Annotated in this window: 99 protein-coding genes (1 of these 99 only partly in view); 54 read left to right on the top strand and 45 right to left on the bottom strand. The window is 74.1% G+C overall.

The features are described 5' to 3' along the window. The 3 genes from ACGFNF_RS03485 to ACGFNF_RS03475 form a co-directional block, all read left to right on the top strand. Nucleotides 1-498, top strand: the 3' end of a protein-coding gene (locus tag ACGFNF_RS03485; protein ID WP_393165486.1) for a LamG domain-containing protein. Its footprint begins 2592 nt before the window's first position; only the last 498 of its 3090 coding nucleotides appear in the window; its start codon lies beyond the left edge, outside the window; its stop codon occupies nucleotides 496-498. A gap of 87 nt (nucleotides 499-585) precedes the next feature. Then, a complete protein-coding gene (locus ACGFNF_RS03480) occupies nucleotides 586-7482 on the top strand; it encodes a polymorphic toxin-type HINT domain-containing protein (protein WP_393165484.1) in 6897 nt (2298 codons plus the stop codon). A gap of 219 nt (nucleotides 7483-7701) precedes the next feature. Then, entirely contained in the window at nucleotides 7702-8103 is a 402-nt protein-coding gene (locus ACGFNF_RS03475; protein WP_357579962.1) for a hypothetical protein, read from the top strand. Between the two features lie 405 nt (nucleotides 8104-8508). Here ACGFNF_RS03475 and ACGFNF_RS03470 read toward each other — a convergent pair whose 3' ends face one another. After that, nucleotides 8509-9195, bottom strand: coding sequence for a metal-dependent transcriptional regulator (locus tag ACGFNF_RS03470; protein ID WP_132232993.1), 687 nt, complete (start codon nucleotides 9193-9195; stop codon nucleotides 8509-8511). 97 nt (nucleotides 9196-9292) lie between these two features. On the opposite strand from ACGFNF_RS03470, the gene ACGFNF_RS03465 reads away from it, so the two are divergent. The 3 genes from ACGFNF_RS03465 to ACGFNF_RS03455 all read left to right on the top strand — a co-directional run bounded on the left by ACGFNF_RS03465 (nucleotide 9293) and on the right by ACGFNF_RS03455 (nucleotide 14073). Next, nucleotides 9293-10150 carry a sulfurtransferase gene (locus ACGFNF_RS03465; protein WP_393165482.1) on the top strand — a complete coding sequence of 286 codons (858 nt, stop codon included), beginning with the start codon at nucleotides 9293-9295 and terminating at the stop codon, nucleotides 10148-10150. A 159-nt stretch (nucleotides 10151-10309) separates the two neighbouring features. After that, nucleotides 10310-11491, top strand: coding sequence for an acetoin utilization protein AcuC (locus ACGFNF_RS03460; RefSeq protein WP_357579964.1), 1182 nt, complete (start codon nucleotides 10310-10312; stop codon nucleotides 11489-11491). A 26-nt stretch (nucleotides 11492-11517) separates the two neighbouring features. Continuing rightward, nucleotides 11518-14073: a GNAT family N-acetyltransferase gene (locus tag ACGFNF_RS03455; RefSeq protein WP_393165480.1), complete on the top strand. Its 2556-nt coding sequence runs from the start codon at nucleotides 11518-11520 to the stop codon at nucleotides 14071-14073. A gap of 25 nt (nucleotides 14074-14098) precedes the next feature. Here the strand turns inward: ACGFNF_RS03455 and ACGFNF_RS03450 are convergent, their stop codons facing one another. Further along, the gene (locus ACGFNF_RS03450; protein WP_393165478.1) at nucleotides 14099-14509 is read right to left on the bottom strand and encodes a VOC family protein; all 411 of its coding nucleotides are present in this window, start codon (nucleotides 14507-14509) and stop codon (nucleotides 14099-14101) included. 99 nt (nucleotides 14510-14608) lie between these two features. Continuing rightward, nucleotides 14609-15625, bottom strand: a complete 1017-nt coding sequence (gene sigB / locus ACGFNF_RS03445; protein WP_393165476.1) for an RNA polymerase sigma factor SigB — start codon at nucleotides 15623-15625, stop codon at nucleotides 14609-14611. Between the two features lie 258 nt (nucleotides 15626-15883). Here sigB and ACGFNF_RS03440 point away from each other — a divergent pair, with 258 nt between their 5' ends. Beyond that, nucleotides 15884-16672 carry a sporulation protein gene (locus ACGFNF_RS03440; RefSeq protein WP_357579968.1) on the top strand — a complete coding sequence of 263 codons (789 nt, stop codon included), beginning with the start codon at nucleotides 15884-15886 and terminating at the stop codon, nucleotides 16670-16672. Nucleotides 16673-16723: 51 nt separating this feature from the next. Here the strand turns inward: ACGFNF_RS03440 and ACGFNF_RS03435 are convergent, their stop codons facing one another. The 4 genes from ACGFNF_RS03435 to ACGFNF_RS03420 form a co-directional block, all read right to left on the bottom strand. Further along, nucleotides 16724-17710, bottom strand: a complete 987-nt coding sequence (locus tag ACGFNF_RS03435; protein WP_393165474.1) for a TrmB family transcriptional regulator — start codon at nucleotides 17708-17710, stop codon at nucleotides 16724-16726. A gap of 137 nt (nucleotides 17711-17847) precedes the next feature. Further along, complete coding sequence (locus tag ACGFNF_RS03430; RefSeq protein WP_393165472.1) at nucleotides 17848-21546, bottom strand: S8 family serine peptidase; 3699 nt, start codon at nucleotides 21544-21546, stop codon at nucleotides 17848-17850. A 111-nt stretch (nucleotides 21547-21657) separates the two neighbouring features. Next, the gene (gene dtd / locus ACGFNF_RS03425) at nucleotides 21658-22080 is read right to left on the bottom strand and encodes a D-aminoacyl-tRNA deacylase (protein WP_357580730.1); all 423 of its coding nucleotides are present in this window, start codon (nucleotides 22078-22080) and stop codon (nucleotides 21658-21660) included. Further along, nucleotides 22080-23564: a methyltransferase gene (locus tag ACGFNF_RS03420; protein WP_393165470.1), complete on the bottom strand. Its 1485-nt coding sequence runs from the start codon at nucleotides 23562-23564 to the stop codon at nucleotides 22080-22082. Before ACGFNF_RS03420 ends, dtd begins: the two co-directional genes overlap by 1 nt. A gap of 166 nt (nucleotides 23565-23730) precedes the next feature. Between ACGFNF_RS03420 and ACGFNF_RS03415 the strand changes: the two genes are divergently transcribed. Further along, nucleotides 23731-24312, top strand: a complete 582-nt coding sequence (locus ACGFNF_RS03415; RefSeq protein WP_357580732.1) for an HhH-GPD-type base excision DNA repair protein — start codon at nucleotides 23731-23733, stop codon at nucleotides 24310-24312. Nucleotides 24313-24368: 56 nt separating this feature from the next. After that, entirely contained in the window at nucleotides 24369-25607 is a 1239-nt protein-coding gene (locus ACGFNF_RS03410) for a low temperature requirement protein A (protein ID WP_393165468.1), read from the top strand. Nucleotides 25608-25611: 4 nt separating this feature from the next. Here the strand turns inward: ACGFNF_RS03410 and ACGFNF_RS03405 are convergent, their stop codons facing one another. Together ACGFNF_RS03405 and ACGFNF_RS03400 are read right to left on the bottom strand one after the other, a co-directional pair. Then, on the bottom strand, nucleotides 25612-25923 hold the full coding sequence (locus ACGFNF_RS03405) for a hypothetical protein (RefSeq protein WP_311413457.1): 312 nt from the start codon (nucleotides 25921-25923) through the stop codon (nucleotides 25612-25614). A gap of 13 nt (nucleotides 25924-25936) precedes the next feature. Continuing rightward, nucleotides 25937-26224 carry a hypothetical protein gene (locus ACGFNF_RS03400; RefSeq protein WP_225851882.1) on the bottom strand — a complete coding sequence of 96 codons (288 nt, stop codon included), beginning with the start codon at nucleotides 26222-26224 and terminating at the stop codon, nucleotides 25937-25939. A 106-nt stretch (nucleotides 26225-26330) separates the two neighbouring features. On the opposite strand from ACGFNF_RS03400, the gene ACGFNF_RS03395 reads away from it, so the two are divergent. Further along, nucleotides 26331-26687 carry a DUF3099 domain-containing protein gene (locus ACGFNF_RS03395; protein ID WP_393165466.1) on the top strand — a complete coding sequence of 119 codons (357 nt, stop codon included), beginning with the start codon at nucleotides 26331-26333 and terminating at the stop codon, nucleotides 26685-26687. A gap of 28 nt (nucleotides 26688-26715) precedes the next feature. Here the strand turns inward: ACGFNF_RS03395 and ACGFNF_RS03390 are convergent, their stop codons facing one another. Beyond that, a complete protein-coding gene (locus tag ACGFNF_RS03390) occupies nucleotides 26716-27612 on the bottom strand; it encodes a carbohydrate kinase family protein (protein ID WP_393165464.1) in 897 nt (298 codons plus the stop codon). Further along, nucleotides 27609-28538: a pseudouridine-5'-phosphate glycosidase gene (locus ACGFNF_RS03385; RefSeq protein ID WP_357580735.1), complete on the bottom strand. Its 930-nt coding sequence runs from the start codon at nucleotides 28536-28538 to the stop codon at nucleotides 27609-27611. Before ACGFNF_RS03385 ends, ACGFNF_RS03390 begins: the two co-directional genes overlap by 4 nt. An 87-nt stretch (nucleotides 28539-28625) precedes the next feature. On the opposite strand from ACGFNF_RS03385, the gene ACGFNF_RS03380 reads away from it, so the two are divergent. The 4 genes from ACGFNF_RS03380 to ACGFNF_RS03365 all read left to right on the top strand — a co-directional run bounded on the left by ACGFNF_RS03380 (nucleotide 28626) and on the right by ACGFNF_RS03365 (nucleotide 32290). After that, on the top strand, nucleotides 28626-28844 hold the full coding sequence (locus ACGFNF_RS03380; protein WP_089001394.1) for a DUF3039 domain-containing protein: 219 nt from the start codon (nucleotides 28626-28628) through the stop codon (nucleotides 28842-28844). Nucleotides 28845-28884: 40 nt separating this feature from the next. Next, the gene (locus ACGFNF_RS03375; RefSeq protein ID WP_393165462.1) at nucleotides 28885-29535 is read left to right on the top strand and encodes a trimeric intracellular cation channel family protein; all 651 of its coding nucleotides are present in this window, start codon (nucleotides 28885-28887) and stop codon (nucleotides 29533-29535) included. Nucleotides 29536-29624: 89 nt separating this feature from the next. Next, complete coding sequence (locus tag ACGFNF_RS03370) at nucleotides 29625-30200, top strand: hypothetical protein (RefSeq protein WP_393165460.1); 576 nt, start codon at nucleotides 29625-29627, stop codon at nucleotides 30198-30200. Nucleotides 30201-30559: 359 nt separating this feature from the next. Then, nucleotides 30560-32290 (top strand): DEAD/DEAH box helicase, encoded by a 1731-nt coding sequence (locus ACGFNF_RS03365; protein WP_393165458.1) that lies wholly within the window; start codon nucleotides 30560-30562, stop codon nucleotides 32288-32290. Between the two features lie 132 nt (nucleotides 32291-32422). Here ACGFNF_RS03365 and ACGFNF_RS03360 read toward each other — a convergent pair whose 3' ends face one another. Together ACGFNF_RS03360 and ACGFNF_RS03355 are read right to left on the bottom strand one after the other, a co-directional pair. Further along, nucleotides 32423-32656 carry a hypothetical protein gene (locus tag ACGFNF_RS03360; RefSeq protein WP_074474066.1) on the bottom strand — a complete coding sequence of 78 codons (234 nt, stop codon included), beginning with the start codon at nucleotides 32654-32656 and terminating at the stop codon, nucleotides 32423-32425. Nucleotides 32657-32900: 244 nt separating this feature from the next. Continuing rightward, nucleotides 32901-34511, bottom strand: coding sequence for an RNA polymerase sigma factor (locus ACGFNF_RS03355; protein ID WP_357580739.1), 1611 nt, complete (start codon nucleotides 34509-34511; stop codon nucleotides 32901-32903). Nucleotides 34512-34799: 288 nt separating this feature from the next. Between ACGFNF_RS03355 and ACGFNF_RS03350 the strand changes: the two genes are divergently transcribed. Then, nucleotides 34800-35615, top strand: coding sequence for an inositol monophosphatase family protein (locus ACGFNF_RS03350; RefSeq protein ID WP_393165456.1), 816 nt, complete (start codon nucleotides 34800-34802; stop codon nucleotides 35613-35615). 47 nt (nucleotides 35616-35662) lie between these two features. On the opposite strand, the gene ACGFNF_RS03345 is transcribed toward ACGFNF_RS03350, so the two are convergent. After that, nucleotides 35663-36178 carry a LytR C-terminal domain-containing protein gene (locus tag ACGFNF_RS03345; protein ID WP_357578786.1) on the bottom strand — a complete coding sequence of 172 codons (516 nt, stop codon included), beginning with the start codon at nucleotides 36176-36178 and terminating at the stop codon, nucleotides 35663-35665. 435 nt (nucleotides 36179-36613) lie between these two features. Here ACGFNF_RS03345 and ACGFNF_RS03340 point away from each other — a divergent pair, with 435 nt between their 5' ends. Continuing rightward, complete coding sequence (locus ACGFNF_RS03340; protein WP_013284790.1) at nucleotides 36614-36910, top strand: DUF4193 domain-containing protein; 297 nt, start codon at nucleotides 36614-36616, stop codon at nucleotides 36908-36910. A 139-nt stretch (nucleotides 36911-37049) separates the two neighbouring features. Beyond that, nucleotides 37050-37919, top strand: coding sequence for a hypothetical protein (locus ACGFNF_RS03335; RefSeq protein WP_393165454.1), 870 nt, complete (start codon nucleotides 37050-37052; stop codon nucleotides 37917-37919). Nucleotides 37920-38091: 172 nt separating this feature from the next. Here ACGFNF_RS03335 and ACGFNF_RS03330 read toward each other — a convergent pair whose 3' ends face one another. Further along, nucleotides 38092-38592: a DUF3093 domain-containing protein gene (locus tag ACGFNF_RS03330; protein ID WP_393165851.1), complete on the bottom strand. Its 501-nt coding sequence runs from the start codon at nucleotides 38590-38592 to the stop codon at nucleotides 38092-38094. 90 nt (nucleotides 38593-38682) lie between these two features. Between ACGFNF_RS03330 and dut the strand changes: the two genes are divergently transcribed. The 4 genes from dut to ACGFNF_RS03310 all read left to right on the top strand — a co-directional run bounded on the left by dut (nucleotide 38683) and on the right by ACGFNF_RS03310 (nucleotide 41178). Next, nucleotides 38683-39261, top strand: a complete 579-nt coding sequence (gene dut, locus ACGFNF_RS03325) for a dUTP diphosphatase (RefSeq protein WP_151452450.1) — start codon at nucleotides 38683-38685, stop codon at nucleotides 39259-39261. A 25-nt stretch (nucleotides 39262-39286) separates the two neighbouring features. Further along, on the top strand, nucleotides 39287-39955 hold the full coding sequence (locus ACGFNF_RS03320; protein ID WP_357578749.1) for a DUF3710 domain-containing protein: 669 nt from the start codon (nucleotides 39287-39289) through the stop codon (nucleotides 39953-39955). Between the two features lie 127 nt (nucleotides 39956-40082). Then, a complete protein-coding gene (locus ACGFNF_RS03315; RefSeq protein WP_132233037.1) occupies nucleotides 40083-40463 on the top strand; it encodes an OB-fold nucleic acid binding domain-containing protein in 381 nt (126 codons plus the stop codon). Nucleotides 40464-40494: 31 nt separating this feature from the next. Further along, on the top strand, nucleotides 40495-41178 hold the full coding sequence (locus ACGFNF_RS03310; protein WP_357578750.1) for a DUF3159 domain-containing protein: 684 nt from the start codon (nucleotides 40495-40497) through the stop codon (nucleotides 41176-41178). A gap of 10 nt (nucleotides 41179-41188) precedes the next feature. Here the strand turns inward: ACGFNF_RS03310 and ACGFNF_RS03305 are convergent, their stop codons facing one another. Together ACGFNF_RS03305 and ACGFNF_RS03300 are read right to left on the bottom strand one after the other, a co-directional pair. Beyond that, a complete protein-coding gene (locus ACGFNF_RS03305) occupies nucleotides 41189-41878 on the bottom strand; it encodes a TrkA family potassium uptake protein (protein WP_132233250.1) in 690 nt (229 codons plus the stop codon). Between the two features lie 2 nt (nucleotides 41879-41880). Beyond that, a complete protein-coding gene (locus ACGFNF_RS03300; protein WP_151452454.1) occupies nucleotides 41881-42546 on the bottom strand; it encodes a TrkA family potassium uptake protein in 666 nt (221 codons plus the stop codon). 162 nt (nucleotides 42547-42708) lie between these two features. On the opposite strand from ACGFNF_RS03300, the gene ACGFNF_RS03295 reads away from it, so the two are divergent. The 4 genes from ACGFNF_RS03295 (at nucleotide 42709) to dxs (ending at nucleotide 49291) form a co-directional block, all read left to right on the top strand. Continuing rightward, entirely contained in the window at nucleotides 42709-44784 is a 2076-nt protein-coding gene (locus ACGFNF_RS03295) for an APC family permease (RefSeq protein ID WP_393165451.1), read from the top strand. Then, nucleotides 44781-46034: a class I SAM-dependent RNA methyltransferase gene (locus tag ACGFNF_RS03290; RefSeq protein ID WP_393165449.1), complete on the top strand. Its 1254-nt coding sequence runs from the start codon at nucleotides 44781-44783 to the stop codon at nucleotides 46032-46034. The genes ACGFNF_RS03295 and ACGFNF_RS03290 overlap by 4 nt, the downstream gene beginning before the upstream one ends. A gap of 9 nt (nucleotides 46035-46043) precedes the next feature. Further along, entirely contained in the window at nucleotides 46044-47213 is a 1170-nt protein-coding gene (locus ACGFNF_RS03285; RefSeq protein ID WP_393165447.1) for an anhydro-N-acetylmuramic acid kinase, read from the top strand. Between the two features lie 128 nt (nucleotides 47214-47341). After that, nucleotides 47342-49291 (top strand): 1-deoxy-D-xylulose-5-phosphate synthase, encoded by a 1950-nt coding sequence (dxs, locus tag ACGFNF_RS03280; protein WP_357578754.1) that lies wholly within the window; start codon nucleotides 47342-47344, stop codon nucleotides 49289-49291. Nucleotides 49292-49405: 114 nt separating this feature from the next. On the opposite strand, the gene ACGFNF_RS03275 is transcribed toward dxs, so the two are convergent. Beyond that, the gene (locus ACGFNF_RS03275; RefSeq protein ID WP_393165445.1) at nucleotides 49406-50599 is read right to left on the bottom strand and encodes a hypothetical protein; all 1194 of its coding nucleotides are present in this window, start codon (nucleotides 50597-50599) and stop codon (nucleotides 49406-49408) included. 189 nt (nucleotides 50600-50788) lie between these two features. Between ACGFNF_RS03275 and ACGFNF_RS03270 the strand changes: the two genes are divergently transcribed. Both ACGFNF_RS03270 and ACGFNF_RS03265 read left to right on the top strand, forming a co-directional pair. Beyond that, nucleotides 50789-52759 carry a hypothetical protein gene (locus tag ACGFNF_RS03270; RefSeq protein WP_393165443.1) on the top strand — a complete coding sequence of 657 codons (1971 nt, stop codon included), beginning with the start codon at nucleotides 50789-50791 and terminating at the stop codon, nucleotides 52757-52759. Next, a complete protein-coding gene (locus ACGFNF_RS03265; protein WP_393165441.1) occupies nucleotides 52759-54615 on the top strand; it encodes a hypothetical protein in 1857 nt (618 codons plus the stop codon). Before ACGFNF_RS03270 ends, ACGFNF_RS03265 begins: the two co-directional genes overlap by 1 nt. A gap of 4 nt (nucleotides 54616-54619) precedes the next feature. Here ACGFNF_RS03265 and ACGFNF_RS03260 read toward each other — a convergent pair whose 3' ends face one another. After that, nucleotides 54620-56491, bottom strand: a complete 1872-nt coding sequence (locus tag ACGFNF_RS03260; RefSeq protein WP_393165439.1) for a hypothetical protein — start codon at nucleotides 56489-56491, stop codon at nucleotides 54620-54622. A 107-nt stretch (nucleotides 56492-56598) separates the two neighbouring features. On the opposite strand from ACGFNF_RS03260, the gene ACGFNF_RS03255 reads away from it, so the two are divergent. After that, nucleotides 56599-57885 (top strand): PQQ-binding-like beta-propeller repeat protein, encoded by a 1287-nt coding sequence (locus ACGFNF_RS03255; RefSeq protein WP_393165437.1) that lies wholly within the window; start codon nucleotides 56599-56601, stop codon nucleotides 57883-57885. Between the two features lie 34 nt (nucleotides 57886-57919). Here ACGFNF_RS03255 and ACGFNF_RS03250 read toward each other — a convergent pair whose 3' ends face one another. Next, nucleotides 57920-59215, bottom strand: coding sequence for a C39 family peptidase (locus tag ACGFNF_RS03250; protein WP_393165435.1), 1296 nt, complete (start codon nucleotides 59213-59215; stop codon nucleotides 57920-57922). A gap of 148 nt (nucleotides 59216-59363) precedes the next feature. Here ACGFNF_RS03250 and ACGFNF_RS03245 point away from each other — a divergent pair, with 148 nt between their 5' ends. The 4 genes from ACGFNF_RS03245 (at nucleotide 59364) to ACGFNF_RS03230 (ending at nucleotide 62144) form a co-directional block, all read left to right on the top strand. Further along, on the top strand, nucleotides 59364-60035 hold the full coding sequence (locus ACGFNF_RS03245) for a response regulator transcription factor (protein ID WP_393165433.1): 672 nt from the start codon (nucleotides 59364-59366) through the stop codon (nucleotides 60033-60035). Between the two features lie 20 nt (nucleotides 60036-60055). Further along, on the top strand, nucleotides 60056-61279 hold the full coding sequence (locus ACGFNF_RS03240; RefSeq protein ID WP_393165849.1) for a sensor histidine kinase: 1224 nt from the start codon (nucleotides 60056-60058) through the stop codon (nucleotides 61277-61279). Nucleotides 61280-61446: 167 nt separating this feature from the next. Beyond that, complete coding sequence (locus ACGFNF_RS03235; protein ID WP_393165431.1) at nucleotides 61447-61761, top strand: VOC family protein; 315 nt, start codon at nucleotides 61447-61449, stop codon at nucleotides 61759-61761. Continuing rightward, nucleotides 61758-62144, top strand: a complete 387-nt coding sequence (locus ACGFNF_RS03230) for a VOC family protein (RefSeq protein WP_393165429.1) — start codon at nucleotides 61758-61760, stop codon at nucleotides 62142-62144. Before ACGFNF_RS03235 ends, ACGFNF_RS03230 begins: the two co-directional genes overlap by 4 nt. Nucleotides 62145-62197: 53 nt before the next feature. Here the strand turns inward: ACGFNF_RS03230 and ACGFNF_RS03225 are convergent, their stop codons facing one another. The 5 genes from ACGFNF_RS03225 to ACGFNF_RS03205 all read right to left on the bottom strand — a co-directional run bounded on the left by ACGFNF_RS03225 (nucleotide 62198) and on the right by ACGFNF_RS03205 (nucleotide 69184). Then, the gene (locus tag ACGFNF_RS03225; protein ID WP_393165427.1) at nucleotides 62198-63064 is read right to left on the bottom strand and encodes a hypothetical protein; all 867 of its coding nucleotides are present in this window, start codon (nucleotides 63062-63064) and stop codon (nucleotides 62198-62200) included. A 107-nt stretch (nucleotides 63065-63171) separates the two neighbouring features. After that, on the bottom strand, nucleotides 63172-64278 hold the full coding sequence (locus ACGFNF_RS03220) for a hypothetical protein (RefSeq protein WP_393165425.1): 1107 nt from the start codon (nucleotides 64276-64278) through the stop codon (nucleotides 63172-63174). A gap of 159 nt (nucleotides 64279-64437) precedes the next feature. Continuing rightward, entirely contained in the window at nucleotides 64438-66507 is a 2070-nt protein-coding gene (locus ACGFNF_RS03215; protein ID WP_357578764.1) for a 3-hydroxyacyl-CoA dehydrogenase NAD-binding domain-containing protein, read from the bottom strand. Continuing rightward, nucleotides 66504-67700, bottom strand: a complete 1197-nt coding sequence (locus tag ACGFNF_RS03210; protein WP_151457454.1) for a thiolase family protein — start codon at nucleotides 67698-67700, stop codon at nucleotides 66504-66506. The genes ACGFNF_RS03215 and ACGFNF_RS03210 overlap by 4 nt, the downstream gene beginning before the upstream one ends. Before the next feature lie 155 nt (nucleotides 67701-67855). Next, nucleotides 67856-69184 (bottom strand): ribonuclease D, encoded by a 1329-nt coding sequence (locus ACGFNF_RS03205; RefSeq protein WP_393165423.1) that lies wholly within the window; start codon nucleotides 69182-69184, stop codon nucleotides 67856-67858. Between the two features lie 207 nt (nucleotides 69185-69391). Here ACGFNF_RS03205 and ACGFNF_RS03200 point away from each other — a divergent pair, with 207 nt between their 5' ends. Continuing rightward, nucleotides 69392-70600 carry a trypsin-like peptidase domain-containing protein gene (locus ACGFNF_RS03200; protein ID WP_393165421.1) on the top strand — a complete coding sequence of 403 codons (1209 nt, stop codon included), beginning with the start codon at nucleotides 69392-69394 and terminating at the stop codon, nucleotides 70598-70600. A 76-nt stretch (nucleotides 70601-70676) separates the two neighbouring features. Beyond that, complete coding sequence (locus ACGFNF_RS03195; protein ID WP_357578767.1) at nucleotides 70677-71516, top strand: hypothetical protein; 840 nt, start codon at nucleotides 70677-70679, stop codon at nucleotides 71514-71516. Nucleotides 71517-71533: 17 nt separating this feature from the next. On the opposite strand, the gene ACGFNF_RS03190 is transcribed toward ACGFNF_RS03195, so the two are convergent. Then, nucleotides 71534-72106 carry a DUF3000 domain-containing protein gene (locus ACGFNF_RS03190; protein WP_393165419.1) on the bottom strand — a complete coding sequence of 191 codons (573 nt, stop codon included), beginning with the start codon at nucleotides 72104-72106 and terminating at the stop codon, nucleotides 71534-71536. Between the two features lie 231 nt (nucleotides 72107-72337). On the opposite strand from ACGFNF_RS03190, the gene hemE reads away from it, so the two are divergent. From hemE to hemQ, 3 genes are read left to right on the top strand one after another with little or no spacing between them, the layout of a single operon-like run. After that, nucleotides 72338-73435 (top strand): uroporphyrinogen decarboxylase, encoded by a 1098-nt coding sequence (gene hemE, locus ACGFNF_RS03185; RefSeq protein WP_393165417.1) that lies wholly within the window; start codon nucleotides 72338-72340, stop codon nucleotides 73433-73435. A gap of 5 nt (nucleotides 73436-73440) precedes the next feature. Continuing rightward, entirely contained in the window at nucleotides 73441-74850 is a 1410-nt protein-coding gene (gene hemG, locus ACGFNF_RS03180) for a protoporphyrinogen oxidase (RefSeq protein WP_393165415.1), read from the top strand. Next, nucleotides 74847-75548, top strand: a complete 702-nt coding sequence (gene hemQ, locus ACGFNF_RS03175) for a hydrogen peroxide-dependent heme synthase (RefSeq protein ID WP_357578771.1) — start codon at nucleotides 74847-74849, stop codon at nucleotides 75546-75548. The genes hemG and hemQ overlap by 4 nt, the downstream gene beginning before the upstream one ends. 205 nt (nucleotides 75549-75753) lie before the next feature. Here the strand turns inward: hemQ and ACGFNF_RS03170 are convergent, their stop codons facing one another. From ACGFNF_RS03170 to ACGFNF_RS03160, 3 genes are all read right to left on the bottom strand, one after another. Continuing rightward, on the bottom strand, nucleotides 75754-76839 hold the full coding sequence (locus ACGFNF_RS03170) for a lytic polysaccharide monooxygenase (protein ID WP_393165413.1): 1086 nt from the start codon (nucleotides 76837-76839) through the stop codon (nucleotides 75754-75756). 112 nt (nucleotides 76840-76951) lie between these two features. After that, nucleotides 76952-77410 carry a GNAT family N-acetyltransferase gene (locus tag ACGFNF_RS03165; RefSeq protein ID WP_393165411.1) on the bottom strand — a complete coding sequence of 153 codons (459 nt, stop codon included), beginning with the start codon at nucleotides 77408-77410 and terminating at the stop codon, nucleotides 76952-76954. A gap of 95 nt (nucleotides 77411-77505) precedes the next feature. Beyond that, nucleotides 77506-77766, bottom strand: a complete 261-nt coding sequence (locus tag ACGFNF_RS03160) for a Prokaryotic metallothionein (protein ID WP_151457740.1) — start codon at nucleotides 77764-77766, stop codon at nucleotides 77506-77508. A 161-nt stretch (nucleotides 77767-77927) separates the two neighbouring features. Between ACGFNF_RS03160 and ACGFNF_RS03155 the strand changes: the two genes are divergently transcribed. The 3 genes from ACGFNF_RS03155 (at nucleotide 77928) to ACGFNF_RS03145 (ending at nucleotide 79719) form a co-directional block, all read left to right on the top strand. Then, nucleotides 77928-78203 (top strand): isoamylase early set domain-containing protein, encoded by a 276-nt coding sequence (locus ACGFNF_RS03155; RefSeq protein ID WP_132233095.1) that lies wholly within the window; start codon nucleotides 77928-77930, stop codon nucleotides 78201-78203. Between the two features lie 120 nt (nucleotides 78204-78323). After that, the gene (locus tag ACGFNF_RS03150) at nucleotides 78324-79070 is read left to right on the top strand and encodes a lytic polysaccharide monooxygenase (RefSeq protein WP_357578775.1); all 747 of its coding nucleotides are present in this window, start codon (nucleotides 78324-78326) and stop codon (nucleotides 79068-79070) included. A gap of 64 nt (nucleotides 79071-79134) precedes the next feature. After that, nucleotides 79135-79719 (top strand): DUF305 domain-containing protein, encoded by a 585-nt coding sequence (locus tag ACGFNF_RS03145; RefSeq protein ID WP_393165408.1) that lies wholly within the window; start codon nucleotides 79135-79137, stop codon nucleotides 79717-79719. Nucleotides 79720-79733: 14 nt separating this feature from the next. On the opposite strand, the gene msrB is transcribed toward ACGFNF_RS03145, so the two are convergent. After that, the gene (gene msrB, locus ACGFNF_RS03140) at nucleotides 79734-80147 is read right to left on the bottom strand and encodes a peptide-methionine (R)-S-oxide reductase MsrB (RefSeq protein ID WP_393165406.1); all 414 of its coding nucleotides are present in this window, start codon (nucleotides 80145-80147) and stop codon (nucleotides 79734-79736) included. A gap of 47 nt (nucleotides 80148-80194) precedes the next feature. Between msrB and ligD the strand changes: the two genes are divergently transcribed. After that, the gene (ligD, locus tag ACGFNF_RS03135; protein ID WP_357578778.1) at nucleotides 80195-81220 is read left to right on the top strand and encodes a non-homologous end-joining DNA ligase; all 1026 of its coding nucleotides are present in this window, start codon (nucleotides 80195-80197) and stop codon (nucleotides 81218-81220) included. Between the two features lie 54 nt (nucleotides 81221-81274). Here ligD and ACGFNF_RS03130 read toward each other — a convergent pair whose 3' ends face one another. After that, complete coding sequence (locus ACGFNF_RS03130; protein ID WP_357578779.1) at nucleotides 81275-81568, bottom strand: hypothetical protein; 294 nt, start codon at nucleotides 81566-81568, stop codon at nucleotides 81275-81277. 169 nt (nucleotides 81569-81737) lie between these two features. On the opposite strand from ACGFNF_RS03130, the gene ACGFNF_RS03125 reads away from it, so the two are divergent. The 4 genes from ACGFNF_RS03125 to ACGFNF_RS03110 all read left to right on the top strand — a co-directional run bounded on the left by ACGFNF_RS03125 (nucleotide 81738) and on the right by ACGFNF_RS03110 (nucleotide 89637). Continuing rightward, on the top strand, nucleotides 81738-84929 hold the full coding sequence (locus ACGFNF_RS03125; RefSeq protein WP_393165403.1) for an FtsX-like permease family protein: 3192 nt from the start codon (nucleotides 81738-81740) through the stop codon (nucleotides 84927-84929). Between the two features lie 40 nt (nucleotides 84930-84969). Beyond that, entirely contained in the window at nucleotides 84970-87681 is a 2712-nt protein-coding gene (locus ACGFNF_RS03120) for an FtsX-like permease family protein (protein WP_393165401.1), read from the top strand. A 2-nt stretch (nucleotides 87682-87683) separates the two neighbouring features. Then, the gene (locus ACGFNF_RS03115) at nucleotides 87684-88682 is read left to right on the top strand and encodes an ABC transporter ATP-binding protein (protein WP_357578782.1); all 999 of its coding nucleotides are present in this window, start codon (nucleotides 87684-87686) and stop codon (nucleotides 88680-88682) included. A 214-nt stretch (nucleotides 88683-88896) separates the two neighbouring features. Next, the gene (locus ACGFNF_RS03110) at nucleotides 88897-89637 is read left to right on the top strand and encodes an ABC transporter ATP-binding protein (protein ID WP_393165399.1); all 741 of its coding nucleotides are present in this window, start codon (nucleotides 88897-88899) and stop codon (nucleotides 89635-89637) included. 320 nt (nucleotides 89638-89957) lie between these two features. On the opposite strand, the gene ACGFNF_RS03105 is transcribed toward ACGFNF_RS03110, so the two are convergent. Continuing rightward, on the bottom strand, nucleotides 89958-90428 hold the full coding sequence (locus ACGFNF_RS03105; protein ID WP_393165397.1) for a GNAT family N-acetyltransferase: 471 nt from the start codon (nucleotides 90426-90428) through the stop codon (nucleotides 89958-89960). Nucleotides 90429-90502: 74 nt separating this feature from the next. Here ACGFNF_RS03105 and ACGFNF_RS03100 point away from each other — a divergent pair, with 74 nt between their 5' ends. Then, a complete protein-coding gene (locus ACGFNF_RS03100) occupies nucleotides 90503-91015 on the top strand; it encodes a potassium channel family protein (RefSeq protein ID WP_393165395.1) in 513 nt (170 codons plus the stop codon). On the opposite strand, the gene ACGFNF_RS03095 is transcribed toward ACGFNF_RS03100, so the two are convergent. After that, nucleotides 90942-92531 carry an alpha/beta hydrolase gene (locus ACGFNF_RS03095; protein ID WP_393165393.1) on the bottom strand — a complete coding sequence of 530 codons (1590 nt, stop codon included), beginning with the start codon at nucleotides 92529-92531 and terminating at the stop codon, nucleotides 90942-90944. The two genes, ACGFNF_RS03100 and ACGFNF_RS03095, sit on opposite strands and share 74 nt — an antisense overlap. Nucleotides 92532-92564: 33 nt before the next feature. Beyond that, nucleotides 92565-93677, bottom strand: coding sequence for an ATP-dependent DNA ligase (locus tag ACGFNF_RS03090; protein WP_393165391.1), 1113 nt, complete (start codon nucleotides 93675-93677; stop codon nucleotides 92565-92567). 136 nt (nucleotides 93678-93813) lie between these two features. Between ACGFNF_RS03090 and ACGFNF_RS03085 the strand changes: the two genes are divergently transcribed. Next, a complete protein-coding gene (locus ACGFNF_RS03085) occupies nucleotides 93814-94026 on the top strand; it encodes a hypothetical protein (RefSeq protein WP_357578785.1) in 213 nt (70 codons plus the stop codon). 165 nt (nucleotides 94027-94191) lie between these two features. After that, nucleotides 94192-94614, top strand: coding sequence for an SRPBCC family protein (locus ACGFNF_RS03080; protein WP_393165389.1), 423 nt, complete (start codon nucleotides 94192-94194; stop codon nucleotides 94612-94614). Here ACGFNF_RS03080 and ACGFNF_RS03075 read toward each other — a convergent pair. Further along, on the bottom strand, nucleotides 94589-95080 hold the full coding sequence (locus ACGFNF_RS03075) for a GNAT family N-acetyltransferase (protein WP_393165387.1): 492 nt from the start codon (nucleotides 95078-95080) through the stop codon (nucleotides 94589-94591). The genes ACGFNF_RS03080 and ACGFNF_RS03075 overlap by 26 nt on opposite strands. An 85-nt stretch (nucleotides 95081-95165) precedes the next feature. Here ACGFNF_RS03075 and ACGFNF_RS03070 point away from each other — a divergent pair, with 85 nt between their 5' ends. Beyond that, on the top strand, nucleotides 95166-95669 hold the full coding sequence (locus ACGFNF_RS03070) for a DUF1990 family protein (RefSeq protein WP_393165385.1): 504 nt from the start codon (nucleotides 95166-95168) through the stop codon (nucleotides 95667-95669). Between the two features lie 68 nt (nucleotides 95670-95737). Here the strand turns inward: ACGFNF_RS03070 and ACGFNF_RS03065 are convergent, their stop codons facing one another. From ACGFNF_RS03065 to ACGFNF_RS03020, 10 genes are all read right to left on the bottom strand, one after another. Beyond that, nucleotides 95738-96658: a DNA-3-methyladenine glycosylase 2 family protein gene (locus ACGFNF_RS03065; RefSeq protein WP_357580567.1), complete on the bottom strand. Its 921-nt coding sequence runs from the start codon at nucleotides 96656-96658 to the stop codon at nucleotides 95738-95740. Nucleotides 96659-96783: 125 nt separating this feature from the next. Then, entirely contained in the window at nucleotides 96784-97419 is a 636-nt protein-coding gene (locus ACGFNF_RS03060; protein WP_393165383.1) for a hypothetical protein, read from the bottom strand. 220 nt (nucleotides 97420-97639) lie between these two features. Beyond that, a complete protein-coding gene (locus tag ACGFNF_RS03055) occupies nucleotides 97640-98419 on the bottom strand; it encodes a zf-HC2 domain-containing protein (protein ID WP_357580565.1) in 780 nt (259 codons plus the stop codon). Further along, nucleotides 98416-99111 carry a sigma-70 family RNA polymerase sigma factor gene (locus tag ACGFNF_RS03050; protein WP_393165381.1) on the bottom strand — a complete coding sequence of 232 codons (696 nt, stop codon included), beginning with the start codon at nucleotides 99109-99111 and terminating at the stop codon, nucleotides 98416-98418. Before ACGFNF_RS03050 ends, ACGFNF_RS03055 begins: the two co-directional genes overlap by 4 nt. A gap of 129 nt (nucleotides 99112-99240) precedes the next feature. Continuing rightward, complete coding sequence (locus tag ACGFNF_RS03045) at nucleotides 99241-100098, bottom strand: spermidine synthase (RefSeq protein ID WP_393165379.1); 858 nt, start codon at nucleotides 100096-100098, stop codon at nucleotides 99241-99243. Continuing rightward, complete coding sequence (locus ACGFNF_RS03040; RefSeq protein WP_393165377.1) at nucleotides 100098-101060, bottom strand: hypothetical protein; 963 nt, start codon at nucleotides 101058-101060, stop codon at nucleotides 100098-100100. Before ACGFNF_RS03040 ends, ACGFNF_RS03045 begins: the two co-directional genes overlap by 1 nt. A gap of 37 nt (nucleotides 101061-101097) precedes the next feature. After that, the gene (locus ACGFNF_RS03035) at nucleotides 101098-103572 is read right to left on the bottom strand and encodes an AAA family ATPase (protein WP_393165375.1); all 2475 of its coding nucleotides are present in this window, start codon (nucleotides 103570-103572) and stop codon (nucleotides 101098-101100) included. Further along, entirely contained in the window at nucleotides 103572-104720 is a 1149-nt protein-coding gene (locus ACGFNF_RS03030; protein WP_357580561.1) for an exonuclease SbcCD subunit D, read from the bottom strand. The genes ACGFNF_RS03035 and ACGFNF_RS03030 overlap by 1 nt, the downstream gene beginning before the upstream one ends. A gap of 133 nt (nucleotides 104721-104853) precedes the next feature. Beyond that, nucleotides 104854-106608 carry an ATP-binding protein gene (locus ACGFNF_RS03025; protein ID WP_327030916.1) on the bottom strand — a complete coding sequence of 585 codons (1755 nt, stop codon included), beginning with the start codon at nucleotides 106606-106608 and terminating at the stop codon, nucleotides 104854-104856. Nucleotides 106609-106746: 138 nt separating this feature from the next. Beyond that, nucleotides 106747-107499: a pyrimidine reductase family protein gene (locus tag ACGFNF_RS03020; RefSeq protein ID WP_393165372.1), complete on the bottom strand. Its 753-nt coding sequence runs from the start codon at nucleotides 107497-107499 to the stop codon at nucleotides 106747-106749. Nucleotides 107500-107649: 150 nt separating this feature from the next. On the opposite strand from ACGFNF_RS03020, the gene ACGFNF_RS03015 reads away from it, so the two are divergent. From ACGFNF_RS03015 to ACGFNF_RS02995, 5 genes are all read left to right on the top strand, one after another. Next, complete coding sequence (locus ACGFNF_RS03015) at nucleotides 107650-108195, top strand: plasmid pRiA4b ORF-3 family protein (protein WP_393165370.1); 546 nt, start codon at nucleotides 107650-107652, stop codon at nucleotides 108193-108195. A gap of 485 nt (nucleotides 108196-108680) precedes the next feature. Further along, nucleotides 108681-109973 carry an extracellular solute-binding protein gene (locus tag ACGFNF_RS03010; protein WP_311411505.1) on the top strand — a complete coding sequence of 431 codons (1293 nt, stop codon included), beginning with the start codon at nucleotides 108681-108683 and terminating at the stop codon, nucleotides 109971-109973. Nucleotides 109974-110129: 156 nt separating this feature from the next. Next, nucleotides 110130-111101 (top strand): sugar ABC transporter permease, encoded by a 972-nt coding sequence (locus tag ACGFNF_RS03005; protein WP_311411504.1) that lies wholly within the window; start codon nucleotides 110130-110132, stop codon nucleotides 111099-111101. Nucleotides 111102-111112: 11 nt separating this feature from the next. Beyond that, entirely contained in the window at nucleotides 111113-111955 is an 843-nt protein-coding gene (locus ACGFNF_RS03000) for a carbohydrate ABC transporter permease (RefSeq protein WP_311411503.1), read from the top strand. Continuing rightward, nucleotides 111952-113385, top strand: a complete 1434-nt coding sequence (locus ACGFNF_RS02995) for a GH1 family beta-glucosidase (protein ID WP_393165367.1) — start codon at nucleotides 111952-111954, stop codon at nucleotides 113383-113385. The genes ACGFNF_RS03000 and ACGFNF_RS02995 overlap by 4 nt, the downstream gene beginning before the upstream one ends. The last annotated feature ends 154 nt before the right edge of the window (nucleotides 113386-113539 follow it).

The following is a 113539-nucleotide window of genomic DNA, read 5'->3' as shown; positions in this document are numbered from 1 at the left end:
GGTTACGCCGCTGCGAGTGGACCCGTCGTCAACACGGGCCAGTCTCTGACCGTGTCGGCCTGGGTCCGCATCGATTCCCTCAACGGCAAGGAACAGGTTGTCGTGCGGCAGGGGAGAAACGAGCTCGATGAGGGCTCGGTCGCCCTCTATGTGGCGGCGAGCAACAGGTGGGCCTTCTCTGTGCTGACACCGTCCGCGACGGGTGCACCGGTGTGGTCGGCAGCGTGGGCAGACTCGCTGGAGCAGACCAGACCCGGTGAGTGGACACATGTCACCGGTGTGTTCGATGCGAGTGCGGGAGAGGTCCGCCTCTACCTCAACGGGGTGCGACAGCAACAGGTGGCGACGGGTGTCGACGGCGGCGTCTCCTCTGAGCCGTTCTATGTCGGAGCCGGTCACACGACATGGGGACACCTCGCGGGAAACCTGGATCAGATCAAGGTTTACGCGGGAGCCATGTCGGACCGCGAGGTCGCCGCACTCCATGAAGGGCTCTGAGCACGCGAGACCGGTGCCGGAAGCGGTATGAAACCTCGCACTCAGGAAGCCCAGACCACTGCCCACCCCTCACGGCGGAGATTTGCCATGTCTGCTCTTCCGTCGCCGGCCACCGTGGCGCGGCGCGATTCCCGGTCCTCGTTCTGGCGCCCCGAGAGCCGGCTGCGGATGGGTCTGGCCGGGAGCCTGGCTCTCGTCATGCTGGCCTCCACGCTGACCGCCCAGCCTCGGCCGGCGGCCGCCGCACCGCCGGTCAGCCTCGGCGTCACGCAACCGAAGCCGGTCTCCGCGAAGCCGGTCAGGTCGAAGCCGCGTCCGGCCGACCTGTCACAGGGCGCGAACAGGCGGCCCGTCGGGAAGGTCACCTGGCCCTCGGCCGGCGTGGCGGAGGCGGGCGTCGCACCGGCCCCCGAAAACCGGGCCGCGACGGCACCCCCGGTCACGGCGCCGTCCGCGACGACTCGGGTCGGTGCCCTGCCGGTGTACGTCGGTCCGGCGGTGGCGAAGAGCGCGGAACCGCGAGCCACTGCCGCCGCCGTGAGCCGGGCCCGGGTCGAGGTTCTCGACCGCGCCAAGGTGCCGGCGGGGTGGCGTGACGGCGTGGTGCTGCGGGTAGCCCGCGCCGACGGTCGGACGGGCGCGGGCCGGATGAGCCTGGGGGTCGACTACTCCGGATTCGCCTCGGCGTTCGGGGCGGACTGGTCGACCCGGCTCCGACTGGTGGCGCTGCCCGAGTGCGCGCTGACCACGCCGGAGAAGGCGGCATGCGGCGGTCGTCCGCTCGCCTCGCGCAACGACGGGGCGACCAACCGGGTGTCCGCCGAGGTGGAGATCTCCTCCGCCGGTGCGACGACGCTGGTCGCCCTGGCCGCCGCCGCATCCGGCTCGGCCGGTGACTACGGCGCGACGCCGCTGCAGGCGTCGTCGAGCTGGAGCGCCGGCGGATCGAGCGGCGACTTCTCCTGGTCCTACCCCGTACGGGTGCCGCCCGCCACGGGTCCGACGCCGACGGTGTCGCTGGCGTACTCGTCGAGCGCGGTCGACGGTCGCAGCGACGCCTCGAACAACCAGCCGTCGTGGGTCGGGGAGGGCTTCGACTACAACCCGGGCTTCATCGAGCGCCGGTACGTGCCCTGCTTCGACGACACCGCCAACGGCGCCACCAACGACGACCAGGTCGGCGACCAGTGCTGGGGCACCGACAACGCGGTGCTCTCGCTCAACGGACGGTCGACCGAGCTCGTCAGGGACACGGCGACCGGCGTGTGGCGTCCGAAGAACGACGACGCGGCGAAGGTCGAGAAGCTGGCGGGCGCGGCGAACGGCGACAACAACGGGGAGCACTGGAAGGTGACCGCCGCCGACGGCACCCAGTACTTCTTCGGGCTCGACGACCTGCCCGGTCACACGACGGGCACGGCCTCCACCAACACCGTTCGCGTCTACGGCAACCACGAGAACGAGCCCTGCTGGAACACCAGCTTCGCCGCCGCCCACTGCGAGCAGGCGTGGCGCTGGAACCTCGACTACGTGGTGGACACCCACGGCGGCACCATGTCGCTCTGGTACAGCCGGGAGACCAACAAGTACGCCGCGAACGCCACGGACAGCGACGAGGTTTCCTACGTCCGGGCCTCGAACGTCACCCGCATCGACTACGGCACCTGGGACCGGGGCGCGACCGACCGTTCCGTCACCCCGACCGCGCAGGTCTTCTTCGCCACGTCCGACCGGTGTCTGTCGGACTGCACCGACCACGACGATCCGGCCCGCTGGCCGGACACGCCCTGGGACCAGGAGTGCACCGGCACCCAGTGCCCCGGCAAGTACTCGCCGACCTTCTGGAGCACCCGCCGCCTGTCGAAGATCACCACGAAGGTCGCCGGCGTCTCCGGCGACGTGGAGAGCTGGGACCTGAGGCACACCTTCCCGCCGAACGGCGACGCCTCCCGCGACGGCATGTGGCTGGAGTCGATCCAGCACACCGGGCACATCGGCGAGCCGGTGACGCTGCCGGAGATCAATTTCGACTTCGTGCAGCGGCCCAACCGGGTCGACAAGACCGACGACGGTAAGCCCTCGATGCACTGGCTGCGGATGAACACCATCTGGACCGAGGCCGGCGGCAAGATCACGGTGGTCTACTCCCAACCGGAGTGCGACACCGACGGGCCCATGCCGTCCTCGCCGCAGAGCAACACCCTGCGGTGCTATCCCGTGCTCAGCGAGAACCCGTTCACGGACCTCATCGAGACCGACTACTTCCACAAGTACGTCGTCGAGGAGATCCACGAATCGGACGGCACCGTCGGCGGCACCGACGTCGTCACCACGTACGACTATCTCGGCGGCGCGGCCTGGCGGCACGCCACGGACGACGGCATGACCAAGGACAAGTTCCGTACCTGGTCCGACTACCGGGGCTACGGGCGGGTCCAGGTCCGCAAGGGCACCGACGGTCAGGAGACCCTGGCCGAGACCCGCTACTACCGGGGCATGCACGGCGACCGGGCGGCGCCGAGCGGCGGTACCCGCACCGCGACGCTCGCCGCGCTCGACCTGAACGGCGACGGCGACGTCTCGGATGCCGCCGACGCGCCCCAGGTCAACGACGAGGACGCGCTCGCCGGGCAGGTCCGCGAGCAGATCACCTACAACGGCGTCGAGACCGATGTCGTGTCGCGGGGGGCCAGCCAGGCGTGGCAGTCGGCGGCCACCGCGACCCGGGACATGGGCCAGACCACCACCTACGCCCGCTACACCGGCGTCCAGACGAGCTGGAACGCCGTCAAGCTGGACGCCGGCCGCGGGTGGCGGGTGACGAAGAAGACCAACGGCTTCGACGAGTACGGCATGGAGGTCACCGCGAGCGACCTCGGCGACGTGACCCAGTCCGGCGATGAGCAGTGCATGCGGACGACGTACGCGCGCAACGCCGGCAGGAACATCCTCGCCACCTCCGTCCGGGTCGAGACCTTCGCCCTGCCGTGCGGCACCGCGCCCACCAGCAAGGACGACATCGTCAACGACGTCCGCACGTCCTACGACGGCGAGGCGTACGGCGTGGCGCCCACCAAGGGCGACCCCACCAAGGTCGAGACGCTGAAGGACTGGTCCCCGTCGGGCGGGACGGTCTGGCTGACCACGGGCACCTCGACCTACGACGCCCACGGCCGGGTGAAGGACGCCTACGACATCCGTGGGAACAAGACGACCACGACCTACACCCCGGCGGCCGGTGGCCCTGTCACGAAGGTGGAGACCAGGAACCACCTGGACTGGACGACGAGCCAGGACATGATCCCGGGCTGGGGCCTCGCCAAGCGCTCCACGGACGCCAACAGCAGGGTGACCGACCTGCAGTACGACGGGCTCGGCCGGCTGCGGAAGGTCTGGCTGCCGAACCGGCCGATGGGTACCGACCCGGCCAACCCGGCCACCCCCTCGTACGAGTACACCTACACCATCCGCAACAGCGGGGGCGCCAACGCCGTCACGACCCGGGTACTGAACGCCGAGGGCAAGTACGTCACCAGCCACGCGCTCTCCGACGGTCTGCTCCGTCCGCGACAGACCCAGACTCCCGCGGTCGCCGGTGGCGGCACCGTGTTCAGCGAGACCGTCTACGACGCCGCCGGGCGAGTGGCGTACACCAACGGCCGACACCACGACCCGGACCTGACGGCCGGCACCAACCTGAAGTCGATCGCGGCGTGGGAGGCGAACAGCCAGACGGTGAACCTGTACGACCGGGCGGGCCGCACCACGGCCAGCATCCTGACCACCAGCGGCCAGGAGAAGTGGCGTACCACCACCGCGTACGGCGGCGACCGGGTCTACGTCACCCCGCCCGACGGCGGGACGCCGACCACCACGATCACCAACGCCGCCGGCAAGACGGTCGAGGTGCGCCAGCACTCGGGCGGTTCCGTCGCCGGGCCGCACGACGCCAGCACCTACACCTACAACCGGAAGCAGCAGCTCACCGGGGTCGCCGACGCCGCGGGCAACGAGTGGACGTACGAGTACGACATCCGCGGCCGGCAGACCGCGACGGAAGACCCCGACCGGGGCCGTACGGAGTCGACGTACAACGACTACGGCGACCTCGAGCACACGGTCGACGCGCGTGGCAAGAAGCTCGTCTACCACTACGACAGCCTCGGCCGTAAGGACGCCGTCTACGACACCTCGATCGCGACGGCGAACAAGCGCGCCACCTGGGCGTACGACCCCACGGGCGCGAAGGGCCAGCTGGCGTCGACCAGCCGCTGGACGGACCTCGGCGTCAACGAGTACAAGATGCGCGTCCGGGGCTACACGCCTCTGTACAAGTCGTTGGGCGAGGACTACGTCGTCCCCGCCTCCGAGGCCAACCTGAACGGCACCTACACCTTCACCCGCTCGTACAAGGCGGACGGGGTGAGCGTCGCGTCCGCCACGTACCCGAATGCGGGAAGTCTCGGCGGCGAGCAGCTCACCTTCACCTACGACGAGGTGACCGGCCTCGCCGAGCAGGTCAAGACGAACTGGCCCAACGCCGGCCAGTACGTCACCAACACCGACTACAACGCCTTCGCCGAGACGGGCCTCGTCCGCTACCAGCAGACCGCCCAGAACTACCTCGACCGCTCCTGGACGTACGACGACAGCACCGGCCGGCTGTCACGGGCGACCACGAGCCGGCAGGTCACACCGCAGCCCGTCGCCGATCTGAAGTACGACTACGACGAGGCCGGCAACATCACCCGGATCGCCGACGCCCCGACCGGCGGCGCGGCCGACGTCCAGTGCTTCGACTACGACTACGCGAGGCGGCTGACGGCGGCCTGGACGCCCTCGTCCGGCGACTGCGCACCCGCGGCGACGGTGACCGGGCTGGGCGGACCGGCGCCGTACTGGCACTCCTGGACCTTCGATCCGGTCGGCACGTCGGTCGGCAACCGGGCCAAGGAGACCAGGCACGGCACCACGACCACCGAATCCACCTACACGTACCCGGCCCCCGGTGCGGCCCAGCCCCACGGGGCTCAGCAGGTCGTCACGACCGGGGCCGGCGCGGGCACCCGCAACTACCGTTTCGACGCGGCGGGCAACATGACCTGTCGGCCGAGCGCGACCGCCGTCAACAACACCTGCCCGGCCGGGACCGGCAGCCAGGCACTGACCTGGGACAGCGAGAGCAGGCTCGTCGGCCTCACCGACGGCGGGAAGAACCACAGCTACCTGTACGACGCCGACGGCGCCCGCCTCATCGCGCGCGATCCGACGGGCAAGACCCTCTACCTGCCGGGTCTGGAGATCCGCTACACGACCAGCAGCGGCACCAAGTCGGCGACGCGCTACTACAGCCACCTCGGCCAGATGTACGCCATGCGTCAGCCCGGCACCGGCGTCACCTGGCTCGTCACCGACCACCAGGGCACCCAGCAGTTCGCCATCGCCTCAGGCAACCAGGCGATCACCCCGCAGCGCCAGACCCCGTACGGCGGGGTGCGCGGCACGCCGCCCGCCACCTGGCCGAACCAGCTCGGCTTCGTGGGCGGCACGCGCGACGGCGGCCCCGACACCACCGGCCTGACCAACATCGGCGCACGCCCCTACGACCCGGCCATCGGCAAGTTCGTCGCGGTCGACCCGCTCATGGATCTCGCCGATCCCGAGCAGTGGAACGGTTACGCGTACGCCAACAACACCCCGGTCACCAGCAGCGACCCGACGGGCCTCATCCCGGACGACTGCGCCATCTTCGACTGCTACGGCTACAACCCGGATGACGGTTGCCCGCATGGCTGCGGCAGCACGGACAACAAGACCTGGGGCGAAAACAATGGGAGGAACGGAAGCGCCCCCAAGAAGGTCAACAACCCGCGCACCCTCGGTCGTACCGTAACCGTCCCGGAGAACATCGATCTCGCGGAGTTCACCAGGCTCTGGAACAAGTACCACCGCGCGCAGTTCCGGGCAGAAGCCGAATCGGCCGGGACGAACGACTTCTTCGTCAACCAGGCGGAGCAGGCGCTGGCGATGAACGTGTGCCATGAGATGGGGCGGCCGGGGGACTGCCAGAAGTGGATCGAGCAGCTCGCTGCCGACAGAGCGATGGACCTCTGCGAGCAGGCGTGTGAGTTCGACATCGGGGGTTCGGCCGCCCAAGCGGCAGGAGCGGTTGCGACCAGGCAAGGCGCGAGAACCCTAGCCTCTGCCGACGACGCCGTAGGTGGCATGTGCAGCTTCAGTGGCGACACCGAAGTTCTGATGGCCGACGGCAGCACCAAGCCGATCAGCGAGGTCCAGGTTGGGGACGTCGTAGTCGCGACGGATCCGGAAAGCGGCGAGCAGGGGCATCGCAAGGTCACCCATGTCTGGGTGCACGAAGACGACCTGCATGCACTGACCGTTGACGGGGCAGTGCTGACTACCACGGAGGACCACCCGTTCTGGAACGCCACGGACGGTAGGTGGGATCGAGCGGACTCCCTCGACCGAGGCGACCGGTTGCAGACAGCCTCTGGCGGTCTGGTAACCGTCAACAGCTTTAGTGGTACCTCTACTAGGGGTTCTGCATACAACCTCACCGTTGACGACATCCACACGTACCATGTTCTGGCGGGTGAGACTCCGGTCCTCGTTCACAATAGCAATGGATGCCGAACGTTTGGATCTCAGTCGCCCGCTGGCCGGTTGGACGTTCCCGACACTCAAGGCGTATATATCATCAAGATGAGTGACGGAAAGGTGTATGTGGGGTCTGCGACAAAGGCAAACACTATTCACCGCAGGGTCCATCGGGCTTTCAGTGATGACAAGCATGCCGTGAAGAGTTCTGGGTATAAGTCTTCCGACGTTCGGGAGCTTGACTGGATTGAGGTACCGGGCGGTAGTGAGAAGGTGATATATCAGCATGAGCAAACCCTGATCGATTACTACGGCGGAATTGGCGGGGGGACGCTCTTGAATCGAATAAACGCCCCGGCTCCGTGAGGGCTGTCGAGGCGACCGGTCGGTTCTGCTCAGACCTTGACGTGATTTGTCGAGGCTGCCCTTGCCGCCTGGTTCGGAGCAATAGGTAGGTGCAGTGCGCCGTCCGTCACGTCACTCGGGCGATGTCACGGACGGCGCCCGCAATCCGTTAGGGTGTGGGCTTCGGGCTGCGCGTGCCTCTGAGATCACGGGTCGCAGAACGCGCGGTAGGATCTCGTCATGGCCGAAAGACCTTCTCAATATTGGCGTGGCGAAGTAGCGAAAGAGGCTCGCTCTGTCGCTGGCGGCGCGATAAGTCCTGATTGCGCATCCTTTCTGGGCGTTTACTCCGAAAGTTTTCTGGAGGCTGTCGATGCTGCCCTGGCGACCTTCGAGCTTGAAGCGCAGGAACTAGGGGCAGCGTCGGACGCACAGATCCTCGCTGTTGTTGAACGGGTCGTTCGGGCTTTGAATAGAGTGAATCAGCAGGCGGTGGGCGGCAGTATCGACACCGACGAGCGAGAGCAGATCTGCCTGTTCATCGATGAAGTGCTGACTGAGGGCGGGGTTGATGTTGGTGAGCTGGCGGCCCGCCACGGCGTGAGTCGCTATGCGATCACCGACAGATGGCGTCAGTGGTGAACAGGGCTGCCGCTCACCTTTCCTTCTGCGAATTCGAGGCCTCCTCATCTGTGGCGAAGTGGTCTCAATGGCGTCTGATGGCAGTAGTTGACGGCAACGTCGGCGGACGAGGTGGTGCAAGACGGTGCACCTGATTGATAAGTTGGCCGCCGCCAGCGCCGGTCGTTGCCGAGGTGGCCGCCGCGTCGTCCGGCGGGGCATGCCGGCTGCTGGACTTCGGCGTGATCGAGCAGCACTGCGGAGGTGGGATGGCTGGCCGCCGAGGGACGACTCGCCACCCTGCGCTACGCCAACCCGCGCGACGCCGACACGGCCGAGGCCGAGAAGCTCACCACCGCCCTGGTCTCCCTGGCCCGACAGCTCGCACCCGCGCGGTCTGAACCCACCGCACGCGGGCGGGATGGGTCAGTGGGCGGCGACGAAGACCCGGGAGGCCACCTCGCGCGGCAGCCTGATGCGGTCGCCCGAGCGGTCAATCGAGACCCCGTCACGCTCCTGCGCCACCGTGACGGTCGCGCCCGGGTCGACGCCGGCGGCGTGCAGCTGCCGGAGCACGTCCGCGTCGGTCTGCACGCTCTCGCAGATGCGCCGCACCACGACCGGCCCCGACAGCCCGGGGAACGCCAGGTTGCGTTCGCCCTCGATCGGGGCGGCGGTCGTCTGCTCCGGCGTGCCCAGCTCGTCCAGCCCCGGGATCGGGTTGCCGTACGGCGAGCGGGTCGGCCGGTTCAGCAGGTCGTAGACCCGCTTCTCGACGGCGTCGCTCATCACGTGCTCCCACCGGCAGGCCTCCTCGTGGGCCTCCTCGTAGGGCATCCCGATCACGTTGACCAGCAGCAGCTCGGCGAGGCGGTGCTTGCGCATCACGGAGACCGCGTTGCTGCGGCCGTGCGCGGTGAGCGCCAGGTGCCGGTCGCCCTCGACGGTCAGTAGGCCGTCGCGCTCCATCCGGGCGACGGTCTGGCTGACGGTCGGCCCGCTCTGCCCCAGCCGTTCGGCGATGCGGGCACGCAGCGGCGGAACCCCCTCCTCCTCCAGCTCGAGGATGGTCTTGAGGTACATCTCGGTCGTGTCGACCAGATCATGCTTCACGTCAGCGGACCTCCGGCCAACGATGCTACCTCGGCGTTCAGCGAACGACCCACGGCGAACCGCCAGGTCGGTGCCGGGATGGTGTTGACTGGACGCCATGTCCGCCTCCGATGATCTCCTTGTCGAGGCCGGTCGGCTCGCGGTCGAACTCGGCCAGCCCGACCCGCCCACGCTGCTCGACGTGCGCTGGCGACTCGTCGGCGCGCCTGGTCGGGAGGACTACGCCGCCGGTCACCTGCCCGGCGCGGTCTTCGTCGACCTGGACACGGCGCTCTGCGGGCCGCCCGGGCCCGCCGGCCGCCACCCGCTGCCCGACGCCGCCGCGCTCCAGGCCGCGCTGCGGGCCGCCGGGGTGCGCGCCGGTCGTCCCGTCGTCGTGTACGACGGCGGCGACGGCATGGCCGCCGCCCGCGCCTGGTGGACCCTGCGCTGGGCGGGCCACCGGCCGGTACGGCTGCTGCACGGCGGCTTCCCGGCGTGGCTGGCCGCCGGGCTGCCCGTCAGCACGGAGGTGCCGACCCCGGAGCCGGGCGACGTGGAGGTGCGGCCCGGGGCGTTGCCGGTGCTCGACGCGGGGGAGGCGGCCCGGTTGGCCGCGGCCGACGACGGTGTCCTGCTCGACGTGCGCGCCGCGCCCCGCTACCGGGGCGAGACTGAGCCGATCGACCCGGTCGCCGGTCACGTCCCCGGCGCGGTGAACCTGCCCGCCGGCGAGTACGTCGCCGAGGGCCGGTTCCCCGCGGCCGAGGCGCTGCGCGAGCGGTTCGCCGCCGCCGGGGTGGGCGAGGATCGGCCGGTGGGGGCGTACTGCGGGTCGGGGGTGACCGCCGCGCAGGCCGTGTTCGCGCTGCACCTGGCCGGCCGCCCGGACGCCGCGCTCTACGTCGGCTCGTGGAGCAACTGGGTAGCCGACCCGGCCCGCCCGGTGGCCACCGGAGCGCCCCCGACCGGCTGAACGGGCAACGGGCGCCGGCGGGGCAGACGGCTGAGCGGGCAACGGGCGCCGACGGGACCAGACGGCCGAGCGGGCAACGGGGACCGGGGGCCGGGCGACACCCGGCGGCTGAGCAGCGCGTGCGTGGGCGTGCCGGGGTGCGCGTGCGACGATGGGGCCATGTCCGACGACACGGTGGTGGTGTGGGACGAGTCGCTGCTCGCCTACGACATGGGGGACCATCCCCTCGACCCGGTACGGCTGGAGTTGACCTTCGCCCTCGCCCGGGAGTTGGGCGTCCTCGCGCGTCCCGGGGTGCGGCTGGTGAAGCCGGAGCCGGCCGACGACGCGCTGCTGAGCCGCGTGCACGACCCGCGCTACCTCGCCGCGGTGAAGGTCGCCCCCCGCGATCCGCTCTTCGCCGGCTTCGGGCTCGGCACCTCCGACAACCCGGTCTTCGAGGGGATGCACGAGTCCAGCGCGCTCGTCGCCGGCGCCACGGTGGCGGCGGCCGAGGCGGTCTGGCGGGGCGAGGCCAGGCGGGCGGTCAACGTGGCCGGCGGCCTGCACCACGCCATGCCGGCCCGGGCCTCCGGGTTCTGCGTCTACAACGACCCGGCGGTGGCCATCGCCCGCCTGCTCGACCTGGGCGCGGAGCGGGTCGCGTACGTGGACGTGGACGTGCACCACGGCGACGGGGTGCAGCAGGTCTTCTGGAACGACCCCCGGGTGCTCACGGTCAGCGTGCACGAGACGCCGCTGGCGCTCTTCCCGGGCACCGGCTTTCCCGACGAGACGGGCGGGCCGGGCGCCGAGGGCAGCGCCGTCAACCTTCCGCTGCCGCCCGGCTTGAACGACGCGGGCTGGCAGCGCGCCTTCCACGCGGTGGTGCCGTCGGTGCTGCGCGCGTTCCGGCCGCAGGTGCTGGTGACGCAGTGCGGGGCCGACGCACACCGGCTCGACCCGCTCGCCGACCTGAACCTCTCCGTGGACGGGCAGCGCGCCACCTACCTGGCCCTGCGGGCGCTCGCCGACGAGCTCTGCGAGGGCCGCTGGGTGGCCACCGGCGGCGGCGGGTACGCGCTGGTCGAGGTGGTGCCCCGGGCCTGGACGCACCTGCTCGCGGTGGCGGCCGGGGAGCCCGTCGACCCGGCGACGCTGACCCCGCCGGCATGGCGGGAGCTGGCCGGCGCGCGCCGGCCGGGCCGGCAGATCCCGCTGCGGATGACCGACGACGTGGACCCGGCGTACGAGCCGTGGCAGCCGACCGGCGAGCCGAGTGCCGTGGACCGGGCGATCGCGGCGGCCCGCAAGACCGCCTTCCCGCTGTTCGGGCTCGATCCGCACGACCCGCGCGACTGATCCGGCGGGCGGAGGGGACCGCACAGGTGACCGCTGTGGAACAACCGGTGGACGTGCTGCTCAGCGACGGCAGCACCGTGCAGTTGCGGCCGATCCATCCGTCGGACGGGCCGGGCATCGTGGCGATGCACTCGCGCTTCTCCGAGCGCACCCGCTACCTGCGCTACTTCTCGCCGTACCCGCGCATCCCCGAGCGCGACCTGCAACGTTTCGTCAACGTCGACCACCGTGACCGGGAGGCGTTCGTGGTGCTGGTCGGCGAGCGGATCGTCGCCGTCGGCCGCTACGAGCGGCTCGGCCCGCAGGCCCCCGAGGCCGAGGTGGCGTTCGTGGTCGAGGACGCCTACCAGGGCCGGGGCATCGGCTCGGTGCTGCTGGAGCACCTGGCCGACGCGGCCCGCCGCAACGACATCGCCAACTTCGTGGCGGAGGTGCTCCCGGCCAACGGCGCGATGCTGCGGGTCTTCTCCGACTTCGGCTACCAGGTGCAGCGGCAGTTCGCCGACGGCGTGGTGCACCTGAGCTTCCCGATCGCCCCCACCGACGCGACGCTGGAGGTGCAGCGCGGCCGGGAGCACCGCACCGAGGCCCGCTCCGTCGCCCGGCTGCTCGCCCCGCGCGGCGTCGCCGTCTACGGCGCCAGCGCCACCGGGCAGGGCGTCGGCGCGGCGGTGCTCGGGCACCTGCGCGACGGCGGCTACCTCGGCGCGGTGGTCCCGGTGCACCCGGGCGCGACGACGGTCGCCGGGCTGCCCGCGTACTCCTCGGCGGCCGATGCCGGCGTGCCGGTCGACCTGGCCGTGGTGGCGGTCCCACCGGAGGCGGCGATCGAGGTGGTGGCCGACGCGGCCGCCGCGGGGGCGCACGGCCTGGTGGTCATCTCGGCGGGCTTCGCCGAGGCCGGCGGCGAGGGCGCGGCCGCGCAGCGCGCGCTGGTCCGCGCGGCGTACGCGGCGGGCATGCGCGTGGTCGGCCCGAACTGCCTGGGGGTGGCCAACACCGACCCGGCGGTACGCCTCAACGCCACCCTCGCCCCCCGGCTGCCGGTGCCCGGCCGGGTGGGCATCTTCAGCCAGTCCGGCGCGTTCGGGGTGGCGCTGCTGGCCGAGGCCGACCGGCGGGGGCTGGGCCTGTCGAGCTTCGTCTCGGCCGGCAACCGGGCCGACGTCTCGGGAAACGACCTGCTCCAGTACTGGCAGGACGACGCCGGCACCGACGTGATCATGTTGTACCTGGAGACGTTCGGCAACCCGCGCAAGTTCGCCCGGCTGGCGCGCCGGATCGGCCGGGACAAGCCCGTCGTGGCGCTCGCCTCGCCGGCCCGGCCGCCCGGGGTGGGCGACTCCGCCGGCCCGGACGAGGTGGCGGTCGCCGCGCTGTTCGCCCACTCCGGTGTGATCCGGGTCGACACCGTCGCCGAGCTGCTCGACGTCGGGGTGCTGCTGGCCCACCAGCCGCTGCCCGCCGGCCGTCGGGTCGGCGTGGTCGGCAACTCCTCGGCGCTGACGGGGCTGGCGGCCACCGCCTGCGCCGCGCAGGGGCTCACCGTCGCCCGGGGCTACCCGCGCGACGTCGGCCCGCGCGCCGGGGTGGCCGAGTTCACCGCCGCGCTCGCCGAGGCGGGGGCCGACGGCGAGGTGGACGCGCTGGTGGTGGTGTTCGCCCCGCCGCTGCCCGGCCAGCTCACCGACACGGAGTCGGACTTCACCGCCGCGCTGCCGAGCGCGTTCGCCGCCGGCAAGCCGGCCGTGGCGACGTTCCTGGTCGGCCGTACGCCCGCCGGGGTGCCCGCCTACCCGAGCGTGGAGGAGGCCGTGCGCGCCCTCGCCCGGGTCACCGCGTACGCCGACTGGCTGCGCCGGCCCGCCGGGGTGCCGCCGGAGCTGCCCCGGGTGGACCGGGAGGCGGCGCACGCCGCCCTGCGGCCGGAGGCCCTCGACCCGGCGGGACTGCTCGCGGCGTACGGGATCGACGTGGTCGAGTCGGTGCCGGCGCGCTCCGCCGCGGCGGCCGTCGACGCGGCGACCCGGCTGGGTTTTCCGGTGGCCCTCAAGGCCGCCGCCCCCGGTCTGCGGCACCGCCTCGACCTCGGCGCGGTCCGGCTCGACCTGCCCGACCCGGCCACGGTGCACCGCGCGTACGCGGAGATGTCGGCGGTCTTCGGCGCGGACGTCCTGGTGCAGCCGATGGTCCCGCCCGGTGTGGCCTGCGTGGTCGAGCTGGTGGAGGACCCGGCGTTCGGCCCGGTGGTCGGCTTCGGGCTGGGCGGCGTCGCCACGGAGCTGCTCGGTGACCGGGCCTGGCGGGCGGTGCCGCTGACCGACCTGGACGCGGCCGAGCTGGTCGACGAGCCCCGGGCGGCGCCGCTGCTGCGCGGGCACCGCGGCGCGGCGCCGGTGGACCGGGCGGCCCTGGCGGACCTGCTGCTGCGGGTGGGGCGGCTCGCCGACGAGCAGCCCCGGGTCCGCGCGCTGAGCCTCAACCCGGTGCTCGCCCGCCCCGACGGCATCTCGGTGCTGCACGCGACCGTGCGGGTCGGCTCCGCCGTGGCCCGCCCCGACACCGGCCCTCGCCGCCTGTAAGGAAGGGGTGCGGCGGCCGGACCGGTCAGGCCGCCCGGTCGGAGATCTGCTGCACGGACCAGGCGTTGCCGTCGGGGTCGGCGAAGTGGACGAAACCGACGTTGTCCAGCGGGTCCGGCACCGGGCGCGGATTCTCGCCGAGCACCTGGATCTCGCTGACCTCGACGCCGCGCTCGACCAGCTCCGCCCGCGCCCGGCGCAGGTCGGGCACGACGAGCTGGAGGCCCTTGAGCGAGCCGGGTGGCATCTCGGGCAGCGGCCCCCTGCCGATCACGATCGAGCAGCCGGAGCCGGGCGGGGTCAGCTGCACGATCCGCGCGTCGTCGCCGAACGTCGTGTCGTGGTCGACGGCGAAGCCGAGCCGGTCGGCGTAGAACGCCTTGGCCCGGCCCACGTCGGAGACCGGCACGACCACCACTTCCAGGGTCCAGTTCATGGCTATTGGTAGCCCGTCGGGCAGCCGGGATCAAGGACCACGGCCCGGACGGACGCGAGGCCCCGGCGAACCGCCGGGGCCTCGCGTGGTCCAGGAACGTCAGCAGGCGTACGCCTCCAGACGCTGCGCCCGCTCCGGGTCACGCAGCTTCAGCAGCGTCACCTTCTCGATCTGCCGGATCCGCTCCCGGGACAGGCCGAACTCCCGGCCGACCTCGTCGAGGGTGCGCTGCCGGCCGTCGTCGAGGCCGAAGCGGAGCCGGATCACGGCCTGCTCCCGCTGCGACAGGGTGGACAGCACGATGCTGACCTCGTTGCGCAGCTCGCCCTGCGCGGCGGCGTCGCCCGGCTCGGCGCTCGGGTCGACGGCGGCGACGAAGTCGCCGAGCGCGCTCTCGCCGTCCTCACCGACCGCCTGGTCGAGGCTCACCGGCTCCCGGTCGTACGAGATCAGCTCGATGACCTGGAACTCCGGGATGTCCATGGCCCGGGCGACCTCGGCGACGGTGGGCTCGCGGCCCAGCGAGACGGAGAGCTCGCGGCGGGCCCGGACCATGCGGTTGACCTGCTCGACCATGTGCACCGGGATGCGGATGGTGCGGGCCTGGTCGGCCATGGCCCGGGTGATCGCCTGCCGGATCCACCAGGTGGCGTACGTGGAGAACTTGTAGCCCTTGGCGTAGTCGAACTTCTCGACCGCGCGGATCAGGCCGAGGTTGCCCTCCTGGATCAGGTCGAGGAACGCCATGCCGCGACCGGTGTACCGCTTGGCGATGCTGACCACCAGGCGCAGGTTGGCCTCCAGCAGGTGGTCCTTCGCGGCGCGGCCCTGCGCGACGATCAGCCCCAGATCGGCCCGCAACTCCGTCGAGACGGGGGTGCAGGTCGCGAGTTTCTCCTCGGCGAACAGGCCGGCCTCGATCCGCTTGGCGAGGTCGACCTCCTGGGCGGCGGTCAGCAGCTTCGTCCGGCCGATCCCGTTCAGGTATGCCCGGACCAGGTCCGTGGAGACGCCGCGCTCGTCGGTGGCGTCGAGGTCGGTCAGGGTGTCGGTGGCGCTCGCGGCCTCGGTGGTGCCGGCCGGGCGCGTCCGGTGCTCCGTCATCTGCAGGGCCATCTCAGTTTCTCCCCGTGTCCACGTCTGTGCCGTTGGATCCGGCCCAGTGGTGCCGGTGTGACACACAGCTTGGCGGGCGGGGCGTGAAACGGGAGTGAGGCGATCGGGGAACCGACACGAATTCCGTCGATGCCCTGCTCAGCGTGGGCGGCTCGTCGCCGAGCGCTGGTTGCCGCCGGCGGTTACCGTGCCAGCGGTCGGCCCGCACGGCCGGCCCGCCGGCGACGTCGGCGTACCGAACAGGTTGTGGAGGGTGTCGTGGTCTTCAAGCGGCTCATGCAGGCGATGGGTGTGGGTGGCCCGTCCGTGGAAACCGTGCTGACGAATCCGAACTGCCGCCCCGGCGGCCAGCTGGAGGGCGTCATCCACGTGGCCGGCGGCGATCACCTCGTCGACGTGTCGTACGTCGCCCTGGGCCTGGTCACCCGGGTCGAGGTCGAGAGCGGCGACAACGACTACGAGACCACGCAGGAGTTCCACCGGCAGGCCGCGACCGGCGCCTTCCAGCTCGCCCCGGGGCAGCGCCACGACATCCCGTTCCGCTTCGCCGTGCCGTGGGAGACGCCGCTCACCGAGCTGTACGGGCAGCACCTGCACGGGATGACGATGGGGCTGCGTACGGAGCTGGAGGTGGCCCGCGCGGTGGACAAGGGCGACCTGGACGCGGTGGCGGTGCACCCGCTGCCGTCCCAGCAGAAGATCCTGGAGGCGTTCCTGCGGCTGGGCTTCCGGTTCGCCCGGGCCGACGTGGAGCGGGGTCACATCTACGGCGTACGGCAGACCCTGCCCTTCTACCAGGAGATCGAGTTCTACCCGGCGCCGCAGTACGCCGGGGCGATCAACCAGCTGGAGGTCACCCTCGTCACCGACCCGCAGCAGATCCAGGTGGTGCTGGAGCTGGACAAGCGCGGCGGGCTGTTCACCGAGGGCCGGGACGCCTTCGGCCGCTTCGCCGTCGACCACGCCACCGCGGAGCGCACCGACTTCGCCCCCCAGCTCGACGGCTGGATCCGTCAGTCGCTGCAACGCCGCGGCCTCTTCTCCTGACGCCACGGTGTGTGCCGGCCGTGCCGCGGGCTCGCCGGGCCCGCGGCCCCGTCAGGCCCAGCCGTGGCGCGCGGCGTGCCAGCCGAGCTGCATCCGGGTTTCCACCCCCGCGAGGTCCATGAGGTGGCGCAGGCGCCGCTGGAGGGTCCGCAACGACAGGTCGAGCTGGGCGGCGACGACCGGGTCGGTGAGCCCGGCCAGCAGCAGCGCCATGATCTTCCGGTCGAGTGCGGTCGGGCCGTCGGCCGTCTGGCGGTCGGCGCTGTCGCCGGCGGGGGCGGTCAGCGCCGACGAGTCGAGCGGGTGGGCGTGCTGCCAGACGATCTCGAACAGCGCGTCCATCGCCGCCAGCAGCCCGGTGCGGTGCAGCAGCACCGCACCGGGCTCGCCACCGGGCACGGAGGTCAGCGGCACCAGGGCGAGCTCCGCGTCGGCCAGGATCAGCTTGATCGGCAGGTGGTCCACCACCCGCACCTGGACGCCGTCGCGCAGCGACTCCAGCGTCTCGGCGACCACCCCAGGTTCGGCCAGTGTCGGCCGGTCGATGACGACGCGGAAGCGCACCCCCTGGCCGACCACCGCCGACTCCACCGCGTTGGCGCCCGGCGGTACGGCGATGAACGGGGTGGTGACGAAGCTGCGTACCTCCGTGCGGGCGGCGTGCTGCACCTGCGCGAACCGGTGCCGGACGGCGTCGACGCCGCTGACCACCTCGATCAGCTCGTCGATGGTGCGTCCCGCGATCGACGAGCGGTACTCCTCGGCGAGCCGGACCAACGCGAGTTCCGCGCTGCGCAGGGCGCCCCGCTGCTCGCTGATCAGCGCCCCGAGCGCGACGGCGGGCGGCGCCACCGAGAACTGCCCGTCCGGGCCGCACTTCACCAGGCCGCTCGCCGTCAGCTGCGACAGCGCCGCCTCGACCGTCGCGGCGGGCATCCGCAGGGCGTCGCCCAGCTCGGCCGGCCCGGCCTGGGTCCGCCGGACCAGTTGGTTGTAGACCGCCTCGTCCTCGGGGCTCAGACCCAACGCGCCCAGCATCGGTGGCTGCCTCCCTCTGCCCGCTGCGGCAGGCAGAGTATGGGACACGGACACCGGGCCTGACCAGCCCGGGAAGGCCGACGGGTCGTCGGGAAGGGCCCCGGAACGCGCCGCGTCCCGGGGCCCCGCCAACCATCTCACCGCAGGCCGTACGCCCGGATGAGTTCCTGCCGGATTCCGAAGCCGGCGTCCGTCTTGGCGCCGGCCCGCATCGACACGAAGCCGCCCGGCTGCTTCGGCAGGGCGAGCGAGCCGGTCCAGCGGTCGTCCGCGCCCTTGCTCAGGGTGACCTTCCGCCAGGTGGCGCCGTCGTCGTACGAGACGTCCAGCGTGACCGACGTGACAGTGCCGGTGCCGGTGCCGCCCGGCTGCGGCCCGGCCTTGACGCTGATCCGCTGGGTGGTGCCCGCCTTCACGTCGCCGCGCAGGTCGGTCTCCATCGCGTAGTCGAGCTGGAGCAGCGCGAACGGGACGAAGTTGTCGGCGTCGTTCGAGCTGGACACGAAGTCCCACTCGGTGTGCGTGCGGGTGGACAGCCGCCACTGGTCGGCCGGCCGCGAGGCGTCCAGCACCAGGCGGTACGGCAGCGTGCCGGCGGGCACGGGCGTCCACTGCAGGTCCGAGCTCCAGGTGTTCTCGTCCACCAGCTTGTCGCCCTGGTAGAGCTTGAGGTTGGTCGGCACCGAGCCCCACTCCAGGTTGCCGCCGTGCTCCAGCACGTCGCCCGACGGGCTCCAGGCCTGCACGTTCAGGGTCATGTAGTCCCCGTATCGGCTGTTGCGCAGCGCGAGCCCCCGGCTGAAGGCCGGCCGGACGGCCGGCGCGAACCAGTCCAGCCTGGTCGTGGTGCCCTTGGCGTACGTGTTGAGGTAGGCCGTGTCGGTCCAGCTGCCCTGGTGGTGCACCTCGTGCCAGACCACGTCGGGCGTGACCCACTCGGTGCGGGTGCCCGGGTGGGACTCGCTCTCCGGGAAGCCGAACGAGGGGCTGAAGACCATGTCGTAGCGGTAGCCGGAGCCGGGGGAGTCGACGGCCGCGTGGTAGCGGGCGTCGATCCGGCCCAGGTCCCGCTGCCGGGGGTGGTAGACGAGCGGCTGGTCCGGCACCTGCCCGGGCCAGACCCGGGCCAGGTCGTAGACGTAGTTGGCGTACGGGACCCGGGTGACGGTCAGCTTCCGCGGCCCGCTCCGGGTCGCGGCGATGAGCTGCTTGCCGGCGTCGCGGTGCACGGTGGCGACGGGGATGGCGGATTCGCCGACCCACTCGTTGAGGATGCCGGCGCCGTCGTTGACGACCAGCAGCAGCTTCGCCCCGGCGGCCGCCGCGGCGGCGGCCCGGGCGGTCGGGTCGACCGCGTCGCTGCGGGTCACCACCACGGCCCGGCCCTTGACGTCGAGACCGGCGTACTCGTCCGCGGCGCCGGTGCCCGCGTAGACCGGCCGCAGCGTCTCGGTGCCGGCGGTGACGGTGCTGCCGGGCTGGACCGTGGCGTCGATCGGGGGCTGGCCGGGGATGCGCAGGCTGAGCATCGGCTCGCCCTTGCGCCACCGCGCCGCCATGGTGAACGAGACCGTGCTGACCCGCTCGGTCGGCAGGACGTACAGGTCGTCGTAGCGGATCGGCAGCTGGTACGCCGCGCGGAAGTCGCTGCCGTCGGCGTAGCCGACGGTGTAGTCCAGCTTGCGCTGCCGGTCCTCGGTCCGGTCCGGCGCGGCGGTGTCGAGCAGGCGGGCCCGGCGCGCGTCCAGCACCACCTCGGCGCCCCGGTCGAGCGCGGTCTCCGGGTCCATCAGCAGGGCGAGGCCGAGCCGGTCGGACCGCTCGCCGGGGACGTCCAGCAGGGCCTCCACCGTGTAGGTCCCCGGCGGCAGCCGCAGCGTCCGCTCGCCGGCGACCGGATACTGCCCGGGACTGCGGTCGCCGGCCCGGTTCACCAGGACCGTCGCGCTGGCCGGCTTGCCGTCGCGGCCGACCAGCTTGACCTTCAGGTCGTACCGCTCGTTCTCCTTGAGCAGCCCCAGCGCGGTACGGGTGACCGCCGTGCTGGTGGCGGCGTCGGTGCCGACGAGGTAGCCGGTCAGCTCGCCGTGGGCGTCGCCGCGCGGGTCGCCGGTGACCGCGACGTCGGCGCTGCCACCTGCCGGCACGGTCACCGAGGAGGCGCCCAGCGCGAACGGGCCGCCGCCGGTCAGGGCGAGGTCGAGGGTCACGGCCGTGGTGCCGGAGTTGGTGAAGGTGACCGACCGGGTGACCGGGGCGTCGGTCGGCTCGTGCGGCCAGTCGAAGGTGCCGAAGAACGCCGAGCCGGTGGCGCGTACGGTGCTGCGCACCGCCGCCGCCACGTCCAGCCGGCCGGTACCCACCTGGTACGGCCGGTAGCTGTCGGACAGCCCCTTCGCGCTGCTCATCAGGGCTTCCTTGAGCTGCTGCCCGGACCAGTCGGGGTGCCGCTGGGCGAGGATCGCGGCGGCCCCGGCGACGTGCGGCGTGGCCATCGAGGTGCCGTCCATGCTCCGGTACGCGCCCTCGCCGGCGGACTGCTGCGAGCGGGCCGCGACGATCCCGACGCCGGGCGCGGCGAGGTCCGGCTTGAGCGCGCCGGTACGGGCCAGCGGGCCGGTGCTGGAGAAGCCCGCCAGCGCGTCCTGCTTGTCGACCGCGCCGACCGTCAGCGCGCTCGGCGCGGTGCCGGGTGACCCGATGGTCTGCGGGCCGGCGTTGCCGGAGGCGACGACGAAGAGCGTGCCGTGCCGCGCGGAGAGCGTCTCCACGGCGGCGGTCATCGGGTCGGTGCCGTCGGTCAGCGAGCCGTCGCCGAGGCTCATGTTGACCACGTCGGCCCCGGACTCGGCCGCCCACTGCATGCCGGCGATGATCCAGGAGTCCAGGCCGGACCCGCCGTTGTCGAGCACCTTGCCGACGATCAGGTCCGCGCCCGGGGCGACGCCCCGGTTGCCGCCGCCGGAGGCCGCGCCGGTGCCGGCGATCGTCGAGGCGACGTGGGTGCCGTGCCCGTGGACGTCGGAGGTGTCCTCGCCCGGCACGAAGCTGACCTTGTCGTCGACCTGGTCGACCAGGTCGGGGTGGGCGGGGTCGACCCCGGTGTCGAGCACCGCGACCCGCACCCCGCTGCCGTCGTACCCGGCGGCCCACGCGGCGGGCGCGCCGACCTGCGGCACGCTCTCCTTCAGCGCCGCCGTCACCCGGCCGTCGAGCCAGAGCTTCGTCACCCCGCCGCCGAGGGCCCGGGCCGGTGCCGTCGCCGAGGCGGGCGCGACGGTGGACCAGAAGGTGCGGGCGTGCTTCTTCTCGGTGGACAGCGCCGCGCCCTGGATGCTGGGCAGGTCGCGGACGAGCTTCGCGCCGCGCGGCGCCGCCGGCTTCGCCGCGCGGGCCTTCGCCGGGGTGTACGCCGCGATCAGCGGCAGCGTCGGGGTCTTCGCGTCGTCGTACCCCATCTCGATGAGGTCCGTGACGTTGAACAGCCGCCGGTCGAGCTTGTCGCCGTCCAGCAGCGGCAGGGCCTCGTCGGGCAGGACGTACAGGTCGTCGCCGCTCTGGCGGAAGCGTACGCCGCCGGTGGCGTCGTCGGGCCGGTCGACCTCGGCGGTGGCCTTGCCGTCGGCGGAGGTGGTCACCGTGACCACGTCGCCGGTGATCAAAGTGACCGTGTGGGTGTCCCGGGTGGCGGCGGGGGCGGCCGGCGACGGGCCGGCCGCCGTCGCCGGGGCCTGGATCGCGGCGAGGCCCGCCGCGACCATTCCGGTCGCCGCCGCGGCGGCCGTGAGCCGCCGTCTCGTGCGACCCCAGGTGAAGGGCTGTGAGGGGGATGACATGCGATGGTTCTACCGTCGTCGGCCGACCCCCGTGAACAGTTGACGGCGGCGGTGTTGCGCCACGACGGGACTCCGCCACCGGGATCCGGCGCCGGTCGCCGGCCCGGCCGGTCAGATGTCGAGCAGCACCGTGCGGGGGCCGACGTTGACGCTCTCGACCAGCATGTGGGCGCGGAAGCGGCCGGTCTCCACCTTCGCGCCCCGGGTGCGCAGCGCCGCCACGACCTCCGTCACCAGGGGCTCCGCGACCTCGGCCGGGGCCGCCGCGGTCCAGCTCGGACGGCGGCCCTTGCGGGCGTCGCCGTAGAGGGTGAACTGGCTGACCACCAGGACCGGCGCGCCGGTGTCCGCCGCGGACCGTTCCTCGTCGAGGATCCGCAGCTCGTGCACCTTGCGGGCCATGGTCCGGGCGGTCTCCAGCGTGTCGGTGTGGGTCACCCCGAGCAGCACCAGCAGCCCGTCGTCGATCGCGCCGACCACCTCGCCGTCGACCGTCACGGCGGCCCGGCCGACGGTCTGCACCACGGCCCGCATCAGTCGGCGACCGGCTCGATGAAGCCGCGCTCGACGAGGTGCGCGACGATCGGCCCGGCCGCCTCGGCCAGCTCCCCGGGTGTGACGTCGTGCGCGGCGGCGAGCAGGGCGAGCTGATCGCGCAGCGTCAGCCGCCCGTCGGCGCCGCCGACCAGGGCCAGGACGAGCGGGTCGATCTCCTCGGTCCAGCGCAGGCCGTGCGGCATGGCCAGCACCTGCCGGTCCACCGCCCAGCCCTCGTCGCCCATGGTGGCCTCCTGCCGCAGCTGGAGGCCCTCGGCGGCCCGGAAGCGGGCGGCGAGCAGCCCGTCGGTGTCGCGGGCGCGCAGCCAGTCCTGGCGGTCGAACCACGTGCCGACCCGGTCGCCGAGCGGCGCCTCCACCCGCTGGCGCAGGTCCTCCACCCGCACGATCGGGTCGTCGTGGCCCGAGCGGCGCAGCGAGACGATGCCGAAGCCGACCGCCTCCACCTTGTGCGCGTCGAACCAGTCCAGCCAGTCCGCCATCCGGCGCGGGTCGGCCGCCTCGCCGACGTCGGTGAGCCACAGGTTGACGTACGCCATCGGGTCGGCCACCTCACGCTGGATGACCCAGGCGTCCAGCCCCGTGCCGGCGAACCAGCCGGTCACCCGCTCGCCCCAGTCCTCCCCGGCGACGTGTACCCAGTTGGCCAGGTACTGCATGGTGCCGCCCTCGGTGAGCAGGCCCGGCGCGGCGGCGGCCAGTTCCGCGCCGATCGCGTCGCCGACCCGCCCCGAGTCGCGGTAGACGTGCGTGGTGGTGCCGGGGCCGACCACGAACGGCGGGTTGCTCACCACCAGGTCGAAGCGCCGCCCGGCGACGGGGGCGACCATGTCACCGCGGAGGAGTTCCCAGTCCTGGCCGTTGAGCGCGGCGGTGGTGGCGGCGAAGCGCAGCGCCCGCGCCGACAGGTCGGTGGCGGTGACCCGCCGTGCGTGGCTGGCCAGGTGCAGGGCCTGCACGCCGGACCCGGTGCCCAGGTCCAGCGCGGCCTCGACGGGCCGGCGGACGGTCGCGCCGATCAGCGTCTGCGTCGCCCCGCCGATGCCGAGCACGTGCTCGGCGTGCAGCGGGCGGCCGGGCCGGGCACTGGCGGGCACGTCGGCGAGCACCCACCACTCGTCCCCGTACGGCTCCAGGTCCACGCCCATCCGCAGCCCGTCGCCGTGGCGCTCGACCAGGCCCCCGGCGAGCGCCTCGGCCAGCGACAGCGGCGCCAGCGCGGCGGCCACGGCATCTTCCGGCTCGGTCTGCTCGCAGACGAACACCCGGATCAGGGTGCCGAGCGGGTCGCGGTCCTCTGTGGCGCGCAGCGCGGCCCGGAAGTCGTTGCGGGCCACCCCGCCGGTGGCCTGCGGACCGAGCCGGGTGGCGATGCCGTTCGAGGTGAACCCGGCCCGCGTCAGCGCGGTCCGTAGCGCCTCGACGCCGGCGGGGGAGAGCAACATGTCGTGTCCGTCCACGTCGCCATCCTGCCTGGTGCCCGGCGGCGGGGTCCGGCCACCCGGCGGATCAGCGCACGCAGCCGGGTCACCTGCGCGGCGTTGCCGGCACGCGCCTGCCGACACGTGCGTCGCCAACTGCGGCCTACGCACCTCCGCCGCTCGCCGGTCAGGGCAGGATGGCGCCATGACGCTCGCACTGCCCATCGACCCCGAGGCCAACGAACTCGTCAATCGGGATCCGCTGGCCCTGTTGCTGGGGATGGTCCTCGACCAGCAGGTGCCGATGGAGAAGGCGTTCTCCTCGCCGTACGTGCTGGCGCAGCGCCTCGGGCGCGACCTGGACGCCCGGGAGCTGGCCGACCACGATCCGGAGGCGTTGGTCGCCCTGTTCGCCCGGCCGCCGGCGCTGCACCGGTTCCCGAAGGCGATGGCGGCCCGGGTGCAGGAGGTGTGCCGGGCCCTCGTCGACCGGTACGACGGCGACGCCGCCGGGCTCTGGTCGGACGTGGCCGACGGCCGGGAGCTGCTGCGCCGGGTCGGTGAGCTGCCCGGCTTCGGCAGGCAGAAGGCGCAGATCTTCGTCGCGCTGCTCGGCAAGCGGTTCGGGGTCACGCCACGGGACTGGCGGGAGGCGGCCGGCGACTACGGCGACCCGGACGCCCACCGGTCGGTGGCCGACGTCACCGACGCGGACTCGCTGCGCCGGGTGCGCGAGTACAAGCAGCAGATGAAGGCGGCGGCGAAGGCGAAGTCCACCGGGGGCTGACGCAACCGCGCCGTCGTGGCGGTCGTTGTAGCCAGGATGGCGACGACGGGCAGCCGATGACGGACGAACGCGGCGGGCGGTTGCTGCGGCCGGAGGGCAGCTCGCCCCGGGCCACCTTCCTGGAGCTCTTCTTCGACCTGGTCTTCGTCTTCGCGCTGACCCGGGTCTCGCTGCGCCTGGTCGAGGGCACCGGAGGCTCCGTCGGGATGCTGCTGGCCGAGATCGGGCGCACGGGCGTGCTCTTCCTGGCCCTGTGGCTGCTCTGGTCGATCACCACCTGGGTCACCAGCCGGTACGAGCCGGAGCAGCCGGTGATCCAGTTCGTCGTGGTCGGGACGATGTTCTGCGCCATGGTGATGGCCGTGGCGTTGCCCCGGGCGTTCGAGGACCGGGCTGCCTCGTTCGTGTTGGCGTACCTGGCGGTGATGCTCGTCCGGCCTCTGATCATCGCCACGGCCCTGCGCCACCATCCGCGCCGCACGGTCCCGCTGCGGCTCTTCGCCTGGGCCGTCGCGGGGGCCGTGCCGTGGCTGACCGGCGCGGTCGGGCCGGAGGAGCTGCGCCTGCCGCTCTGGGCGCTCGCCGTGGCCGTCGACTTCGCCGGCCTGCTGCTCGGCTGGCCGCTGCCCCGGCTGGGCCCGGCGCGCACCGCCGGCTGGCTGATCGCCGGTGAGCACCTGGCCGACCGGTACCAGCAGATCTTCCTCATCTCGCTGGGGGAGACCATCCTGGTCATCGGGCTGACGTACAGCGGCGCGGAGTTCACCGCCGACCGGGCCGGCGCCTTCGCGACCGCCTTCGTCACCACGGCGCTGCTCTGGCGGATCTACTTCCACCGGGCGGGTCACCTGCTCGCCGAGGCGCTGCGGGTGGCCCGGTCGCCCGGGCGGCTGGGCACCTCCGCCAGCAGCACCCACCTGGTCATCGTGGTCGGCGTGCTGAGCACCGCCGTCGGCTACGAACTGGTGATCGCGCACCCGCACGGCCGGACCGACCCGACCTGGCTGGTCTTCGTCGTCGGCGGCCCGGCGATCTTCCTGGCGGCCCGGGCCCGCTTCGAGTACGAGATCTTCGGCCGGGTGTCCCGGTCGCGGGTGGCGGGCCTGCTGGTGTTGCTCCTGCTGGGCCCGGCGCTCACCCTGGTGCCGCCGATGGTGGCCCTGGCGCTGGTCGCCGGGGTGCTGGCGGGGGTGGCGTCCGCCGACGCGTGGCGCAGCAGGGGCCGCCCGCCCGAGCCGGCCGCGTCGCCGCTCGGGCACGGCGGGACCGGTGGGGGCGAGTTCCCCGCGCCGTGACGGGTCAGGCGGCGGTCGGCCGGGAGAGGGCGGCCAGCGCCCGCCGGACGTCGGCGAGGGAGACCGTGGCCGAGTCGTCCAGGTCGGCCAGGCCGGCCTCGATCCACTGCCGCATGAGCGTGGTGACCCCGATGCCGCGCGCGTCGGCGGCGGCGCGGACCCGCTCGTACGTCTCCAGCGGCAGGCGCACCGAGCGGCTGACCATGGGGGTGTCGGTGTCGGGGGTGGGAAGCTCCACCTGCTGGCTCCCGTCGATCAGCTCCGCGAGCCGGTCACCGCCGCTGTGGAACTGCTTGGTCGCGTCGTTACGGTTCATCGTCACCGCCTCCTCATCGGCGAGATCTCCGCACGGCCTCGTCGTAGCGTTTCGCCTCGACGTCGCTCAGCTCGCGGGCGGAGAGGATGTCCCAGTCGTTGTCGGTGCCGTCGGCCTCGGCGAGCAGCACGGCCAGTCGGCGCCCCCGGCGGGCGGCGGCGTAGACGACCATCACGTCGTCGCCGAGATGTCGGATGACCCGGCGGGTGCTGTGCAGCGCCTCCCAGACTTCCCCGGGCGTGACGTCGTAGACCCTCAGGTTGGCCAACGCCTCGTCGGTGAAGCTGAACCTGCTGCCCACGGCGCGAGCGTACCACGCAGGTAACACGGGGCCGGGTCGAGCGATTTTCGCTGATCACGCGCCGCAGGTGACAGGATGGGGCGTAACCCCCTCGAGGAGGCCCGTGGTGAAGCGTCAGGCGTACCAGCCGATCCTGATCACCGACGCCTCGCGCAGCCAGGACGACCAGCTCACCAGCCGTCAGAAGCGTTACGTGCTGATGATGGGCATCCGGGTGGCCTGCGTGATCGTCGGTGCCGTCCTGGTCGGCGTGCAGGCCCCGCTGCTCTGGCTCTGGCTGCCGATGGTGGCCCTGGGCATGGTGCTCATTCCGTGGCTGGCCGTGCTGCTGGCCAACGACCGCCCGCCCAAGGAGGAGCACCGGCTGGCCAGCCGCTTCCAGCCGCGGCACCGGGACGAGACCCCGCCGATGAGCCTCACCGCCGAGGAACGCCCGCACAAGATCATCGACGCCGAGCCCTGATCCCACCCGGATCCTCCCGGCCCACAGGTCAGGGGGAGGGGCGGGCGCCGATCTGGGAGACCGCGAGGGCGCCGAGGTCGCCGGCACGGCCCAGCGCCACCGCCGGCTGCGCGCCGTCGAGCCAGGCGGCCAGCAGCCCGGCCGCGAACGCGTCCCCGGCCCCCGTGACGTCGACCACCGACACCCGGCGGGCCGGCGCCACGGCCACCGAGGCGTCCCGGTCCACCCAGACCGCCCCGGCCTCGCCCTGCTTGACGACGATCTGCCGGGCGGAGGCCGACAGCGCCCGCCCCTGCGCCGCCGGGTCCAGCCCGCCGGCCAGCACCGTCGCCTCGTCGGCGTTGACCAGGAGCAGGTCGACCCCGCGTACCCAGGACAGGAAGGCCGCCGCGCCGACCCGCCGCAGCGGGGCCGCGGAGGCCGCGTCGACACTGGTGGTGAGCCCGCGCTCGCGGGCGGCGGCCAACGCCCGCAGCCCCGCCGGTCGGGACTCGGCGTCCAGCAGCGTGTACCCGGACAGGTGCAGGTGCCGCGCGTCCGGCGTCGCCGTCATGGCCGCGTCGACGTCCCCCGGGGTCAGCCGCAGGTTCGCGCCCCGCTCGGTGATCATCGACCGCTCCCCGGCCGTGGCCAGCACGATGACCGTCCCGGTGGCGCGGTCGGGGCACACCCGCGTCGCGCAGTCGACCCCCGCCCGCTCCAACTCGGCCACCCGGTCCCGCCCGGCGTCGTCGTCGCCGACGGCACCGACCAGCGTGACAGGTACGCCCTGCGCGGCGAGCCAGGCCGCGGTGTTGGCGGCCTGCCCGCCGCCGCTGAACCGGATCGCCGCCGGCGTGTCCGATCCGGTGGACACCGGCCCCGCCAGCACCGCCACCACGTCGGTGATCAGGTCACCGACGACGAGGACGCGGCCTGCGGTCATGCCCCGGCGCGGCGGGCGGCCGCGGCGACGGCGATCCGGGCCGCGAGGTCGGCGTTGCGCAGGATGATCCGGACGTTCACCGCCAGGCTCGCCCCCTCGGTCGCCGAGTGGAAGTGCGCGAGCAGGTAGGGCGTCACGGCCTTGCCGGTCACCCCGTCGCGCTCCAGCAGGGCCAGCCCGTCGGCGAGGGTGCGGTCGTGCAGCGCCGGGTCGAGTTGCTCGTCGGTCGGCAGCGGGTTGGCCACGATCAGGCCGCCGTGGTGTGCGCCGTGCTGCTCGCGGGCCACCAGCACGTCCGCGACCTGCTCCGGGGAGTCCAGCGACCAGTCCAGGTCGAAGCCGCCGTCGGTGATGAAGAAACCGGGGAAGCGCCGGGTCCGGAAGCCGACCACGCCGACGCCGAGGGTCTCCAGCCGCTCCAGGGTCGCGCCCACGTCGAGGATCGACTTCACCCCGGCGCAGACCACCGCGATCGGCGTACGGGCCAGGGTGACCAGGTCGGCGGACTCGTCGAAGGTCTGCGCCGCCTCCCGGTGCACCCCGCCGAGGCCACCGGTGGCGAAGACGCCGATCCCGGCGGCGTCGGCCACCGCGCTGGTCGCGGCCACGGTCGTGGCGCCGTCCGCGCCGGTCGCGGCGGCGACGGCGAGATCGCGTACGGAGAGCTTGGCGACCCCGTCGACGGTGGCGAGCCGGGTCAGCTCCGCGTCGTCCAGGCCCACCACCAGCCGCCCGCCGACCATGCCGATGGTCGCCGGGACCGCACCCGCGTCCCGGACGGCCTGCTCGATCTCGCGGGCCACCCGCAGGTTGTCCGGCCGGGGCAGGCCGTGCGAGACGATGGTGCTCTCCAGGGCGACGACGGGACGCCCGTCGCGCAGGGCGTCGGCAACCTCGCTGCCGTAGCGGATGTGAAAGTCGGTCACGTCACCACCGTACGGCCCCCGTCCGGGCGACCTGAAGTGGACCGGAGCGGGGGTGACCTGCCAGACTTGACGGTCGGAGGTGCAGAAGTGAGCACAGAGGTTCTCGAGCGTCCGGAGCTGAAGGACGCCGACACCGGTCCCGAGATGTTCCACTACGTGCGCAAGGAGAAGATCGCCGAGAGTGCCGTCATGGGCACTTTCGTCGTCGCGCTGTGCGGGGAGACCTTCCCGGTCACCAAGGCCGCCAAGCCCGGCTCGCCGGTCTGCCCGAAGTGCAAGGAGATCTACGACTCCTGGGGCGAGTGAGCGTGGGCGACCCTCCCGGTCGCGCACGTAACCTTCGCCGGTGACCACCTCCACCGCCCTGCTCCTCGCCGACCTCACCGGGGTGGCGGTCTTCGCCGCCTCCGGGGCCTCCGCGGCGGTGGCCAAACGGCTCGACCTCTTCGGCGTCGTCCTCGTCGGCTTCGTGGCCGCGCTCGGTGGCGGGATCTTCCGGGACCTGGCGATCGACGAGGCGCCGCCGCTGGCCTTCGGCGACTGGCGGTACGCCGCCACGGCCGCCGTCACCGCCGCCGCCGTCTTCTGGCTGCACCCCCAGTTCGCCCGGCTGCGCACCACCGTGCTGGTGCTGGACGCGGCCGGGCTGGCGCTGTTCACCGTCACCGGCACGGTCAAGGCCCTCGACGCCCAGGTGCCGGCGGTGGGGGCCTGCGTGATCGGCATGCTCACCGCGATCGGCGGCGGTCTCGGGCGGGACCTGCTCACCGCCGAGATCCCGGTGGTGCTGCGGCGGGAGATCTACGCTGTCGCCGCGCTCGCCGGCTCGATCCTCGTGGTGCTGCTGGACGCCCTCGGGCACGCCAACGCCGGCTGGCTCACGGCCGCGGCGGTCTTCGTCTTCCTGCTGCGCCTGGTGTCGCTGCGTCGCCGGTGGTCCGCGCCGGTGCCGACCACGCGGCCGCCCAGGACGGGCGTGCGCGGCCGGCGGGAGTGACGGCAGCACCGTTCCGCAATCCACGACCCGGTTGCGCTGTGGTGGGAAGATGAGTGCCAGGTCGGTCCGCCAAGAGAGCGGAGATCGTCTTGTCTGCACTTCTCCAGCAGTTGCCAACCCTTGCGGGCGTGCTGATAGGCGCTCTGGGGTCCTATCTCGTTTCGACGTCGGCCGAGCGATCCAGGTGGCGTCGGGAGCATCAGGCCCGGTGGGGCGACATGAGGGCGGCGGCCTACGCGAACTACGCAGGCGCAGTGAAAGAGCTCTTTCAGCTGACCCTGGAAGTGGACGCGCGCCGGCACCGTGGCGCGGATTCCTCGGCATCTCCCGACGATCTCGTGCGACTGCAGGCAGCGGATGCCGCACGTGCGGCCAAGTGGGAGACGGTGCTGTTGGTCGGCACCCCACAGGCCGTCGAGGCGGCGCGGCAGTGGCACCGGACGATCTGGAGTCTGGTGGGTATCGTCTCCGAGGATTCGTACGATGTGGCCAGGTTCGCGCAGGCGCTCGAACTGTCTGGCCCTGCCCGGTCCAATTTCTACGAGGCGGCACGGCGAGACCTGGGCCTCGTTGGCGAAAGCCTGCACGAAGTCGACTATTCCACCATATCGTCATGGATTACGCAGCGGCGGCCAAAGGCGGAGCCGAATGGCGTTCTCCCCTGACTCATGACCGGGATGCCTCCCCCGTGGTGCCAGCCGTGAGCCCGTAGTGTCGCGGGCCGCTCACTTGTTTCTGCACCTGCGGAGTCGCCTCTGCCGGTCGGGCCTGCCGTCCGGGTCTGCCGGGCGGCGGTCGCGTGTCCGGCGTGCCCCAAGGGTGGCGTCGGCGCCGGGCCGCTCGTGGCCCGGGGCGGAGGCGGTGGGACCGGCGTGGCCCGTATGTCGCGTGGGCCCGGCGGGGCGGTGCTGGTTATGCTGGGTCGGCCTTCGCGGCACCCACTGCGCGGAGGCGTTTTCATGGGCGGCGGTACCCGTGGCCCTCGCCCGGGGTCCGCCGTCAGGCGGTCGGAGAGGAGCTTCCCGTGGCGGCCCGGTTGCCGGCGATCGAGACGTTTCCGGCACTGCGCGCATGGCAGCGCAAGGCACTCGTGGAGTACCTGCGTCGGCGGGACCCCGACTTCACGGCGGTCGCCACCCCCGGCGCCGGAAAGACCACCTTCGCCCTGCGGATCGCCGCCGAGCTGCTCGCCGACGGCACCGTCGACGCGGTGACCGTGGTGGCGCCCACCGAGCACCTGAAGACCCAGTGGGCGCAGGCGGCAGCCCGGGTCGGCATCCAGCTCGACGCCGCCTTTCGCAACGCCGACCTGCACTCCTCCGCCGACTTCCACGGCGCCGTCGTGACGTACGCGCAGGTGGGCATGGCGCCGCACGTGCACAAGCGGCGCACCCTCACCCGGCGCACCCTGGTCGTCCTCGACGAGATCCACCACGCGGGGGACAGCCGCTCCTGGGGCGACGGGGTGAAGGCGGCCTTCGAGGGCGCCGAGCGCCGGTTGATGCTCACCGGGACCCCGTTCCGCTCCGACGACAATCCGATCCCGTTCGTCGAGTACGAGCGGGGCGGCGACGGGCTGCTGCGCTCCCGCGCCGACTCGGTCTACGGCTACGCCGACGCGCTGCGCGACGGCGTCGTCCGGCCGGTGCTCTTCCTGGCGTACTCGGGGGAGACGCGGTGGCGCACCAACGCCGGGGAGGAACTGGCGGCGCGGCTCGGCGAGCCGATGACCCAGGACCTCGTGGCGCAGGCGTGGCGCACCGCGCTGGACCCGGCGGGCGACTGGATGCCGCAGGTGCTGCGGGCGGCCGACGCCCGGCTGACCGTGCTGCGCAACGCGGGGATGCCCGACGCCGGCGGGTTGATCATCGCCAGCGACCAGCAGACCGCCCGCTCGTACGCGAAGCTCATCGCGCAGGTGACCGGCGAGCGCGCGGCGGTGGTGCTCTCCGACGACGTGGGCGCCTCGGCGCGGATCGCGACGTTCGCGGCGTCCGAGCAGCGCTGGCTGGTGGCGGTCCGGATGGTCTCCGAGGGCGTCGACATCCCCCGGCTGGCGGTCGGCGTGTACGCGACCAGCGCCAGTACCCCGCTCTACTTCGCGCAGGCGATCGGCCGGTTCGTCCGCGCCCGCCGCCCCGGCGAGACCGCCTCGGTCTTCCTGCCCAGCGTGCCGCACCTGCTCGGGCTGGCCAGCGAGATGGAGGTCGAGCGGGACCACGTGCTCGGCAAGCCCAAGGACCGCGAGGGCTTCGACGACGACCTGCTGGAGCGTGCCCAGCGCGACGACCAGGCCAGCGGCGAGCTGGAGAAGCGCTTCGCCGCGCTCTCCGCCACGGCCGAGCTGGACCAGGTGATCTTCGACGGCGCCTCGTTCGGCACCGCCGCCCAGGCCGGCACCCCCGAGGAGGAGGAGTACCTGGGCCTGCCCGGGCTGCTCACCGCCGACCAGGTGGCCCTGCTGCTGACCAAGCGGCAGCAGGAACAGCTCGCGGCCCAGCGCCGCCGGGCCGCCAGGCCGGCTGAGGCGGCCGCTGCGGCGCCCACGGCGCCGCCGGCACCAATGAGTGCCGCCCAGCGTCGGGTCGCCCTACGCCGCCAACTGAACGCCCTCGTGGCCGCCCGGCACCACCGCACGGGGCAGCCGCACGGGAAGATCCACGCGGAGCTGCGCCGCCTCTGCGGCGGCCCGCCGAGCGCCCAGGCCACCATCGAGCAGCTCGAGGAACGCATCGCCACCGTCCAGACCCTCTGACGGCTGTCGACCGGCCCGCCACCGGTGCCCGGGATCGGGCGTGCCGGGCGGCTCGGGGCGGGGAGACGCAAAAAGCCGGCCGGAGGCCCCCTCAGGGGGCCTCCGGCCGGCTATGTCGTGGGTCTGCGGATCTCAGTTCGCCATCAGATCGGCGCCACGCCAGCTGAACTCCGGGTCCGTCGCGAACCGCACGGTGATCTTCACGAGATCCTCCGCGTACTTGTTCGCGTGGTGCCCACAGAACACCAGCTCGCTCCCACCCGCCAGAGTGATCCGGAGCTTGCCGGCAGCATTGCAGCGGTCGCACCGTTCATCGGCGGCTGGGGGAGCCACCGTCTCGGGCGGCGGCGTGAGGGTCGGGGTCATCGCCTTCCTCCTCTGGTCGTCACCGATGAACACTCTCTTCGGTCTTTGCTCACCTATCGTGCAACACCCTGTCCCGGCGCTGCCTTCCCTGTGTGCCCGCGGGGGACCGAGGTCACACATGGCAGGGACAGTGTGCCGTGCACCAAGGGTGCCACGTCAACGATCACAATCGTGCAACCGAACGATCACCTTCCGACGTTGCACGCCAGGTGGTCAAAACGACACGTTCGGTTGACGATCGCGATCAGTCCAGGTAGTCCCGGAGCACCTGCGAACGCGACGGGTGGCGCAACTTGGACATCGTCTTGGACTCGATCTGCCGGATGCGTTCCCGGGTCACCCCGTAGACCTGGCCGATCTCGTCCAGCGTGCGCGGCTGGCCGTCGGTCAGCCCGAAGCGCAGGCGTACCACCCCCGCCTCACGCTCGGACAACGTCTGCAGCACCTGCTGGAGCTGATCCTGCAGGAGCGAGAACGAGACCGCGTCGACCGCGACCACGGCTTCGGAATCCTCGATGAAGTCACCGAGCTGGCTGTCGCCCTCGTCGCCGATGGTCTGGTCCAGCGAGATGGGCTCCCGGGCGTACTGCTGGATCTCCAGCACCTTCTCCGGTGTGATGTCCATCTCCTTGGCGAGCTCCTCCGGGGTGGGCTCGCGGCCCAGGTCCTGGAGCAGCTCGCGCTGGATGCGGCCGAGCTTGTTGATGACCTCGACCATGTGCACCGGGATGCGGATCGTGCGGGCCTGGTCGGCCATGGCCCGGGTGATCGCCTGCCGGATCCACCAGGTGGCGTACGTGGAGAACTTGTAGCCCTTGGTGTAGTCGAACTTCTCGACCGCGCGGATCAGGCCGAGGTTGCCCTCCTGGATCAGGTCGAGGAAGGCCATGCCGCGACCGGTGTAGCGCTTGGCCAGCGAGACGACCAGCCGGAGGTTGGCCTCCAGCAGGTGGTTCTTGGCGCGCTCGCCGTCGCGCGAGATCCAGCCCAGGTCCCGCTGCATCTCGCGGGTGAGCTTCTCCTCGCCCTCGTCGGCCGCGCGCAGCCGCTCCGCGGCGTAGAGCCCGGCCTCGATCCGCTTGGCCAGCTCCACCTCCTGCTCGGCGTTGAGCAGCGGGACCTTGCCGATCTGCTTGAGGTAGGCCCGGACCGAGTCGGCGGAGGCGGTCAGCTCCGCGTCGCGACGCGCCTGCTTGAGCGCCTCGGACTCCTCGTCGTCCCACTCGAAGTCGTTGTCGCTGGCCGAGTTGGCGGCGTCGGTCTCGGCGGCGCGGGTCAGCTCCGCCGGCTCCTCGACGACCACGTCCTCGATCGCGGCGGCCAGCTCCTCCGGGTCGATGTCGCCCTCGGCGCCCTCGCCCTTGGCCTTGCCGCCGGCCTTGGCCGGCTTGGCGCCGGCCGCCGCGACCGTCGCCTTGGTGGCCCGGGTCGACTTGGTCGCCTTCGCGGGCGCGGCGGCCTTGGCGGCCACGTCGGCGGTGGTGCCGGTGGCCTTGCGCGGGGCGGCCTTGCGCGGGGCGGGCGCCGGGGCCTCGTCCGCGGCGGGCGCCTGCTTCGGGGCGGGCGCGACGGCCTTCTTGGTGGTCTTGGCGGTGGTGGCCCGGGACGCGGGGGTGGCCGATCGGGCGGCGGCGACGCGGCGGCGGGTGCTCGCCGAGCCGTCGACCACCACGGTCACTCCCGCCTCGGAGAGCGCCCGCAGGATCTTCTTGGCCTGGGCCGGAGTCACCTCGGCGGACTCGACGGTGCGCGCGAGCTGAGCCGACGTGAGCTGGCCGCCGGCGCTCTGCGCGTGGGCGATCAGAGTGTCGGTGAGCGAGCGAACGTCGGCGCCGGTCTGGCGGGGTTCTGTCACGAATGACCTTCCGGAGGCGAAGAGCGAGCACGGCCGGGTCGTCCGACGCAGAGCGGGGCACCTTGCCGGGCGATGTGGTTGAGGAACCCCCGTGTCCCGGGCCGGCCGGTCGTTGGCGGTCCGTCGCAGCGTGGGCAGGGGTGAATTGTAACGCCGTCTGCGGCGATCATCCCGCGCCGCACGGCGGACCGGCGGCGGGGACCGCCGATTCGACGTAGATGTGGACTTTGTAAGGATGGTACAGCGCGTGACCCGGAACACCCCGGCCGTGCGGGAAGGGGACGAACGATGAATCGCTCGGCGCCGGCGGAACTGCTGGACATCGCGGTCGAGGTGGCCCGGGACGCGGCCGCCACCGCGTACCGGATGCGGGTCGAGGGCGTCTCGGTGGCGGCCACCAAGAGCACGGTCACCGACGTGGTGACGGCCGCCGACCGGGCGGTCGAGCGGCAGGTGATCGACGCGCTGCGCCGGCTGCGGCCGGGTGACGCCGTCCTCGGCGAGGAGTACGGGGCGGGGGAGACCGGCCCGGTCGCCCCCGGCGGCGTCCGCTGGATCGTGGACCCGATCGACGGCACGGTCAACTACCTCTACGGGATCCCGCACTGCGCGGTGTCGCTCGCCGCCGAGGTCGACGGCGAGGTGGTCGCCGGGGTGGTGCGCAACGTCAGCACCGGCGAGGAGTGGACGGCCACGGCCGGCGGGGGCGCCTGGCGCGACGGCGAGCGGCTGCGCTGCTCGACGGAGACCGATCTCGGCCAGGCCCTGGTCGCCACGGGATTCGGCTACGACCCGGGGCGCCGGGCGCACCAGGCCCGGGTGGTCGCCGAGCTGATCCCGCACATCCGTGACATCCGCCGGTTCGGCGCCGCGGCGCTGGACCTCTGCCTGGCCGCGGAGGGCCGGGTGGACGCCTACTACGAGAAGGGGCTCGCCGCCTGGGACCAGGCCGCCGGTGCCCTGGTGGCGACCGAGGCCGGGCTGCTGGTCGCCGGGCTGGGCGGGCTGCCGGCCGGCCCGGACCTGGTGATCGCCGCGCCGGCGGCGCTGTTCAAGCCGCTGCACGACCGCCTCGCGGACCTGGACGCCTCGGGCGGTCCCTGACCGGCCGGCGCCGTGCCCCCGGCGGGACCGGGGGCACGGCGTGGTCGTCAGTCGTCCTCGGACGTCGGGCAGGACTCGGCCGGTGCGACCGGCGCGCCGAGGTCGCCCAGGGACTGGTTGACCTCGGTGGTGGTGGCGAGCTGCTGGAAGCCGCCGCCGAGCACCACGTCGACGACGTCGTCGGTGCGCTTGGCGTCGTAGTCCCACTCGGCGTTGTCGAGGAAGTACGCCCGCAGCAGGTGCGCCGAGCCGACGCCCTTCGGGCCGTAGCGCAGGACCGCGATGTCGTCGATGTGCTTCTTCTCGTTGCCGACCTTCTTGACCTGGAACTTGCGGTTGCGGAAGTCGTCCGCGACGGTGCTGGCCCGACCCGGTTCGTCGGTGGCGTTGTAGACGTTGATCTTGACGTCCTTGGGTTCCCGCAAGGTCACGTCGGCCATCGGCCAGCCCTCGGGGCAGCCTCCGGCGAGGCCGGCGCTGCTCTGGGTGTCGCGGACCAGTGCGACGACCACGAAGACGAGGGCCAGCACCGCCAGCAGGCCGACGACAACGAGTGCTCGCACTCGTGCAAAGCTCATCAGGGTGCTCCCCGGACAGTGGGTGGGTGGTGGCGGCCGCCGGTGGTCGGGCCGCCCCGCCGGCCGTCGAGTACGCCGCTGAGGTTAACGGTTGTCCGGCCGTCGCGTGGAAACAGCCGGACATGCCGGCGCGCCATCCGGGAACCGGGTAGTACTACCCCTATCTTCGTGTCGCCTGAGTCACATTGGGAACAACTTCGCGTGCGGGGGCGTACATCTCAGCCACGAGGGCGGTATACATGCCTCGCCAAATGGGGGGGTATGGTTCCGCGCTCGTCGGGTGTTCCTTGGGGATGCCTCCGTCCGTGCTGTCTTCGGGTCGGGTGACCGACACAAGTGGTGGCCGGCCAGCGGAACCGAAACAGCGTCGTCCGGCGTTACAACCGGAAGCGACAACATCGATATGGGAGAGTGAAACCGATGGCCACCGACTACGACGCCCCGCGTCGCGACGAGGTCGACCTCGGCGAGGACAGCCTGGAAGAGCTCAAGGCCCGACGCGTCGACTCACAGTCGGGCGCCGTGGACGTCGACGAGGCCGAGGTGGCCGAGAGCTTCGAGCTGCCCGGCGCCGACCTGGCGGACGAGGAACTCACGGTCAAGGTGCTGCCGATGCAGCAGGACGAGTTCCGGTGTGCCCGCTGCTTCCTGGTGCACCACCGCAGCCAGTTGGCGGTCGAGCGCAACGGCGACCTGATCTGCCGCGAGTGCGTCTGACACCGTGCGTCCGCACCAGCGGCGGCTCCCTCGTCGGGGCCGCCGCTGCCCGAGTCGCCGTGCGGCATTCCCGGGGACCTGCTTGACTCGTTGACGGGTGACCGTCATGACGACGTCGGTCCATTCGGGAGGTCGGGCCATGAGCGAGCGGAGCGAGTCCGGCGGCACGCGTGGCGCGGACCAGGGCCGCGCCGACGGCGCGGACGCCCCCGTCGCGCGGGACGACCACGCCGACGCGGTGCCTCCGCGCGGCGCGGACGAGCTGGGTGCCACCGTCGCGGCCCTGACCGCCGACGACGTCGCGCCGGCGCGCCGGCGGCAACTGCTCGGCCGGCTCGTCGGGCAGGCGCGGGCGCGTGGGCTGACCGACCTGTTCAAGCCGAAGAGCGCGGTGCGCTGGATGGTCGACACGGTCGCCGAGGTCGCCCCGCACGTGCCCGTACGCGACCTGGCCACCCTGCGCCGGCACTTCGACGGCCTGGACGGCGAGGCGTTGGCCGAGCGGCTGGTCCGCAACGCCGCGCGGACGACGGCCGGCATCGGCGCCGCCGGCGGGGGAGTGGCGGCGGTCGAGTGGGCGGTCGCCCCGACCCTGCTCTCCGCGCCCGTCCTGCTGGCCGCCGAGACGGTCGCCGTGGTGGCGGTCGAGCTGAAGCTGATCGGCGAACTGCACGAGGTCTACGGGGTCCCGGTGCCGAGCGGCGGCACGCAGCGGGCGGTCGCGCTGGTGCAGTCCTGGGCCGGCCAGCGGGGGATCAACCCGATGATGCCCGGTGTCGGCGTGAGCGCCGTGCTGGGCACCGCCGCGCGCAAGGAGCTGCGGGACACGCTGCTCAAGCGCTTCGGCCGCAACCTGACCACCCTCGGGCCCTTCCTCACCGGGGCGGCGGTGGCCAGCTACCTCAACCGCCGGGCCACCCGGACCATGGCGGACCAGCTCCGCAGCGACCTGCGTCGCCAGGCCAAGGCCCTGCCGGACGCCCCGCCGGCCCTCCCCGGCGCCCGCTGAGCGGGCGGCCGGCACCGAGCACGGGCCGGGTCCCGAACGCCGCCGGACAGTGCCGAGCGAACGGGCAGCGGCCCAACGGGCAGCGGCCGGACGGACAGCTCCCGGGCAGCCGGGGCCCGAGCGGAGGGACCGGCGTCGGGCAGCGGGACGGCGCGACCGGGCGCAGGACGGCTCAGGGCCGGGCGGCGTCGCGGGCGGCGAGGAGCGCCTCGGCCAGCTCGACCGGGCGGCGGGTGCTGACCACCCAGAACGGGGTGGGATCGGCCGGGTCGTCGAGGACCACCTGCACGGCGCCGGGGATCCACGGCCGCTGCACCACGAACGCCAGCGGGTCGGCGCCGACCCCGAGCACATCACGCCGGCCGGCGGCGTCCAACGGGACGACGTCGGCGACGAACCGGACGGGCAGCCGGGCGTCGTCCACCCGCAGCTCGTCGTCGCGTACGGCGATCCGGATCCGGCCCAGCCAGGCCAGGCCGGCGACGGTCGCCGGGAGCAGCACGACGAAGGGCAGCCAGGCGCGGACGCCGGGGGCGCCCATCCAGACCTCGAGGGCCAGCAGCGTAGCCGCGGCCAGGCCACCCAGCCACAGCCACCAGGGCAGACCGAGCCGCTCGGCGTGCTGCGGGGGCACCGCGGCGGGCGGCGCCGGGGACGGCGAGGATGGTGACAGGCTCACTCCTGCGAGGGTACGGCGCACGACGGGCGACGGAACCGGCAGGATGGCAGGGTCACCCCAGGAAACGGACGGAAGAGGAGAACCGTGACCGACGTCGTACCCGTGCCCGTACGGCAGCTCGACCCCGAGCTGCCGCTGCCGGCGTACGCCCATCCCGGCGATGCCGGCGCGGACCTGGTGGCCGCGGCGGACGTCGAGCTGCCACCCGGCGGCCGGGCCCTGGTCCCGACCGGCGTGGCGATCGCGTTGCCCGAGGGGTACGTGGGCCTGGTCCACCCCCGTTCGGGGCTCGCGGCCAGACTCGGCGTGACGGTGCTCAACGCGCCCGGTACGGTCGACGCCGGCTACCGGGGTGAGATCCTGGTCAACCTGATCAACCATGATCGGGAGACACCGGCGAAGATCTCCCGTGGTGACCGGATCGCGCAGCTCGTCGTGCAGCGGGTGGCACGGGCGGACTTCCGGCCGGTGGCCGAGCTGCCCGAGTCCCGGCGCGGGACCGGCGGCCACGGCTCCACGGGCGGCCACGCCGGCCTGGTGCCGTCCCCGGCGGACGGCGGGCAGGACGCGGCCCCGGAGGCACCGGACGGACGGCGGTCGCCGGACGTGCGACGGGAAGAGCGGGACCGGGCAGGCGGCCGGACGGAAGAGGTGGCAGGGTGAGAGCGAACAGCGGAGGGTTGGCGCAGTGATCTTCTCCCGGAAGCGGGACAGTGCCGGACGGCACGCCCGTGACGAGCGGACGACCGAGGTCCTCGACTCGCACGAGGAGTCGACCCCGGCCCGCGGCCCGTACGACATCTCCGAGGCGCCCGACGGGGTGCAGCGGCTCGACCTGGGCAGCCTGCACATCCCGGCGGTGCGCGACGTCGAGGTGCGGGTGCAGGCCGACCCGGAGGGCGTGATCCAGCAGGTCGTGCTCGTGCACGGTCCGAACGCGCTCCAGCTCGGTGTCTTCGCCGCGCCGCGCTCCGAGGGCATCTGGGACGAGGTGCGCGAGGAGATCCGCAAGTCGCTGTTCAACGACGGCGCGGCGGCCCAGGAGGTCCAGGGCGAGTACGGCATCGAGCTGCACGCCCGTGTGCGTACCCCGGACGGGCTGACCGACCTGCGCTTCGTCGGCATCGACGGGCCGCGCTGGATGGTCCGCGGCGTCTACCAGGGCGAGGTGGCCACCGACCCGGCCGCCGCCGGCCCGCTGGCCGAGTGCCTCGACGGCCTGGTGGTCGACCGGGGCCAGGAGGCCAAGCCGGTGCGCGAGCCGCTGCCGCTGCGGCTGCCCCGTGAGGTCGCCGACCAGGCGGTCCAGGAGGCGCCGGCCGACGGCAACCCCGCGCCCGCGCCCCGCGAGGCCTGACCGACAGTCACGACGCGCCGGGACCGGCCCCGTCGGCGTACGCTGGCGGGACGGTTCCGGCGTTGTCGGGATCGTCCCGGGCGCCGGCGACGTGTCGGCCCAGCGTGGAGAGGGTGACGCGGAGGTCATGTCGACCGACGAGGGCCGGGGTCCGCTGCGCCGCATGCTGCGACGGCTCACGGCGAGCGAGGCGGAGATCGAGGCGCAGGAGCTGCGCCGGGAGAGCGCCGAGCACGGCGGTGTTCCGGCCGGGCAGTGCACGCGGGGTCAGGTGGTCTCGGTGGCCGGTCGGCTGCGTACGGTCGTCTACACCCCGCGGACCAACCTGCCCACGCTGGAGGCGGACCTCTACGACGGCAGTGACGTGGTGACCCTGGTCTGGCTGGGCCGGCGGCACATCGCCGGGATCGAGCCCGGCCGGCACCTGACCGCGCGCGGCCGGGTGGCGGTGCGCGACGACCGCAAGGTCATCTACAACCCGTACTACGAGCTGGAACCGCCGAAGTGACCCGGTGGCCGCGGCGGACGGAAGGCGTGCGATGACGACGGGACAGCACCGGGCGGCACAGCCGGAGAGCGACCCGCAGGGCGAGGAGCCGCTGCCGACCCTCGCCGAGCAGATGGCCGACCAGCTCGGCGGCTGGCGGGGCCTGGTCGAGTCCAGCATCCCGGTGGTCGTCTTCGTGCTGGCCAACATCATCGGCGAGCTGCGGCCCGCCGTGATCGCCTCGGTGGTGGTGGCCCTCGCGATCGCCGGGCTCCGGCTGGCGCAGCGCCGCCCGGTCCGGCACGCGGTCAACGGGCTCTTCGGCGTCGCCGTCGGCGCCGCGATCGCCTGGCGCACCGGGGACGAACGCGACTTCTACCTCCCCGGCATCCTCTACGGCATCGGCTACGGGCTGGCGCTGCTGCTCTCGGCGGCGCTCCGGCAGCCCCTCGTGGGGTGGATCTGGTCGGTGCTGGTGGCCAAGGGCCGCTCGGAGTGGCGCGACGACCCGCGCCTGGTGCGCACCTTCACCGGGCTCACCGTGCTGTGGGGCGTGGTGTGGCTGGCCAAGGTGGGCGTGCAGGCGGGGCTCTACCTCGCCCACCAGGACACGGCGCTCGGCGTGGCGCGGCTGGTGCTGGGTTACCCGCCGTACGTGCTGCTGCTGCTGATCACGGTCTGGACGGTCCGCCGGGTCACCCGGGAGGCGGAGTCCGAGGCGCTGCCCGGCGGCTGAGGCCGCCGCCTCAGCGCTGCTCGCGGGTGCGCTCGACGCTGTCCGCCCCGAGCACCACCGCGCGGACCGCGTCCTCGACCTCCGCCGTGCACACGAAGATCAGCTCGTCGCCGGCCTCCAACGGGTCGTCCGGCGTGGGCACCAGCACCCGCTTGCCGCGCAGGATCGCCACCAGCGCCGAGTCGCGGGGCAGCGGGACCGCGCGCAACGGCTCCCCGACGTACGGGGCGGTCGGCGGCAGGGTGATCTCCACCAGGTTCGCCTCGCCCTGCCGGAACGTCATCAGCCGGACCAGGTCGCCGACGGTGACCGCCTCCTCGACCAGGGCGGCCATCACCCGCGGCTTGCTCACCGCGACGTCGACGCCCCACTGCTCGGTGAAGAGCCACTCGTTCTCGGCCCGGTTGACCCGGGCCACCACCCGGGGCACCGCGAACTCGGTCTTGGCCAGCAGCGAGACCACCAGGTTGACCTTGTCGTCCCCGGTGGCCGCGACCACCACGTCGCAGCCGGCGATGTCGGCCTCCTCCAGGCTGGCCAGCTCGCAGGCGTCGGCCAGCACCCAGTCGGCGGCCGGCACCCGGTCGGGGCGGAGCATCCTGGGCTGGCGCTCGATGAGCATCACCTGGTGGCCGTTGTCGATCAGCTCCTGGGCGATCGAGCGGCCCACGTTGCCCGCGCCGGCGATGGCGATGCGCATGCTCACAGCCCTCCTTCCGGCGGCGCCGCCGCCACCGACGTGACCGTCTCCGCGATGTCGTCGGTGACCAGCATGAAGAGCTGGTCGCCCTCCTGGACGACGCTGGAGCGGGTCGGCAGCGTGCCGATGCCGAAGCGGATCAGGTAAGCCACCCGGGCCCCGGTCGCCCCCTCCAGGGCGCGTACCGGCCGGCTGACCCAGTCCTTGTGCACCGGCACCTCGATGATCGACACCGTGCTCGTCGGGTCGCGGAAGATCTCCACGTTCCCCTCCGGCACCAGGTGCCGCAGCATCCGTTCGGCGGTCCACCGGACGGTGGCCACGGTGGGGATGCCGAGCCGCTCGTAGACCTGCGCGCGGCGCTGGTCGTAGATCCGCGCCGCCACCCGGGACACGCCGAACGTCTCCCGGGCGAGCCGGGCCGAGATGATGTTGGAGTTGTCGCCGCTGGAGACGGCCGCGAAGGCGTCCGCCCGCTCGATGCCGGCCTGCCGCAGCACCTCCCCGTCGAAGCCGGCGCCGGTGACGGTGATCCCGGCGAAGTCCGGGCCGAGCCGGCGGAAGGCGTCGGCGTCGTGGTCGATGACCGCGACCGAGTGCCCCCGGGACTCCAGGCTGTAGGCGAGGGTCGAGCCGACCCGGCCACAACCCATGATCACGACATGCACCGCGTCCCTCCTCAAGGTGCGCCACACCCGGCCGGTGAGCGTGCCGTCTGCGAGCCTGCCACGTTCCCGGCGCGAGTGCGGACCGACGGTACTCCGCCGCCGCGCCACGTCGTGATCGGCCACCCCACGAGGCACATCCGGGTGGTCGTACGCTTGGCCGTTGTGGCCAGACCCACCTCGCTGCTGAAGCGGCTGCTCCTCGGTCGACCGTTCCGGTCCGACCGGCTCAAGCACACGCTTCTGCCCAAGCGCATCGCGCTGCCCGTGTTCGCGTCCGACGCGCTCTCCAGCGTCGCGTACGCGCCCGACGAGATCCTGCTGACCCTCTCCATCGCCGGCGCCTCGGCGTACTTCTTCTCGCCGTGGATCGCCCTGGCCGTCGTGGTGGTGATGCTGACCGTCGTCGCCAGCTACCGGCAGAACGTGCACGCCTACCCCTCCGGCGGCGGCGACTACGAGGTGGCCACGGTCAACCTCGGGCCCCGGGCGGGGGTCGCGGTGGCCAGCGCGCTGCTTGTGGACTACGTGCTCACGGTCGCGGTCTCGGTCTCCTCCGGGGTGGCCAACCTGGGCTCGGTGGTGCCGTTCGTGGCCACCCACAAGGTGCTGATCGCGGTGACCGCGGTGGTGCTGCTCACCGCGGTGAACCTGCGCGGCCTGCGGGAGTCCGGCACGGCCTTCGCCATCCCCACCTACGGCTTCATCATCGTGATGGTCGGGATGCTGCTCACCGGCCTGGTCCGGGTCTTCGTGTTCGGCCACGACCTGCGCGCGCCCAGCGCCGGCCTGGAGATCCAGGCCGAGCACAGCGTCACCGGCTTCGCCCTGGTCTTCCTGCTGCTGCGCACCTTCTCCTCCGGCTGCGCGGCGCTGACCGGGGTGGAGGCCATCTCCAACGGGGTGCCGGCGTTCAAGGCGCCGAAGAGCCGTAACGCGGCCACCACGCTGCTGCTGCTCGGCACCATCTCGGTGGCCATGCTGGTCGGCATCATCTGGCTGTCCCGCCTCACCGGCCTGCAGTTCGTCGAGGACCCGAGGCTCCAGATCATCTCCGGCCCCGAGGGGTACGTGCAGAAGACCGTCACCACCCAGCTCGGGGAGACGGTCTTCGGCTCCGGCTCGGTGCTGCTCTTCGTGGTCGCCGGGGTCACCGCGCTGATTCTCTTCCTGGCCGCGAACACCGCGTTCAACGGGTTCCCGGTGCTCGGCTCGATCCTCGCCCAGGACCGCTACCTGCCCCGGCAGCTGCACACCCGCGGCGACCGGCTGGCCTTCTCCAACGGCATCGTCTTCCTGGCCGTGGCCGCGATCGTGCTGATCGTCGGCTTCCAGGCCGAGGTGACCAAGCTCATTCAGCTCTACATCGTGGGCGTCTTCGTCTCCTTCACGCTCTCCCAGGCCGGCATGATCCGGCACTGGAACCGGCACCTGAGGACCGCGCGGGACCCGCAGGCGCGCCGGCGGATGCTCCGCTCCCGGGCGATCAACACCTTCGGCATGGCGATGACCGGCGCGGTGCTGGTCGTCGTGCTCGTCACCAAGTTCCTGCTCGGCGCCTGGATCGCCATCGCCGCGATGGCGATGATCTACGTGCTGATGCTGGGCATCCGCCGGCACTACGACCGGGTCGCCGCGGAGCTGACCCCGCCGGACGAGGGCCGCGCCGTGCTGCCCGCCCGCAACCACGCCGTCGTGCTGGTCAGCAAGCTGCACAAGCCGACGCTGCGGGCGATCGCGTACGCCCGGGCCACCCGGCCGGACACGCTGACCGCGGTGACCGTCAACGTCGACGAGAAGGACACCCGGGAGTTGCAGGCGGAGTGGGAGCGGCGGGACCTGCCCGTCCCGCTGACCGTGGTCGACTCGCCGTACCGGGAGATCACCCGCCCGATCCTGAACTACGTGGCCGGCGTCCGCCGGGAGTCGCCGCGCGACGTGGTCACGGTCTTCATCCCGGAGTACGTGGTGGGGCGCTGGTGGGAGCACCTGCTGCACAACCAGAGCGCGCTGCGCCTGAAGGGCCGGCTGCTCTTCGAACCGGGGGTGATGGTGACAAGCGTGCCGTGGCAGCTCGCCTCGACCGCCGGCAAGGACCTGGACCGGCTGGACGCCACACTGAGCCGGGGGCCCGCACGCGGCCCCCGGGTCGCGCCGCGCGGCACCCTGCCGCCGAGCGTCCCGCCCGTCGTGTCCGCGCCGCCCGGCGAGAGCGGCCCGAGTGGTGGAGGTGAACGGTGAGCGCGCACGGGAACGGCCGCGGGCTGGAGGAGGCCGAGCGGGTCGAGCTGACCGTGGGGGCGGTCGCGCCCGGCGGGCACTGCGTCGCGCGGGTGGACGGCCAGGTGGTCTTCGTCCGGCACGCGCTGCCCGGCGAGCGGGTGGTCGCCGAGGTCACCGAGGTGCACAAGGGGTTCGTCCGGGCCGACGCGGTGAGCGTGCTCGAGGCCGCCCCGGACCGGGTCGAGCAGCCCTGCCCGTACGCGAAGCCGGGCCTCTGCGGCGGATGCGACCTGCAACACGTCGCCCCGGCCGCCCAGCTCGACTGGAAGGCGGCGGTGGTGCGCGAGCAGCTCACCCGCCTCGGCGGGCTCACCGACGCCGAGCTGGACGCCCTCGGCGTCCGGGTCGAGGCACTGCCTGGCGGGCCGCTCGGCTGGCGCTCCCGGGTCCGCTACGCCGTCGACGGGGCGGGCCGGGCCGGCCTGCTCAAGCACCGCTCGCACGAGGTGGTCCCGATCGACCGCTGCCTGATCGCCCACCCGGCGATCCGCGAGCTGCCCGTGCTGGCCCCGACCGGGGCGCGCTGGCCGGACGCCGACGCGGTCGAGACGGTCGCCTCCACCGGCGGGGACGTGGCCATGACCGCCGTCGCCGACGGGGAGCCCCGCACGGTGAGCGGCCCGGACCGGGTCCGCGAGGTGGCCGCCGGCCGGGAGTGGACGCTGCCGGCGTCGTCGTTCTGGCAGGTCCACCCGGCCGCCGCCGACACCCTGGTCGACGCCGTGCTGGAGCTGGTCGACCCGCGCCCCGGGGAAATGGCCTGGGACCTCTACGGCGGGGCGGGGCTCTTCGCCGCCGCACTCGCCGGCCGGGTCGGCGACGCGGGCCGCGTCACAGTGGTCGAGTCGGCGGCCCAGGGCGTCGCCGCCGCCCGGGAGAACCTGCGCGACCTGCCCCGGGTGGAGGTCGTGCCGGCCCGGGTGGAGACCGCGCTGGCCCGCCGCCGGATCACCGGCCCGGTCGACGTGGTGGTGCTCGACCCGCCGCGCTCCGGGGCGGGCGCCCGGGTGGTGCGCGACATCGTGGCCGCCGGTCCCCGCGCGGTGGCGTACGTGGCCTGCGACCCGGCCGCCTTCGCCCGCGACGTGCGCACCTTCGCCGGGCTGGGCTGGCGGCTGGCCGCGCTGCGCGGGTTCGACCTGTTCCCGATGACCCAGCACGTCGAGCTGGTCGGTCTGCTCCTGCCGCCCGACGGAGCCGCCAGCTAGCCTGACGCCATGAAGATCGTCGGACTGATGTCGGGGACGTCGTACGACGGGGTGGACGTGGCCGCCGCCGAGTTCACCCGCGACGGGGACACGCTGCGGCTGCGCCCGCTGGGGCACCGCCCCCTCGACTACGACGACGAGCTGCGCGAAGCGATCGGCGCGCTGCTGCCGCCGGAGAGCACCACGATCGAGGCGGTCTGCCGGCTGGACAACCGCCTCGGCGAGGTCTTCGCCGAGGCGGCGGCCCTCGGTGTCGAGCTGGCCGGTGGCGCGGTCGACGCGGTCGTCTCGCCCGGGCAGACGGTCTTCCACTGGGTCGCCGACGGGCGCGCGCTGGGCACCCTGCAACTGGGCGCGGTGGCCCGGGTGGCCGCCCGGGTGGGCGTACCCGTGCTCAGCGACCTGCGCTCGGCGGACGTCGCGGCCGGCGGGCAGGGCGCGCCCCTGGTCCCGGCGTTCGACGCGCTGCTGCTCGACCCGGCCGACGGCGCCGCCCCGCGCGCCGCGCTCAACCTGGGCGGCATCGCCAACCTCACGGTGCTCGCGCCGGGCGCGCCGGTGCTCGGGTACGACGTCGGGCCCGCCAATGCGCTGCTCGACGCGGCGGCCCGCCGCCTCCTCGGGCGGCCCTGCGATCTCGACGGCGCCCGCGCGGCGGCCGGTCGGGTGCACCCCGGCCTGCTCGACGCGCTGCTCGCCGAGCCGTACTACGCGGCGCCGCCGCCCAAGTCGACAGGCAAGGAGCTGTTCCACGCCGGCTACCTGGACGCCCGGCTGGCCGCCCTCGGCGAGGCGGTGCCGGCCGACGACGTGCTCGCCACCCTGACCGAGCTGACCGCCCGGGTGGTGGCCGCCGAGTGCGACCGGCACGGCGTGGCGGAGGTGGTGGCGGCCGGCGGCGGGGTGCGCAATCCCACCCTGACCGCCCGGCTGGCCGCCCTCGGGGCGGGGCGCTGGCGGCTGCGCACCACCGACGAGCTGGGCGTGCCCGCGCAGGCCAAGGAGGCGTACGCGTTCGCCCTGCTGGGCTGGCTCTCCTGGCACGGGCTGCCCGGCGCGCTGCCCTCGGTGACCGGCGCCGACCGGGCCGCCGTGCTGGGCTCCTGGACCCCGTCCGGGCCGGCGTACCGGGGCGCCCCGGCCGTCCCGGCGCCCCGGCGGCTGCGGATCGCGGCCTGACCACCGGAGGCGGGACCCGGGCGTGCGCGATCCATCCGGGGGCTGACCAGGCGCTCAGCACCCCCGGTCGGTGGGCGGGCGTCCGGGCCGACCTGCGGAGTGTCGGACGGCCGATAGACTCTTGCGTCATGAGCGTTGAAGAGGGCACGGTCCACCACACCGGGCTGCTGGCCACCGTCCGGGGCCCGCAGGACGTCAAGCGGATGTCCGCCGAGGAGTTGGACGTCCTCGCCGCCGAGATCCGTGACTTCCTGGTCGCCAAGGTCTCGCGCACCGGCGGGCACATCGGCCCCAACCTGGGTGTGGTCGAGCTGACCCTGGCCATGCACCGGGTCTTCGACTCCCCGCGCGACCGGCTGCTGTTCGACACCGGCCACCAGGCGTACGTGCACAAGATCGTCACGGGCCGGCAGGTCGGCTTCGACAAGTTGAAGCAGCGCGGCGGCCTCTCGGGCTACCCCAGCCAGGCCGAGAGCGAGCACGACCTCATCGAGAACTCGCACGCCTCCACCGCCCTGTCCTACGCCGACGGCCTGGCCAAGGCGTACAAGCTGCGGGGCGAGCAGCGCAGCGTGGTCGCCGTGGTCGGCGACGGCGCGCTCACCGGCGGCATGTGCTGGGAGGCGCTGAACAACATCGCCACCGCCGGCAACCCGCTGGTGATCGTGGTCAACGACAACGGCCGCTCCTACGCGCCGACCATCGGCGGCCTCGCCGACCACCTCTCCTCGCTGCGGCTCAACCCCGGCTACGAGAAGGTGCTCGACACCGTCAAGGAGGCGCTCGGCTCGACGCCGCTGGTCGGCCGGCCGATGTACGAGGTGCTGCACGCCGTCAAGCGGGGCATCAAGGACGCGGTCGCCCCGCAGGCGATGTTCGAGGACCTCGGCATCAAGTACGTCGGCCCGGTCGACGGGCACGACGTGGCCGCGGTCGAGTCGGCGCTGCGGGCGGCGAAGAACTTCGGCGGTCCGGTCATCGTGCACGCCGTCACCCGCAAGGGCTACGGCTACCGCCCGGCCGAGGAGGACGAGGCCGACTGCTTCCACGGCCCCGGCGCCTTCGACGTCGCGACCGGCAAGTCGGTCGCGGCCCCGTCGGTGAAGTGGACCGGCGTCTTCGCCGACGAGCTGGTCGCGATCGCCGACGAGCGGCCCGACGTGGTGGGCATCACCGCCGCGATGGCCGAGCCCACCGGCCTCGCCAAGCTGGCCCGCAAGCACCCGAACCGGGTCTACGACGTGGGCATCGCCGAGCAGCACGCGGCCACCTCGGCCGCCGGCCTGGCCCTCGGCGGGCTGCACCCCGTGGTGGCGGTCTACGCGACCTTCCTCAACCGCGCCTTCGACCAGGTCCTGCTGGACGTGGCGATGCACAAGCTGCCGGTGACCTTCGTGCTGGACCGGGCCGGGATCACCGGCCCCGACGGGCCCAGCCACTACGGCATGTGGGACATGTCGATCTTCGGCGTCGTGCCGGGCCTGCGGATCGCCGCGCCCCGCGACGCCGCCACCCTGCGCGAGGAGCTGCGCGAGGCGGTGGGCGTCGACGACGGCCCGACCATCGTCCGCTTCCCGACCGGCACCGTCGCCGCCGACCTGCCGGCCGTGCGCCGGGTCGGCACCGTCGACGTGCTGGCCGAGGCGGCGCGCAAGGACGTGCTGCTGGTGGCGGTCGGCTCCTTCGGCCACCTGGGCATGGAGGTGGCCACCCGGGTGGCCGAGCAGGGCTACGGCGTCACCGTGGTCGACCCGCGCTGGGTCCGGCCGGTCCCGGCCGAGCTGGTCGAGCTGGCCGCCGGGCACCGGCTCGTGGTCACCGTCGAGGACGGCGTCCGGGTCGGTGGCGTCGGTGACGCCCTCGCCCAGGCGATGCGGGACGCCGACGTCCGGGTGCCGCTGAAGGACCTGGGCGTGCCGGCCGACTGGCACCCGCACGGCAGCCGCGCGCAGATCCTCGCCGACCTCGGCCTGACCGCGCAGGACGTGGCCCGCGACGTCACCGGCTGGATCTCCCGGCTGGACGTGGAGCAGGTCGAGCCGGTGATCGCCGCCGACGACGCGACCGCGCAGAACTGAGTTCCAGACCGCCGACGGCGGGTGCCCCGGGAGACCGGGCCACCCGCCGTCGGCGTCTCACGTGCCGGTCAGCGGACGCTGAGGCAACGCCGGGTCAGCGGAGCCGACGCCGGGTCAGCGACCGCCGAGGGAGCGGTAGTGCGTCTTCTCCGCCTCGGCGAGGCTGAACGTCTCCGACCGGGTCGGCGCCGGCACCACGACCAGCCCCGGCCGGTCCACCAGGCGGGGTGTGTCCGGCGGCGTGGACAGCGAACTGTCGGCGGTCGGCCGCCAGCTCAGCACGGCCAGCGGCTGCCCCGGCACCGGCAGCGTGTAGGTCTGCAACGGGTTGGAGCGGTCGGCGGGGGAGACCACCGGCGTGCCCCCGTCGGCGGGGCGGTAGACGACGGCGGTCATCGTGCCGTCCGCCGTCTCCCAGCTCAGCTGCTCCAGCTCCGCCGGCTCGCCGCCGCCGAGGGCGACCTCGCCGAGGGTGCGTACGGTCAGCTTGGTCATCGGCCACGACGACGGCACCGAGCGCGGGGCGTCCCGGTCGCCGATGCGCCGGGGGACGCTGCCGAACGGGCCCTCCTCGCCGGCGAGCGCGCAGGTGTCCAGGCCCGTGAGGGCCCGCTTGCCGGAGCCGCTCTCGTCGCGTACGAGGGGGTAGCGCGGGTCGGTGGTGCCGGTGCCGAGGTCCAGCAGCCGGTCGGCGGCGCGGCCCCGGGGCAGCGCCTCGGTGGCCCTGAGCGTGGCGGTCACCGGCACCGCCCGGCAGGCCGGCACGGTCACCGGCTCGGTGAGGCCGTCGGTGTGCCGCAAGGCCCGGCCGTCCGGCCCGAGCAGCCGCTGCACCCGGCCCGACGTGAGGTAGCGCCGCCCGTCGGAGGTGTGCACGGGGAGCACGTCGGAGTAGACGAGGTAGCCGGGGTCGGTGTACTCGGCGGCGCGGGTGACCGCGTACCGGCCGTCCTCGGTGGTGACCTGGAGCAGCCAGGAGGCGCTCTCGCCGGGCACGTCCGCGGCGACCAGGGCCAGCGGCGCGCCGCCGACCTCGCCGGACCAGAGGATCCCGGACGTGGGCAGGTGCACCCGGTCGTCGGCCGGTGACCGCCAGTCGCGTACCGCCTCCGTCACCGCCGACCTGACGGCGGCGTCGCCCGCCAGGGTGCCGCGTGGCGGCCAGACCGTCAGGTCGCCGTCCAGGCTGTCGTAGCCGACCCGCAGGTCGCCCGGCTGCCGGTCGGCCACCGGCCCGCAGGCGGTCGCGGTGAGCAGCAGGGTCAGCAGTGCGGTGGCCGTGCTGCCGCGCCGGCGGACTGGAGCCACCTGTACGCCCCCTCGATCGCCTCAGCCGTCGTTCAACGGAAAGCGCCATAGTACGAGATGTCGGATCACCGGGACGCGCCACCTCGCCCACCGTCCGTGCGCAGGTCGCGGGCGGTGGCCGACCCCGACCACAGAGGACACTGCCGTGGTTTCAGGGTGAATGTCCCGCTCAGGTAGACTCCGCCGACTGTGACGCCTGCCGAGACCCGCGCCGAATCCTGGTCGGAATCCGACGCCGCCGCGGCCCCCGCGTCCGAACCCGTGGCGCCGCCCGTGGGCGGCGGCGCCGGTGACCGTACGCCGGGCGGGGCCGCCCGCGCCGACGAGGCCGACGCCCCCGGCGCGGCCGTGGCCACCGAAGCGACCGACGCCGCCACCCCCTCCGGCGAGGCCGGCGGGGCGGACGGCGCGGCCCGGCCCCGGCGGTGGACCCGGCGACGGCAGGACCTCACGGTCTTCGGCCTGTTCCTGCTCGCCGCGGTGTGGGTCACCAGTCAGATCTGGGTGGACCCGGCCGGCCGGGTGGCCTCGCTCTACAGCAGCGACCCGGCCCAGGTGCAGTTCTTCCTCGCCCACTCGGTACGCGTGGTGCTGCACGGCGAGTTCCCGTTCTTCACCGAGCAGTTCAACTACCCCGACGGGGTCAACCTGATGGCCAACACGGCCATCCTCGCGCTGGGCATCCCGATGGTGCCGGTGACGCTGCTCTTCGGGCCGGCCGTGACCTTCGTGGTGCTGGTCACGCTCGCGCTCGCCGGCACGGCCTCGGCCTGGTACTTCGTGCTCTCCCGGCACGTCGTGCGCAGCCCGCTGGCGGCGGCCGTCGGCGGCTGGTTCTGCGGGTTCTCGCCGGCGATGCTGTCGCACGCCAACTGGCACCCCAACATCATCTCGCAGTTCCTGCTGCCGTTCATCGTCTGGCGGGTGCTGGTCATCACCCGGTCCCGGCGGCCGTGGCGCGACGGCGTGCTGCTCGCCCTGCTGGTCACCGCCCAGGCGTTCATCAACGAGGAGATCCTGCTCTTCACGGCGCTCGCCTGCGGGGTGTTCCTGCTCGCCGTGCTCGCCCAGCGGCCCGGGCTCTGGTCGGCGGCGTGGCGACCGCTGGCCAAGGCCCTCGCGATCTGCACCGTGCTCGCCGGGTCGCTGCTGGCGTACCCGCTCTACGTCCAGTTCGCCGGGCCGATGGCGTACCACGGCCTGAGCGACGCGGTCCGCGACTACGGCAACGACATCGCGGCCTTCTTCGCGCCCGGCTCGCCGACGATCGGCGGCGACGAGCGCGCCAACGTCAACCTCGCGCCGAACTACTCGGAGGAGAACGCCTTCTTCGGTTGGAGCCTCGCCCTGATGGCCGTCGGCATCGTGGCCTGGCTGCGCCGGGAGATGCTGGTCCGGGCGCTCGCCGCGACCGGGGCGTTCTTCGCGGTGCTCTCCCTCGGCGAGCGGGTGTCCTGGTGGCACCGGGAGCTGCTCACCGGGCCCTGGGAGTGGCTGGTCCGGCTGCCGCTGCTCGACGCGGTGGTGCCCACCCGCTTCGGCCTGATCACCAGCGTGGTGGTGGGCATCCTGCTGGCGCTCGCCGTCGAGCGCTCCCGGACGCTGCCGGTCGAGCGGCGGACGCTGCGTACGCTCACCGTGGCCGGGCTCGTCCTCGCGCTGCTGCCGATCGCGCCGATGCCGCTGAAGGTGACCTCCCGCCCGCCCGTACCGGACTTCATTACCGCCGACCGGTGGCGCGGCTACGTCGGTGAGGACCAGACGCTGGTGCCGATCCCGGTGCCGAACATGGGGCACACCCACGGCATGCGCTGGGCCGCCTCCACCAACCTCGACTTCAAGATCCCCGGCGGCTACTTCCTGGCGCCGCGCAACGGCAACACCGGCGACCCCGGCCGCTTCGGCGGCCGGCCCAGCGGCGTCGGGCGGCTGCTGGAGGAGGTCGCCTCGACCGGCCGCATCCCGAAGCTGGACGACCGGCAGCGCCGCCGCTCGCTCGACGAGCTGCGGCACTGGCGGGCGGCCATCCTGGTGCTCCCGGTCGGCCAGCACCACTCCGAGCAGCTGCGGCGCACCGTCGAGCAGCTGGTCGGTCCCGGCCGCCGGGAGCTGGACGTCTGGGTCTGGGACGTCCGGGCGCTGACCGACCAGCCGACCTGATGACCGCCCCGGCGGCGACCGGCACCGCCGGGGCGGCACCCGCCCGGCGGTCCCGCCGGCTGCCGGTACGCGCGCCGGACGCGCTGGTCGTCGCCGGCTACGTCGCCCTGGCCGTGCTGCTGACCCTCGGTCAGTGGGGTCGCCCGGGGCGGCTGTTCCACCAGGCGGGGGACCAGGTCCTCTTCGAGTGGATGCTGGCCCGCGCGGCCCGGGCGGTGACGGGCCTGGAGAACCCGCTGTACAGCGGGGAGCTGAACGCCCCGGACGGGGTGAACCTGATGGCCAACACCTCGGTGCTGGGCCTGGGCGTGCCGCTGACGCCGGTCACCCTGCTCTTCGGCTCGCAGGTCGCGTTCCTGGTGGCCGTGGTCTGCTGCCTCGCCGGCACGGCGACCGCCTGGTACGCGGTGCTGCGCCGCCGGCTCGTCGACTCCCGGGCGGCGGCGGCCGTCGGCGGGCTCTTCTGCGGCTTCGCCCCCGGCATGGTCGCGCAGGCCGGGGCGCACCTGCACATGGCGGCGCAGTTCCTGGTGCCGGTGATCCTGGCGCTGGTGTTCCACCCGGACCCGCGCCGGGTGTGGCGGCACGGGACGCTGCTCGGGCTGCTGGTGGCGTACCAGCTCTTCCTCGGCGAGGAGGTGCTGGCCTTCCTGGTCCTCGCCGCCGGGACCTTCGCGCTGGCGTACGCGGCGGCCGACCGGGAGAGTGCGCGTCGGCGGGCGCCGGCGCTGCTCGGCCGCCTCGCGGTCGGGGTGGCGGTGGCGCTGCCGCTGCTGGCGTACCCGCTCTGGTTCCAGTTCTTCGGCCCGGGCCACTACCGGGGGATGCCCTTCCACGCGTACGGCTACCAGCTCGACGCCGCGTCCTTCACCGCCTCGGCGCGGCAGACGGTGCTCGGCGACGACCACCTGCCCGGCCTGCTCGCGCCGAACCCCACCGAGGAGAACTCCTTCTTCGGCCCGGGGCTGCTGGTGCTCGCCGTGGTGATCGTGATCTGGCTGTGGCGCCGCCCGCTGGTCCGCGCGCTGGCCGCCTGCGGGCTGCTCTTCGCGCTGCTCTCGCTGGGCGAGCAGGTCCGCCTGGACGGCACGTCCACCGGCATCCCCGGGCCGTACCGGCTGGTCGCCGAGCTGCCGCTGCTCGACCACGCGGTGCCGGCGCGCTTTCCGCTGGTCTGCGTCCCGGTGCTGGGCATCCTGCTCGCCCTCTCCCTGGACCGGCTGCGCCCCGGGGCCGGGGCGGACCGGCTGCGCGCCGATGCCGATGCCGGGGCCGGGGCGGACCGGTTGCGCCCCGGGGCCGGGGCCGAGGCCCGGGTGGGTGCCGTGCCGGTGCGGCTGCTCTGGGGCGGGGCGGTGGCCGCCGCGCTGCTGCCGCTGATCCCCACCCCGATCCGGACCGTGCCGGCCTGGCCCGTGCCGGCGTTCGTGGCCGAGGGCGGCTGGCGGGCCCACGTACCGCCGGGCCGGACCCTGGTCCCGGTGCCGCCGGTGACCGGCGCGGGGCTCAGCCCGGCGATGCTCTGGTCGGCCCGCACCGGGCTGGCCTTCCCGGCCCCGGGCGGCTACTTCATCGGCCCCCGGAGCGCCGACGACCCGGCCGCCCGGTGGGGCGCCCCGGACCGCCCCACCGCCGAGCTGCTGCGTCGGGTGGCCGAGACCGGCGAGGTGCCGGTGGTCACCGACGAGCACCGCCGGCAGGCGGTCGAGGACCTGCGGCACTGGCGCGCCGCCCTGGTGGTGCAGGGTGGACTGCACCACGGCGACCCGGTGCGCCGTACGCTCGACGCGCTGCTCGGGCCCGGCCGGGAGGTGGCCGGCGCCCACGTCTGGGACGTCCGCCCGCTGGTGGGCTGACGGCTCAGCCGACGAGCGGCCGGACGTCCCAGAGCCACACGTCGTCGACGCGCTGGGGCGGGCCGATCAGCGCGGTCATCAGCTCGCGCAGGACCGTCTCGCGGGGATGCGCGCCGAGGACCACCACGGACGCGCGCCAGAAGCGCAGGTCCTCGACGGCCTGGCGGCGGTTCTCCTCCGTCAGCGCGGGGACCGTGTTCTTGTCCATCGTGGAGTAGATCAGGGTGCTCGTCGGACGGTTGGGCGCGCCGAAGACGCCCTCGCCCAGCTCGTTCGGCCCGATGAAGTAGCCGCCCGGGATCGGGAACGCGTGCTGCGTCAGTGCGCTCCAGCGCAGCGTGGGCAGGCCGTGCACGTTGCTCGGGATCGGCACCGGCACCAGGGTCCGGCCCTCCGGCACGTACGGGCGCCAGCCGCCGGCGGTGATGAAGTGCGGCGGCGGGTCGACGGGCTCCGCGGGCAGCGGACGCGGGAACAGCGGCAGCACGGCGAGCGCGACGGCCGCGTACCCGACCGGCCGGAGCCAGCGGCGGCGCGGCCCGGCGGCGTCGGCGCCGGCCGCGCGGTCGTCGCCGTCGGAGCCGGCGCGGGGGGCCGGCACCGGCGGGCGGCCGCTGCCGGCGACGGTGTCCCAGGCCAGGGCGAGCAGCACGCCGAGCGCCGCCGCCACCACCAGGGCCAGCCGGGTCGGCATCATCATCTCGACCAGCGGCAGTTCGTCGGAGACGTAGGCCCACGGGCCGTCCGTCTCCGTCTCCACCCCGTTGATCCGCACCTTCGGGCCGATCGAGGCCACCGTGAAGACCACCACCAGCACCGCGAGGATGCGGGCGGCGAGCGAGCGGCGGACCAGCAGCACCAGCGCCACCAGCGACAGCAGCACCAGCGGCCAGCCGAACCAGGTGTTCTGCTCGGTCAGGCCGATGGTCTTCTCCACCGCCTCGTCGCCGGCCACGGTGTCGCGGGCGAAGGTGACGAAGGCGGCCAGGTCCTCGCCCCAGCTGTGGAACACCCCGCCCTGCAATCCCCGGTAGGACTGCGGGCCGTTGAACTGGAACCAGATCGGGTAGGCCGTCAGCAGCAGCGCCAGAGCGCCGCCCACGCCGAGCGCGGCGGCGAAGGTGCCGGCCACCGCCCGCGTCCGCGCCGGCCGCATGATCGCGTACGCGACCACGACCACCAGGCAGGCCAGCGCGGTGAGCAGCAGCATCTCCTCGTTGATGAAGATCTGGTACGCCACCAGCAGGCCGAGCACGATCCCGTTGCGCCGCCACCGGCCTGGCTCGCCGAGCCGGAGCACCCGCACCACGATCAGCGGCAGCAGGAAGTTCGAGACGAAGTTGGGTTGGCCGTTGGCGTGGTGCACGATGCCCGGCGCGAAGCCGAGGAACGCGCCGCCGACGAAGGCCGCCGCGCGCGAGCGCACCAGGTGCCGCGACAGCATCCAGTACGACGTGCCGGCGGTCGCGGCCAGCGCGCCGCCCAGGTAGAGCGCGTACATGACCTGCGGGCCGAGGAGCATGGTCAGCGGCGCCAGCGGCAGCGTCACCCCGAGCAGCGAGGTGTTCGCCATCATGTTGACCCCGTCCGGGGCGTTCTGCCGCTCGGTGAACAGCGGGTTCTCCAGGTGCCGCACCGAGTACGCGCCGTGCGAGAAGAGCCACTCGAACCAACTGTGGTCGGTGGGCAGGTGCGACGACACCCGGTTCTGCACGTCCACCCAGTAGTTCAGGCACACGAAAACGCCGAGCAGGACATAGGCTCCGATGGCCAGTACGTCGGCGCGGGAGGGCCTGCGCCGGGGCCGGCGCGTCGGCTCGCCCGCGACGGGCTCGGAGACGGAGTTCAGCGAGGGATCAACCACCGGCACAGCCACGACGCGCCATCGTACAGGCGCGCTGGCGTCGCTTTTGCCTCAGCCGGTGCCCCCACGGTCGATTTGCCGGCCCGCCGGAGGCCACGGTGTGACGGGGAGGACGCCACGTGACGCTCATCGACCTCGGCGAGGTACGCGACGAGCCGGGCCGCGAGGCGCCGCCGCCCCGCCCGCCGCGCGCCGTCGGCCGCCCGGTGCGGGTCGCGCTGGCGCTCGCGTTTCTCGTGGCCACCGTGGCGGCGGCCGCCCCGGTGCCGGCCCGGGTCGGGCTCGTCGTGCCGGCCCGGCTCGGGTCGGAGGCATTCCTGCACGGCGACCGGCTCTACGTCGTCGAGCCGGCCGAGGGGGAGCCCGAGGGGACCGTCGAGGTGCGGGCGTACGCCCTGCCCGAGCGGGCGCCGGCCGACGCCGCCCCGCCCACCCCGGTGTGGCGCTCCCGGGTCGCGGGGGCGGGCCGGTTCTGGCAGCTCCAGACCGGGCCGGGGTCGGTGCTCTTCTCGGTCACCGGGGACCAGGACGACGGGCAGACGATCGCCCTGGACGCCGCGACCGGCCGCGGGCTCTGGCGGCAGCCCGGCTACCCCTGGTGGGACCCGGCCGGGATCCTGCTGATGCAGACCGGCGGGGAGGAGGGCGGCGCCGTGCGGTCGGTGGATCCGGCCTCCGGGCGGGCCCTCTGGTCGGTGCCGACGACGCGCGGGGGCGCGACGTACAGTCTCCGCGACGGGCGGGTGGAGCGGATCGTCCTGGTCCCCGCCGAGGGGCGGGTCGAGGTGCGCGACCCCCGCTCCGGCGCCCTGGTGCACTCGGCGGACCTGGGCCTCGACGACGCCTCCGGGCACGTGGTGGTGGCGTACGACCTGCTGCTGGTCGTCCGGCCGACCGCGGGCGTGGTGACCGCCTACGGGCTGGACGGGCTGCGGCGGCGGTGGGAGGCGCGCGTCCCCATGGTGGAGCACGTCACCGAGTGCGGCGAGCTGTTGTGCGTGCCCGGGGGAAACAGGTTCGTCGCGCTCGACCCGGCGACCGGCGCGCTCAGGTGGGTCGGCGGGCGGTGGTTCGGGGTGCTGTCGGCACAGGGTGGCCGGCTCCTGGCGGTCGCGCCCGGGCCCCTCGGCGACCGGTTGGGCGTGCTCGACGCGGCCACCGGTCGGGAAGTGGCCGACCTGGGCAGCTGGCAGCTGATGACCTGGCACGCCGACGAACGGATCCTGGCCGTGCGGCCGGCCGCCGCCGGTGGCGGGGTGGTGGTCGCCGAGTTGGACGTCGCCGAGGGCCGGGCCCGGGTGCTGGACGTGCTCCGCGGCGCGTCCGGGGACTGCCGCAGCCGGGCCGACACGGTGGTGTGCCGGCTGCAGACCGGCGAGCTCGGCGTCTGGCGCTATCCCGGTTGAGCCGCCGCGCGTCCGGTGCGTGGACGCCGCCGGATCACCAGTTGGGCTGCTCCGGCGCCGGGGGGAGCGGCACGCCGGGCGGCCGGAGCACGTACGCCACCCCGCCGCTGCCACCCTGCCAGGCGGCCTCGAACCGGTCCCGGTCGACGGTCCGGCGCACCGCGTCGTCGTCCGGGGCGTACGGGTCGTTGAGCACCGGGGCGCCCGTGGCGGTGAAGCCCACCAGCACCATCAGGTGCCCGGCGGTGTCGTAGTCCAACCCGGGCACCTCGCCCGACTTGAACGCGGCGGAGACGATCAGCGGGATGCCGGTGGCCACGAACGCCTCCGCCTCGGCCAGCGACCGCAGCCGGGTGACGAAGGCGTCCACCCCGTGCAGGCCCGCGTACGCGGTGTTGAACGGCCAGTTGCCGGCACCGGCGAAGGCGTGGTCGTAGCAGTGTCGCGCGGCGTGCACCACCACCGGGCGAGGGCCGGCCGGAGCCACCCAGGCGTACCGGGTCGGGGCTGGGGCGGCGTCCCAGAAGGCCAGCACCATCGAGGTGCAGGTGGGGCTGCACCAGGCGTCCCCGCCGCCACCCCACTGCGGGTGGGCGCCGGCGTGCAGCCGCTGCGAGTAGCGCGGCACGTCCAGCACCGTGCCCCAGGCGGCCGGCGCCGTCGCGGCGGACCCACCGGCAGGGGCCGGACCCGGGGCGCGGGACCCGGGCCCGGTGACCGGGGCGGGCCCGGCGGTCACCGGCGGGGAGCCCGCTGCGGTGGGCCGGGACGCCCCGGCCGCTGCCGTCGGGCGCGGGCCCGCGGCGACCGCCCCGACCGCGCGCAGCACCGGGGTCGCGTCGGCGTCCTCGGGCCGGAGCAGGGTCACCCGGACCTGCCAGCCGGTGACGGTCGCGTCCGTCACCACCAGCGTGTCCGTGTCCACCCGGGCGTCGGCGTCGCGCTGCCCGGGCACGGACGTCCGGCGGATCGCGTGGTCGTCGGCCGCCCAGTCGGCGAGGACGTACCACCCGGTGGCCGGCGCGTCGTCGCGCCAGCCCCGCAGCTCCACCCGCAGCCAGCAGTCGCCGGGGGTGTCCCCGGTCCACGAGGGCACGACGTCGCGCACGGCGAAGCCGACCGGCACGGGCGGGGACGTCCAGCTGCCGGCCGCGTACCGGCGGGTGCGGCCGTCGGCGTCGGTGTGGTCGAGCCGGTCGGCCGGGTCGGCCAGTTCGAGGCCCTGTCCGCCCGCACGCAGCCCGGACAGGCTGCCCAGCCCGGCGTCGCCGGGAAGGCGGAAGCCCCGGTAGGTGACGTCCCGTCGGATCGTCGGCGCCGCGTCGGTCATGCGTCTTCCCGTCCGTCGTGAAGGTTGCCGCCAGCAGCATTGCGTACGACGAAGGTTTTCTGCAACGGGGTCGGGCCGGGACGGCGGGTGCGGCCCGGTTTGGCTGCCGGCACTAGGTTGTGGGTGGTCAGGGGCGAGGAGGCCGGGGATGCGGGTACTGGTGGTCGAGGACGAGCGCAACCTCGCCGACGCGATCGCGCGGGGGCTGCGCAAGCGGGGGATGGCGGTGGACGTCGCCTACGACGGCGACAGCGGCCACGAGATGGCGTTCGTCACGCGGTACGACGTGGTGGTGCTCGACCGGGACCTGCCCGGCGTGCACGGTGACCAGATCTGCGCCGAGCTGGCCGCCTCCGGCACGCTCACCCGGGTGCTGATGCTGACCGCCAGCGGCACCGTCGCCGACCGGGTGGAGGGGCTGCAACTCGGCGCGGACGACTACCTGCCGAAGCCGTTCGCCTTCGACGAGCTGGTCGCCCGGGTGCAGGCGCTCGGCCGCCGGGCCACCCCGGCCGCGCCGCCGGTGCTCGAACTCGCCGATCTGGTCCTCGACCCGGCCCGCCGGGTGGCCACCCGCAGCGGCCAGCCGGTCGACCTGACCAACAAGGAGTTCGGCGTGCTCTGCGAGCTGCTCAAGGCGCGCGGCGCGGTGGTCTCCAGCGAGGAGCTGCTGGAACGGGTCTGGGACGCCAACACCGACCCGTTCACCACGATCGTCCGGGTCACCGTGATGACGCTGCGCAAGAAGCTCGGCGACCCGCCGCTGATCGAGACGGTGGTCGGTGCGGGCTACCGCACGGCGGAGGCGGGGGCGCTGTGAGCGCGAGGAGTGAGCCGGTCCTGCGAGCCCCGCAGGCGCGGACGAAGGCTGGTGCCGCGACCCGGCGGGCCGGGCTGCGGCCCACGCTGCGGCTGCGGCTGACCCTGCTCAACGGGGTGCTGCTGGTCGGCGCGGGCGCGATCCTGGTGCTGCTGGCCTGGCTGCTGGTCCGCGACGCGCTGCGCCCGACCGACGAGCTGCTGCCCGGCACCGTGGTGGTGCTGGCGGACGGCCGGTCGCTGGACGCCGCGCAGTGGCAGCGCCAACTGGTCGACGCCGCCAGCGCGGAGCTGCTGGTCAAGGGCCTGGTGGCGCTGCTGGCGATCAGCGTCGTCGGGGTGGCCGGCGCGTACGCGGTCGCCGGCCGGGCGCTGCGCCCGCTGCACCAGGTCACCGCCACCGCCCGCCGGTTGGGCGAGACCACCCTGGACCAGCGGATCGGCTATTCGGGCGCCGACGACGAGGTGGCCGAGCTGGCGGAGACCTTCGACGAGATGCTGGACCGCATCGCCGCCGCGTTCGAGGCGCAGAAGCGCTTCGTGGCCAACGCCTCGCACGAGCTGCGGACCCCCCTCGCGGTGATGCGTACCGAGATCGACGTGACGCTCAGCGACGACGAGGCGGACGCCGCCGAGTACCGCCGGATGGCCACCGTGGTCCGGGACGCCTCCGAGCGGGCCAACGGGCTGGTCGACGCCCTGCTGGTGCTCGCCCGCAGCGAGGCCCAGGCGGGTCGCCGGCTGGGCCGCCGCACCGAGTGCGACCTCGCCGCCGGCACCGCCAACGCCCTGTCGGCGGTACGCCGGGAGGTCGAGCGGATCAAGCTGCGGGTGCAGACCTCGCTGGAGCCCGCGCCGGTCGTCGGCGATCCCGGGCTGCTGGACCGGCTGGCCGGCAACCTGATCGAGAACGCGATCCGCTACAACCACCTGCACGGCCGGGTCTGGGTGCGTACCGGGTCGGACGGGTGCCGGTCGTGGCTGGTGGTGGGCAACACCGGTTTCGAGGTGGACCAGGCCGACGTGCCCGGCCTGTTCGAGCCGTTCCGGCGCGGCGGCCGGGAGCGTACCGGCGCGCGCGGCTCCGGCCTCGGGCTCTCGATCGTGCGGGCGGTCTGCGACGCGCACGGCGGCACCGTGAAGGTGGTCGCCCAGACCGGTGGCGGGCTGGAGGTCACGGTGACCCTGCCGGCGGCGGAGGCGGCCCCGGCGGTCACCGCCCAGGAGCCGGCCGCCCGGCGGTGACGGGCCACCCCGGGGTTGCGGGGAGTACGGACCCGATGGAAGGATCACGGCGTCAGCTCGAGAACCGGAGGGGGGTGCGTCGATGTTCACCGTCATGATCTCCGCGCCCCGTCTCGCCGGCTGACCCTCACGCACGCGGGGCGCCTTATCCCCAGCGGAGGAACTCCGTGTATCCACGGATCCACAACAGCAGTTTCGACTGTCACGACACCTACGCCCTCTCCGGCTCCTGGCCGGCGCTGCCCGGGTACGCCCGGCACGCCGACGACGCCCCCGGCGGTCCGGAGGCGGCGCTGCCAGCGCCGGACGGCACCACCCCGCACGTCTTCTTCCCACAGGTCCCCGTGGCCGGGTCGGTGAAGGACCGGGCGCGCTTCCGTCTCGAACCGGCCGGCCGGACCCGGGCGCGGGAGGCCGAGCGGATGCTCGGCGTCGGCGCGACGGAGCGGGCGGGTACGACCATCGAGGAGGAACACCCGTGAGCGCACGGATCCACAACGTCTGCATCGACTGCCGCGACACGTACGCGCTGTCCGGCTTCTGGGCGCAGGTCTTCGACTGCCCCCGCCAGCCGGACGACTTCCCCGGCGACCCGGAGGCCATGCTGCTGCCCCCGGGAGGACCGGAGGTGCTCTTCGTCGCGGTGCCGGACGGCAAGGAGGTGAAGAACCGCCTCCACCTCGACCTGGAGCCCACGGACCGGACCCGGGACGAGGAGGTCGAGCGCCTGGTGGGCATCGGTGCCACCCAGGTCGCCGACCAGCGCCGCCCCGACGGTTCGGGCTGGGTGGTGCTCGCCGACCCGGAGGGCAACGAGTTCTGCGTGCTGCGCAGCGCCGCCGAGCGGGCCGCCACGGCGGGCTGACGCGAAAGGGGCCCGTCCACCGTCGTGGGCGGGCCCCCTCGCTGCCGTACGGGTCAGGACTTCTGCTCGACCTGTCCCCGGATGGTGGCGAACTCGGCGTGGGCCTGCTGGCCCGTCTTGAAGTAGACGATGACCATGCCGACGCTGCCCTTGTCGCTCCACACGCAGACGCCGAGCGGCACGTCCTGCGCCTTGGCGTCGCCGCACTTGGCCTCGCCGCCGAGCGGCCCCGGATCCACGGTCTTCATCTCGCCCAGCCGCACGTCGCTGGTGCGCGCGCCCCTGATGGTGTCCTCGAGCGTCTTGACCGGGTCCGGGTTCAAGCCGGACGCGGCGGCGATCATCACGAGGTCTTTGCCGTTGAGGGTGCCGTAGAACTCGCCGACGGTGCTGCTGGCGCCGGGGATCGTCTTGTTGAGTTCCGCCTCGAGCTCCCGGGCGCCGGCCTGGAGGGTCGGGTCCGTCGCCCTGGGCCGCCCGGCGAGGGTCGCCGGCGCGACGACCCGGGTGCGGGTGGCGTCGACGGTCTCCTTCACGTCGTCCTTGACGGCGAAGGCGACGATCGCCGCGCCGCCCAGGCAGAGCACCAGCACCACGGCGAGCGAGATCAGCACGATCTTGCCGGCGTTCGACTTCCGCGGCGCCGGCGGGCCGCCGTACGCCCCCGACCCGCCCCCGTACGGCGGCGGCCCGTACCCGCTGGGCTGCGGTCCGTACCCGCCGGCTTGGGACGGTGGTCCGTACCCGCCGGGTTGTGCCGGCGGTGGTCCGTATCCGCCGGGCTGTGCCGGTGGCGGTCCGTATCCGCCGGGCTGTGCCGGTGGCGGTCCGTATCCGCCGGGCTGTGGCGGCGGGTACGAGCCGTACGGGCCGCCCCCGCCGTCCGGCGGCGGGTAGGAGTTGGCGGGTGGGTAGGACATCGGTCAGCTCCGGGTCTGCGCGAGGGAGATGGTGATTCGTGCGGCCCCGGCCACGCCCGACGCCCCGCGTCGGTCGTGGACGGCGGCGCGCACCGGGCGGGTGCCGGTCAGTACTTCTGCTCGATCTGGCTGCGGAAGGCGACGAACTCCGCCGCCGTGGCCGCCGAGGAGGAGAAGAACATCACGATGAGCCCGACGCTGCCGTGGTCGGCCCAGGCGCAGACGCCCAGCGGCACGCCGGCGGACTCGCCGTCGCCGCACTTGGCCAGGCCGCCGAGCGGCCCGGGGGCGATGGTGGTCAACCGCTTGACGGCCAGGTCCTTCGAGATGCCCTTGACGGCGTCGTCGAGCTCCCTTTCCGGGTTGAGCACGAAGGTACTGGCGGCGATCACCATGACCATGTTTCGCTCGTCGGCGCTGCCGTAGAAGGCACCGGCGACGCCGGTCTCGCCGCGTACCGAGGACCGCAGCTCGCGGACCATGTCGTCGGCGGCCTTCCGCAGGGTCGGCTCGGTGCTCTTCGGACGGCCCCCGAGGGTCTCCGGCGTGACGACCCTGATCTGCGGGGCGTCGCTGGACTCCGGCGACGGGGAGGCTTCGGACGAGGTGTCGGCGCTCGGCGTGGCGCTTGGCGCCGCCGCGGTCGGGGACGCGGTCGGCGTGGGCCTGGGGTCGGCGCCCTGATCGCCCTCGTACGCGAGGAAGGCGATGCCACCTCCGCCGAGGCAGAGCACCAGCAGCCCGACGATGCCGAGGGACAGCACCAGCTGGTGGGGCCTCGCCGGCCGGCCCGCGCCGGGAGGGGGCGGCGGGTAGCCGGCGTACGGGCTGGCCGGGAACCCGCCCTGCGGCGTCACGGGATAGCCGCCGTACGGCTGGGTGGGGTGCGGCTGGGCCGACGTGGGACCGGGGTACGGCTGGCCCGAGGTGGGCCCGGGGTGCGGCTGGGCCGAGGTGGGCCCCGGGTACGGCTGGGCGGACGTGGGCCCCGGGTACGGCTGGGCGGAGGTGGGTCCGGGGTGCGGCTGGGCCTGCGGGGGGTGGGGGTGCGGCGTGGTGGGCCAGCCGCCACCCGCCGGCGGCTGCCCGCCCGGCGGGGAGGCCCAGCCATCCGCGGGCGGTGCCGGGTAACCGTCCGGTCGCGGCGGATGGAAGTCGTAGTGGGCGTCGTGCTCCGGCTGCCCGGACCAGGGATCGACCGGCGGTGAGGACATGATCAGCTCCAGGCGAGGGTGCGAACGGGTGATCGTAGCCAGCCACGGCACGCTACCGCTGTCCCGACCCCGACCGTATCGGCCGCAACGACGAACGCGGTGGCCACCTCCATCCAAGCTGGACGGGGCAACCACCGCGAACGCGGGGGGCGGTGTGGATCAGGCGGGGAGGCTGGCCACCCCGTGCGGCAGGAACCGCTGGCCGGTGACCCGCTCCGAGGTGCCGGTCCGGTCCAGGTACGGCGTGATGCCGCCCAGGTGGAACGGCCAACCCGCGCCGAGGATCATGCACAGGTCGATGTCCTGCGCCTCGGCGACGACGCCCTCGTCGAGCATGAGCCGGATCTCCTGCGCCAGCGCGTCGAGCGCGTTCTGGCGCACCTGCTCGGCGGTGAGCGGCTGGTCGCCCACCACGAGCAGCTTGGCCACCTCGTCGTTGATCTGGTCGTCGACGACGATCGGCTGACCGGAGTCGGCGATCCGCTTGAGGTTCTCGCTCACGCCGAAGCGGTCCGGGAACGCGGCGTGCAGGGTGCCGCCCACGTGGTACGCGACGGCCGGCCCGACGAGCTGGAGCAGGGCGAGCGGGCGCATCGGCAGGCCCAGCGGGTCCAGCGCGCTGTTGGCCACGTCCAGCGGGGTGCCCGCGTCCACGGCGGCGAAGACGGTGCCGAGGAAGCGGGTGAGCAGCCGGTTGACCACGAACGCCGGGGCGTCGGAGACCAGCACGGAGGACTTCTTCAGCTGCTTGCCGACCGCGAACGCGGTGGCGAGCGTGGCGTCGTCGGTGCGCTCGCCCCGGACGATCTCCAGCAGCGGCAGCACCGCGACCGGGTTGAAGAAGTGGAAGCCGACCACCCGCTCGGGGTGCTCCAGCTCCTCGGCCATCGCCGTGATCGACAGGGAGGAGGTGTTGGTGGCAAGCACCGCCTCCGGCTTGACGATCTTCTCCAGCTCGGCCCAGACCTGCTTCTTGACGGCGAGATCCTCGAAGACCGCCTCGATGACGAAGTCGGCATCGGCGAAGGCGCCCTTGTCGACAGAGCCGCTGACCAGGCCGTACAGCTTGGCGGCCGTGCCCTTGTCCATCCGGCCCTTGCTGACGGCCTTCTCGATCTGGGTGTGCACGTAGCCGACGCCCTTGTCCACCCGGGCCTGGTCCAGGTCGGTCATGACGACCGGCACCTGGAGGCGGCGGGCGAAGAGCAGGGCGAGCTGGCTGGCCATCAGGCCGGCGCCGACGATGCCCACCTTGGTGACCGGGCGGGCCAGCCCCTTGTCCGGCGCGCCGGCCGGCCGCTTGGCCCGCCGCTGCGCCAGGTCGAACGCGTAGAGGCCGCTGCGCAGCTCCTCGGAGAAGACCAGGTCCGCGAGGGCCTCGTCCTCGGCGGCGGTGCCGGTGGCGAAGTCGGCGTCCTTCGCCGTCTCCAGCAGGTCCAGCGCCTTGTACGCGGCCGGGACCGCGCCGTGCAGCCGCTGGTCGAGGGTCTGCCGGGCGAAGTAGAGCACGCCCGCCCACATGTCCTTGTCGACCTCGGGCCGGGTCACGGTGACCTCGCCCCGGACGACGCCGGCCGCCCACTCCAGGGACCGCTCCAGGAAGTCCGCCGGCTCCAGCAGCACGTCCGCGATGCCCATCTCGGCGGCCTGCTTCGGCTTGAGCATCTTGTTCTGCATCAGCGGGTTCTGGATGATCACCTGCGTCGCCGCCGGGATGCCGATCAGGTTCGGCAGCAGCTGGGTGCCGCCCCAGCCCGGGACGAGGCCGAGGAAGACCTCGGGCAGCGCCAGCGCCGCCGCACCGCCGGAGAGCGTCCGGTAGTGGCAGTGCAGCGCCAGCTCCAGGCCGCCACCCATCGCCGCGCCGTTGACGAAGGCGAAGGTCGGAACCTCGCTGTCCTTGAGCCGGGCGAAGACCCGGTGGCCGAGCCGCCCGATCTCCAGTGCCTGCTCGCGGTCGGCGAGCTGCGGGAGGCTGGTGAGGTCCGCGCCCACGCAGAAGACGTACGGCTTGCCGGTGACCGCGACGAACGCCGGGTTCGCGGCCAGGGCGGCGGTGATCGCCTCGTCCAGGCTGGTCAGGCCGCCCGGGCCGAAGCTGTTGGGCTTGGTGTGGTCGAAGCCGTTGTCGAGGGTGATCAGGGCGGCCGGCCGGTCCAGCCCCGGTACGTTCACCTGGCGCAGCAGCGCCCGGGTGACGACCTCGTTCGGTGCGGCGAGCGCGCTCACTTGTCTCCACCCTCCCAGTGCGGGTTCTCCCAGATGACCGTGCCGCCCATGCCGATGCCGATGCACATGGCGGTGACGCCGTAGCGGACCTCGGGGTGCTCGGCGAACTGCCGGGCGAGCTGGGTCATCAGCCGCACGCCCGAGGAGGCGAGCGGGTGGCCGATGGCGATCGCGCCGCCCCACGGGTTGACCCGCGGGTCGTCGTCGGCGATGCCGAAGTGGTCGAGGAAGGCGAGCACCTGCACGGCGAACGCCTCGTTCAGCTCGAACAGGCCGATGTCGTCGATGGTCAGGCCGGCGAGGCGCAGCGCCTTCTCCGTCGACGGGATCGGGCCGACGCCCATCACCTCGGGCTCGACGCCGACGAAGCCGAACGACACCAGCCGCATGGCGACCGGCAGGCCCAGCTCGCGGGCCACGTCCTCGGAGGCGAGCAGGCTGGCGGTGGCGCCGTCGTTCAGGCCGGCCGCGTTGCCCGCGGTCACCTTGCCGTGCGGGCGGAACGGGGTCTTCAGGGTGGCGAGCTTCTCCAGCGAGGTGTCCCGGGGGGCCTCGTCGACAGTGGCCATGCCCCAGGCGTTCTCCTCGTCGCGGACCGCCACGGACACCAGGTCGTCCTGGAGCTTGCCGTTGGCGTACGCCTTGGCGGTCTTCTGCTGCGAGGCGAGCGCGAACGCGTCGGTGCGCGCCTTGGTGATGTGCGGGACCCGGTCGTGCAGGTTCTCCGCGGTCGCGCCCATGACCAGCGCGGACGGGTCGACGAGCTTCTCGGCGACGATCCGCGGGTTGGGGTCGACGCCCTCGCCCATCGGGTGGCGGCCCATGTGCTCGACACCGCCGGCGATCGCGACGTCGTAGGCGCCCATGGCGATGCCGCTGGCGACGGTGGTCACCGCGGTCATGGCGCCGGCGCACATCCGGTCGATCGCGAAGCCGGGGACGGTCTTGGGCAGGCCCGCCAGCAGGGCGGCGGTCCGGCCGATGGTCAGGCCCTGGTCGCCGATCTGGGTGGTGGCGGCGATCGCGACCTCCTCGACCCGCTCCGGCGGCAGCTGCGGGTTACGGCGCAGCAGCTCGCGGATGCAGCGGATCACCAGGTCGTCGGCGCGGGTGTTGGCGTACATGCCACCCGCCTTGCCGAACGGGGTACGGACGCCGTCGACGAAGACGACATCCCGAACTTCACGGGGCACTTGAGCCTCCTCTTCGACCTGATCCGGCCTGGGTGCCGGCAGGCGGCACTACGGACCGGACGAAGGTCGCCGGCACGGGCGTGTTCCTCCGGATGCTACTCGCCAGTAACCAACACTGGCACCCGCCCCCGTGTGGCCCACCCCACACCGCCGGGTCAAGGGGCGGGGGGCGGATCGGTGAGGGCCTCCGTGAGGGCGGGAAGGAGCAGGGCGATCTGCCACTCGCGGGCGTTGAAGCCCCGGAGGGTCTCCGCGACGGCCGCCTCCGTGACCTCCTCCGGGGGCACCCACGCCAGCCGGCGGATCGAGTCGGGGGCGATCAGGTTCTCCGGCGGCAGCTGGTGCGCGCCGGCGATCCGGACCACCACCTCCCGGCAGCGGGCCAGCCGGGCCGCCGCCACCGGGTCCCGTTCCGCCCAGCGGTGCGGCGGCGGGGGACCCTCGACCGTCGGGGCGACCGGCAGCGCGTCCTCGGGCAGCTGCCGCGCGTCGTCGAGCGCGGCGAGCCAGGTGCGGGCCAGCCGGCGCACCGAGCGGCCACCGAAGCCGGGCAGGGTGAGCAGGGTCTTCTCGTCCCTCGGATCCAGCTCCGCCGCCGCGACGATGGCCGAGTCCGGCAGCACCCGCCCCGGGGCGGCGTCGCGCCGCGCGGCGATCTGGTCCCGCGCGTACCAGAGGGAACGGACGCGGGCCTGGGCCCGCGCGCCGCGCACCCGGTGGATGCCGGACGTGCGGCGCCACGGCTCGGCCCGCACCCTCGGCGGCCGGGCGCCGGTGCGGACCAGCGCGGCGAACTCCTCCACCGCCCACGCGGACTTGCCCTGCCGGGCCAGCTCCTCGTCGAGCGCGTCGCGCAGGTCGACAAGCATCTCCACGTCGAGCGCGGCGTAGGTCAGCCAGGACTCCGGCAGCGGGCGGCTCGACCAGTCGGCCGCCGAGTGGTGCTTCTCCAGGCTGTAGCCGAGTAGCTGCTCGGTCAGCGCGGCGAGGCCGACCCGCTCGAATCCGGCCAGCCGGGCGGCCAGTTCGGTGTCGAACAGCCGGCGGGGCCGCAGCCCCAGCTCGGCCAGGCAGGGCAGGTCCTGGCTGGCGGCGTGCAGCACCCACTCGGCCTCGCCGATCACCGTGTCGAGGGCGCTCAGGTCGGGCAGCGGCAGCGGGTCGATCAGCGCCGTGCCGGAACCGGCCCGGCGCAGCTGCACCAGGTAGGCCCGCTGGCTGTAGCGGTAGCCGGAGGCGCGCTCGGCGTCGAGGGCGACGGGGCCGGTGCCTGCGGCGAAGCGGGCCACGACGTCGTCCAGCTCGCCGGGCGTGGCCGCCGGCTGGGGTGTGCCCTCGCGCGGGGCGGTCAGCGGAACGGGCCCGTCGGCGGTCGGTTCGGTCCCCGCGGCCTCCGGCTCCGGTCGGGCCGACGGCGGGTGGTGCGCATCGTTTCCCGTACGGCTTTCGGCGGGCCGACGGCGCAGGGGTGGTTCGTCGGTCACCTGACAACCCTAGTGCGCGACACGACGCGGTGGGTGAAGCCGGTCCGGTGTGTGTCGCCGGGCGACCGCCGGATGTCCTTCCGGGGCCGGACATAGGGGAAGACAAAGCCCGTTGACGCAGGTACGGTCCATCGGGCCGTTGCGCGGGTACGGCATCATCAGGGTCCGCGTGCGGAGCGGGGCGTCTACGGGGAGGGCAAGGCGATCATGACTGGCTACGGGTCGGCGGACAAGGGCCCGGCGGGACCGGGTGACGGCGGGTTCCCGCCGGGGACGGCCCGCCCCGGGCCACTGCCGCCCCGGATCGAGCCGGTCGGCTCCGCGTACCTGCCGCCGGGCGCCCCCGGGCAGCCCCCGGCCCCCCGCCCCGCCTGGTCGCCGCCGACGCAGCCGGGCCAGTGGGGCGCGGCCCCGGCCCCCGCCCCCGCCGCCGCACCCGCCGTCGGCAGTTGGGGACACGGCGGCGCGCCGTCCACCACCCCGGGCCCGTCGACGCCGCCCGGGGCCACCCCGGGGCCCGGCTGGCCCCCCGCGTCCGGGTCGACGCCGCCGGGTGTCCCCGGCCAGCCGCCCGCCCACGGCCACCCCCAGGGCCCCGGGCCGGGCCAGCCGTACCCCGCCGGGTCGGTGCCGGCGACGAAGGGGCGCGGGCTCACCGTCACCGCGCTCGTGCTCGCCGGCCTGCTGGCCGTGGTGACGGGCGTGCAGGCGTACCAGATCAACCGGCTCTCGAACCGGCTTGGCGACACCGACAGCAGGGTGGCGGCGGCGCAGGCGGCCGACGGCACCCGGCTCGACGGCCTGGAGTCCCGGGCGGGGGCGCTGGAGAAGCAGGCCGGCGCCGCGTTCAACCCGGAGGCCGTGGCCAGCGCCGTGCTGCCCAGCGTGTTCCGCGTCCGGGCCGGCAACTCCACCGGCACCGCCTTCGCGATCGGCAAGCCGGCCGCGGGCGGGGGCACCAACCTGTTCACCAACTACCACGTGGTGGACGCGCTCTGGCAGACCGGCGAGCGGGAGGTCTTCCTGGAGCGCACCGACCAGCGCTTCCCGGCGACCATCGTGCGCGTCGACGAGGCCAACGACGTCGCCCACCTGCGGACCAACGGCAAGTTCACCGGCCTGGTCGCGGCGCCCGCCGCGGTGAAGTCCGGGCAGCAGATCGTGGTCGTCGGCGCGCCGCTCGGCCTGGAGGACAGCGTCACCACCGGCGTGGTGAGCGCCTTCCGCGAGGCCGGCGGCGGCGAGGGCCCGGTCATCCAGTTCGACGCCCCGATCAACCCCGGCAACTCGGGCGGCCCGGTCATCAACGGCAGCAAGCAGGTCGTCGGCATCGCCACCGCCAAGGCCCGCAACGCCGAGGGGATCGGTCTCGCCGTACCCATCAAGGTCGCCTGCGACGGTTTCAAGATCTGCTGACCCCGTCAGCGCCCAACCCACCCCCTCGGCCCGGCCGCTCACGCGCCCGGACCAGCACCCGTGGAGGTAGAACGACATGTCCCAGCCACCGACCGGGCCGGAGGGCTACCCGCCGTACCCGCCGGCCGCGCCCGGTCAGCCGCCGTCGGGCGGCGCCCCGCACGGCACCACCTACGGCAGCCCGCGCCCGTACACGCCCGAACAGCAGGACGCCGGCCAGCAGTACGCCCCGGCGCCGCAGCAGTACAACCCGGCCCCGTCCGCCGGCTACCCGCAGTCCGCGCCGCCGGCCGGGCCCTCCGGATACCCGCAGTCGGCTCCGCCGGCGTCGCCCGGCTACGGCCCCGGCAGCGCGTCGCCCCACGCCGGTCAGGCCTCCGGCGGGCCGGCCTTCGGGCAGCCGATGTCGGTCCCCCCGGCCTCCGGGCCGGCCTTCGGACAGCCGATGTCCGCCCCGCCCGGCTCCGCCCCGCCCTTCGGCGCCCCCGCGCCCGGCGGCCCCCGCAAGAGCCACAAGGTGCTCGTCCTGGCGGTCGTGGCCGGGCTGCTCTTCGTCCTCGGCGGGGTGATGACCGGCCTGTTCGTGTCGACCACCAACGAGCTGGACCGGACCGAGAAGAAGATGGCCAGCGAGGTCAGCCAGCGCGACGGCACCATCACGGCGAACGGCAAGGAGATCGAGAAGCTCAAGACCGACCTCCAGGCGGTCCGGGACAAGCTCGGCGACACCGAGCAGGACCTCACCGGCACCCGCAACGACCGGGACGAGCAGGCCCGGCAGAAGAAGGTCATCGCCAACTGCCTCGACAAGCTCACCACCGCGCTCGCCGCGGCGGCGAACGGCAACAAGGCGGCCTACGACAGGGCCATCCAGGGCATGGATAAGGTCTGCAACGAGGCCGAGAAGTATCTGTGAGGTGACCCGTCGCGGGGTCAGGCCGCGCCGGCGGGGCGACGCTCCGGCAGCGCGGTCACCCCGGGCGGGGGAAGCCCGGCGGTCGAGGCCAGCAGCGCGCACCAGGCCAGCAGGTGCGGGGCGAGATCGTCGTCGACAGGCGTCCAGGAGGCGCGGATCTCGATGTCGCCGGCGGCGGGCGGCCCGGCCAGGTCGCCGAAGCGCGTCGACATGGTCTGGGTGATGGTGCCGCCGATCGCCCGGTGCTCCGCGTCCTGCGCATCAAGCGCGTCGGTCAGCCACGTCCAGCCCACCCCCGGCAGCAGCGGGTCGGCGGCCAGGTCGACCTCCAGCTCCGCCGTCACGTAGGTGACCAGCCGCAGGGTGCCCTGCCACGCCTCGTGGCCGGCCGGGTCGTGCAGCAGGATGAGCCGCCCGGAGGCCACCTCCTCGCCGTCGCGCAGGACGGTGGCGGAGAGCGCGAAGGCGTACGGGGCGAGCCGCTGCGGCGCGCCGACCTCCTCCAGCACGATCTCCGACCGGGGCGCCGCGGACCGCAGCCCGGTGACCGCGCGGGCGAAGGTCTCCGGGAGCGCGATCGGGGGGGCCATGCCGGCAGCCTATGCCGCCGGCCGCCCGCCCGCCCGAGAGGCGCGCCGACGCCGTCCGACGTCGGGGCCGCCGCCACCGCCCGGCCGGGGCCGCCGCCACTGCCCGGCCGGGGCCGCAGCCGCCGCCTGGAGCGGGTGTCCCGTGGGTGTCCGCCGCCAGTGGGCTGACCCGGGTCACAAAAGGCGGCGCTGCCCGCTGCCGGTCGCGTCCCCCGTGGCACGATGGCCGCGATGAGCACCACGACGACGGGCGCCGACGCCCGAGACGAAGACCCCCGCCCCGGCGGACCGGCCGACTCGCCCTTCGTCCGGGCCTGCCGGCGTCAGCCCGGCCCGCACATCCCCGTCTGGTTCATGCGCCAGGCCGGCCGGTCGCTGCCGGAGTACCGCGCGATCAGGGCCAACGTGGCGATGCTGGAGTCCTGCCGCCGCCCCGACCTGGTCACCGAGATCACCCTCCAGCCGGTACGCCGGCACGGCGTGGACGCCGCGATCCTGTTCAGCGACATCGTGGTGCCGGTCGCCGCCGCCGGGGTGGACCTGGACATCGTGCCCGGCACCGGCCCGGTGGTCGCCGAGCCCGTGCGCACCCTGACCGACGTGGAGCGGATCCGGCCGATCACCCGCGACGACGTGTCGTACGTGGACGAGGCGGTCCGGATGCTCGTCGCCGAGCTGGGCGACACCCCGCTGATCGGCTTCGCCGGCGCGCCGTTCACCCTGGCCAGCTACCTGGTCGAGGGCGGCCCGTCGCGGACCCACGCGAAGACCAAGGCGATGATGTACGGCCAGCCGGAGCTGTGGCACGCGCTCTGCGGCCGGCTGGCCGAGGTGACGCTGGAGTTCCTGCGGGTGCAGGTGGCCGCCGGGGTCTCCGCGGTGCAGCTCTTCGACTCGTGGGCCGGCGCGCTGTCGGAGGCCGACTACCGCCGCTTCGTGCTGCCGCACTCGGCGGGCGTGCTGGCCGGGCTGGCCGACGCGGGCGTGCCCCGGATCCACTTCGGCGTGGGCACCGGCGAGCTGCTCGGCGCGATGGGCGAGGCCGGCGCCGACGTGGTGGGCGTCGACTGGCGTACGCCGCTGGACGCGGCGACCCGGCGGATCGGTCCGGAGCGGGCCGTGCAGGGCAACCTCGACCCGTGCGTGCTGTTCGCGCCGTGGCCGGTGGTCGAGGCCGAGGTGCGGCGGATCCTGGAGCAGGGCCGGGCCGCCCCCGGGCACGTGTTCAACCTGGGGCACGGGGTGCTGCCGGAGACCGACCCCGACGTGCTGACCCGGGTGGTCGCCCTGGTGCACGAGCTGTCCGCCGAGTCGGGCGACCGGGGCTGAGCGGCATGCGGGCGCCGTGGCGGGTGGCGGTGGTCGGCGGCGGGATCGCCGGGCTGGCCGCCGCGGTCCGGCTGCGCGACCGCGCTCCCGCCGGCACCGAGATCACGGTGTACGAGCAGTCCGGCGCGCTCGGCGGCAAACTGCGCACCGGGGAGCTGGCCGGCTCACCTGTGGAGTTCGGCGCCGAGTCGTTCCTGATGCGCGACCCGGCAGGGGGCGAGTCCGCGGCCGTGGCCCTGGTCCGCCGGCTCGGCCTGGGCGAGCGGATCGTGCACCCCACCGTCGGGCAGGCCGCGCTCGTGGTCGACGGTGGGCTGCGCCCGATCCCGGGCGGCACGCTGGTCGGCGTACCCGGGGACCTGGAGCGGGTGGCCACGGTCGCGCGGCCGGCGGCGGACGCCGACGTCGACGCCGGCCGTCCGCTGCTCGGCGCGGACGAGGACGTCTCCGTCGGCGCGCTGGTCCGGGCCCGGTTCGGCGACGAGGTGGTCGACCGGCTGGTCGACCCGATGCTCGGCGGCGTCTACGCCGGCCGGGCCGACGACCTCTCCCTGACCACCACCATGCCCGCGCTGGCCCGGTCCGCCCGGGTGGAGCACACCCTGGTGGGCGCGGTGCGCGCCGCGCAGGCCGCGGCCCCCCGCGCGCCGGGGGCGCCGGTCTTCGGCACCCTGGCCGGCGGGCTCAGCACGCTGGTCGAGGCCGCGGCGGCGGCCAGCGGGGCGACGATCCGGCGGGGCGCGGCGGTGCGCGAGCTGACCCCGACCGGGGCCGGGTGGCGGCTGACCGTCGGCCCCACCCGCGAGGCGGAGTCGGTCGACGTCGACGCCGTGGTGCTGGCCGTGCCGGCCCGCCCGGCGGCCCGGCTGCTCGGCGGCCCGGCCCCGCAGGTGGCCGAGGGCGTCGGCGGGCTGGACTACGCCAGCGTCGCGCTTGTCACCCTGGCGCTGCCCGAGCCGGAACTGCCGGAGCTGTCCGGCTTCCTGGTGCCGAGCACCGAGGGTCTGCTGATCAAGGCGTCGACCTTCTTCACCACCAAGTGGGGCCACCTGCGCCGCACCAACGGGCTGGCGCTCGTCCGCGCCTCCGTGGGCCGCTACGGCGAGGAACGGCAGGTGCAGCGCACCGACGAGGACCTGGCCGCCACCGTGCACCGGGAACTGTCGGCGGTGCTCGGCGTGCCGCTGCCCGCACCGGTCGCCGGCCACGTGCAGCGCTGGGGCGGGTCGCTGCCGCAGTACACCCCGGGGCACGCCGACCGGGTGGCCGCCGCGCGGGCGGCCCTGCGGGCGAGCCACCCGACCCTGGCCCTGGCCGGCGCCGGGTACGACGGGGTGGGCATCCCGATCTGCGTCCGCTCCGGCGAGACGGCGGCCGAGGAGATCATCACAGCACTGGGAGGACCGGGGACATGACCGAGCAGACCAACGCGGCCCGGCTGCGGGAGCTCAACGACAGCATCCGCTACACGATGTGGTCGGTGTACCGGGCCACCAGCCCGCTGCCGTCGCTGCGCGACAACGTCACCGGCGAGGTCGAGGCGCTCTTCGCGGAGCTGGCAGGCAAGGACGTGGTCGTCCGCGGCACGTACGACGTCTCGGGGCTGCGCGCCGACGCCGACCTGATGATCTGGTGGCACTCCGAGTCCAGCGACGACCTCCAGGACGCGTACCTGCGGTTCCGCCGCACGACGCTGGGTCGGGCGCTCACCCCGGTCTGGTCGCAGATGGCGCTGCACCGGCCGGCGGAGTTCAACAAGAGCCACATCCCGGCGTTCCTGGCCGGCGAGGAGGCGCGCTCCTACGTCTGCGTCTACCCGTTCGTCCGCTCCTACGAGTGGTACCTGCTGCCGGACGCCGAGCGGCGCGAGCTGCTCGCCGAGCACGGCAAGATGGCCCGCGGCTACCCGGACGTGCGGGCCAACACGGTCGCCTCGTTCGCGCTCGGCGACTACGAGTGGATGCTCGCGTTCGAGGCCGACGAGCTGCACCGGATCGTCGACCTGATGCGTGACCTGCGGGCCTCCGGCGCCCGCCGGCACGTTCGGGAGGAGATCCCGTTCTACACCGGTCGTCGCCGCTCGGTCGCCGACATCGTCAACGGCCTCGTCTGACGCACGACTGCCCGCCGCACCGCCGGGCGGTGGCGAGGTGGCGTTTCGGCCGCTGTCGAGCTGCCCCGTGGGGCGGGGCGGCGCGGTCCGGCGGCGGTCTCACCGGTGGGGCAGGTCGACAGCGGCCTGAGGGTGCCTACGCGGGCCGGCCGGGGTCGCGCCCGGAGGGAGTGGGCTGCGACCCCGGCCGGGGTTCCGGTGCGGATCAGACCACGGTCGTGCAGGTGGGTGTCGGCACGCTGTTGGTGCCGGACCACGAGCCGAGGAAGCCGAACGTGGTGCTCGCCCCGGGGGCCAGCGACCCGTTGTGCTCCGCGTTGCGGGCGACGACCCGCGTGCCGCTGGTGGTCACGGTCGCGTTCCACGCCGACGTGACCTGCTGGCCGTTGGCGTAGGTCCAGGTCACGGACCAGCCCCTGACGGCCCCACCACCGGCGGTCACCGTCACCTCGCCCTGGAAGCCTCCGGTCCACTGCCCGGTCACCCGGTACGTCGCCGTGCAGGCCCCGGCCGGCGGTGGGGTCGTGGGCGGCGGGGTGGTCGGCGGCGGCGTGGTGGGCGGGGGAGTGGTCGGCGGCGTCGTCGGCGGCGGGTTGGTCGGCCCGCCGGAGAAGTCGACGTCGCTGCACAGGTAGTACGACTGGTCGAGGTGGCTGGCCTGCCAGATGGTGTAGACGACGTGCCGCCCGGTCCGCCCCGGCGCGTTCGCCGGGATCTCGATGGACACGCCGGTGGGCTCCGGCTTCCACCCCGACGCCGGGGTGTTGCCGATCTGGCCGACCAGTTCCAGGTCGTCCCAGCCCAGCGGCTCGGTGAGCGCGTCGAAGCCCTGCCTGGTCACGTACACCCGGATGTAGTCCGCGCCGTGACTGGCCTGGTCGTACAGGCGGACCCGGAAGTTGCTGGAGACCGGGGCGGTCTTCCAGGCGCCGACCGTGTCGAGGGCGTTGTAGCGACCGCCCTCGGTCCGGCCGCCGGAGCAGAGCTGGCCGTTGGGGATGGCGGCCTGGTGGTTGCCGGCGACGCCCTCGCGGAACAGGCCGTTCCAGTTCCACATGGCGTTCGGGTTGGCCTGCCAGGCCTGCCAGCACATCGGGTCCTCGGTGGCCATCCGGGGATTCTGGAAGTCGCTGCCCCAGCGCTGCCAGCAGCCGTAGTTGCGTGACGCCGGGTCCACCACGGAGCCGTGCGCCGACACGGGGTTGGCCAGGGCCGTGGTCAGCAGCAGCACGGCGGTCGCCGCGACGGCGAGCAGCCACGCCAGGCGGGAGGTGCGAGGTTGAGTGGACATGGGGAGCCCCCGGGAGGAGAGGTCGGACGACGACGCCCGGACGGCCCGGGAGTTGCCCCTCCCGTGCGCGCTGCGTGGCTTCCGCGACGGCTCTGCCCGGAGGCTGCCATATTTATCGGCTTCGGTCAATGCCTTCCCGGCGCATCGGGGTGTGCGGGATGCCGTCCTCGACGTACTCGGGGCCGGCGACGGCGAAGCCGTGGCGGGCGTAGAGGCCGACCAGGTGGGACTGGGCCTCCAGCACGCAGGGGCGGTCGCCGACCAGCTCCAGCGCCGCGGCCATCAGCCGGCCCGCGTGCCCGCCGCCGCGCGCCTTCGGCGCCACCACCACCCGCCCGATCCGCGCCACGCCGCCCGGGTCGGCGAGGATCCGCAGGTACGCCAGGGGCGCGCCGCCGTCGTCGAGCCAGAGGTGACGGGTGCCCGGCTCGACGTCGCGCCCGTCGAGTTCCGGGTACGGACACGCCTGCTCCACCACGAACACGTCGATCCGGAGCCGGAGCAGGTCGTGGAAGGTGCGGGCGTCGAGTTCGGCGAACGAGGCGGTCCTCGGCACGGGGAGCTGTGGCACTCCCCGATGGTAGGCCGGGCCCGTGGGCCAGCCGCCCCGCGTGCCGCCGGTGCGCCCGGCCGGTCATTGCGGCGACGGCCGGCCGACCGCCGGCCTCAGGCGGGGCGGGCGCCTACCGCGTCGCGGATCTCGGCGCCCCGGGCGCCCTCCTCCGCGCGGGCGCAGTGCGCGCAGCAGAAGAACCGGCCGGACACCTCCACCCCGTGCCCGACGATCTTGACCTGGCAGTGCTCGCAGATCGGCGCCAGCTTGTGCGCGGCGCACTCGAAGCAGTCGAAGGTGTGCACGTCGCCGCTGACGGTCCGCACCTCGAACGCCATCCAGTAGTCGTTACCGCAGACCTCGCACGTCGCCACGACAGAACCCCCCGAAGGCCGACACGTTTCCCCGATCGTGCGGCAACCGGACCGGGCCGGGCGGGCGGATCGGCCCAGGTCACTCCGGGGTGGCGGCGTGTCGCCCCCGGCGTGTCGGGCGTTGTACCGGGTGACCGCGCGCGACCCCGGAGGAACACGACATGATCAAGCGGAACAAGCTCTTCGGCAACCAGGTACGGGTCACCTTCAGCCTGCCCCGCGACACCCCGCCCGGCCCGGTCAGCGTGGTCGGCTCCTTCAACGGCTGGGAGCCGGGGCGGCACGAACTCCTCCCGCGTCGGGACGGCACCCGGACGGTCACCGTGCGACTCGGCCCGGGGGAGTACCGCTTCCGCTACCTCGCCACCGGTGGCGTCTGGCTGGACGACGAGTCCGCCGACCGGGTGGACGAGCGGGGCAGCCTGTTGCTGCTCTGACGGTCACCCTGCGTGTGCAGAAGGCGCGATGTTTCTATCGACAGGAGTCTTTACTGTTAACAAGCTTTAATTTATGTTGAGTGGCACCTCACCAGGCTCAAGTCCGAAGGAGCTGCCACCATGCGTCGAAGAATCACCATCCCGTTCGTGGCGACGGGTGCCGTCGTCTCCGCACTCGCCGTCGCGGCGCCCGCCCAGGCCCACGGCTACGTGTCCGGCCCGCCGAGCCGCCAGGCGCTCTGCGCCCAGGGGCGGGTCCCCGACTGCGGGCAGATCAAGTACGAGCCGCAGAGCGTCGAGGGGCCGAAGGGGCTGCGCAGCTGCCACGCGGGGATCGCCCAGTTCGCCGTCCTCAACGACGACAGCCGGGGCTGGCCCGCCACCTCGGTCGGCAGCTCCGTCACCTTCACCTGGACCAACACCGCCCGGCACGCCACCAGCAACTGGGAGTACTTCATCGGCGGCACCCGGGTGGCCGTCTTCAACGGCGGCGGGCAGCAGCCCGGCGCCACCGTCTCGCACACCGTCAACCTGGGCGGCTACCCGGGACGGCAGAAGGTCCTCGCCGTGTGGAACATCGCGGACACCGCCAACGCGTTCTACTCCTGCGTCGACCTCCAGGTCGGCGGGGGCGGCAACCCGTCGCCCACCCCGAGCCCGACCCCGCCGGCCCCGTCGCCCACCCCGACCCCCACCGCCGCCCCGACCACCCCGCCCGCGCCGGGCGGCAGCTGGACGGCGGGCCGGGCCTACCAGGTCGGCGACCAGGTCACCTACGGCGGGCTGGCGTACCGCTGCCGGCAGGCGCACACCGCGATCCCCGGTTGGGAACCGCCGCACGTGCCGGCGCTCTGGACGCAGGTCTGACCGGACGGGTGCGGCCCGTCCCCCGGCGCCCGCACCCGTCACCCTTCCCGGATCGGAGTACGCCATGCGACGGCTGCCCACGGTCGCCCTGCTCGCCGTCCTGCTGACCGTCCCCGGTTGCGCCGCGCGGACCGCCCCGGCGTCGTCCGCCCCCGTGCCGCCGGGGCCGGCCGCGGCCAGCCGGACCGAGATGAACGGCCTGGACGTGGTCTTCCTGGCCATGTTGGCGGCACACACCGAGCAGACGCTGGAGATGGTGCGGCTCAGCCGCGACCGGGTGACCGACCGGAAGCTGCACACCCTCGTCGCCGCCATCGAGGTCACCGAGACCGACGAACTCGCCACGATGCGCGGCTGGCTGCGCGACGCCGGGCCGGAGGCCGCCGAGGCCGCCCGCCGGCACGACCACGGACAGCACGGGACCGCCGCCGAGGACATGGCACGCCTGCGGGCCGCCCCGGACGGCGAGGTCGACCGCGTCCTGCTCGGCCTGCTCGTCCCGCACCAGGAGGCGGCGGCCGACCTGGCCCGGGCGCACCAGAAGGTCGGCGCCGACCCGCGCGTACGGGACTTCGCCGGCCGCGTCGAGCGCTCGCGTGCGGCCGAGGTCTCGCTGATGGCCGGGCTGACGCCGACCCGGGCGGCCTGAACCCGGGCGCCGGATCAGGCGTCGGCGCGCGGCTCCAGCCGGATGGAGACGGAGTTGACGCAGTGCCGGGTGTCCTTCGGGGTGAAACCCTCGCCCCGGAAGACGTGACCCAGGTGGCTGTCGCACCGGGCGCAGCGGATCTCGGTGCGGCTCATCCCCAGGCTGCGGTCCTCGATCTCCTTGACCGCGCCGGGGATCGCGTCGTCGAAGCTGGGCCACCCGCAGTGCGAGTCGAACTTCATGTCGCTGGGGTAGAGCTGCGCGCCGCAGGCCCGGCAGTGGTACATCCCCGGCGTCTTCGTGTCGACGTACTCGCCGGTCCACGGGCGCTCGGTGCCGGCCTCCCGCAGCACCCGGAACTCCTCCGGGCTGAGCCGGACCCGCCACTCTTCCTCGGTACGGGGCAGTTCACTCTCGTCAAGACTCACCCGCCAACGGTACGTCGGACGTCGGGGGTGTGGCATATGGTCGCGCAATGGGTGGCACGAAGGCTGCGGCCGAACTGATCGAGGTGGCCGGGCACGACGTCCGGCTGACCAGCCCCGACCGGGTCATCTTCCCGCAGCGCGGCTTCACCAAGGCCGACGTCTTCCACTACTACCTCGCGGTGGGTGACGGCATCATGCGCGCCCTGCGCGAGCGTCCCACCACGTTGCAGCGCTTCCCGGAGGGCGTCGAGGGGGAGGCGTTCTTCCAGAAGCGGGTGCCCGCGCGGGGCGTGCCGCCCTGGGTGCGCACGACCACGATCAGCTTCCCGAGCGGTCGCAGCGCGGCCGAGCTCTGCCCGGCCGACCTGGCCCACGTGGCCTGGGCCGCCCAGATGGGCACCATCGTGTTCCACCCGTGGCCGGTGCGTGCCGCCGACGTCGACCGCCCCGACGAGTTGCGCATCGACTTCGACCCGCAGCCCGGCACCGACTTCGCCGACGCGGTCTCCGCCGCCGGGGAGCTGCGCGGGCTCCTCGACGAGCTGGGCGTCACCGGCTGGCCGAAGACCTCCGGCGGCCGTGGCGTGCACGTCTACCTGCGGATCGCGCCACGCTGGACGTTCACCGAGGTGCGCCGGGCCACCATCGCGCTGGCCCGCGAGCTGGAGCGGCGCCGGCCGGAGCTGGTGACCACCGCCTGGTGGAAGGAGCAGCGCGGCGAGCGCGTCTTCGTCGACTACAACCAGATGGCCCGCGACCGCACGATCGCCTGCGCGTACTCGCTGCGGGCCAACGCCCGGGCCACCGTGTCCACCCCGGTCACCTGGGACGAGCTGCCCGACGTCGACCCCGACGACTTCGACCTGCGCACCGTCCCGGCCCGGCTGGCCGAGCGCGGCGATCCGCACGCCGGCATCGACGACACCGCGTGGGACATCAGCCCGCTGCTGGAGTGGGCCGACCGGGACGACACCGCCGGCCAGGGCGACATGCCCTACCCGCCGGACCACCCGAAGATGCCCGGCGAGCCGAAGCGCGTGCAGCCCTCCAAGGACCGCGACCGCCCCCGCTGACCGGCCCGCCCGACGCCGCCGTCCCGCTGGCGCCGGCCGGACGCGTGCCCGCCGTCACCGGCGGTCGCCGTACGCCTCCACCGCCTCCTTGGCCGAGCGCAGGTCCGCGCCGGTCGCCTTCCGGTACGCGGCGATCGCCTTGATCTTGTCGCCCCGGGCCAGGTGCTGTGCCACCTCCGGCGGCACGGGCGAGGCGTCCACGACGCCCAGGTGGTCCATCACCAGCCGGAGCCGGCGCTCGATCTCGGCGAGCCGGTACGCGGTCCGCGCCTGCTCCGTCCTGCCCGGCAACTGGGCGGCGAGCAGCGCGACGACGGCCACCATCAGGGCGGTGAGAACGATCTCCATCCGGTGATCGAAGCACATCCGCGCACCGCGCCATCCTCGCCGGGTCGCCGGCCCCGCCCACCGGTCGGGCGCCTCCGGATAACGATCAAGTAACGGGCGCGAACCTTTCCCGGCACGTCACCGCTCTCCCTGGTCGTCGGCCCGACAGCGGGCCAGGGGAGGGCATCGGATGAAGCTGGTGTGGAGGCGGGCCCGCGAGGCGCGTGGGCTGCTGCTCGCCGCGGTGGTCGCGGCCCTGGTGGCGGTCGCGCTGGTCACCGGGCTTTCTGACTACAACCGGCGGGCCGTCGAGGCGGGCCAGCGTGCCCTGCTCAGCGGGGCGTCGTTCGAGGAGCGCAGCCTCCTGGTCAGCGGCGCGGCCGGCCGGGACGCGGCCGAGTTCGCCGCCCGGGACCGGGCCGTCCGGGACGGGTTCGCCGCCGGCCTCGGCGGCGCGCCGGTCACCGTCGACGCCGCCCGCTACGGCGGTGGCCGCGAGCTGACCGGCGATCTCGGTCCCGTGGCCCGCGACGACGACCCGGTCTTCGCCACCCTGGCGGCCCTCGACGACCTGCCCCGCCACGCTGAGCTGACCGGCGGCGCCTGGCCCGCCCCGGGAGCCTCGCCGCTGCAGGTCACCCTGCCGGAGAAGGTCGCCGGCATGCTCGGGATGAGCGTCGGCGACCGGGTGCCGATGCTGGACCGCCGGTCCGACGAGGCCAGCACCGTCGTGCTCGTCGGGACCTGGCGCCCCCGCGACGCGGCTGACCCGTACTGGCGGCTGGCACCCGGGGTCGGGGCGGGCAGCGCCGCGGACGCCGGCACCTCGTACGGGCCGTTCGTGCTGGACCCGGCGGACTTCGTCGCCACGTACCCGGGCTCGGTGTCGGCGTCCTGGGTCGTCGAGCCGGACCTCGCGGCGGCGGCCGGCGCGGGCCGGCTGTCCGACGTGCGGCAGGCGCTCACCGCGGCCCTCGCCGAGGTGCCCGAGGCGGCCGGGCTGGGCTCCTCCGGCCAGACCGTCACGGCGATCGACCGGCTCCTCGACCGCGTCACCCGGGCCGACCTGGTGGGCCGTTCCTCGCTGGCCACCCCGCTGCTGCTGATCGTCGTCCTCGGCGGGTACGCGCTGGTGCTCGTCGCCGCCCTGCTGCACGAGGACCGGCGCGGCCAGACCGCCCTGCTCCGGGCCCGGGGCGCCGCGCGGCGGCAACTGGCCGGCCTGGCGGCCCGGGAGGCGGCCCTGGTCGTCCTGCCCGCCGGCGTGCTGGGGCCCCTGATCGCCGGCGAGGCGCTGCGGCACGTGGGCACCGGCGGGGCCACCCCGCTGACGCTCGCCGCCGGCAACACCACGCTGATCTGGGCCGCCGCGGCCGCCACCGCCGCCGGTTGCCTGGTCGCGATGGTCGTCCCGACGTTGCGGGGGGCCGGCACCTACGTCGCCGACATGGCGGCCCGGTCCCGGCCCACCCGCGCCGCGAGCGTCCAGCGGGCCAGCCTCGACCTGGTGCTGGTCGGCTTCGCGGTGCTGGCCTGGACCCAGCTGCGCCAGTACTCGTCGCCGGTCGCCGGGGCGGCCGGCCGGCTCGGAGTGGACCCGCTGCTGGTCGCGGCGCCGACGCTGGGCGTGCTGGCCGGCGCGGTCGTGGCGTTGCGGCTGCTGCCGCCCGCGACCCGGTTCGCCGAGCGGTTCGTCGACCGCAGACCGTGGACCGCGACCATGTTCGGCATGTGGCAGGCGGGGCGCCGCCCGCACGCCGGCCCCGTGCTGCTGCTCGCCCTCGCCGTCGGCGGCAGCACCCTGGCGTGGTCGCTGGTGACCACGGGCGAGCTGTCGCAGGCCGACCAGGCCGACCACACCGTCGGCGCCGACCTGCGGGTCGTCGAGCGCACCGGCTCGGCACCCGACGGTCGGGCCGGTCAGCTCGCCGCGCTGCCCGGCGTCCGCGAGGCGCTGCCGGCCTGGCGGGACGAGATCCGCCTCGGCCGCGCCGACCTGCCGACGACGGTGGTGAGCCTCGACGCCGCGGCCGCTGCCGGCGTGCTGCGACTCAACGAGAGGCTGACCGACGAGCCCGCGCCGGCACTGCTCGACCGGCTGACCCGGGCGCGCGGCGCGCCGAGCGGGCTGGAACTGCCCGCCGGCACCCGGTCGCTCACCGGCACGGTGCGCACCCCCGTGCGCGACGCCGTCACGCCGCACCAGATCGGCCTCTGGGTGCTGCTGACCCGGGCGGACGGGCTGGCCTTCCGGCTTCCGGCGGGCAGCAGCGGCAGCGACGGCCGGTCGGCGCCGTTCACCGTCGCCGTCCCCGCCGGGGAGGGCGCCCTACGACTGTCCGGTTTCGAGGCCGACGGCGGGAGCGCGCGCGGGCGGGCGTACCGCCTGGAGGTGTCGGACCTGCGGCTGGTCGGCGCCGACGGCACGGCCCGGCCGGCGTCGCTGGACGGCGGGTGGGTGGCCGTCGACGGCCAGGGCAAACCGGTCGGTGCGTCGGCCACGGCCGCCGGGCTGAAGGCCGACTGGGAGGTCGAGTACCGCGAGGGCGGCCGGTTCGCGTTCCAGCCGCCGAGCCGCTTCGCCGTGGTGCCGGCCGGCGAGAACCGGCCGGTACCCGCACTGATGACCCCGGCCGTACGCGACGCGTTGAGCCTGCGCGTCGGCGACACGGTCAACCTCGTGCTGTCCGGCGCGACGCTGCCGGTCACGCTGGTCGGCGAGCTGGACGCGGTGCCGTCCGCGGCCGGCGAGGGTGTGCTGCTGGACCTGCCGGCGGCGGCGGACTGGCTGATCCGGGACCGGGGTGGGGTCCGGCCGGTGCCGGAGTGGTGGCTGGGCACCGAGGGCGCCGGCCACGCCGAGGCGGCCCGCGCGGCGGCCGACCTGACCGGCGCCACGCTGCTCGACCGGCGGGAGGTGGCCGAGCGGGCCGCCGGCGACCCGTACTGGCAGGGGGCCCGCACGGGGCTGCTCGCCGCGGCGCTCGGCTCGGTGCTGCTGGCCCTGGTCGGCCTGATCGTCGACGTCTGGGCGACCGCCCGGCACCGGCTGGGGGAGTTCGCCGTGCTGCACACGCTCGGCGCGAGCCCCCGGCTGCTGGCCCGGGCGCTGCTGGCCGAGCAGACCTTCCTGGCCGGGATCGGCGTCGGCGTGGGCCTGCTGCTGGGCGCCGCGGTCGGCGCGACCATGGCCCCGCTGGTCATCCTCACGCCGTCCGCCGGCCGGCCGGTGCCGGAGGCCGCCTTCGTGCTGCCCTGGCTGCCCATCGGCCTGACCGCGCTCGGCCTGCTGCTGGCGGCACTCGCCTTCAGCGCCTTCATCGCCCTCGGCATCCGGCAGCGGGTGGCCGTGGCGCAGCTGCGGATCGGGGGAGACCGGTGACCGGGTGGAGCGTAGGGACGAGAAGGAGCGGAGTCGGGGCGTGGTGAGCATCGGGGCGGTGGCCCGCCGGATTCGGGCGTACGGCGGGCAGTTCCTGCTCCTCGCGGCGTTGACGCTGGTCGCCACGCTTGTCATCAGCGGCGTGCCCAGGATCGTCAACGCGCACGCCGAGCAGGGCCTACGGGCGCACCTGGGCACCGTGCCGGCGCAGCAGCGGGACGTGACGTACTCGACCGGTCCGCTCGTCCCGACGAACGAGGGCGGCTCCCCGGTGGCCACCCGCCAGGGCGACCTGGCGACGCTGGAGGCCGGGATGCCGCCGGTCGTACGCCGGATGGTCGAGCGGCGGTGGTTCACCGCCGAGACCAGGCCCAGCCGGGTGGTCGGTCCGGACCTGGCGGCGAAGAACCTCCTGGTCGACCTTGGCCTGCGGGCCGTGTCCGGGACGGAGGAGGCCGGCACGCTTGTCGACGGGCGCTGGCCGGCCGACGCGCCGAAGGGCGAGCCGGTGCAGGTGGCGCTGGCCGCCGACGTGGCCCGCCAGCTGAACCTGCGGGTCGGCAGCCGGCTCACCCTCGCCGCGCCGGGACCCGTCTCGCCCACTGCCCCGCCCCGCGCCACGGTCGACGTGGTCGGTCTCTTCGCGCCCCGCGACGACACCGACGGGTTCTGGGACGGCCTGCCGCCGTTGCTGCGGGTCGGCGAGCCGCCCGGGGACGGTGATCCCTTCATCGCCGTGGGGGTCGTCGAGGCCGCCGCGTTGAACCGTCAGGCCGTCGCCGGCTGGCCGCTGGCGTTCAGCTGGCGCTACCGGATGGGCGCCGACGGGATCGACGCACGCGAGCTGGACCAGGTGATCGACGGACTCCAGCAGCTGACCCGGGAGGCGGAAGGCCGCAACATCGTGCAGGGGCTGGACATCCCGCTGGGGGAGTTCGCCGCCGAGGTGGACAGCGCCCGGACGGTGCTCGGGGTCATCGCCGCGGGCGTACTGGCCACCCTGGCCGGCCTCGTCGTGCTGGCCGCCGGGCTGCTGGTGCGCCGCCGCCGGTCGGAGTTCACCCTGCTGCGGGCCCGGGGCGGGGCGGCCACCACGAGCGCGGGCCGCAGCCTTACCGAGGCGCTGCTGGTGGTGCCGCCCGCCGGCGCGCTCGGCTGGCTGGTCGGTGGCCTCGCCCCGGGGGCACCGGGCGGGACCCTGTGGTTTGCCGTCGCCGCGACCGTCCTGGTGGCCCTCGCGCTGCCGGTGGCCACCCTCGCCGCGTCCAGGGGCGGTGCCGGTCGGCGCGACCTGATCCGGTCGCGCCCCTCCGCGCGTCGCCTCACGGTGGAGGCGGGGCTGCTGGTCCTCGCGGGTCTCGCCGTCGTACTGCTGCGCCGCCGCGGCCTCACCCCCGGCGAGGTCGACCCGCTGCTGGTCTCCGTGCCGGTGCTGCTGGCCGTCGCCGCGGCGGTGGTCGCGATGCGGTTGTACCCGTGGCCGCTGCGGCTGGTCAGCCGGCTCGCGGCCCGGGCCCGGGGCAGCGTCGCCTTCCTGGGCACCGCCCGGGCCGGCCGGTCCGTCGTCGCCGTGCCGCTGGTGGTCGTGGTGCTGGCCATCGCGACCGCGGCGTTCTGCGCGGTGACGGCCGCCGGGATCGAGGCGAGCCGGGACCGGGCCGCCAGCCGGGTGGTGCCCGCAGACGCCCTGATCCTGGGGGACCGGATCGCCCCGGACACGGGCGCCGAGCTGGAGCGGCTGCCGGGGGTCCGCGCCGCGAGCCCGGTGCTGCACGAGGCGGGCCAACGCCTGGCGAAGGACGCCATCGGCACCGAGACCCGGCTCGGCGGGGTGACCGTACTCATGGTCGACGGTCCGGCCCTGGCCCGGATCGTCCGCGAGTCCGGCGTCGACGTGACCGTGCCGGCGGCCCTGCTCGCCCCCGCCGGGGGAGGCGGCCCGCTGCCCGCGGTGGTCTCCCCGGCGGTCGCCGCCGAGCTGGCCGACGCCGGCCTCGACGGCTCCGCCTTCGTCAGCGCCCAGGGCCAGCGGTACGAGTTCCGGGTCGCCGGGCAGGCGGAGAGCTTCCCGCTGCTGCGCGCGGAGAGCAGCCGGTTCGTCGTCCTGCCCTGGCAGTCCCTGCCCCGGCGGGACTACGCCGCCGTGCCGACCGGTTTCCTGGTGGCCGGCGACGACCTGGACGGCGAGGCGCTGCGCCGGGTCGGCGACGCGGGACAGTCCCGCTTCCAGACCGGCGGGGCCGTCACCGGCCGGGAGCGCCCGCGCGGCGTGGAGTTGCTGACCTTCGCGGACACCCGCCGGCAGGTGGGTGAGAGCGGCGCCAACGGGGTGCTCGCCTTCGGCTTCACGGCCGGCGCCGCCGGTGGGACGGCGCTCGGCCTGCTCGCGATCGCCTTCACGGTGCTCGCCGGTGCCCGCGAGCGCGGGCAGGTGCTCTCCCGGCTGCGCACCCTCGGCCTGTCCCGACGCCAGTGGCGCGGGCTGCTGCTGGTGGAGCTGGTCCCGCTGGTGGGCGTCTCGGTGGTGACCGGTGCGCTGGTTGGCACGCTCCTGCCGCTGTTGCTCACCCCGGTGCTCGGCCTGTCCGCCTTCACCGACGGGGTCGAGGTCCGGGTGGCGTTCGAGCCCGGCCTGGCGGCCGCGGTCGTCGCGCTCGGTGCGCTCGCCCTCGGCTTCGCGGTCGCCGTCGAGGCCCTGAACAACCGCCGGATGCGCCTCGGTGAGGTGCTCCGGCTCGGAGAGGAGAACTGACAATGACCGCTACCGCGGAGACCACCGCCGTGCCGGACCTGGCCGCCCTGCAACAGCGGGCCGCCCAGCGTGCGGCCGAGCGGGCGGGTGGCCGGGACCGCTTGCGCGGGCACATCGTCTGCGACGGGCTGGTCCGGATCTTCAAGACCGAGGGGGTGGAGGTCGTCGCGTTGCAGGGGCTCGACCTGGTCATCGACCGGGGCGAGCTGGTGGCGATCGTGGGCGCCTCCGGGTCCGGCAAGTCGACGCTGCTGAACATCCTCTCCGGGCTCGACACGCCCACCGCCGGCATCGCCCGGGTGGGCGACTACGACCTGCTCAACCTCTCCACCCGGCGGCGACTGAGCTACCGGCGGAGCATGGTCGGCTTCGTCTGGCAGCAGACCGGCCGCAACCTGCTGCCGTACCTGACCGCGCTGGAGAACGTCGAGCTGCCGATGCGGCTCGCCGGGCGGCGCGGCGGCCGGCGCGCCCACCGCGAGCGGGCCCGGGAGCTGCTCGACCTGGTCGGGGTCGGTCACTGCGCCGACCGGCGGCCCGGGCAGCTCAGCGGCGGCGAGCAGCAGCGCTGCGCGGTCGCGGTGGCGGTGGCCAACGACCCCGAGGTGCTCTTCGCCGACGAGCCGACCGGTGAGCTGGACGAGGCGACCGGCGCCGACGTCTTCGGGGCGCTGCGCACCATCAACGCCGAGCTCGGCGTCACCATCGTGGTGGTCACCCACGACCACGCCGTGGCCACCCAGGTCCGCCGGACCGTCGCGATCCGCGACGGCCGGACCGCCTCCGAGGTACGCCGGACCGCGCGGATCGGCGCCGACGGCAGCACCGAACTGGTAAGCGAGGAGTACGCCGTGCTCGACCGCAGCGGCCGGATGCAGCTGCCGGCGCCGTTCGTGGACGCGTTGTCGCTGCGCGACCGGGTGCGGCTCAACCTGGAGCCGGACCACGTGGAGGTACGCCCGGGCGACCGGCCGCAGGACGAGCGGGAGACGACACGGTGAGCGGTCGCGGCATCGCCACGGTCAGCGGTCGGGAGGCCTGCGCGGCCAGCGGGCGTGGCATCGCCACGGTGAGCGGGCGGGAAGCCGTCGCGGTGGGCGGGCGGAAGGCCGTCGCCGTGGGCGGACGGAAGGCCGTCGCCGTGGGCGGACGGGGCATCAGTCGGTACCGCGTGGTCGATCCGGTCGACCGCGCCGAGCACAGCGGGGCGGGATCATGAGCGAGCACGACGTGACGTCGGACGGCCGGTCGGCCGGGGCGGTGGCGGGCGCCACGGTCACCGACAAGGTGGTCCGGGTGGAGGGGGTCAGCCGCACGTTCGGCCGCGGCGAGCACGCGGTGCACGCCGTACGGGACGTGTCGTTCTCGGCCGGGCGGGGCGAGCTGGTGGCCGTGCGCGGTCGCTCCGGGGCGGGCAAGACGACCCTGCTGAACCTGGTGGGCGGGCTGGACCGGCCCGACTCGGGCCGGGTGGTGGTTGCCGGGCACGACGTCACCGGCGCCGGTGAGAAGGAGCTGCTGGAGCTGCGCCGCGGCACGGTCGGCTTCGTGTTCCAGACCTTCGGGCTGGTGCCGATCCTGTCCGCCGCCGAGAACGTCGGCGTACCGCTGCGGTTGGCGCGGGTCCCGGCGGCCGAGCGGGAGGAGCGGGTGGCGGTGCTGCTCGAGCTGGTGGGCCTCGGCGGGCACGCGGGCCAGCGCCCGTACGAGCTCTCCGGCGGGCAGCAGCAGCGGGTGGCGGTGGCGCGGGCCCTGGCCAACGAGCCGGACCTGCTGATCGCCGACGAGCCCACCGGCCAACTCGACTCCGAGACCGGCCGGTCGATCATGGATCTGCTCCGGGCGGTCGTGCACGCCCGGGGCATGACCGCGCTGGTCGCCACCCACGATCCGGCCCTGATCGACCTCGCCGACCGCGTCCTCACCCTCCGCGACGGCCACCTCCTCCCCACCTGACCCCCGCCCGCTCCGCCCGCCACCCCTCGCGTCGCGCCCGCCGCCCCGCTCGCGTCGATCATGCAGTTGTGGTGGGAGTTGTTCGCCGCTTCGCCCCTTTTGCGGGGCACCACAACTGCATGATCGCCGGGATGAGAACGCGGCACGGAACCTCGCGAAGCTGGTAGTCGCCGGGAGTGGCCCGGAGACGCTAAACGGACGTGGAGCCGACCGTAAGACCCCGCTTGCGGGGCGGGTGGCGACGAAGCGTCAACCTCGCGCCGCGCAAGCGGATCAGACGAGGACCGTTGGCCGGCAACGGTCAGCTGTTGATCATGTGCCTATATTTGCACACTGATCGGCAACGGGAGTTTCATGCCCTCGTGGGTGGGGAGGAAGCCCAGGTTGACGTAGAAGCGGTGGGCGTCCTGGCGGGTCTTGTCGGTGGTGAGCTGGACCAGGGCGCAGCCACGCTGCTTCGCCTGGTCGACCGCCCAGGTGATCATCTGCCGGCCGAGGCCCCGCCCGCGTAGGTCGGAGCGGACCCGGACCGCCTCGATCAGCTGCCGCTCCGCACCGTGCCGGCCCAGGCCGGGGATGTACGTGAGCTGCATGCAGCCGAGCAGCTCACCGCCCGCGTCGGCCACGATCAGCTGGTTGCGCGGGTCGGCGTCGATGTCGGCGAACGCCTTCTCGTACGCGGCGTCGACCTCCGTGAAGTCGCGGGTCCTGCCGAGCACGTCGTCGGCGAGCAGGGCGACCACGGCCGGCAGGTCGGCTCGGACGGCCTCGCGGAAGATCACGTCACTCATGCCGCCCAGCGTGGCACAGCGAGCGGGACCGATGGGCGGGCGGCGCTTGCCCGGGCCGGGCAACATGACTGTCCATGGACGCCCTGCTGCTGCCGTTCCGGCTGATCTACCGGGGGCTGGTCTGGTTCGCCAACTCGCCCCGTACGTTGATCATCTCGTACCTGTTGATGATCGTGGTGGCCGGCGTGATCTACGGCCACGTGGAGAACCGCAGCCCGGCGGACGCCGTCTGGTGGGCGGTGGTGACGGCGTCCACCGTCGGCTACGGCGACATCTCCCCGGTGAGCTGGCAGGGCCGCACCCTCGCCGCGCTGCTCATCTCGACAATGGTGCTGCTGGTCATCCCGTTGATCACGGCGCACTTCGCCAGCCAGCTCATCGTCGACGACGACGCCTTCGAGCACGAGGAGCAGGAGCAGCTCAAGGCCGACGTGCGCCGGATGCGGGCGCTGCTGGAGGAGATGGCCGCCCGGCAGGGCATCGACCTGCCCGACCTGCCGCCGGAGCGGCCGGTCAGCGGGCCGGGCAGCGCAGCCCCTCCCTGGGCACGGTCAGGTCGATCAGGTAGGCGTCGACCGCCTCGGTGATGCAGGAGGTCTGCGGGTACGCGGTGTGCCCCTCGCCCTCCCAGGTGAGCACCCGGCCCACGCCCAGCATCGCGGCCAGCGCCGGGGTCTGCTCGTAGGGCGTCGCGGGGTCGCCGGTGGTGCCCACCACCAGGATCGGCGGCGCCCCGTCGGCCCGGCCCGTCGGGTACGGGTCGCGACCGCCGGGCCACTCGGCGCAGGAGAGCAGGCCGACGGCCAGGGCCGGCCCGAACAGCGGGTACTTCGCCCGCCACTGCGACTGGAGTTGCCGGATCCGCTCCCGACTCGGCTTCTCCTCCTCGTCGGCGCAGTTGACCGCCAGGTTGGCGTCGAACATGTTCGAGTAGTGCCCGTCGGCGTCCCGGTCGGCGTACGCGTCGGCGAGGCGGAACACGTCGCCCGGGTCGCCGCCCTCCAGCTTGTCGATGGCGACGGCCAGCTCCTGCCACCCCGACTCGGTGTAGAGCGACGAGATGATCGCGTAGAAGACCCAGCCCGCGGTGGCCTCCCGGCCGTCGTCACCGCGTGCCGGGGACACCCGCGCCTTGTCGATCGCCGAGGTGACCGCGGCCCGGGCGTCCGGGGCGATCGGGCAGCGCCCGGCGTTGGCCGCGCACCACGTGGTGAAGTTGCCGAAGGCCCGCTCGAAGCCCTTGGCCTGGCCCTCCGAGCCGGCGATCAGGCCCTGTCGTGGGTCGACCGCGCCGTCGAGGACCAGCGCCCGCACCCGCTGCGGGTAGAGCTGGGCGTAGGTGGCCCCGAGCAGGGTGCCGTAGGAGTAGCCGAGGTAGGTCAGCTTGTCGTCGCCGACGGCGGCGCGGACCGCGTCCATGTCCCGGGCGGCCTGCTCGGTGCCGTAGAGCGGCAGCTGGTCGCCGTAGCGGTCGCCGCAGCCGCGCCCGATCTTCTGGCTGAGCGCGACGAAGCCGTCGAACGACTCCTGGCTCGCCGGGTCGGGGTCGTAGCCGAAGCTGGCGTCCAGCTCGGCGTCGGGGATGCACTTGACCGGGCTGGAGCGGGACACCCCGCGTGGGTCGAAGCCGACGATGTCGAACCGCTGGGTGATCGAGGCGGGCAGGCCGCCGAAGCTCGGGCCGAAGGAGAGGTAGACGGCGGTGTCCACGCCGGAGCCGCCGGGCCCGCCCGGGTTGATCACCAGCGAGCCGATCCGGTCGCGCTGCTTGGTCGACCGGGCCCGCAGCAGCGCGATCTCGAAGGTCTGCCCGGCGCCCGGGCCGGCGCTCGCCCCGCCACCTGCGCCCGTGCCCCAGTCGCGCGGCACCTTGATCCGCGCGCACTCGTAGCGCATGCCCGGCGCGCCGCGCCCGACCAGCTCCTCGGCCACCTCCGGGCAGGCCCGCCAGGTGGGCGCCGTGCCGGGGGCGGCGGCCTCGCCGCCGGCCTCCGTCCGGGGCGCGATCGCCGGCAGGGTGCAGCCTGCGGCGACCAGCGCGGCGGCGGCCAGCCCGGCGAGGGTGAGCCGGAACCGGCGGATCCGGTCGGGGGTGCGGGTCACGAGCGAGCCTCCGTGATCGGGTCGACGGCCAGGCTACGCCGGACCGGCGGCGGACCCCACGGTCACCGTGGGATCGCCGCGCAGCACCTGGTCCACATCGAACCGTACGGGCCGGTCGAGCTGGTCGTAGCGGCAGGATTGCGGTTCGCGGTCGGGCCGCCAGCGGACGAACCGGGCGGTGTGCCGGAACCGGTCGCCCTCCATGGCGTCGTAGCCGACCTCGACCACCAGCTCGGGGCGCAGCGGCTCCCACTCGAGGTTGCGGGCGCCCGTCCAGCGGCTCACCCCGCCGGGGAGGCGCTGGCCGCGCTCGTGGTCGCCGTGCACCCATGGGTGGTCGGCGCCGACGTCACGGTAGGGCTCCAGCTCCTCCAGCAGCTCCGCGCGGCGGGCCATCGTGAACGACGCGCTCACCCCGACGTGGTGCAGGACCCCGTCGTCGTCGTGGAGGCCGAGCAGGAGCGAGCCGACCACCGGGCCGGACTTGTGCCAGCGGAAGCCGGCCACCACCACGTCGGCCGTGCGGGCGTGCTTGACCTTGAACATGAGCCGCTTGCCCGGCTCGTAGGGCAGGTCGGCCGGCTTGGCGATCAGGCCGTCCAGGCCGGCGCCCTCGAAGACGTCGAACCAGCGGTGGGCGGTGTCGACGTCGGTGGTGACCTGCGTGACGTGCACCGGCGGCCGGACCCCGGCCAGCGCCGACTCCAGCCGGGCCCGGCGCCGCGGATAGGGCTCGTCGAGCAGCGTCTCGTCGTCGAGCGCGAGCAGGTCGAAGGCGACGAAGTCGGCCGGAGTCGTCTCGGCCAGCATCCTCACCCGGGACGCGGCCGGGTGGACGCGCTGGGCCAGCAGCTCGAAGTCCAGCCGGGGCTGCCCGCCCGGCCCGTCGCGCCGGATCACGATCAGCTCGCCGTCGACCGCGCACCGCTCGGGCAGCTGGCGGCGGGCCTGCTCGACCACCTCGGGGAAGTAGCGCGTCATCGACTTGCCGCCCCGGCTGGACAGCTCCACCTCGTCGCCGTCGCGGAACACGATGCACCGGAAGCCGTCCCACTTCGGCTCGTAGGTCATCCCCGGCGCGGTGGGGACCCGCGGGACGCTCTTGGCCAGCATCGGCTCGACCGGCGGACTGATCGGCAGCTTCACGGCGACCAGTCAACCAGACCGCACCGACAGTCGTGAGGCAGATCACGTCCGCGCGGCGGGCGGCGTGTCCGGCCGCGCGCCGCTCGTACCGCACCGGGCGAATCATGAAAGCGCAGGTCAGAGCTATCTTCGCGGGGTGTCGGAGTGGGTCTGCGGGTGCTGCGGGCGGTGGCGGGTCAGTGTCGAGCTGATCCGGGGCCGCTACCGGTACCGGCTGGTGCGCCGCTATCCCCGCCAGTTCGGCGGGGGCAAGGACGTGCTCGGCGAGGCCGGCTCGGTGGCGGAGCTGGAGGACCTGCTGCGCCGGCGTACCCCCCTCGGGCTGGCCGACCTGCGCGAGGCCGCCTGACCCGGCGGCGGCCGAGCCCGGCGGACGCCCGGCGACCCGGCGACCCGGCACCCCCGCGCCGGCGGACGCGGACCCGGCCGGCGGGCGCCTCGTCACGATCCCGCACGCGGCGTCGTCGAGACTGGCAGCGGCGCCGCCGGGCGTCGACAACGGGGAGGGGACGCGATGCGGTTCGAGGCCGGTACGGAGGTGGCCGCCGAGGCGGGACGGGTCTGGGCGGTGCTGGTCGACGTCGAGCGGTGGCCGGAGTGGACGCCCTCGGTGCGGCGGGCGCATCGGGGAGAGGCGGGACCGCTCGCGGTGGGCGCCACCGCCCGGCTCGTGCAGCCGAAGCTGCGGCCGGCGGTGTGGCGGGTCACCGAGCTGACCGAGGGCCGGTCGTTCTCCTGGGTCTCGGGCAGCCCGGGGGTGCGCACGCTCGGCGAGCACCGGGTGCTGCCGCTGCCCGACGGGCGCAGCCGCGTCGAGCTGGCCATCACGCAGTCCGGGCCGCTCGCCGGGCCCGTCGGCTGGCTCTACGGCGACCTGATGCGCCGCTACCTGCGGATGGAGGCCGACGGGCTCAGGCGTCGCTGCGAGCGGGACTGACCGCCTTCTCCAGTTGGGCGAGCCGGATGCCGTTCGCGTCCGGGCGGTGCCCGACCACCTGGTAGCCGTGCCGGTGGTAGAACCGCAGGTTCTGCTCGGTGTCCGCGCCCGTGAAGAGCGCGAAGCGGCGCACCCGGGCGGCGCAGGCCGTCTCCACCGCGCGCAGCAGCCGCCCGCCGACGCCCCGGCCGTGCTGGTCCGGGGCCACGGAGAGCCGGCCGATGTGCGCGGTGTCGCCGTCGACGTGCGCCCGTACGGAACCGACCAGCCGGTCGCCGAGCCGGGCGGTGAGCACCGTCGCCGGGCCCGCCAGCGCGGCCCGCACCTCGTCCAGGGTCTCGGTCAGCGGGGGCAGGAACGGGTCGGCGTAGCGCTGTGCCTCGGTGACGTACGCGGCGCGCTGCACGGTGAGGATCTCGCCGGCGTCCGTGAGGTCGGCGGGGGCGATGCGCGGCTCGATGATCACTCCGACAGCCAACCACAGGCCGTCGGGCGGGTCGCCCGCGCCGCCCGTACGCTGGCGGTGTCCCGTCGAGCCGTGGGGGTGCGCCGTGCCGGCACTGACCTATCCGCACGTCGGCGCCACCGAGACCGGCGAGCTGCCGGCCGGCTGGCGGCACGTGCGGCACCGGGTCCGGCTGCCCGACTCCTGCTTCCCGACGGCCGGGGACGCCGTGCTCGGCTGGCGCCTGCACCGGGCGGCCGGCATCCGGATCGACGCCGCCGCCGAGCGCGCCGCGCCCGGGGTCCGGGTGGTCTCCGGGCTGGGCGTCGGCCCGCTGCGGCTGGCCGCGCCCTGCGAGGTGGTCTGGGCCGTCGACGACGGGCGGCGGGCCGGCTTCGGGTACGGCACGCTGCCCGGGCACCCGGCGCGCGGCGAGGAGGCGTTCGTGGTCAGCCGCGACGCCGCCGGCCGCGTCTGGTTCGAGGTGGTCGCGTTCAGCCGGCCGGACCGCTGGGTCATGCGCGCGGCGGGGCCGGCCGGTCGGGCCTTCCAGCGGGCGTACGCCTGGTGGCTCGGCCGCACCCTGCGTCGCCTCTGCGCCCGACCCTGACCCGCATCGTCGTCACCCGTCGGCGGGTGGCATCCGCCGCCGCGACGCCGGCCGGGCGGCGGGACCCGTCAGAACCGGGCGAAGGAGCGGATCGGCATCCGCGGACCGTACTTCGGCGCCTGGACGCCCCCGGCCGCCAGCAGCACGCAGACCCGCCCCCGATGCCCCCGGAACGGCTCCAGCAGGGCCAGCATCCGGGCGTCGTCGCCGCGCGGCTCGCCCGCGAGGGCCCAGGCCACCGTGTTCGGCACGTGGAAGTCGCCGACGCTGACGGCGTCCGGGTCCCCGTACGCGATGCGCACCACCTCGGCGGCGGTCCACGGGCCGATGCCGGCGACGGCGGTGAGCCGGCGGGTGGCCTCGGCGGAGTCCGCGCAGCGCTCCAGCCGGTCGGCGACGGCCGCCACGCGGCGCAGCGTCTCGGCCCGGCGCTGCTCCACGCCGAACGGGTGGAACACCCAGTACGGGGTGGCCGCCACCGCCGCCGGCTCCGGCGGCAGCAGCAGCGGCTGCATCGGCCCGGGCGCCGCCTCGGCGAAGTGCCGCACCGTCGCCGCGTACGCCCGGTAGGCCTCCTTGCCGGTCACCTTCTGCTCGAAGACCGCCCGCAGCAGTTGGCGGAAGACCTGCCCGGTGGCGGGCATGCGCAGCCCCCGGTGCTGGGCCGCGAGCCGCGCCACCACGGGGTGGGCGGCGGCGAGCGCCCCGAACCCGCTCACGTCGTCGCGGAGCCCGGCGATCGCGTCGGCCCACTGCACCACCCGGTCGGCACCCGGGCCGTAGCCCTCGGCGAGCAGGGCGCCGCCGGCCGGCCGCAGGGCGAGGGTGGCCGGACCGTCCGGGGTGCGGGCGGCCCACCAGAACGTGCCGGCCGCGACGCGCGCACAGGGGTCGTACGGGCTGAAGGTCAGCGCCCGGACCGACGCGGCCAGCCGGTACCCGGCGGGCGGGCGCAGCTCCCGACGCGCGGTGGGTTCGGTCCCGGTCACCCGCACATGCTGTCACGTCCCCGCCCCGTGACCGGCGACACCGCCGGGCGCACGCCGGCCCGGTGCCGTCGCCGGTCCCGGGGCGGCGACCGGCCGCGCCGGGACCGGCCACCGGGACCGTGACGTCAGTACGAGTAGTCCGAGTCGCCCTGTCCGGCCTTGTCGTCGGACGGCGGGGCGACCGGCTTCGGGGTGCCCGGCGGCAGGCAACTCAGGTTCTTCTTGCCGTCCGGCGCGACCACGAACCAGGTGCCCCCGACGCCCTGGCCCTTCCACTGGCCGGGCTTCTTGTCCCCGACGTAGCGGTAGAGCGGCCAGCCGCCGAGGGTGATCTGCCGGGTGCCGTCCTGGCGGGTGACGGTGCCGACCTTGTCGTCGGAGACGCCGTTGAGCTCCGGGTCGCCGTCGGTCAGCGCCGGGGGCCACAACCGGGCGCACTTGTCGACGCAGTTCGACGAGGGCGGGTCGTTGGTGTCCTTGTCGAAGCGGTAGAGGATCCACCCGTCCTGGTCGGTGACCACGCTGCCCATCCGGGCGACCTTCCGGCCGTTGAGCTCCTCGGTCAGGTCCGCGTCGGCGGGCGGCGCGTCGGCGGCCGGGGACGGCGGGACCGAGGGCTCGGCCGCCGCGGTGGGTTCGGCGGCGGTCACGGCGACCGGGTTGGCCGCGCCCGGGTTCGCCCCCTCGTAACCGGCGGGAGCGCAGGCCGTCAACGCGACCATCGCGCTCGCCACGATGACGGTTCGCTTCATCTGTGCCACGTGCCCTCCTCGTTGATGCGGTTCACCGGTCAATACGGATAGAGCGTTGTCAAGGTTGAATGCGAAAGCGTGGTCGATGTCACGGGAAATCGTTGAACCGAACGGGCCGGAAATCCGTTTCCCGCGACGAGGGCGGTTTCCGCCAACAGCATTCGTGGAAACGGCACGCGGAATCGACGCCGGTTGTGAGGGCCGACCGGCGCCGATTCCGCGACGGGTGCTACATCTGCACCGTGACCAGCGGGCTCGCCACCCCGCCGGCGTCCACCGACTGCACCTGGAACTGCTTGATGTCGTCGAGCCGCGTCGACGTCGACGCCGACAGGCTCAGCTTGTCGGGGCGCGCGTTGGTGCCGTACCCGGTGCCGGGCACCGACCAGGTGGAGACCACCTCGGTGCTGTTGTTCCTCCGCACCACGACGAGCCGGCACGTCCGGGGCCCGGGCAGCTTGGCGAGGATGAAGTCCACGCCCGTGCCGAAGTCCTTCGACACGACGAAGAAGGTCGCCTCGACGCCGGTGGTCGGGTCGACGACGTTTACCGGATCGCCCTCCGGCAACGTCCCGCCGATGTCCGGGTCGTTCGGATCGCTGGAGCGGCCGACCGTCGGCGGGGCGACCTGCGCGGTGGCGGTCGGCTCGGCCACCACCTCGGGGGCACTGTCGCCGGCGATGCGGGCGAAGCCGAGCCCGGTCGCCCCACCGAGGACCAGCACCGCCGCCGCCGTGGCGAGCAACTGCCGGAACCGGTTGCGCCGCCGGTGGGCCCGGACCGCGACCAGCGTCCGGTCCAGCAGGGCCGGGTCGGTGCGGGTCTGCTCCAGCGCGGCCATCGTCTCGCCGTCGATGTCGGAGAGCAGGCCCACGACCGGCACCATCGTCTCCAACTCGGCGGCGCACGCCCAGCAGGTGGCGAGGTGCTCCTCGAACCGTTCCGTGTCGCGCTCGTCCAGCACGCCGAGCGCGTACGCCGCGACGTCCATGTGGTCCGCCCGGCTCATTCCGTCACCCCCCGTTCCTGCAGAGCCGTGCGCAGCGCGCGCAGCGCGTAGTAGACCCGCGACTTGGCGGTGCCGAGCGGAAGGCCCAGCTCCTCGGCCGCCTCCGGCACCGTCCGACCCCGGAAGTACGTGGCCACCAGGATCTCCCGGTGCGACTGGCTCAGCGTACGCAGCGCGTCCGCCACCGTCATCGTGCGCAGCACCCGGTCGGTGCTGTCCGCCTCGGCGAACGCCGTGAGGTCCCGGTCGTACGTCTCGGCGGGCCGGGCCTGCACGCTGCGGTGCTCGTCGATGGCGATCCGCCGCGCCACCGTGACCAGCCACGGCCGCAGCGAGCCCTGCCCCTGCACGCCCAGCCGGTGCGCGTTGCGCCACGCCCGCAGCAGCGTCTCCTGGACGATGTCCTCCGCCCGCTGCCGGTCGCCGCCGGTGAGCCGCATGACGAACGCCAGCAGCGGCCCGGCGTGCTCGGCGTAGAGCAGCCGGATCAGGCGATCCGAGTGACCCGCCTCGGTGGACGGTGCCGCCTGGTGGCGCCCCGGGGCGGATTTCGGCGTCACCGGCCCATTCTGGCGAGGCGCCTGGCGGGCGTCGACCCCGCGTGCCGCCGCGTCCGGCCGGGGCTGGGACCGCGCGGACATCCAGTCCGGTCGCGCCCTGTCGCCGTGCCAGCCGGCCGCCACCGCGTGCATGCAGACCTCCGGGTGTCCGATGACATCGGCCGCCTCCCACGGGCACGGCCGCCCGTTGGTACGCAGCGCCCACGCGAACGGATCAACGGCCCACGGAAAAGATTCCGCTCCCGCACCCGCGGACTCCGCTCAGCGGCGCACGGAGAAGATCCCGGGTGGCGGCGGGGTCGAGTCGGTGGCGTCGGCGTCGCGGACGACCGGCGCCCCGCCCGCGAAGCGGTCGAGTTCCCCGCCGGCCAGCACTCGCCCGGGGAACCAGTCCCCGGCGGCGCGCCGGGTCAGCTCCGGCACCGGCGGCTCGACCCGGCCGGCCACCAGCACCAGGTTGCCGTAGCGCCGCCCGCGCAGCACCGCCGCGTCGCCGACGAGGCAGGCCCGGGGCAGCACCGACCGGAGGGTGGCGACCTGCGCCCGGGCGTGGCGCAGCGGCGGGCCGTCGGCGACGTTCGCCAGGTGGAAGCCGGTGGGCCGCAGCACCCGGGCCACCTCGGCGGCGTACTCCACCGAGGTCAGGTGGGCCGGGGTGCGGGCACCGGCGAAGACGTCGGCCACCACGACGTCGTAGCTGGCGTCCCGGCTGGCGGCGAGCACCGCGCGGGCGTCGGCCACCCGCACCTTGAGCCGGGGATCCGGCTGCCACGGCAGGGCCTGGCGGACCAGCTCCACCAGCGCGCCGTCCACCTCGACCACCCGCTGGGTGGAGCCGGGCCGGGTGGCCGACACGTAGCGGGGCAGGGTCAGCGCGCCGCCGCCGAGGTGCAGCACCCGCAGCGGCGCGCCGGCCGGCGCGACCAGGTCGATCGCGGCGGCGAGCCGCCGGACGTACTCGAACTCCAGGTGCGTGGGGTCGGCCAGGTCCACGTGCGACTGCGGGGCGCCATCCATCAGCAGGGTCCACGATCCCGGCCGGTCCGGATCGGGCACCAGCTCGGCCTGGCCGGTGTCCACCCGCGCGGCCACGGTGTCGGCCGCCCGCTTGCGTCCCATCAGCGCCGTCCCCGGGCGGCGGCGGTCAGCACCCGGTGCAGCAGCCGCGCGTCGCCGAGCAGCGCCCGCAGCCGGCGCTCCAGGCCGGCGATCGGGATCAGGTTCTGCGGCGCGCGCGGGTCCTTGTAGGGGGTGGAGGCGAAGCGGGGCAGCGTGACCAGCGACAGGTCCGCAAGCCCCACCGCCTCGTCGACGCTCAGCTCGGCGGAGCACTCCATCCGGACGATGCCCGCCCACGGCGCGCCGAGGGCCACCGGCAGCCGCAGATACCACGACCAGCCGCCCCAGGCCGTGCCGAGCTTGAACACCGGGGAACGCTCACCGGCCGCCAGCTGAGTCACCACGGCGGTCAGCCGGGCGTCCAGGTACTGGCTGTGCTGGGTCTTGATGTAGCCGACCGTGCGCGGCAGCTGTCGCCGGTTGCGCAGCGGGCCGTCGACCACCAGCAGGTCGCCGTCGGTGCGGGCCGCCCCCGAGACCTCCACCTCGAGCGCGGTCAGCGGCCCCTGCACGGCGGCCGGGAGCTTGTTCAGCTCGCCCGTGCCGCCGACCCGGTGCACCGGGTAGCGGACGCTGCCGGCCACCACGTCCACCGCCGAGGGACTGGCCGTGAACAGCCCTCGGCCGACCCGCGCGCCGGCCAGCTGCGCCGCGCCGCGCTCCAGGTCGCACCGGACCACCCCGGCGGCGTACGAGGCGGCCAGGCCGGGGAAGGACGCCCCGTCGTCCTCCGCCGTCCACACGCTCGCGTCGATCCGGCGCACCCCGTCGACGAGCAGCACCACGTCGGGGGCCCGTACGCCGGGACGCGGCCCGATCGCCCGCCAGTCGACCGCCGGTAGCTCGGCGTCCGCGTCGACCTGGGCGCTGCTCGGCGCCGCGGGACCGCCGCCGCCCGCCGCCTCGAACGAGGCGCCGTACGCCGGATCCCACGCGTCGACGAAGAACCGGGGATCGGTCACCGCAGCGGACCTCCCGTCGCGCGCGCCGGGGCCCCGCTCACCGGCCGGTCCGCTCGACGCGCGCCGACCGGGCGTCCTTGCGGACCTCGAAGCGGACCGGGATGCGTTCGGCCAGGGCCGGCACGTGGGTGACCACCCCGACCATCCGGTCGCCCCGGGCGGCCAGGCTCTCCAGTGTGGCGGCCACGGTGTCGAGGGTGGCCGCGTCGAGCGTGCCGAAGCCCTCGTCCAGCACGATCGACTCCAGGCTCGCCGCCGTCGTGGACAATCCGGCGAGCTGCTCCGACAACGCCAGCGCCAGCGCCAGCGACGCCTGGAAGGTCTCGCCGCCCGACAGGGTGCGTACTCCCCGGCGCAGCCCCGCGTCGTGGTGGTCGACCACGAAGAACTCGCCCTTGTCGTGCACCAGGTCGTACTGCCCGCCGGAAAGCTCCCGCAGGATGCCCGAGGCGCCGTCGACAAGCAGGTCCAACGCCTCGGCGAGCAGCCACCGCTCGAAGTTGTTGGCCCGCAGGTGCCCCGCGAGGGCCCGCGCCACCTGCGCCTCGCGCTCGTAGCCGGCCCGCTGCTCGCGCAGGTCACCCGCCTGCTCCCGGCGCCGCTCCAGCTCGCGCAGGTCGGCCTCGGCCCGTTCCAGGGCGCGGTCGGTGGCGCGTAGCGGATCGTCGGTGGGCGGCAACCCGGCGGCGGCGAGGAAACCCGCGATGCGCTCGCCGACGCCGGCGGCCACCGCCTCGGCCTGCGCCACCGCGGCGGCCCGCCCGGCCCGCTCCGCGCGGCGGCGCCCCGACTCGTCGCCGGCCCATCCGGTCAGGGCGGCCCACGCGGCGCCCAGGTCCTCCCGGTCCGCCGTCGGCGGCCCGAACCGGGCCAGCCCGTCGCGGGTCGCGTCGAAAGCCCGCCAGGTCGCCCGCAGCCGCTCCTCGGCGGCGTCCACGGCCGCCCGGGCCCGCCGGGCGGCGTCCCGGCCGCCCCGCACCGCCGCCGCCGACTCCTCCAGCGCCCGGCGCAGCCGCGCGTGGTCGTCCAGCTCGCGGCGCAGCACCGCCGGCTCGGCCGCCCCGGCCAGCTGGTCGTCCAGCTCGGCCAGCCGGGCCTGCACCTGGTCCTGCCGGGCCCGCGCGCGCAGCAGCACCCGCTCCAGCTCCCGGGCCGCGCCGTCGCGCTCCTGCACCACGGACTGGGCGGCCTTGCTGGCGGCCCGCGCCGCCCGTCCCGCCGCCGTCGCGGCGGCCACCGCCGAGTCGGCCGGCACCGCCGGCACCGACGCGACGGTCTGCTCGCAGACCGGGCAGGCGGCCCCGGCGCGCAGGTGCGCGCGCAGCGCCACCGCCTGGTCGGTCGCCTTCGCCTCCTCGTGGGCGCGGAAGGCCGCCTCCAGCTCCGCCTCGGCCCGCTCGGCCGCCGCCCGCGCCTCGGCCAGCGCCGCCACCGCCGCGCCGTGCTCGGCCTGCGCCCCGGTCACCGCCGCGCGGACCGCCTCCGCCTCGCCGGCCAGCTTCTCCCGATCGGTGTACGCCCGCAGCAGCAGCCGCAGCGCGCTCTCGTCACCGGCGGCGGCCAGCTCGCCGCGCAGCTTCTCCTCCCGCTCCTCGGCCAGCGACACGGCCGTCGCCGCCTCGTCCGCGCCGGCCCGCGCCGCCGCGACCGCCCGGGTCACCTCCGCCACCCCGTCCGGCGCGCGCACGGCGGCCAGCACCGCCAGGTCGGCGTCGAGGGCCGCCAGGGCCGCACCCGCCTCCCGCGCCGTCGCCCGGGCGGCCTCCAGCTCCGGTACGGCGCCCGCCACCGACCCGGCCAGCTCCCGCATCCGGTCGACCTGCCCGGTCGCCGCCTCCAGCGCGGCGTCGTCGACGCCGGTGAGCCCGGCGAGGGCCTGGTCGACCGCCTCCAGCTTCGCCTCGGCCTGCGCGGCCCGTGCGGTCGCCCGCTTCTGCACGTCCTCGTAGACCCCGAGGCCGAGCAGGTTGACCAGGATCTGCTGCCGGGTGGCCGGCTTGGCGTGCAGGAAGTCCGCGAACTGCCCCTGCGGCAGCACCACGCAGCTGGTGAACTGCTCATACGGCAGCCCGACCGCCTCCAGCACCGCCTGCTCCATCTCGGCGGGGGTGCCGGCCACCACCTCGCCGAGGTCGTCGGGGCTCAGCCCGGTGTCGAGCTTGGTCACGTCGAAACCGGCCGGCATCAGCTGCAACCCGGCGTTGGCCGTCTTGACGTTGCCCCGGCCGTCCCGGCGGACCACCCGGGTCGCCACGTAGCGGGAACCGGCGGACTCGAAGACCAACCGCACCCGCGCCTCCGTGGCCGACGGCGCCAGGGCGTTGCCCAGCCCTCGGGTCCCACCCCAGCGGGGCACCGTGCCGTAGAGGGCGAAGCAGATGGCGTCCAGCACCGTCGACTTGCCGGAGCCGGTCGGCCCCACCAGCGCGAAGAAGTCGGCGTCGGTGAAGTCGATAGTGGTCTCGTCGCGGAAGACGGTGAAGCCCGCCATGTCCAGCCGCATCGGCCGCATCAGTGCTCGACCTCCTCGAAGAGCTCGTCGAAGAGCTCCCGCACCCCGTCGTCGGTGTGCCCCCGGCTGTCGAGGTAGTCGGCGAAGAGTTGCCGGGGCGAACGGCCCGCCCGCTGCGCCACCCGGGTGCCGCTGCCCGGGGCGGGCAGCAGCTCCGGGTCGATCCGGATCTCCAGGGCCTGCGGGAGCAGCTCCTGCACCTCCTCGCGCAGCCCGGCGCGCGGCTGCTCCCGGACGTACACGCGCAGCCAGGCGTCCGGCACCTGCATCTCGGCGAGCTGGGCCAGCGTGCCCCGGACCGTCCGCAGCGTGGTGGCGGCGGTCACGGGCACCTCGCGTACCTGCGCCGCCGTGGTCGCGGTGACCTCGACGACGGTCACCGACGGCACGTTCTCCTGCTCGCCGAAGTCGACCGCCAGCGGGCTGCCGCTGTAGCGGATCGGGCAGGGGCCCTGCACCCGCTGCGAGCGGTGCAGGTGGCCCAGCGCCACGTAGTGCGCCGTGCCCGGGAACACGGTCGCCGGCACCGCGTAGCCCAGCACGGTGTGCGCGTCGCGCTCCCCGCCGCCCGTGGTCGCGCCCACCACGGTCAGGTGGGCGGTGACCAGGTGCACCCGGTCCGGCTCGGTGAAGCTCTCGGTCAGCCGGCCCAGCACCCGGCCCAGGTGGTCGGCGTACGTCTGGGTGGTCTCGGCGGCGGTCAGCTCGTACATCTCCACGGCGCGGATGGCGTAGCGCTGGGAGAGGAACGGCAGCGCGGCCAGCCGCCAGCGCTCCCCGCCGGCGGTGGTGCCGTCGATGACGTGCTCGTCGGGGTTGTCCCGGACCCCGCCGCGCAGGGTGATCCCGGCGGCCTCGGCCCACGGTCGCAGTGCGTCGAGGGCCTGGCCGTTGTCGTGGTTTCCGCCGATGGCCACCACGTCGGCGCCGGTGCGGCGCAGCGCGGTCAGGGCCCGGGTGACCAGCCGGGTGGCCTCGGGCGTCGGGGCGGCGGTGTCGTAGAGGTCACCGGCGACGATGACCAGGTCGGGTGACTCGGCGCGGGCGACGTCGATCACGCCGGCCAGGACCCGCTTGTGCTCCTCGGCCCGCGACTGCCCCTTGAGGACCTTGCCGACGTGCCAGTCGGAGGTGTGCAGGATCTTCACGGTGCCGACCTTTCGTTCGCGACTGCGGGGCTCACTCGCTGCGCTCGCTCACTCCTCGCGCTCACCGGTGCCAGCCTTTCGTTCGCGACTGCGGGGCTCGCAAGCTCACTCCTCGCGCTCACCGGTGTCTCCCCTAGAAGGGGATGTCGTCGTCGGAGGTGCCGCCACCGGAGCCGACGACGGCGAACGGGTCGACGGACTGGGTGATCGACCGGAGCGTCTCGGACGGGGCGCGGCCGGCCTCGGAGACCCGGGTGGCCCAGGCCGGGAACGGGAACTCCAGGCAGAGCGGCACCGGGATGTCGGGCTGGTTGACGAACATCGTGCCCGGCTTGGCCAGCAGCGCGCGTTGGCGTTGGGCGGGCGGCAGGAAGCCGTACTCCGGGCGGGACGCCTCGGCCGGGTCGAGCCGGCCCACGACCCGGATCGCCGAGTTGGTGACGATCCGCCGCTCCACCTCGCTCGCCGTCTGCTGGGCGCCGACCAGGATCACCCCGAGCGAGCGGCCCCGCTCGGCGATGTCGAGCAGCACCTCCTTGATGGGGGAGGAGCCCTCACGGGGGGCGTACTTGTTGAGCTCGTCGAGCACCACGAAGAGCAGCGGCTTGGCGGTGCCGGCCTTCTCCTTGCGCTCGAACTCGCTCTTGAGCGTCACGCCGACCACGAACCGCTGCGCGCGGTCCGGGAGGTTGTGCAGGTCCACCACGGTGACCTGGGCGCTCTCGGCGGTGTTGATCGAGTGCGGGCGGCGGGTGGCCAGGTCGCCCCGGATCAGCCGGGACAGGTCCTTCTTGCTGCCGATCAACCGCCGGGCGAACGCGTTGACCGTGCCCAGCCCGACGGCGCTGCCCGCCCAGTCGGAGCGGGTCTCGTCGTCGTTGAGCTGCTCGACGACGTGGTCGACCAGGTCGGCGTACGAGCCGAGCCGCACCCCGTCGATGCTGATGCCGCCGTCGGCGGGCTGCGCGTGCCGGGCCAGGTGGGCGGTGACCGAGTGCACCACCATCGTGTATTGCTGGCGTTCGTCGTCGGCGTCGGCGAACACGTAGGGCAGCAGGCGGTCGGCGCAGAACTCGCTCAGCGTCCAGTAGAAGCTGTCCACCCCGGTGAGGCGGCTGCTCACGTCGGGCGTGCCGGAGGAGTCGCCCACCCGGGGCGGGGCGTAGACCCGCACGTCCGGGAACGCGCCGGCCGCCAGGCCGAGCTTCGCGTACGCGGCGCGGGTGGGGTCGTCCAGCCGGGTGTTGGGATGGTCGAGGAAGAGCAGGTCCTCGCCCTTGACGTTGAAGATGAGCGCCTTGGCGTTGACGGCGTCGCCGCCGAGCACGCCGGAGCGGAAGACCGAGTAGAGCAGGAAGGTGGCGAAGCTCGTCTTCGTGGCGACCCCGGAGATGCCGGAGATCGACACGTGCGCGCCCCGGCTGCCGTCGAGGAAGTCGGCGTTGAGGTAGACCGGCACCCCGTCGCGGCCCATGCCCATCGGGATGCGCCGCTCCATCCGGTCGAAGTGCAGCGCCCGGGCCCGGGCGTCGCCCTCGGCGCGGTGCACCACCGCACCGGGCGACGGCGGCACGTAGAGCTCCGGGTCGACGCGGGTCGTGGTGATCTCGGCGGCCTCCTGCACCTGCGCGGGCAGCGTGCCGTCGGCGATGGCGAAGACGTCGGAGTCGAACTGGGCGCCCTCGTGCCGGGCGCGGACCTGGGTGACCACCCCGGCGATCGTCACCGGCTCGCGGTCGGGCAGCTCCCGCCGGGTCACCACGACGTCGTCGAGCTGGAGGTAGCTGTCGGGGGAGACCGCGGTCCAGAACTGCAGGGGGGTGGCATCGGCGGTGCCCAGCACCCGGCCGACCACCTCGCCCGGGCCGTCGAACCCGTCGTCAGTCATCGGGCAACTCCGGTCGGCTGGTCGTCGCGGTCGGGGCACACGCCCTGCATCCTGCCCGAGGAGTACGACACGTTGCCACGCGACGCGGCGGACGCCACCCCGCCATCGGCGCCCGTCAACCGCAGGGTGCCCGCCCGGTCACGGTCGGTCGCGGGCGTAGCGGAGCATGAGCATCCCGTCGGCGGCGGCGAGCACGTGGCGCAGCGGCAGGTGGCGTACGTCGCTGGCGTCGCCGGCGGTGATCCGCCCCGGGCCCGCCCCGGCCAGCAGCGGGGCGACGGTGAGGCAGACCTCGTCCACGAGGTCGGCGGCGGTGAGCGCGCCGAACAGCTGCGGGCCGCCCTCGCAGAGCACCTGGCCGAGGCCGCGGCGGCGCAGCGCGGCCAGGCCCGCCGCGAGGTCGACCCGGTCGTCGCCGCAGCGCACCACGTCGGCGACCCCGGTCAGGCCGGGCGGTGCCACGGCGTCGGCCCGGGTGAGCACCACGGGCCGCACCGGCGCGTCGGCGAACGCGGCCTGCGCCGGGTCGAGGTCGAGCGAGCCGGAGACGACGACCAGCGTCGGATACTCGGCGAGCCCGTGCTCGCGGCGCCACGCCCGGCGCCGCTCGTTGAGGCGTACCGCCCGGTAGCCCTCGTGCCGCAGCGTGCCGGCGGCCACGAGCAGGGCGTCGCAGAGCATGCGCAGCAGCCCGAAGACGCGCTTGTCCGCCTCGCCGGAGAGCCCGGCGGAGTAGCCGTCGACGGAGACACCGCCGTCCACGCTGGTCACGAAGTTCATCCGCAGGTGGGGGCGGCCGGAGCGGCCGTAGAGCGCGGTGAGCGCGGCGTCGTCCAGCGGTCGCGCCGACGCCTGCGGCCAGAGCGCCGAAATCGGGATTCCGACGTTCATTCGCCGGCCGGACCGGTGACCGGAGGGGTGGGTCGGGGGGTACGGTGCTGGCAGTCGCACCAGTTCCGCCCCGGACAGTCGTCGTGCCGCCTGGCCCGGCACGCTCGGCAGATCATGCCCGCAGCCTATGCCGAGGAAGGATGGGACAGCATGCCGCGTCAGATCTTCCAGCTGAAGATTTCCCTGGCCGGGGTCCGGCCGCCCGTCTGGCGCAGGGTGCTCGTCCCGGGCGGCTACACCCTCGACCGGCTGCACCGGGTGGTGCAGCACGCCATGGGCTGGCGGGACTGCCATCTGCACTCGTTCGAGATCGAGGGCCGCCAGTACGGCGCGCCCGATCCGGACGGCGAGCTGGCCCTGCGCGACGAGTTGGACGTCCGCCTCGACGCGGTGCTCGGCAAGGGCAGTCGCTTCCACTACACGTACGACTTCGGCGACTGGTGGGAGCACGACCTGGTGGTGGAGGACGCCTGCACGGCCGATCCGGACGAGCGGTACCCGTCCTGCCTGGACGGCGAGCGGGCGTGCCCGCCCGAGGACGTCGGCGGCCCGGCCGGCTACCACGCGCTGCTGGCCGCGCTGGCGGATCCGGCTCACCCCGGGCACCGGGAGGCACGGGACCGGGTGGGCGACCGGTTCGACCCGGTCGCCTTCGACGCGGGCCGGGCCGGCACCCTGCTGCGCCGCTTCTGCTGAACAGCCCCGCCGCTGAACCCCTGCGCCGCCCTCGCCGCGCGGCCCTGCCGCCGCCGCTGAACCGCTTCGGCTGAGACGCATTCCGGCCGCCTCGGCTGAGACGTGTTCCGGCCGCCTCGGCTGCGGCGCGTGCCGGCCGGACTCAGGGTGCGCGACGGGCCGCTCAGCGTGTCCTCCGTCCGCGCCCGGACGTGCTGAACCGTTTCAACGGGGCGGGTGCGCAGGTGGCGCCGCCCGGCGGGTCGGCCCGCGACGTGCGGCAGTCGGGTCGTACGCACACGCGGTAACGATCTGGGAACGCTCCCATAGGCCTATTGACACCTCCGACACCCGCCGGCAATCTCATGGGAGCGCTCCCGCGAACGTGGCACGACTCACCCGCGCCCCGCTCCGGACGTCGACCGCCGGCCCCGACCGGTGCCGACGGCGCGTACGGCACCCCCCACCACACCCAGTCAGCCTCACCACCGAAAGAGGGGTCTCCGATGAGCCTCACCACGCGGCGTACCCGCATGGCGGCTGCCGCCCTGGCCGCGATAACCGCCATCGGCGGTCTCGCGGCCTGCGGCAAGGACGACGACGCGCCGGCGGCCGGCGAGAAGCCCGCCAAGCTGGTCGTCGACACGTTCGGCGAGTTCGGTTACGACGAGATCATCAAGCAGTACGAGAAGGACACCGGCATCAAGGTCGAGCTGCGCAAGACCGCCCAGCTCAACGAGTACCGGCCGAAGATCGTGCGGGCGCTCGCCACCGGCAAGGGCGCGGCCGACGTGGTCGCCCTGGAAGAGGGCATCCTCAACGAGTTCAAGGCCAACCCGGCCAACTGGGCCGACCTCGCTCCGCTGGTCTCCGACCACAGCAAGGACTACCTGCCCTGGAAGTGGGAGCTGGGCAAGGCGCCCGACGGCCGGCTGATCGGCCTGCCGACCGACGTCGGCAGCCTCGCCGTCTGCTACCGCCGGGACCTCTTCCAGGCGGCCAAGCTGCCGGTCGAGCGGGACCAGGTCGCGGCCCTCTGGCCGGACTGGAACGCCTTCATCGAGACCGGCAAGAAGTACCGCACCGCCACCGGCAAGGGCCTGCTCGACTCGGTCACCACCGCCGCCAGCGCGGTGATGTTCCAGCAGGGCGGCGACCTGTTCTACGACAAGGACGACAACGTCGTCGCGGACAAGAGCGCGGCGGTGAAGACCTCCTGGGACACCGCGGTCGCGATGGCCGACGCCAACATCACCGCCGAGACGGCCACCTGGTCGCCGGAGTGGTCGGCCGGCTTCAAGCAGGGCACCTTCGCGGCGACCTTCTGCCCGTCGTGGATGCTCGGGATCGTCGCGGACAACTCCGGCCCGCAGAACAAGGGCAAGTGGGACGTCGCCCCGGTGCCCGGCGGCGCCGGCAACTGGGGTGGCTCCTGGCTCGGCGTGCCGACCCAGAGCAAGTACCCCAAGGAGGCGGCGAAGCTCGCCGAGTACCTGACCAACGCGCAGAGCCAGGTGGCGGCGTTCAAGCTCAAGGGCCCGCTGCCGACCAACCTGGAGGCGCTGAAGAACCAGGAGTTCCTCGCCTACACCAACGAGTACTTCAACAACGCGCCGACCGGCAAGATCTTCGGTGAGAGCGTCGCCAAGATCCAGCCGCTGCACCTCGGCCCGAAGCACCAGGCGGTGAAGGAGAACGCGTTCGAGCCGGCGCTGCGCTCGTACGAACAGGGACAGGCCACGAAGGACAAGGCCTGGGAGCAGTTCGCGAAGGACGCCAAGACGCAGGGCGCCTTCTGACCCACCTCGTCGCCAGGTGGCGTCCGGGTCCACGCACCCGGACGCCACCGGCGCCGTCCCCGTTCCGCCCCGGACGCCATCGGCGCCGTCCCGTTTTCGCGTAAGAGCGCCTGGGCGTCGGCGCGCGCCCGTGCCGACGCCGGGAAAGGACCCCGCATGAGCCTCTCGGCCACGACGGCGCCGCCGTCTCCCGCCGCACCGCCACCCCGCCCGCCCGCGCGGCGCCGGTCCCGGTCGCACTCGCTGACCCGGCTGGACCTCAAGTACTCGCCGTACCTCTACATCGCGCCGTTCTTCGTGGTCTTCGGCATCTTCGGGCTCTACCCGATGCTGCGGACCGCCTGGATGTCCCTGCACGACTGGAACCTGATCGGCGAGCACAGCTTCATCGGGTTCGACAACTACGTCGCCCTGGTCAAGGACGAGTACTTCTGGAACGCCACGCTCAACACCTTCGGCATCTTCCTGCTGTCGACCATCCCGCAGCTGCTGCTCGCCCTGTTCCTGGCGAACCTGCTCAACCGCACCTTCCTGCGCGCGCGCACGCTGTTCCGGATGGCGATCTTCATGCCGAACGTGGTCTCGGTGGCCGCCGTGGCGATCGTCTTCGGCATGCTCTTCCAGCGCGACTTCGGCGTCATCAACTGGCTGCTGAGCTTCGTCGGGATCGACGCGGTCGACTGGGACGCCGAGCGCTGGAGCTCCTGGACCGCCATCGCCTCCATGGTCAACTGGCGGTGGACCGGCTACAACACCCTGATCCTGCTCGCGGGCATGCAGGCCATCCCGCGCGACCTGTACGAGGCGGCGGCGCTCGACGGCGCCAGCCAGTGGAAGCAGTTCTGGCGGATCACCCTGCCGATGCTCACCCCGACCTTCGTCTTCGTGGTGATCCTCTCCACGATCGGCGGGCTCCAGCTCTTCACCGAGCCGCTCGTCTTCGCCAACGGCAACATCATCGGCGGCGACCAGCGCGAGTTCCAGACCCTGGCCATGTACATGTACGAGCTGGGCATCGAGAACCTCAACACCGCCGGCTACGGCGCCGCGGTCGCCTGGGCGATGTTCCTGATGATCGCCCTCGTATCGGGGATCAACTTCCTGCTCGTCCGCCGCACGGTGAAGTGAGGAACGCCCAGATGAACTCGGCATCCCGGCGCCTGTGGCGCACCAGCCCGCTGACCTACGTCGCGCTCGTCCTGGCGACGCTGTTCTCGATCTACCCGTTCTACTACATGGTGGTCATCGCCACCCGCAGCCTGGACTCGATCAACGACGTCCCGCCGCCGGTCACGCCGGCCGGGTCGTTCGGCGACAACTTCGGCCGCGTGCTCGACAACGACGCGGCGAACTTCCTCACCGGCCTGCTCAACTCGGTGATCGTCTCCGGCATCGTGACGGTCTCCGTGGTGATCACCGGCTCGCTGGCCGGCTTCGCCTTCGCCAAGCTGCGTTTCCGGGGCCGCAACGCCCTGCTGCTGACGATCATCGTCACCATGATGATCCCGACGCAGCTCGGCCTCATCCCGCTCTGGGGCATGATCCAGGACCTCAACTGGTTCGACACCCTCTACGCGGTGACCGTGCCGTTCCTGGTCAGCGCGTTCGGCGTGTTCATGATGCGGCAGTACGCCACCCAGGCCATCTCCGACGAGCTGATCGAGGCGGGCCGGGTGGACGGGGCGAGCACCTTCCGCATCTACTGGAGCATCGTGCTGCCCGCGCTGCGGCCGGCCGCCGCCGTGCTCGGCCTGCTGACGTTCATGGAGACCTGGAACTCGTTCCTGTGGCCGTACGCGGTGCTCACCTCCGAGAACCCGACGCTCCAGGTCTCGCTGGCCTTCCTGTCGTACGCCTACTACACCGACTACTCGCAGGTGTTCGCCGCCACGGCGGTCGGCACTCTACCGTTGGTGATCGTGTTCATCGTGTTCGGCCGCCAGATCGTGGGCGGCATCATGGAAGGTGCCGTCAAGTCGTGAGCAACCCCGCCAGCCCACCCGCCGTCGGTGTCGTCGAGGACCGTCCGCCGCTGACCTTCCCGCCCGGCTTCCTCTGGGGCGCGGCCACCGCCGCGTACCAGATCGAGGGCGCGGCGGCCGAGGGCGGCCGGACCCCGTCGATCTGGGACACCTTCAGCCACACCCCGGGGCGGGTCGTCGAGGGGCACACCGGTGACGTGGCCTGCGACCACTACCACCGGCTGGGCTCCGACGTCGCGCTGATGGCCGAGCTGGGGCTGAAGTCGTACCGGTTCTCGGTCTCCTGGCCGCGGGTACAGCCGGGCGGCACCGGCCCGGCCAACGCCGAGGGGCTCGACTTCTACCGGCGGCTCGTCGACGAACTGCTGGGGCACGGGATCGAGCCGTGGCTGACCCTCTACCACTGGGACCTGCCGCAGCCGCTGGAGGACGTCGGCGGCTGGCCGGCCCGGGACACCGCCGCGCGGTTCGCCGACTACGCCACGCTGGTCGCCGACGCGCTCGGCGACCGGGTGCGCTACTGGACCACGCTGAACGAGCCGTGGTGCTCGGCGTTCCTCGGCTACGGCTCCGGGGTGCACGCGCCGGGCCGCTCGGACGGCGCGGACGCCGTACGGGCCGGACACCACCTGATGCTCGGCCACGGCCTCGCGGTGCAGGCGCTGCGCGCGGCCCGGCCGACCGCCGAGGTCGGGGTGACGGTCAACCTCTACCCGGTCACCCCGGCCAGCGAGGCGCCCGCCGACGTCGACGCCGCGCGGCGCATCGACGGGCTGGCCAACCGCTTCTTCCTGGACCCGCTGCTGCGCGGGTCCTACCCGGCGGACCTGATGGCCGACCTCGCCAAGGTCACCGACTTCGGGCACGTGCGCGACGGGGACCTGGCGACCATCTCCACCCCGCTGGACGTGGTCGGCGTCAACTACTACAGCCGCCACGTCGTGGCCGCGCCGGACCCCGACGCCGAGCCGGAGCCGTACTGGCGGGCGCCGTCGTGCTGGCCGGGCAGCGAGGACGTCCGGTTCGTCACCCGGGGGGTCCCGGTGACCGACATGAACTGGGAGATCGACGCCCCCGGCCTGGTGGAGACGCTGCGCCGGGTGCACGAGGAGTACACGGACCTGCCGCTCTACGTCACCGAGAACGGCTCCGCCTTCGTGGACGAGGTGGTCGACGGGCAGGTCGACGACGCCGACCGGCTGGCGTACTTCGACGCCCACCTGCGGGCCGCGCACGAGGCGATCGAGGCCGGGGTGCCCCTGCGCGGGTACTTCGCCTGGTCGCTGATGGATAATTTCGAGTGGGCCTGGGGCTACACCAAGCGGTTCGGGATGGTCCACGTCGACTACGACACCCAGGTCCGCATCCCCAAGTCCAGCGCCAGGTGGTACGCCGAGGTGATCCGACGCAACGGTCTGGCCGCACAATAGGCCAGGGCCAGCCATCAACGGGCGGCCCCGGGGGCCCCCCCCCCCGGGGGGGGGCGGGGGCGGGGCGCCCGCGGGGGGGGGGGCCACCCCAAACCCCCCCCCCCCCGGGCGGGGGGGCCCCCCCCCCCCCCCCCGCCCCCCCCCCCCCCCCCGC

Origin of the sequence: Micromonospora sp. NPDC048868, assembly GCF_043198195.1 — a bacterium.
GTDB lineage: Bacteria > Actinomycetota > Actinomycetes > Mycobacteriales > Micromonosporaceae > Micromonospora > Micromonospora reichwaldensis.
Note: the sequence above shows the minus strand (reverse complement) of the source record. Positions and strands in the feature narration are given on the sequence as shown.

What these genes read in the sequence shown, in the direction of transcription:
- ACGFNF_RS03110 (WP_393165399.1), top strand. Translation starts at nt 88,897, where the DNA reads ATGAGCGAGCACGACGTGACGTCGGACGGCCGGTCGGCCGGGGCGGTG.
- ACGFNF_RS03125 (WP_393165403.1), top strand. Translation starts at nt 81,738, where the DNA reads ATGAAGCTGGTGTGGAGGCGGGCCCGCGAGGCGCGTGGGCTGCTGCTC.
- ACGFNF_RS03145 (WP_393165408.1), top strand. Translation starts at nt 79,135, where the DNA reads ATGCGACGGCTGCCCACGGTCGCCCTGCTCGCCGTCCTGCTGACCGTC.
- ACGFNF_RS03130 (WP_357578779.1), bottom strand. Translation starts at nt 81,568, where the DNA reads ATGGAGATCGTTCTCACCGCCCTGATGGTGGCCGTCGTCGCGCTGCTC.
- ACGFNF_RS03390 (WP_393165464.1), bottom strand. Translation starts at nt 27,612, where the DNA reads ATGACCGCAGGCCGCGTCCTCGTCGTCGGTGACCTGATCACCGACGTG.
- ACGFNF_RS03360 (WP_074474066.1), bottom strand. Translation starts at nt 32,656, where the DNA reads ATGACCCCGACCCTCACGCCGCCGCCCGAGACGGTGGCTCCCCCAGCC.
- ACGFNF_RS03340 (WP_013284790.1), top strand. Translation starts at nt 36,614, where the DNA reads ATGGCCACCGACTACGACGCCCCGCGTCGCGACGAGGTCGACCTCGGC.
- ACGFNF_RS03115 (WP_357578782.1), top strand. Translation starts at nt 87,684, where the DNA reads ATGACCGCTACCGCGGAGACCACCGCCGTGCCGGACCTGGCCGCCCTG.
- ACGFNF_RS03195 (WP_357578767.1), top strand. Translation starts at nt 70,677, where the DNA reads ATGTCCCAGCCACCGACCGGGCCGGAGGGCTACCCGCCGTACCCGCCG.
- ACGFNF_RS03170 (WP_393165413.1), bottom strand. Translation starts at nt 76,839, where the DNA reads ATGTCCACTCAACCTCGCACCTCCCGCCTGGCGTGGCTGCTCGCCGTC.
- ACGFNF_RS03265 (WP_393165441.1), top strand. Translation starts at nt 52,759, where the DNA reads ATGACCGCCCCGGCGGCGACCGGCACCGCCGGGGCGGCACCCGCCCGG.
- ACGFNF_RS03055 (WP_357580565.1), bottom strand. Translation starts at nt 98,419, where the DNA reads ATGAGCCGGGCGGACCACATGGACGTCGCGGCGTACGCGCTCGGCGTG.
- sigB (WP_393165476.1), bottom strand. Translation starts at nt 15,625, where the DNA reads ATGGCCCTGCAGATGACGGAGCACCGGACGCGCCCGGCCGGCACCACC.
- ACGFNF_RS03015 (WP_393165370.1), top strand. Translation starts at nt 107,650, where the DNA reads ATGCCGCGTCAGATCTTCCAGCTGAAGATTTCCCTGGCCGGGGTCCGG.
- ACGFNF_RS03435 (WP_393165474.1), bottom strand. Translation starts at nt 17,710, where the DNA reads ATGCTGGGCGCGTTGGGTCTGAGCCCCGAGGACGAGGCGGTCTACAAC.
- hemE (WP_393165417.1), top strand. Translation starts at nt 72,338, where the DNA reads ATGAGCACCACGACGACGGGCGCCGACGCCCGAGACGAAGACCCCCGC.
- ACGFNF_RS03155 (WP_132233095.1), top strand. Translation starts at nt 77,928, where the DNA reads ATGATCAAGCGGAACAAGCTCTTCGGCAACCAGGTACGGGTCACCTTC.
- ACGFNF_RS03315 (WP_132233037.1), top strand. Translation starts at nt 40,083, where the DNA reads ATGTCGACCGACGAGGGCCGGGGTCCGCTGCGCCGCATGCTGCGACGG.
- ACGFNF_RS03415 (WP_357580732.1), top strand. Translation starts at nt 23,731, where the DNA reads ATGACGCTCGCACTGCCCATCGACCCCGAGGCCAACGAACTCGTCAAT.
- ACGFNF_RS03250 (WP_393165435.1), bottom strand. Translation starts at nt 59,215, where the DNA reads ATGACCGACGCGGCGCCGACGATCCGACGGGACGTCACCTACCGGGGC.
- ACGFNF_RS03480 (WP_393165484.1), top strand. Translation starts at nt 586, where the DNA reads ATGTCTGCTCTTCCGTCGCCGGCCACCGTGGCGCGGCGCGATTCCCGG.
- ACGFNF_RS03405 (WP_311413457.1), bottom strand. Translation starts at nt 25,923, where the DNA reads ATGAACCGTAACGACGCGACCAAGCAGTTCCACAGCGGCGGTGACCGG.
- ACGFNF_RS03190 (WP_393165419.1), bottom strand. Translation starts at nt 72,106, where the DNA reads ATGGCCCCCCCGATCGCGCTCCCGGAGACCTTCGCCCGCGCGGTCACC.
- ACGFNF_RS03245 (WP_393165433.1), top strand. Translation starts at nt 59,364, where the DNA reads ATGCGGGTACTGGTGGTCGAGGACGAGCGCAACCTCGCCGACGCGATC.
- hemQ (WP_357578771.1), top strand. Translation starts at nt 74,847, where the DNA reads ATGACCGAGCAGACCAACGCGGCCCGGCTGCGGGAGCTCAACGACAGC.
- ACGFNF_RS03050 (WP_393165381.1), bottom strand. Translation starts at nt 99,111, where the DNA reads ATGCACGCGGTGGCGGCCGGCTGGCACGGCGACAGGGCGCGACCGGAC.
- ACGFNF_RS03460 (WP_357579964.1), top strand. Translation starts at nt 10,310, where the DNA reads ATGTCCGACGACACGGTGGTGGTGTGGGACGAGTCGCTGCTCGCCTAC.
- ACGFNF_RS03150 (WP_357578775.1), top strand. Translation starts at nt 78,324, where the DNA reads ATGCGTCGAAGAATCACCATCCCGTTCGTGGCGACGGGTGCCGTCGTC.
- ACGFNF_RS03310 (WP_357578750.1), top strand. Translation starts at nt 40,495, where the DNA reads ATGACGACGGGACAGCACCGGGCGGCACAGCCGGAGAGCGACCCGCAG.
- ligD (WP_357578778.1), top strand. Translation starts at nt 80,195, where the DNA reads ATGGGTGGCACGAAGGCTGCGGCCGAACTGATCGAGGTGGCCGGGCAC.
- ACGFNF_RS03430 (WP_393165472.1), bottom strand. Translation starts at nt 21,546, where the DNA reads ATGTCATCCCCCTCACAGCCCTTCACCTGGGGTCGCACGAGACGGCGG.
- dtd (WP_357580730.1), bottom strand. Translation starts at nt 22,080, where the DNA reads ATGCGGGCCGTGGTGCAGACCGTCGGCCGGGCCGCCGTGACGGTCGAC.
- ACGFNF_RS03010 (WP_311411505.1), top strand. Translation starts at nt 108,681, where the DNA reads ATGAGCCTCACCACGCGGCGTACCCGCATGGCGGCTGCCGCCCTGGCC.
- ACGFNF_RS03005 (WP_311411504.1), top strand. Translation starts at nt 110,130, where the DNA reads ATGAGCCTCTCGGCCACGACGGCGCCGCCGTCTCCCGCCGCACCGCCA.
- ACGFNF_RS03000 (WP_311411503.1), top strand. Translation starts at nt 111,113, where the DNA reads ATGAACTCGGCATCCCGGCGCCTGTGGCGCACCAGCCCGCTGACCTAC.
- ACGFNF_RS03080 (WP_393165389.1), top strand. Translation starts at nt 94,192, where the DNA reads ATGCGGTTCGAGGCCGGTACGGAGGTGGCCGCCGAGGCGGGACGGGTC.
- ACGFNF_RS03035 (WP_393165375.1), bottom strand. Translation starts at nt 103,572, where the DNA reads ATGCGGCCGATGCGGCTGGACATGGCGGGCTTCACCGTCTTCCGCGAC.
- ACGFNF_RS03045 (WP_393165379.1), bottom strand. Translation starts at nt 100,098, where the DNA reads ATGGGACGCAAGCGGGCGGCCGACACCGTGGCCGCGCGGGTGGACACC.
- ACGFNF_RS03465 (WP_393165482.1), top strand. Translation starts at nt 9,293, where the DNA reads ATGTCCGCCTCCGATGATCTCCTTGTCGAGGCCGGTCGGCTCGCGGTC.
- ACGFNF_RS03350 (WP_393165456.1), top strand. Translation starts at nt 34,800, where the DNA reads ATGAATCGCTCGGCGCCGGCGGAACTGCTGGACATCGCGGTCGAGGTG.
- ACGFNF_RS03200 (WP_393165421.1), top strand. Translation starts at nt 69,392, where the DNA reads ATGACTGGCTACGGGTCGGCGGACAAGGGCCCGGCGGGACCGGGTGAC.
- hemG (WP_393165415.1), top strand. Translation starts at nt 73,441, where the DNA reads ATGCGGGCGCCGTGGCGGGTGGCGGTGGTCGGCGGCGGGATCGCCGGG.
- ACGFNF_RS03305 (WP_132233250.1), bottom strand. Translation starts at nt 41,878, where the DNA reads ATGCGCATCGCCATCGCCGGCGCGGGCAACGTGGGCCGCTCGATCGCC.
- ACGFNF_RS03100 (WP_393165395.1), top strand. Translation starts at nt 90,503, where the DNA reads ATGGACGCCCTGCTGCTGCCGTTCCGGCTGATCTACCGGGGGCTGGTC.
- ACGFNF_RS03285 (WP_393165447.1), top strand. Translation starts at nt 46,044, where the DNA reads ATGAAGATCGTCGGACTGATGTCGGGGACGTCGTACGACGGGGTGGAC.
- ACGFNF_RS03020 (WP_393165372.1), bottom strand. Translation starts at nt 107,499, where the DNA reads ATGAACGTCGGAATCCCGATTTCGGCGCTCTGGCCGCAGGCGTCGGCG.
- ACGFNF_RS03450 (WP_393165478.1), bottom strand. Translation starts at nt 14,509, where the DNA reads ATGAACTGGACCCTGGAAGTGGTGGTCGTGCCGGTCTCCGACGTGGGC.
- ACGFNF_RS03105 (WP_393165397.1), bottom strand. Translation starts at nt 90,428, where the DNA reads ATGAGTGACGTGATCTTCCGCGAGGCCGTCCGAGCCGACCTGCCGGCC.
- ACGFNF_RS03025 (WP_327030916.1), bottom strand. Translation starts at nt 106,608, where the DNA reads ATGACTGACGACGGGTTCGACGGCCCGGGCGAGGTGGTCGGCCGGGTG.
- ACGFNF_RS03335 (WP_393165454.1), top strand. Translation starts at nt 37,050, where the DNA reads ATGAGCGAGCGGAGCGAGTCCGGCGGCACGCGTGGCGCGGACCAGGGC.
- ACGFNF_RS03220 (WP_393165425.1), bottom strand. Translation starts at nt 64,278, where the DNA reads ATGTCCTCACCGCCGGTCGATCCCTGGTCCGGGCAGCCGGAGCACGAC.
- ACGFNF_RS03410 (WP_393165468.1), top strand. Translation starts at nt 24,369, where the DNA reads ATGACGGACGAACGCGGCGGGCGGTTGCTGCGGCCGGAGGGCAGCTCG.
- dxs (WP_357578754.1), top strand. Translation starts at nt 47,342, where the DNA reads ATGAGCGTTGAAGAGGGCACGGTCCACCACACCGGGCTGCTGGCCACC.
- ACGFNF_RS03225 (WP_393165427.1), bottom strand. Translation starts at nt 63,064, where the DNA reads ATGTCCTACCCACCCGCCAACTCCTACCCGCCGCCGGACGGCGGGGGC.
- ACGFNF_RS03475 (WP_357579962.1), top strand. Translation starts at nt 7,702, where the DNA reads ATGGCCGAAAGACCTTCTCAATATTGGCGTGGCGAAGTAGCGAAAGAG.